At 38.3% G+C, this 86,879-nt stretch carries 73 protein-coding genes (1 of these 73 cut by a window edge); 11 read left to right on the top strand and 62 right to left on the bottom strand.

The features are described from left to right. Window positions 1–90, top strand: a 90-nt coding sequence (locus tag AC1FXZ_RS15435; RefSeq protein ID WP_480050685.1) for an IS3 family transposase, incomplete at its 5' end; no start/stop codon positions are given. A 313-nt stretch (window positions 91–403) separates the two neighbouring features. Continuing rightward, window positions 404–1,405 carry a sodium-dependent bicarbonate transport family permease gene (locus AC1FXZ_RS15430; RefSeq protein ID WP_480055201.1) on the top strand — a complete coding sequence of 334 codons (1,002 nt, stop codon included), beginning with the start codon at window positions 404–406 and terminating at the stop codon, window positions 1,403–1,405. Window positions 1,406–1,452: 47 nt separating this feature from the next. Here AC1FXZ_RS15430 and AC1FXZ_RS15425 read toward each other — a convergent pair whose 3' ends face one another. The 23 genes from AC1FXZ_RS15425 to AC1FXZ_RS15315 form a co-directional block, all read right to left on the bottom strand. Further along, on the bottom strand, window positions 1,453–2,958 hold the full coding sequence (locus AC1FXZ_RS15425; RefSeq protein ID WP_480055199.1) for a sulfatase-like hydrolase/transferase: 1,506 nt from the start codon (window positions 2,956–2,958) through the stop codon (window positions 1,453–1,455). 40 nt (window positions 2,959–2,998) lie between these two features. Beyond that, window positions 2,999–4,306, bottom strand: coding sequence for a TRAP transporter large permease (locus tag AC1FXZ_RS15420; protein WP_480055197.1), 1,308 nt, complete (start codon window positions 4,304–4,306; stop codon window positions 2,999–3,001). A gap of 27 nt (window positions 4,307–4,333) precedes the next feature. Beyond that, a complete protein-coding gene (locus tag AC1FXZ_RS15415) occupies window positions 4,334–4,876 on the bottom strand; it encodes a TRAP transporter small permease (protein WP_480055195.1) in 543 nt (180 codons plus the stop codon). Between the two features lie 73 nt (window positions 4,877–4,949). Beyond that, a complete protein-coding gene (dctP, locus tag AC1FXZ_RS15410) occupies window positions 4,950–6,050 on the bottom strand; it encodes a TRAP transporter substrate-binding protein DctP (RefSeq protein WP_480055193.1) in 1,101 nt (366 codons plus the stop codon). Between the two features lie 321 nt (window positions 6,051–6,371). After that, window positions 6,372–7,295, bottom strand: coding sequence for an alpha/beta hydrolase (locus AC1FXZ_RS15405; RefSeq protein ID WP_480055191.1), 924 nt, complete (start codon window positions 7,293–7,295; stop codon window positions 6,372–6,374). 144 nt (window positions 7,296–7,439) lie between these two features. Next, complete coding sequence (locus AC1FXZ_RS15400) at window positions 7,440–8,573, bottom strand: FAD-dependent oxidoreductase (RefSeq protein WP_480055189.1); 1,134 nt, start codon at window positions 8,571–8,573, stop codon at window positions 7,440–7,442. Between the two features lie 157 nt (window positions 8,574–8,730). Beyond that, on the bottom strand, window positions 8,731–9,480 hold the full coding sequence (locus AC1FXZ_RS15395; protein ID WP_480055187.1) for a GntR family transcriptional regulator: 750 nt from the start codon (window positions 9,478–9,480) through the stop codon (window positions 8,731–8,733). 26 nt (window positions 9,481–9,506) lie between these two features. After that, window positions 9,507–10,181 (bottom strand): 3-oxoacid CoA-transferase subunit B, encoded by a 675-nt coding sequence (locus AC1FXZ_RS15390; RefSeq protein WP_480055185.1) that lies wholly within the window; start codon window positions 10,179–10,181, stop codon window positions 9,507–9,509. After that, entirely contained in the window at window positions 10,174–10,869 is a 696-nt protein-coding gene (locus tag AC1FXZ_RS15385) for a 3-oxoacid CoA-transferase subunit A (protein WP_480055183.1), read from the bottom strand. The genes AC1FXZ_RS15390 and AC1FXZ_RS15385 overlap by 8 nt, the downstream gene beginning before the upstream one ends. Window positions 10,870–10,885: 16 nt before the next feature. Then, window positions 10,886–11,824: an MBL fold metallo-hydrolase gene (locus AC1FXZ_RS15380; protein WP_480055181.1), complete on the bottom strand. Its 939-nt coding sequence runs from the start codon at window positions 11,822–11,824 to the stop codon at window positions 10,886–10,888. A 92-nt stretch (window positions 11,825–11,916) separates the two neighbouring features. Continuing rightward, window positions 11,917–13,611: a CocE/NonD family hydrolase gene (locus AC1FXZ_RS15375; protein WP_480055179.1), complete on the bottom strand. Its 1,695-nt coding sequence runs from the start codon at window positions 13,609–13,611 to the stop codon at window positions 11,917–11,919. A gap of 109 nt (window positions 13,612–13,720) precedes the next feature. Then, a complete protein-coding gene (locus tag AC1FXZ_RS15370; protein ID WP_480055177.1) occupies window positions 13,721–14,137 on the bottom strand; it encodes a Zn-ribbon domain-containing OB-fold protein in 417 nt (138 codons plus the stop codon). A gap of 3 nt (window positions 14,138–14,140) precedes the next feature. Continuing rightward, window positions 14,141–15,304, bottom strand: a complete 1,164-nt coding sequence (locus AC1FXZ_RS15365) for a thiolase domain-containing protein (protein WP_480055175.1) — start codon at window positions 15,302–15,304, stop codon at window positions 14,141–14,143. Between the two features lie 161 nt (window positions 15,305–15,465). Then, complete coding sequence (locus AC1FXZ_RS15360) at window positions 15,466–16,428, bottom strand: phosphotriesterase family protein (protein ID WP_480055173.1); 963 nt, start codon at window positions 16,426–16,428, stop codon at window positions 15,466–15,468. A gap of 61 nt (window positions 16,429–16,489) precedes the next feature. Then, window positions 16,490–17,551 carry a phosphotriesterase family protein gene (locus tag AC1FXZ_RS15355; protein WP_480055171.1) on the bottom strand — a complete coding sequence of 354 codons (1,062 nt, stop codon included), beginning with the start codon at window positions 17,549–17,551 and terminating at the stop codon, window positions 16,490–16,492. A 433-nt stretch (window positions 17,552–17,984) separates the two neighbouring features. Then, window positions 17,985–18,149: a hypothetical protein gene (locus AC1FXZ_RS15350; RefSeq protein ID WP_480055169.1), complete on the bottom strand. Its 165-nt coding sequence runs from the start codon at window positions 18,147–18,149 to the stop codon at window positions 17,985–17,987. 202 nt (window positions 18,150–18,351) lie between these two features. Further along, window positions 18,352–19,476, bottom strand: a complete 1,125-nt coding sequence (locus tag AC1FXZ_RS15345) for an ABC transporter ATP-binding protein (protein WP_480055219.1) — start codon at window positions 19,474–19,476, stop codon at window positions 18,352–18,354. A gap of 25 nt (window positions 19,477–19,501) precedes the next feature. Further along, the gene (locus tag AC1FXZ_RS15340; RefSeq protein WP_480055167.1) at window positions 19,502–21,253 is read right to left on the bottom strand and encodes an ABC transporter permease; all 1,752 of its coding nucleotides are present in this window, start codon (window positions 21,251–21,253) and stop codon (window positions 19,502–19,504) included. Between the two features lie 121 nt (window positions 21,254–21,374). Next, on the bottom strand, window positions 21,375–22,499 hold the full coding sequence (locus AC1FXZ_RS15335; RefSeq protein ID WP_480055165.1) for an ABC transporter substrate-binding protein: 1,125 nt from the start codon (window positions 22,497–22,499) through the stop codon (window positions 21,375–21,377). Between the two features lie 36 nt (window positions 22,500–22,535). Further along, window positions 22,536–23,300, bottom strand: coding sequence for an MBL fold metallo-hydrolase (locus tag AC1FXZ_RS15330; protein ID WP_480055163.1), 765 nt, complete (start codon window positions 23,298–23,300; stop codon window positions 22,536–22,538). A 376-nt stretch (window positions 23,301–23,676) separates the two neighbouring features. Then, on the bottom strand, window positions 23,677–25,176 hold the full coding sequence (locus AC1FXZ_RS15325) for a tripartite tricarboxylate transporter permease (RefSeq protein WP_480055161.1): 1,500 nt from the start codon (window positions 25,174–25,176) through the stop codon (window positions 23,677–23,679). 12 nt (window positions 25,177–25,188) lie between these two features. Next, entirely contained in the window at window positions 25,189–25,692 is a 504-nt protein-coding gene (locus AC1FXZ_RS15320) for a tripartite tricarboxylate transporter TctB family protein (protein ID WP_480055159.1), read from the bottom strand. A gap of 85 nt (window positions 25,693–25,777) precedes the next feature. After that, entirely contained in the window at window positions 25,778–26,800 is a 1,023-nt protein-coding gene (locus tag AC1FXZ_RS15315; RefSeq protein ID WP_480055158.1) for a tripartite tricarboxylate transporter substrate binding protein, read from the bottom strand. 393 nt (window positions 26,801–27,193) lie between these two features. Here AC1FXZ_RS15315 and AC1FXZ_RS15310 point away from each other — a divergent pair, with 393 nt between their 5' ends. Next, the gene (locus AC1FXZ_RS15310) at window positions 27,194–27,670 is read left to right on the top strand and encodes a glutathione peroxidase (protein WP_480055157.1); all 477 of its coding nucleotides are present in this window, start codon (window positions 27,194–27,196) and stop codon (window positions 27,668–27,670) included. Between the two features lie 21 nt (window positions 27,671–27,691). Next, the gene (locus tag AC1FXZ_RS15305; protein ID WP_480055156.1) at window positions 27,692–28,132 is read left to right on the top strand and encodes a MarR family winged helix-turn-helix transcriptional regulator; all 441 of its coding nucleotides are present in this window, start codon (window positions 27,692–27,694) and stop codon (window positions 28,130–28,132) included. A gap of 623 nt (window positions 28,133–28,755) precedes the next feature. Here AC1FXZ_RS15305 and AC1FXZ_RS15300 read toward each other — a convergent pair. From AC1FXZ_RS15300 to AC1FXZ_RS15260, 9 genes are all read right to left on the bottom strand, one after another. Next, entirely contained in the window at window positions 28,756–29,010 is a 255-nt protein-coding gene (locus AC1FXZ_RS15300) for an SHOCT domain-containing protein (RefSeq protein WP_480055154.1), read from the bottom strand. Between the two features lie 19 nt (window positions 29,011–29,029). Then, on the bottom strand, window positions 29,030–31,108 hold the full coding sequence (locus tag AC1FXZ_RS15295) for a copper-translocating P-type ATPase (protein ID WP_480055152.1): 2,079 nt from the start codon (window positions 31,106–31,108) through the stop codon (window positions 29,030–29,032). A 322-nt stretch (window positions 31,109–31,430) separates the two neighbouring features. Beyond that, the gene (locus AC1FXZ_RS15290; protein ID WP_480055150.1) at window positions 31,431–32,372 is read right to left on the bottom strand and encodes a uroporphyrinogen decarboxylase family protein; all 942 of its coding nucleotides are present in this window, start codon (window positions 32,370–32,372) and stop codon (window positions 31,431–31,433) included. A 26-nt stretch (window positions 32,373–32,398) separates the two neighbouring features. Further along, window positions 32,399–34,450: a hydantoinase B/oxoprolinase family protein gene (locus AC1FXZ_RS15285; RefSeq protein ID WP_480055148.1), complete on the bottom strand. Its 2,052-nt coding sequence runs from the start codon at window positions 34,448–34,450 to the stop codon at window positions 32,399–32,401. After that, a complete protein-coding gene (locus AC1FXZ_RS15280; RefSeq protein ID WP_480055146.1) occupies window positions 34,447–36,606 on the bottom strand; it encodes a hydantoinase/oxoprolinase family protein in 2,160 nt (719 codons plus the stop codon). Before AC1FXZ_RS15280 ends, AC1FXZ_RS15285 begins: the two co-directional genes overlap by 4 nt. Before the next feature lie 22 nt (window positions 36,607–36,628). Further along, window positions 36,629–36,973, bottom strand: a complete 345-nt coding sequence (locus tag AC1FXZ_RS15275) for an acetone carboxylase subunit gamma (RefSeq protein ID WP_480055144.1) — start codon at window positions 36,971–36,973, stop codon at window positions 36,629–36,631. After that, window positions 36,973–39,024, bottom strand: coding sequence for a hydantoinase/oxoprolinase family protein (locus tag AC1FXZ_RS15270; protein ID WP_480055142.1), 2,052 nt, complete (start codon window positions 39,022–39,024; stop codon window positions 36,973–36,975). The genes AC1FXZ_RS15275 and AC1FXZ_RS15270 overlap by 1 nt, the downstream gene beginning before the upstream one ends. Window positions 39,025–39,223: 199 nt before the next feature. Continuing rightward, window positions 39,224–40,549, bottom strand: a complete 1,326-nt coding sequence (locus tag AC1FXZ_RS15265; RefSeq protein ID WP_480055140.1) for a phenylacetate--CoA ligase family protein — start codon at window positions 40,547–40,549, stop codon at window positions 39,224–39,226. Window positions 40,550–41,120: 571 nt separating this feature from the next. After that, entirely contained in the window at window positions 41,121–42,911 is a 1,791-nt protein-coding gene (locus tag AC1FXZ_RS15260) for a helix-turn-helix domain-containing protein (protein ID WP_480055138.1), read from the bottom strand. A 578-nt stretch (window positions 42,912–43,489) separates the two neighbouring features. Between AC1FXZ_RS15260 and AC1FXZ_RS15255 the strand changes: the two genes are divergently transcribed. The 3 genes from AC1FXZ_RS15255 to AC1FXZ_RS15245 all read left to right on the top strand — a co-directional run bounded on the left by AC1FXZ_RS15255 (window position 43,490) and on the right by AC1FXZ_RS15245 (window position 46,482). After that, a complete protein-coding gene (locus AC1FXZ_RS15255) occupies window positions 43,490–44,587 on the top strand; it encodes a TRAP transporter substrate-binding protein (RefSeq protein ID WP_480055136.1) in 1,098 nt (365 codons plus the stop codon). 96 nt (window positions 44,588–44,683) lie between these two features. Further along, the gene (locus tag AC1FXZ_RS15250; protein ID WP_480055134.1) at window positions 44,684–45,175 is read left to right on the top strand and encodes a TRAP transporter small permease; all 492 of its coding nucleotides are present in this window, start codon (window positions 44,684–44,686) and stop codon (window positions 45,173–45,175) included. Further along, entirely contained in the window at window positions 45,175–46,482 is a 1,308-nt protein-coding gene (locus AC1FXZ_RS15245) for a TRAP transporter large permease (RefSeq protein ID WP_480055132.1), read from the top strand. Before AC1FXZ_RS15250 ends, AC1FXZ_RS15245 begins: the two co-directional genes overlap by 1 nt. An 80-nt stretch (window positions 46,483–46,562) precedes the next feature. On the opposite strand, the gene AC1FXZ_RS15240 is transcribed toward AC1FXZ_RS15245, so the two are convergent. From AC1FXZ_RS15240 to AC1FXZ_RS15215, 6 genes are all read right to left on the bottom strand, one after another. Next, a complete protein-coding gene (locus AC1FXZ_RS15240; RefSeq protein ID WP_480055130.1) occupies window positions 46,563–47,087 on the bottom strand; it encodes a hypothetical protein in 525 nt (174 codons plus the stop codon). Between the two features lie 554 nt (window positions 47,088–47,641). After that, window positions 47,642–49,165, bottom strand: coding sequence for a sodium:solute symporter family protein (locus AC1FXZ_RS15235; protein WP_480055128.1), 1,524 nt, complete (start codon window positions 49,163–49,165; stop codon window positions 47,642–47,644). 19 nt (window positions 49,166–49,184) lie between these two features. Beyond that, the gene (locus AC1FXZ_RS15230; RefSeq protein ID WP_480055126.1) at window positions 49,185–49,415 is read right to left on the bottom strand and encodes a hypothetical protein; all 231 of its coding nucleotides are present in this window, start codon (window positions 49,413–49,415) and stop codon (window positions 49,185–49,187) included. Window positions 49,416–49,584: 169 nt separating this feature from the next. Further along, a complete protein-coding gene (locus tag AC1FXZ_RS15225; RefSeq protein ID WP_480055124.1) occupies window positions 49,585–50,676 on the bottom strand; it encodes an LLM class flavin-dependent oxidoreductase in 1,092 nt (363 codons plus the stop codon). 179 nt (window positions 50,677–50,855) lie between these two features. Then, window positions 50,856–51,353, bottom strand: a complete 498-nt coding sequence (locus tag AC1FXZ_RS15220) for a flavin reductase family protein (protein ID WP_480055122.1) — start codon at window positions 51,351–51,353, stop codon at window positions 50,856–50,858. Between the two features lie 265 nt (window positions 51,354–51,618). Continuing rightward, the gene (locus AC1FXZ_RS15215) at window positions 51,619–52,689 is read right to left on the bottom strand and encodes a 3,4-dihydroxy-2-butanone-4-phosphate synthase (RefSeq protein WP_480055120.1); all 1,071 of its coding nucleotides are present in this window, start codon (window positions 52,687–52,689) and stop codon (window positions 51,619–51,621) included. A gap of 368 nt (window positions 52,690–53,057) precedes the next feature. On the opposite strand from AC1FXZ_RS15215, the gene AC1FXZ_RS15210 reads away from it, so the two are divergent. After that, the gene (locus AC1FXZ_RS15210; RefSeq protein ID WP_480055118.1) at window positions 53,058–53,822 is read left to right on the top strand and encodes an IclR family transcriptional regulator; all 765 of its coding nucleotides are present in this window, start codon (window positions 53,058–53,060) and stop codon (window positions 53,820–53,822) included. Window positions 53,823–54,121: 299 nt separating this feature from the next. After that, the gene (locus tag AC1FXZ_RS15205) at window positions 54,122–55,033 is read left to right on the top strand and encodes a LysR family transcriptional regulator (RefSeq protein WP_480055116.1); all 912 of its coding nucleotides are present in this window, start codon (window positions 54,122–54,124) and stop codon (window positions 55,031–55,033) included. A gap of 66 nt (window positions 55,034–55,099) precedes the next feature. Here AC1FXZ_RS15205 and AC1FXZ_RS15200 read toward each other — a convergent pair whose 3' ends face one another. From AC1FXZ_RS15200 to AC1FXZ_RS15110, 19 genes are all read right to left on the bottom strand, one after another. After that, window positions 55,100–57,070 carry a sodium:solute symporter family protein gene (locus AC1FXZ_RS15200; protein ID WP_480055114.1) on the bottom strand — a complete coding sequence of 657 codons (1,971 nt, stop codon included), beginning with the start codon at window positions 57,068–57,070 and terminating at the stop codon, window positions 55,100–55,102. Window positions 57,071–57,178: 108 nt separating this feature from the next. Beyond that, a complete protein-coding gene (locus tag AC1FXZ_RS15195) occupies window positions 57,179–57,589 on the bottom strand; it encodes an acyl-CoA thioesterase (RefSeq protein ID WP_480055112.1) in 411 nt (136 codons plus the stop codon). Between the two features lie 161 nt (window positions 57,590–57,750). After that, complete coding sequence (locus AC1FXZ_RS15190) at window positions 57,751–58,509, bottom strand: cyclase family protein (protein ID WP_480055110.1); 759 nt, start codon at window positions 58,507–58,509, stop codon at window positions 57,751–57,753. A gap of 126 nt (window positions 58,510–58,635) precedes the next feature. Continuing rightward, window positions 58,636–59,508, bottom strand: coding sequence for a beta-keto acid cleavage family enzyme (locus AC1FXZ_RS15185; protein ID WP_480055108.1), 873 nt, complete (start codon window positions 59,506–59,508; stop codon window positions 58,636–58,638). Between the two features lie 293 nt (window positions 59,509–59,801). Next, entirely contained in the window at window positions 59,802–61,478 is a 1,677-nt protein-coding gene (locus AC1FXZ_RS15180; protein ID WP_480055106.1) for a glycerol-3-phosphate dehydrogenase/oxidase, read from the bottom strand. 159 nt (window positions 61,479–61,637) lie between these two features. Next, window positions 61,638–63,131 (bottom strand): glycerol kinase GlpK, encoded by a 1,494-nt coding sequence (gene glpK / locus AC1FXZ_RS15175; protein ID WP_480055104.1) that lies wholly within the window; start codon window positions 63,129–63,131, stop codon window positions 61,638–61,640. A gap of 147 nt (window positions 63,132–63,278) precedes the next feature. Then, window positions 63,279–63,824, bottom strand: a complete 546-nt coding sequence (locus tag AC1FXZ_RS15170) for a glycerol-3-phosphate responsive antiterminator (protein ID WP_480055103.1) — start codon at window positions 63,822–63,824, stop codon at window positions 63,279–63,281. An 87-nt stretch (window positions 63,825–63,911) separates the two neighbouring features. After that, complete coding sequence (locus tag AC1FXZ_RS15165; RefSeq protein WP_480055101.1) at window positions 63,912–64,814, bottom strand: AEC family transporter; 903 nt, start codon at window positions 64,812–64,814, stop codon at window positions 63,912–63,914. A 39-nt stretch (window positions 64,815–64,853) separates the two neighbouring features. Further along, window positions 64,854–66,287, bottom strand: coding sequence for an aldehyde dehydrogenase family protein (locus AC1FXZ_RS15160; RefSeq protein ID WP_480055099.1), 1,434 nt, complete (start codon window positions 66,285–66,287; stop codon window positions 64,854–64,856). Window positions 66,288–66,466: 179 nt separating this feature from the next. Further along, window positions 66,467–67,357: a class II fructose-bisphosphate aldolase gene (locus AC1FXZ_RS15155; protein ID WP_480055097.1), complete on the bottom strand. Its 891-nt coding sequence runs from the start codon at window positions 67,355–67,357 to the stop codon at window positions 66,467–66,469. 18 nt (window positions 67,358–67,375) lie between these two features. Then, entirely contained in the window at window positions 67,376–68,107 is a 732-nt protein-coding gene (locus AC1FXZ_RS15150; protein ID WP_480055095.1) for a GntR family transcriptional regulator, read from the bottom strand. After that, window positions 68,094–69,260 carry a diphosphate--fructose-6-phosphate 1-phosphotransferase gene (locus tag AC1FXZ_RS15145; RefSeq protein ID WP_480055093.1) on the bottom strand — a complete coding sequence of 389 codons (1,167 nt, stop codon included), beginning with the start codon at window positions 69,258–69,260 and terminating at the stop codon, window positions 68,094–68,096. The genes AC1FXZ_RS15150 and AC1FXZ_RS15145 overlap by 14 nt, the downstream gene beginning before the upstream one ends. Before the next feature lie 450 nt (window positions 69,261–69,710). Beyond that, window positions 69,711–70,832 carry a M24 family metallopeptidase gene (locus AC1FXZ_RS15140; protein ID WP_480055091.1) on the bottom strand — a complete coding sequence of 374 codons (1,122 nt, stop codon included), beginning with the start codon at window positions 70,830–70,832 and terminating at the stop codon, window positions 69,711–69,713. A gap of 12 nt (window positions 70,833–70,844) precedes the next feature. Then, the gene (locus tag AC1FXZ_RS15135; RefSeq protein ID WP_480055089.1) at window positions 70,845–72,185 is read right to left on the bottom strand and encodes a hypothetical protein; all 1,341 of its coding nucleotides are present in this window, start codon (window positions 72,183–72,185) and stop codon (window positions 70,845–70,847) included. 194 nt (window positions 72,186–72,379) lie between these two features. Beyond that, entirely contained in the window at window positions 72,380–74,362 is a 1,983-nt protein-coding gene (locus AC1FXZ_RS15130) for an alpha-glucosidase (RefSeq protein WP_480055087.1), read from the bottom strand. Between the two features lie 61 nt (window positions 74,363–74,423). Continuing rightward, window positions 74,424–75,941, bottom strand: coding sequence for a tripartite tricarboxylate transporter permease (locus AC1FXZ_RS15125; RefSeq protein ID WP_480055085.1), 1,518 nt, complete (start codon window positions 75,939–75,941; stop codon window positions 74,424–74,426). A 3-nt stretch (window positions 75,942–75,944) separates the two neighbouring features. Further along, window positions 75,945–76,397, bottom strand: a complete 453-nt coding sequence (locus AC1FXZ_RS15120; RefSeq protein ID WP_480055083.1) for a tripartite tricarboxylate transporter TctB family protein — start codon at window positions 76,395–76,397, stop codon at window positions 75,945–75,947. A gap of 74 nt (window positions 76,398–76,471) precedes the next feature. After that, window positions 76,472–77,527: a type 2 periplasmic-binding domain-containing protein gene (locus tag AC1FXZ_RS15115; RefSeq protein WP_480055081.1), complete on the bottom strand. Its 1,056-nt coding sequence runs from the start codon at window positions 77,525–77,527 to the stop codon at window positions 76,472–76,474. Window positions 77,528–77,600: 73 nt separating this feature from the next. Continuing rightward, on the bottom strand, window positions 77,601–78,782 hold the full coding sequence (locus AC1FXZ_RS15110) for an ROK family transcriptional regulator (RefSeq protein ID WP_480055079.1): 1,182 nt from the start codon (window positions 78,780–78,782) through the stop codon (window positions 77,601–77,603). Window positions 78,783–79,464: 682 nt separating this feature from the next. On the opposite strand from AC1FXZ_RS15110, the gene AC1FXZ_RS15105 reads away from it, so the two are divergent. Further along, a complete protein-coding gene (locus AC1FXZ_RS15105; RefSeq protein ID WP_480055077.1) occupies window positions 79,465–80,730 on the top strand; it encodes an amidohydrolase family protein in 1,266 nt (421 codons plus the stop codon). A gap of 101 nt (window positions 80,731–80,831) precedes the next feature. On the opposite strand, the gene AC1FXZ_RS15100 is transcribed toward AC1FXZ_RS15105, so the two are convergent. Both AC1FXZ_RS15100 and AC1FXZ_RS15095 read right to left on the bottom strand, forming a co-directional pair. Beyond that, window positions 80,832–81,617: an SDR family oxidoreductase gene (locus AC1FXZ_RS15100; RefSeq protein ID WP_480055075.1), complete on the bottom strand. Its 786-nt coding sequence runs from the start codon at window positions 81,615–81,617 to the stop codon at window positions 80,832–80,834. Window positions 81,618–81,762: 145 nt separating this feature from the next. Beyond that, entirely contained in the window at window positions 81,763–82,500 is a 738-nt protein-coding gene (locus tag AC1FXZ_RS15095) for an SDR family NAD(P)-dependent oxidoreductase (protein WP_480055073.1), read from the bottom strand. 193 nt (window positions 82,501–82,693) lie between these two features. On the opposite strand from AC1FXZ_RS15095, the gene AC1FXZ_RS15090 reads away from it, so the two are divergent. Continuing rightward, on the top strand, window positions 82,694–83,287 hold the full coding sequence (locus AC1FXZ_RS15090) for a TetR/AcrR family transcriptional regulator (RefSeq protein ID WP_480055071.1): 594 nt from the start codon (window positions 82,694–82,696) through the stop codon (window positions 83,285–83,287). A 52-nt stretch (window positions 83,288–83,339) separates the two neighbouring features. Here AC1FXZ_RS15090 and AC1FXZ_RS15085 read toward each other — a convergent pair whose 3' ends face one another. The 3 genes in view from AC1FXZ_RS15085 to AC1FXZ_RS15075 are tightly spaced (at most 38 nt apart) and all read right to left on the bottom strand, a layout consistent with a single transcriptional unit that may run on beyond the window. Then, window positions 83,340–83,936 carry an MSMEG_1061 family FMN-dependent PPOX-type flavoprotein gene (locus AC1FXZ_RS15085; protein WP_480055069.1) on the bottom strand — a complete coding sequence of 199 codons (597 nt, stop codon included), beginning with the start codon at window positions 83,934–83,936 and terminating at the stop codon, window positions 83,340–83,342. Between the two features lie 38 nt (window positions 83,937–83,974). Continuing rightward, window positions 83,975–85,933: an iron ABC transporter permease gene (locus AC1FXZ_RS15080; RefSeq protein ID WP_480055067.1), complete on the bottom strand. Its 1,959-nt coding sequence runs from the start codon at window positions 85,931–85,933 to the stop codon at window positions 83,975–83,977. Beyond that, window positions 85,933–86,879, bottom strand: the 3' portion of a protein-coding gene (locus AC1FXZ_RS15075) for an ABC transporter substrate-binding protein (RefSeq protein ID WP_480055065.1). It continues 34 nt past the right edge of the window; 947 of the gene's 981 nt are visible here — the last part of the coding sequence; its start codon lies off the right edge, out of view; it ends in the stop codon at window positions 85,933–85,935. The genes AC1FXZ_RS15080 and AC1FXZ_RS15075 overlap by 1 nt, the downstream gene beginning before the upstream one ends.

The following is an 86,879-nucleotide window of genomic DNA, read 5'->3' as shown; positions in this document are numbered from 1 at the left end:
GATGATTATGTTCATTGGTTCAATAACATTCGAATTCACGGAACACTAGGCTATTTAACACCAGTCGAATTCAAGCAACAGACCTTATAATTTTTGTCCAGTTTAGTGTTGACATTCCATTTTCCTCTTTTTCTTGTTTCAGGGCTCCAGCCTCTCTCTCTGACATCTTCGTTTTCCTCTTCCTCTTGTTTCAGGGTTCCAGTCCCTCTCTCTGACGTCTTCGTTTTCCTCTTCCTCTTGTTTCAGGGTTCCAGTCCCTCTCTTTGACTCCTTTAAGGCTCCAGTCATCTCCGTATTTACTACGAATAAACTTTATAATAGCAATAATCATTATAAAACAGACTTCCATTAACAAAGATGATTAATAAATAGCCAAATTTAAGGGAAGATAAGGATATGCGGGGTGAGTAAGGTGGAGCTGATTTATGATATTGCCTATACAAATTTATTGTCGCCAATGATTCTGTTTTTCATTATTGGAATTATCGCTGTACTCGTCAATTCAGATTTAAAGGTTCCTGAAGCTGTATATACTGGTTATACAATGATTATTCTCTTAACGATTGGGATAAAAGGTGGGACAGAGCTTCGAGATGTTCAACTAATCGATATGGTTCCAACTATTATTACCGCTATTTTTTTGAGCATCTTCATGTTTTTCGTGGCATTCCTTCTTGTACGGTTTTTATTTCACTATTCCGTTACAAATGCGTTAGCCATTTCTGCCCATTATGGTTCGGTAAGTGCTGTTACTTTTATAGCAGGTATTGCTTTCTTAGATAAAACAATGATTTACTATGAGCCATACATGTCAGCTGTTCTAGTTATTATGGAAGGCCCTGCTATTATCTTAGCAATCATTTTCTATAATATTTACAAACAAAAGAACGGTGGCACTGACAATACTTCTATTAATTATAAGCATGTTGTGAAGGAAGCATTTTTTGGGAAAAGTATTTTCTTGCTTTTAGGTGGTATTTTTATCGGTTTGGTTGGCCATATGGATGGGTTAGTTCAAATTAGCCCCTTCTTTGGTGAGTTGTTTTACGGTATTTTATGTATCTTTTTGCTTCACATGGGTATGGTTGCTACGCAAAGCATACGTAATATCGAAAATTTCAAGATCACTTCTTTACTGTTTTCATTTATTTTACCCGTCATTGGAGGAACGCTCGGAGTTCTAGCTGGAAGTATGCTCGGTCTATCATTAGGCGGTGCCGTTGTACTTGGCTTTTTAACGGGAAGTGCCTCCTATATCGCGGCACCTGCTGCTGTGGAACAATCGATGCCCAGTGCTAACTCAGGCATTTACATTGGATCCTCTTTAGGTTTAACTTTGCCGTTTAACTTAATTATAGGGATCCCTTATTATTATTGGTTTGCAACCGTTTTGTATGGAGGATAGAAATTGCACTGCCTCTATCCATTGAATAGGGCAGTGCAACTCCTAACCTAATGATGTCCAATTGGGCTTTCATAAGCCATAAACGAATTCATCGGACGACGCTTGCCTTTAACAGCTCTTTTTCCTGGAGCCTTTGCTTTTAACTCCTTATTTTCAATAGCAGGATCTTGTTCTCGTAAAGATAAGATCGTAACTAGTTTGTTCCGGTACTCTGTTCTTTTTTCGATTTCCTTCTCAGCTAAGTTGTGAATTTCATTTGGATCATCTTGAATATGAAACAACAATTCATAGCCGTCTTCTTCATACCAGATATACTTCCATTTTCCGTCCGTTACCATGAGAGAGCGATGTCCATCTCTGCCAAGTTCTCCTAAAATCACATCCCGAACCGTCTTAGATTGCTCTTTCATAAGGGGAAGTAGACTGCTTCCGTCAACTCCATCTGGAATCGTACCGTTACCGATCTCAACAAGTGTTGGCAATAGATCCTGCAAACCGACAACTGCATCATTCGTGCTATTTGGTTCCCACTCATCGCCTAGACGACGATCTCCTTGAAATGGAGGTGTAATGATTAATGGGATATTACAAGAGCCTTGTAGAAAATTAAATTTTTGCCAGAGGTTATGATCTCCCAAATTGTCGCCATGATCGGCTGTAAAAACAATCCAAGTATTATCTAACATTCCCTCTTCTGCCAAGGTTCCAATAATTCTATTAATCTGTCTATCAATATGAGTAACCGATGCATAAAAAGCGCGCTTTGCCAATTCAATTTGATTTTTTGTCAGGTTCTTTCCAAACGATAAACCCATTTGGTGGTTGGCTGGGTGGCTTTCTGCCCAATCACCAATAGGAGAGTCGGGTATTTCTTCATTTTCATACACATACAGATCGTTCATTAACGGTGTTAATGGTGGATGTGGAGCTGTAAATGATGTCCATAAAAATAACGGCCTCGTCCAGTCACGTCTTTTAATTTGTTTACAAGACTGTTCGGCGATCCATTCTGTAGGATGTAGATGATCAGGTAAATGCCAAGGAGTCACAGCATATTCGTTCATCGACAATCCATGTGCAAATGCTTTGCCTGGGTACCCTTGTTCAGCTAACCATAGTTCGTAATCATCATACCCTCTGTTTTCTCCACTATCGGCACCGAGTAACCGTCCTTCCTCACACAAAAGCATCTCTTCGAATCCATAATGGCACCTTTCCGGATAAACGTGCATTTTGCCCACTACTTTTGTTTGGTACCCTACATCACGAAGCTGTTTTGGCAAGGTTTCTTGTACAGGAAGTTCAAAACCTGCTCGGTATTCTTTTATGCCTAAAGTGTCTCCTTCCCTCCCTGTCATAATCGATGCCCTTGCTGGAATACAAACAGGTGCCGGGGAATAAGCTTGCGTGAATCTCACCCCATTTTCTGCAAGTCTATTAATATGTGGCGTCTGAATCGCAGAATGCCCTGCACAACCTAATAAGTCTGCTCTGAGATGATCACACGTAATAAATAAAATATTTGGTTGATCTGGTTTATTTTGATTTCTCATATTTTACCTCCTCTAAAATTGGTGGGACGAATTCTACTACTTATCCCATCAATGACGGTAAGAACGTAATGATTTGTGGGAACAATATGAATATAGCGATAATAACAAAGTCTGCTAGAACGAACGGAATTGCTCCTTTATAAATATCTCTAAGATCACTTCCAGGTACGGTTCCTTTAAGAATAAATAAACTCAAACCAAATGGAGGAGTTACAAGCGCTACTTCCACAAGGAATACAATTAGAACTCCAAACCATATTGGGTCATACCCCAAAGAAATAACAGCTGGAAAAATAATTGGCAGGGTTAAGAACATTGCTGAAACCATGTCAATAAACATTCCAAGTATGAGGTACATAACAATGACACCTAAAAGGATCACAATCGGTTCGACTGGTAACGAAACTAGAAATTGAGAGAATTTTGTTGGGATCGTAGAAATAGACAGAAAATAACTGAAAATGAACGTCCCACCAATTAAGATAAAGATCATACAAGTTGTCTTCATTGTTTGAACCATGCTATCTCGTATAATTTCCCATTTGAATCCTCTTGTCACTAACACCATGATAAAAACGATAAAGGCACCGGCAGCCCCTGCTTCAGTTGGTGTAAAAAAACCTGTGTACAATCCTGCAAGTATTGCAGCTACTAAAAGTAAAAACGGTGTTACCCCTTTTAATGATTTAACCTTCTCACTAAACGGAACTTTCTCTTGTGCTGGCGCAATCCCTGGATTTCTTTTCACCAAAATATACACTAAAACCATATAAACTAGAGCTGCCGTTAATCCAGGTAATAGACCCCCAATCAGTAATTTACCAATCGATTGCTGTGTAATAATTGCAAAAATAATCATTAATATACTTGGTGGAATCAATACCGCTAAAGGACCAACTGAAGCAATAACTCCAAACGCTAGCTTTTTATCCACTCCAGCTTTAACCATTTCTGGATAGGCAATCCTTGATAAGGTTGCTGTTGATGCTGGTCCTGACCCAGAAACAGCCCCAAACCCCGCTCCACCGACAACGGTTACCTGTGCCATTCCTCCAGGAAGATGACCAACCCATTTATTTGCAGCATTAAACAACTGATTCACAATCCCACAATGATAGGCAAGAAACCCCATTAAAATAAACATCGGTATCGCCGTAAAATTATAATCTGTAAGAGTCTCAAAAAACGTATTCCCCATAATATTAAAAGCAGGTGTTGTCCCTCTTATAAGAGCAAACCCGATAAAACCGACAATGATCATAACAAATCCTACTGGGACCTTTAAAAAGACAAGGATAACCATTAGAATGAGCCCTAGTATTCCGATAACTTGTGGATCCAAATTCATCCCTATCTCCTCCTTTCAACAAACCAACTATAAAAATTCAACACTATCATCATCTTCTTTTTTCGTATTAGTCTGGGTATTAAATAGTAATAGGAGGATATCAATACACAGTCTAATAAAAAGTAACAACATTCCTAACGATACAACTGTCTTTGCTGGCCATAATGGAAGACGCAAAAGACTATTGGCTTGATAGGCTTGCTTAACAAAAGCATCCCACGCTTGCAAACCACTTTGCCAAACGATAATCCCGATCCCTACTAAACCGATTACATAACCAAACAACTCAATGAATCTCAAGATTTTTTTTGGTAATGATTGTACGGCCACTTCAACGCTAATATTTTCCCTTTCTCCTTGTACATAAGCAAACCCAAAAGCGACGATGGCTGCAAAAAGGTTAACGACAATTTCATAGGTTCCGACTATTGGCTGCCCGAAGAAATTTCTCATTAGGATATTGGCTACAATCAAGAACATGGTAAAAAATACTAAAAACCCACTAATTAATATAAATGTAAACTCTATTTTTTTATAAAAGGAATTTATCCTAATAAGCAGAGAATTCATGAACACCGCTCCCTTTATATATAAATTGGCCAAAGGTAAATCAGTCAACCTGATTTACCTTTAGCATTAATGATTAATTAATGTGTGGATTTTCTGCTTCAAATTTTTCTACCAGTTCTTTAAACGTATTTAACGTCTTGTCTCCTGGCAAACCTCTACCTTCTTGCTCTTCGATCCATGCCTCAAACACAACTGGCGTTAGGACCTCTTCCATATATTGAGCCATTTCCTCTTCTGTCGGTTCTGTAATCGTTCCGCCATCAGCAATAAATTTCTCTTCACTTTCTTCTAAAGGAATTTGGTAATAGGTATTAAACAATTCAGGCTGTACGTCTTCTTTTACTTCTTGAATCATTTCTTGAAGATCCTCAGGTAGATCATTCCAAATGCCTTGATTGATGACATACATACCAGGAAGTGTTCCAACTGGTAATTTCCATGCATGCTTAGCTGTTTCTGTAAGTCCAAAGTTCATCGCACCTTCAATATTTAATGTGATACTATCGACAATTCCTCTTGTTAGCGCATCATAGGCATCTAAAATACTCATCCCTACTGGTGTCATTCCAAGTTCACCTGAAATCGCAGCTTCTGATTGTGATAGCGTTAAAATTTCTAACCCCGGTAAATCATCAAAACTAGCAACCGGCTCAGTTGAAACGATATATTGTGGTGGTCCTGAGAAGTTTCCAATGTTCACCACTCCCAAACCTTCTAATTCTTCATTTAGCTCTGGAATCTCTTGTTGCAATTTATTTAATGCACTAACTGCTGTCCATGAATGATCGTAAATACCAGGAATCGTACTAACAGAGTTCAATGGAACATTTCCTGGTTGCCATGCTGTAATAACCATTGCTACGTCAACTACGCCATTATTAATCGAATCAAGAATATCGAATCCATCTGATAACGCACCATTGTAATAACGGTCAAATACGATTTGTCCTTCACTTCTTTCCTCAATTTCGTCTAAGTAAGCATCCCAAGCTTTCGCAAGAGGAACTTCAGGAGGAAGATGCGTATTGGTTACTAACGTAAATGTCTCTTTTTCTTCCGATCCTTCAGAAGCTTCTCCACCTGAAGTACCAGACGGCTCACTCGTATTAGAGGAGCAAGCGATTAATCCTAACATCAAGATACAAAATAGTAGTGCTTTTAGTGTTCTTTTCATAAATACAACCCCTTTTTTATCATTATTTTGAACTATATAATTTTTGTCGCAGATAACAGCAACAAAAAAACAGAAAACTATTAATATAGATTATTTTCAGTAAATGAAGTTCAGAAAATTCTCCCCATCAGACTCGGTCTCTTTCAATAGAATTTCTACCTTCGTTTTGAGCAAGAAATGGAAAATTTTATGCAAACGCTTTCGTTAATTGAGTAAAGAATACGAGAGAACAGGCTATACTCTCTCAGTAGTTACTGTCACATAAGGCATCAAGCTTTGGTTCGCTTGATCCTTATGTGAGTCCCTTTTACTATCAATCTATTATTTTTTTAAGAAAGCACCAATGCGTTGGTAAACGTCTTTGTATTCGTCTAGATGAGTGAATTTACCTAAGAAGCCATGAGTAACACCTTCATATCGCTTTGTTTCAACAGGCACGCCACATTTTCTTAAATTCTCAGCAAATACCTCTCCTTCATCTCGCATTGGATCGAATTCTGTTGTCATCACAAATGCTGCTGGAAGATTTTCTAAATTCTCTTCTTTAATCGGTGAAACAAGTGGGTTCTTAACATCTGCTCCTCCAGATAAATAGAAAGAATTAAATTCAGGTAGCGCATCTGTTTCTACAAAGTACCCCTTCGCATTTTCTGTTAAGGATGGGTAACGAGCTTCATCGAAATCAAGGTCTAGTGATGGATAGAGTAATACTTGCTTCGTGATCGTAAATTCCTTTTTATCACGTGCCATTAGAGAAACAGCCGCTACTAAATTACCACCAGAACTATCTCCTGCAACAGCTAGGTTCTTTCCGTCCCACTTCAACTCATCTTGATTTTCTGTTGCCCATTTTGTTACGTTGTAACAATCTTCTAATGCAGCAGGATATGGGTGTTCAGGCGCAAGACGATAGCCAACAGAAATGACTTTATAACCGGACTCCATACATATTGGTCGTACTATTTCATCATGACTTTCTAACGTTCCTGAGAAAAATGCACCACCGTGGAAATACATAAGAACCGGATAAGAATCGCCTTCTCCTGGCGTATAAATTCTGACAGGAATTTCTGCTTCAGGAGTTTGGATCGTTCTTTCTTCCACAGAATGTACTTGTACGCGTTTTTCAACCGGTAAAACGGGTGCATCATGCATTTTTCTATATTCTACTGGGTTGATTTTTAGTGTAGCGTCAGAAGCAGGAATCGAATCCAAAATCTTTTTTATCTCGGGATGTACTGGCATTTATAAGAACCTCCAATATTTCATTCATTTTTAACTAGATTGAATTTCCTATCTATTTTAATGAGAACTTTTTGATAGGTTAGGCTGATTCGTTATTTTCATAATCAGCCTACCCTATAGAATCTATAAGCTTAAGCCCAAAACTTAACGAGCTGATTCAAAGTGTGCTTTTTCAGGGAAAGCGGTTTCAGCTTGATCAGTTGGGAATAGACGAGATAAGTCTTGATAAAGCTTTGTAATTGGTTTACGTTGCTCTTCATAGTTTTTCAATGCTTCGCCTATTGTAATAGTCCCTTCGATTGCGTTAGCAATTTCTACTGCTAATGCTTCTCCATCTTGGATCGCCATGTTTGCGCCTTGACCTTGATTGTGAAGCATCGCATGAGCAGCATCTCCGACAAGTGTTACAGTATTTGTGCTCCACTTAGTCATTGGTTCGATGTCAGCTAAAGGACGAGAGACAATGTCTTCTAAAGGAATGTTCTCAACAATCTTTTGTAGCGTAGGGCCAAAGCCAGTAATGCTTTCCATGATTTCTTCTTTAGTTAATTCTGGACGAAGGGCAAATTCACCAGGAACTGTAATATCTACAGAAACTTGATCGCGATGCTCTAGTGGCAATAAGTAAAATGAATTATCACCGTCTACGAAAATACGCAAGATGTTTTCTTTTGCCATGCCATGTGCATCTTTGTAAGGAATTAATGCACGATGTGCTAAATAACCAGAATAAATAGGGTCATGATTATTTCCCAATACTTGCGTTCGAATTGGGGAACGAATACCATCAGCTGCAATGACGATATCAGCTTCAATTTTTTTACCGTTTGTAAACGTTACTTCTGCATAATCACCATGATCCTTTATTTCACTTAAACAATGATTTAGGTGAAGCTGATCTTGTGAAAGAGGCGCTACCAATGTATCTAATAAATCTGCACGATGAATTAAACGAGCATAAGCTTCTGTTTTGTCATCAGTTAGTACTGGCCACGTTTCTCTAATTAATAATTGGTCATCTCCCTGGATAATTTCCATCGTGTCACTAAGTGCCGTTACCTTTTCCAAATCTTCATATAATCCCCACGTCTTAAAGCAGTTTACACTTGGTGGACGCAGACCAATTCCTGCCCCTACCTCAGTAAATTCAGATGATTGTTCGTACACATCTGCATGGATCCCTCTTGCTTTTAATGCGTTTGCAGTAGATGTACCTGCAATACCTCCCCCAATAATAGCAACTCTTAAATCAGCCTTGTTTTTACCATTTACTCCCATTAATAACATCCCCTTTCATTTGTGTACGCTCACATTTAATGAAATCTATAATTGCGAATTAGGTAATAACTTTTACTAGCGTCAAGTTTCAGAATTTTATAGTCACATTTGGTTAATTTACTCTCCATACACTCTCTTCAAAAGGGAAGTTTCCCCCTCATCGATTCATTGTAAAAGAATACTTGTAGTCATCAGCAATATGGACAGCACGTCTCCAACCGATGAGAAGGTCACTTCGGGTAAACATCTTTGTTTCTTCAATTAAAACTGGGTCTTCGACATTGATACATAAAGTCTCTGCTTCTTCACGATTTGCGCCAGTTGCCCAAATGTGGTGCTCACCTCGGGATAGAGAAATTCCCTGGTCGCGTTCGAGAAGCAGGAAGACACTTTCAGCCATCTCGAGTTCCTCTGTGTCAGGTTGAAAGTCTCGTGGAACACATAAGTAATTTTGTGTCCATACAAGTGGCTTTTCCTTTACGAGGATCAGTCGAGAGACTTTCAATACTTTGTCATTTGGTTTTAAACCAAGGATTGAGCGAACTTTTATCGGAGGTTGAACGTGACCAACGTCTAAGACTCGTGAGTCGCACTCCATGCCCTGTTCACGAAGGTAACCGACAAGCCCACCAAGCTTCAGTCCCGGGGGACGCACAGGAAGATCGCGTACAGGAAAAGTGCCTTTCGCTCGCTCCCTGTAGACATACCCCTCATTAGCCAGCTCCTTTAACGCCTGACGCACAGGCGCACGGCTTACATGAAACCGGCGCACAAGCTCCTCCTCCGTACTGATAGGACGTAGCGGACCGTCATTGTTAGTCCGCAGCTCTTCAATCAGAATCTCCTTGATCTGTTTATAAAGAGGAACGGAAGAATTGCGATCAATCGTCTGTATTTGTTTAATCATTTTCATCTATCTCCTAAGGTCTAGGTCTACTTAACTGTTAAAGATTCGCTCTTTTGAAGTGGGGCTGCCGTGCGTTCCTGTACGTATTCAAAATCAACACCAGGAGCGAGCTCACGAACAACAAGACCACTATCTGTTACATCAATTACTGCAAGGTCTGTATAAATACGGTCAACACAACGAGTTGCCGTCAAAGGAAATGAACACTTCTCAACGATTTTCGCTTCTCCCTTATTGGTTATATGCTGCATACAAAGGAAGACACGCTTACTACCAACCGTAAGATCCATTGCCCCTCCTACTCGCCCAAGAGTAGCGTTAGGGAGCTTCCAACTAGCTAGATCACCTTCCATAGAAACTTGAAATGCACCAAGAACCGTTGCATCAAGATGTCCACCACGAATCATCGCAAATGAATCTGATTGTGAGAAATAAGATCCACCTGGCTTCAACGTAATCGGCTCCTTACCTGCATTGACAAGATCCGGATCCTCTTGACCTGGCTCAGGTTTTGGTCCTAATCCAAGAAGGCCATTCTCACTATGAAGGATGATTTCACGTCCTTCAGGAATGTAATCGGCTACAAGTGTCGGTAAACCAATACCTAGATTAACAAACCATCCATCTTCTAAATCCTGTGCCACTCGAGCAGCTAACTCAGGCTTTTTCCAACCAACAATTTCCTTTACTTCCTTATCCATTTGCTAACACCTCTTTTCTAAGATGTGGTTCAACTAATAGTAAGCGATCGACGTAAACACTAGGAGTTATTACATTCTCTGGTTCAATCTCCCCAAGTTCTACGAATTCACTAACTTCAGCAATCGTAATGTTTGCTGCTGTTGCCATCACCGGATTAAAGTTACGCTGTGTTTTACGGTAAGTCAGATTACCCCAACGGTCAGCACGATCTGCCTTAATAAATGCATAATCACCTTTAATTGCCTTTTCTAAAATGTGGGTACGGCCATCGAAATCACACGTTTCCTTCCCTTCCCCAAGTTCCGTATTTACTCCAGTTGGCGTATAGAAAGCCGGGATTCCCGCACCACCTGCACGGATACGCTCTGCTAAAGTTCCTTGAGGAGCAATTTCCAATTCGATTACGCCTTTATTTAGACGCTCTATCAAATCGTCAGCATGTGGGCCGACAGGGAAAGAACAAATAATCTTTCGAACTTGATTATTGCTAATAAGTGCTGCAACACCGTCGCTAACTGCACCAATGTTATTTGAGACAACCGTTAAATCCTTTGCTCCTTGTTCGACGAGAGCTGCAACAAGATGTGACGGCAATCCACTTCCTCCAAAACCTCCAACAAGCAATGTTGCTCCATCTTTCATGTCTGCTACTGCCTGTGCTGAATTTTCAAACTTTTTTTCGATCATGATCAGTTTCCTCCTCTCATTTAATAAGTTCTTCTTTATAGCCATTTATCGTAACAAAGAACGCACAAGGCATATTACGTGGATCGCCTGTGTAACCTAATTCCTCTGCAATCCCAGCAAATGGTCCATACAATTCATGTTGATTTGCAGGAAGTCCATTTTCGATGTGACGCTTTACTAATTCACTCAATTTGGTATCCATATCTAGACTTGCTTGTAACAATTCTGTTACTTGCTCACTTTCAATTTGTGCACTTTGCATCTCGCCATTGCGATTGCGAAACGGATGTCCTAGATATAACCGTTGTGGGCGAATGTCTTCTAACAAGCGTTTTACACTTTTACGATAGAGCGTTGCGTTTTCAATCGTTGGTAATCCACTTGCCCCACCGTACATCTGAACGGCATCGGCAGCAAAAGCCCAACCTAACTCATCTAACAAAAATGTAACAGAACCAATTGAATGACCCGGCGTTTCAATTACCTTAAGTGAAATATCACCACCAAGGTGGATAGAATCACCTTCTACTACTTCCATATCTGGTTCAATACTGTCACCAATATCTGTTGTTAACATCTTGATATGTTTTTCTTGAATTGCTGGATCAGTAATGTATTTGCCTTGCAGCGCCTTGTAATCAACAATATGTTCATTCCGGTCGCGCAACAGTCTTGCTTCTTTTTTTGGAATGACCACTTTGGCGTTTCTTCCTGTCTTTTCCCATACTTGATAAGCGCCACCGAGATGATCGACATGACCATGTGTCAGTAAAATCCAACGAATATCTTCCATTTGAATACCATGTTCAGCTAATGTTGGCTCGATGTCTTGAGCTGCTGAGATATTCACACCCGTATCGATTATTACTGGCTCTGGTGCATCGACATAATAGGCAAATGCAGAGATTGGACCAAATTTACATTCAATCGGAATAACACGAACTGCATTTGTCATGTTGTTCACTCCTATAATCCATTTTGTTACCATACCTCCTTCTTCTCTATAAGAAGGAGGCACTACAGATTGTTCTTTACACGTGGTAAAATCTAGTTTGTAACGTCATGTTGTTTCGGAATAACTGGAAGAACTAAGCGTGATTGATGATCAGCATCCCGATAGATTTTGTGCATTGTCGCACGCCCACTTGGCAAGTGATAACTATCTGGTGGTAATAGCTTTGCATCTTCTCCATCAAGTGGTTCGTTACACGCTAGATCTAATTCAATCCGATGTCCTGGTTTAATTAAGAATGAGAACGGATACATACGAATCGCATACTCGTTAATTTCACCTGGTGTTACTGGTACGACACGGTTATGTGGGTGCCACGGTTCACCGTATGTTGATTTTTCTTCATTAAGCTCACGATGCGATGCCTTTAAGTAACCCGACGTCATTAACGTACGTTTACCACTTGGGTCAACCTCATAAAGCTTCGCAATGAAGTTTGTATCGTCTGTATCGATCTCAGCATATAGGTACAATGCTCCGGTACCTGTCATTTCAACAGGTTCTCTAAATTTATCACTCGTCCACTTAATGGTTTCTGATGTTGTTGTTACAGTTAATGGAGCTTGGTAGAAGCCATCTGGATGTGCATATTCAGCCGTTAAAGGTTCTGGTTTCTCGCTAATTTTGTGGCGAGGACGTAAGTAGAACTCTTTCTTTTCTTCATATGGCAACGGCCAGTGATCTTCTTTGCGCCATTTATGAGAACCTTCTACAGAGAACTGTACAGCCGGTTCGTCCATAATTCCGTTGTCAATGCCTTTTAGCCAGTAATCATACCAGCGAAACATCTCGTCATGGTTTTCATGGAATGGGCGCTCCAACATTGGTGGAAGTGCTTGAATATCAAGTTTTTTCACGCCTGATACTTTATGGAAAGCTTCAATTGTGCCTTCAACATTCCATCCACGTCCCCATTTCGCTTGGAAATAAGCTGGGATGTCTACTTTATGAGCTACTTGGATCGCACTATTTTCTTGCCAGAATTTTCCATCTAGTGGATTTAATAAGTAATCCATCCACAGTTCGTGACGGTCTTGATAATGTAAAAGGTGAACAAAGTCTGACCAATGCGCGATATCTGGATCGTTTAGGCGTTCTTGTGTTTTTTCCTTAAGCTCCTCTGGAGAGAATACTTTTGAACTTTTACTTGCTACGTTATTGAATGCGTTACCGCTATCGCCTCCACGTCCTTCACGAGAAGCACGAGGCATTAGCCACATAATCCCGCCATGATAGCAAAGTTCATATAGGTCAAAGTGTCCACCATTCGCAAAGATAGCTTTTAAATGTGGTGGCTTCTCAGCTGCACCTAAAATTTGAACAGATGCAAAGTAAGAGATACCGATCATGCCGAGATTTCCGTCACACCAATCTTGCTCAGCCAGCCATTCCACGATGTCATAGATATCTTTTCCGTCTCCATGACCACCAGAGTTATAGTTTCCACACATTTCTCCTTCAGAAGCACCTGTACCTCGAACATCTGCGATAATATGAGCATACCCTCGTGATACTACTTCGCGAATGTCACCTGCTTCAATCGCTCCGTTCCAAAGATGACTTGGACGTGCTTGTGGTGGTAACGTTAGCGCTTGCGCTTGCAGTTCTTTACCGTATGGACTGATAGCTAGTAATGCCGGTACTTTTTCTACTCCATCAGGAAGGTAGATATCACAAGCGATATGCACTCCATCACGCATAGGAATTTTTACGTCCTTCATGATTCTCATTTCAATTCGCTCCTCTTCTTAGCCCCACTAAAAATATATATCTCGATTCATTGTTTAGTAGATTCTGTTATTACGACTTCATCATCTAAGTGATAGTATGTTTTAGGCCTTATTCCTCTTCAACCGGTGTGAAACAAGGTATAAAAGGACCTGGATTATCTTGTTCGCCACTTTGTTTAAATACCACTTTTACTTTTTGGCCGATACGCACTGTATCTAGGTCACAATCAACAATATTTGTCATCATTCTTGGACCTTCATCGAGCTCTACAAAAGCAATTGCATACGGGGTCCCTCGGCGCATTACACTGTATGTATAAATGCTGCCAGTACCTTTTGCTTGCACCCAACTTGTTTTGTCGCTCATGCAGTACGGGCATAACACACGTGGATAATAATGATACTCCCCGCAAGAATCACATTTTTTTACTAGGAGGTTTCCCTCTGCAGCAGCATCCCAATACTCCTTGTGTTCTGGATGAACTTCAGGGATGGTCATCGTTCTAGATTGATACATTGTTCCCATGATTTACACCCTCTCCAAGATAAGAGTTGCACTACCGTGGCGACTTGCTAACCCACCGCCAGTACCATGAACTAGTGCAATATCACAATTGTTCACTTGCACCTGTGATTGTGCCTCACCACGTAATTGACGCACAGCTTCAAGCACCTTAACGATCCCACCTCGGCTCGCTGGATGATTGTTATTCAAACCTCCACCATCTGTATTGACTGGAAGCTTCCCAACTCCTGAAATTAAGTTTCCATCAGCGACGAACTTACCACCTTCGCCCTTCTCACAAAAACCTAAATCCTCAAGCTGCATCAATACAGTGATTGTGAAACTATCATAAATAGAAGCGTACTTAATATCTTGAGGCGTAACGCCAGCTTCAGCGAAAGCAGCAGCTCCCGACCATTTCGCTCCAGAATAAGTAAGATCAACTTTCCCACCTAATAATCCTTTAGGTGATTCACCAGCTCCCATTACTCGAACAAGTGGGCGTTTTAGACTCTTAGCAATCTCAGGACTTACTACGACTAAAGCACCTCCACCATCACTTACTACACAGCAATCCAACCTGTGAAGTGGATCGGCAATCATAGGGGACTCAAGTACATCCTGAACTGTCACTACATCACGTAGCATGGCGTTCGGATTATATTGAGCATGATGTGAAGCTGCAACTTTAATCCATGCAAGCTGTTCACTCGTCGTTTTAAATTCATGCATATGACGCATTGCAGCCATCGCATATTCATTAACGGCTGTCGGTCCAAAAGGGAGTTCAAATGGTACGTCTGGAACATTTGCGCCAACTACCTTCTGTTTGACACCGCTTCTACCTTCTGAGCGTGGACGTCCTCCCATTGTGATCAACGCCACATTACATTTTCCCGCTGCTATTGCCTGAGCAGCATGTGACACGTGAGCAATGTAAGAAGAACCGCCTATATCTGTACCATCAACATGGCGTACGTTAAGACCTAAATAATCAACCATTGATAGAACGCCACCTGGTGCATCACCAGCACAGAAGTAGCCATCTACATCTTCAAACGAAAGTCCAGCATCCTCTAGTGCACCTTTTGCACATTCAGCATGGATCGTGGCAACCGATTTATCAGGAGCCTTGCGCGTTGGATGTTCAAATGCCCCAGCAATATAAGCCTTTCCTTTAATACTCATCTTCTTAACCTCCTGTTCATGTCGTAAAACCATATCTCGAAATTACATCAGGTCACGTTATCCCAATCAATGCTAGCAGGATATGAAAAGGATCGGTCGGCAACTAGATTAGTGCCGACACGCACTTTTATCCCTTTTCGAAACGCTTCCATTTTCAAAAATTAACGAGGGTCTCTCATTGTTAGGAAATTCGCTGGAGTGTGTACTAAAAGTTGCTCAAATACTTCTTCACCAACGCCCGCTTTGCGAAGGTCCGGTAAAAACTCTTCAAACAGATAATTGACCGAATGTCCTTTTAATCCCGGCCAGCCTAACGCACAACAATTGGCATCAGCTGAAATAACAGCGCGTTCTAAATGGCCTTCTTTACTCAAGAAACGAAGGAAATGCTCAACACGTTCTCGGCGAGGGCGTGACCAATACGGCGAGTCTTCCATTTCAGTGTCATAGCCGATTGTATCGAATCCAACGTAGCCTCCTAGGCGAGCAATCTTCGAATCACGTTCTTCATCAGCATCTTGACCAACATCGGCATGCCCCATTAGTACGCGTTCTAAAGGAAGACCTTCTTTTTCAAATATTTCAATAGCAGTATCTGCATCCGTTGACAAGTGTGTAATAATTGGCACACCTGTTTTTACTGCAGCACGTGCACCGGCTGTATAAATGCGTTTATCCAGTTCACTGAGCTTTCCACCACGACTAACACCCACTTTAACAGCGCCAGCTTTTGCATCTGTTCCTTCGATGCCAACCGTAATTTCATGAACGAATAAATTTGTAAGATATTCAATTGATTTATTACGGAAATATGGTAGAGCCGAATCACCAGCTACGAAGCCTGTAACAGCGACTATATGTACACCCGTTCTACGTGAAAGCACTTGGAAATACTCGACATCGCGTCCATTACCAATCCCTGTACAATCAACGAATGTTCTACCACCATGTTCACGGAAACGACGTAGCTTTTGTAATGTAACGTCAAACGCTTCTTCTGGTTTCTTCCACCACTGTGTATCTAAGTCACATCCTGGCAGTCCGAAACCAATATGTTCATGTAATGCTGTAATTCCTAAATCTTCTGTCGGAATTGGGCCTAAAACGGTATTTACTTTACCCATTTTCTATTCACTCCTCACCTTGACTTTTCTCTTTTAGAAGTTTCACAGTCTACCTAACTTGCTATCTATTAACAGAATGGAATAAATTGTCCCAATCAAAGTTCCAACCAGTAATTTTTTGCTCTGCTGAAGGATCCAGTGTAAGCACACGTTGTGGATTCTCTTGTAATAGTTGACGAATTTGTTCGTCCGTTACGCCAGCTTTTCGTAAAGATGGCACAAAACTAGTTAATAAATGATCAAATCCAAGATCCTTTGCCTCGTGGCCTTTTGCAACACCAACAGCATTGCTCGATAGTAGTACACGATCACCAAAACCTTCTGCCAAGAGCTCTGCTACTAACTTCGCACGATCTTCATCATTTACGTACCCTTCGCTTGTAGACCAACCAACATGATCTAATGCCACATAGGCACCACGACCTGCTACAGCCAACGCTTCTTTTCGACGAACAGCATCTATACGATCAAGTCCACCGATGATGACACGGTTAGGCTCAATGCCTTCACCTAACAGAATTTCTAAATCATTTACAGCATCTGCTCCGTACTGTACCGATACCGCTACCCCTGTTGCACGAGCTGTTTGTGCAGAACCTCTAAACAGATTCGATTCAATTTCCGTAGTACCACTTTGATCAGCCATCGATGTAACTAGCCCTGCTGAACTTGAACGCTCAACTCGTGGGATAACAATCCCTTCTGTCACCTCTTTTGTGAACAATCCTGAGAATTGCTCTGCTGGCCAAGGTACAGGTGGTTGCTTCTGTGGTGTTAGGAAGTAGCCACTCAAATTCGACTCTGGTCCTAATCCTGTTGACGCTACAATATGCACCCCTGTCGCTCTTGAAAGTGTTCTGTAAAGTTCCACGTCACGACCATGGAACATCCCACTTCGATCGACAATTGTATTTCCACCCACTCGACGGAAGTCCGTTAGCTGACGTTTTAACGTTTCGAAAATTTCACTCTTATCCATGTTAATCTCTGGGGCAAACTCTGCACCTGGAACCACAGAAAGAAGAACTTCATGTATAAGTACAACACCTAAGTCTTGAGCTGACACCGGCCCAAGAACCGTCCGAACAACGTCTGATTTTTTCTCTTCAACTTTACCTTGCATAGTAAAAAACCTCCTATCATGAATAACTCTTCGTCTTACTCTTTAAAAAAATGGAATTATAAACACCTTTTAAAATGGGTGTACACCACTTTACTAGAATACTGTAATTTCGTTGTAAACGCTTTCCTTAAGGGCCACCAATGTTAACAACCTCTAACTCTCTAAATACATATTATAATATTGTTATACCAAAGATCAACATGTTTTTTATAATTTTCTATCTAATCAGAATTCAGGAGGTTCTTGGTACGAACTGTGTCATAAGAATGATTGCCTACCATTGCTAATGACGTTTTATAGTACGTAAGATGTTATAAGTACATATTATAATATTGTTATACCAAAGGTCAAATGATTTTTCAGAAATTTTTAATTTTAGTTAATTATTTTAAAATCCCTAAGCTGAATAGACACAGCTTTTAACACAAAAAGACTACTCCTCTATCGTTAACTTTTTAAGTGCACCATTCGTATCTTGAATAGCTTCATTTAGCAGCATATTCCCCTCTGAGCGATTATGAATAGTAGCCGACACTTCTTCTAAAGAAGCGGATGATTGTTGGATAATCGCAGCAAACTCTGATAAAGCTCTTTCCATTTCCTTAGTATCGGTGCCAATTTCCGTTGCACTTCCTCGAAAGTTGAATTGATTTTAATTTCTGATTAAGTAGCACTAAGTTATTCTTCTTCAGAACAGAGAAAATCACAGACACTCTGCCTGTGATTTTGAAAATTTATCTCCCGTTACTTACCTACACTCGATTTAAAAGAGTTCTAGAACCTCTCTTATTATGATGCTATTAAACTGGTATCGTCCTACACCTCTCCTTCCTGAAACTTAAAGCAACTTCTGCATTTAGGTCAAAATTTTGCTCTTGATGTGTTTTAACCCTCATTTCATAATTTTCAATCAGGATAATATAATCAATCACTTCACCAGTAAATACTTTGTTTAACACTTTACCAGTTAAATAGTTTTTAGTGTCGTCCTCAGAAGTTTGACGGTTTACATCGGCTACCGATATTAAATCAATATCCTCAGGCCTAATTGATACGACAACATTCTCATTTGCATTAATCACTCTAACAGGCAAAGAGGAAATCAGCCCTTGATCTGTTTCGGCTGCACCAATTTGACCAGGAGAACATTCTTTGACCGAAACTCCTTTTATTAAATTTGTTGTCCCTATGAAATCGGCAACAAATTCAGTTTTAGGCTCATTATAAATCGTTAGTGGATCACCTTGTTGAACGATTTTCCCTTTATTGATAACCGCTATTTCATTTGATAGAGCTAAGGCTTCGACTTGATCATGGGTCACATATACCATCGTGATTCCTAGTTCGCGCTGAAGGGACTTAAGTTCAAAGCGCATAAATTCTCTTAGCTTGGCATCCAAATTACTTAATGGCTCATCAAGTAAGATTAATTCAGGTTCCGTTAACAATGCCCTAGCAATCGCTAACCGTTGTTGTTGGCCTCCACTTAACTGTGTAGCCGAACGTTCACCGTATCCGGACAGGTGTACTTTTTCGAGAACTTCCATTACTTTCTCTTTTATTTCTGCATTTTTATATTTTTTTAGCTTCGAAACTCGCATTGGGTAGGCCACGTTTTCAAACACTGTCATATGTGGCCAGATCGCATAAGATTGAAATACCATTCCGATATTTCGTTTGTTTGGAGGGATAAATGTATTGTTCGCCCCATTAAAAACATCCATTCCACCTAAGCTAATGACACCACTGTCGGGCCGTTCCAAACCAGCAAGAGTCCGTAATGTAGTCGTTTTCCCACAACCTGAAGGCCCTAATAACGTGAAAATTTCCCCTTTTTTTATTTCAAAGCTGACATTATCAATCGCTTTAACATTATTACCATCATGTTCAACAAATTCCTTTTTCAGATTTTCCACACGTAACATTGTCAAAATTACTCAACCTGCCTCTCTAAAATGAATTTGTTTTTGTCATCAATTTCCTCATCGGAATAACCATGAACGTAATTAATATCACAATTAAAACAGAGACTGCTGAAGCATGAGAAGTTCTGTTATCAATCCAGTATTCAAAGAACAATGAACCAATAACAACATTTGAACCCGAAGCCAAGAATACAGGGAATGTCAAATCTCTTGTAACATGTGTTGCCACATATAACCAACCTGTCATAATGGCCGGGAAGATGATTGGGGCCACAACCCTTCTGAGATTATCAAAGTGATTCCCTCCATGAACCAAAGAGGTTTCTTCAAGTTCCTTATTGATCTGCATCAAAGCAGATGAAAACAGACGGCAACAATAAGGAATATATCGCATTGGATACGCGACAATAATGATCCATATTGTTCCATAAAGAGGAGTGCCAATGAAAAATAATAGAACGGCAATCGCTACAAGGACTGATGGGAAGGCTTTCATAATAAACGCAACTGCATCCAATATTCGGGCTCCCCGTATTTTGGATCTAGTAGATAACCAAGATATCATTAGTGCAATAACAGCTGTAATTGTAGGAGCAAGTATCAACATAAGTAGTGTATTTCTTACCATTAATGGAAAGCGATTATGATTAATTACTTCTGAATAGGTTTGAAGTGACAACTCACGCATTGCTTCAAATGAAAACATTTGATAATAAGGGAGAAGACTCGACCAAATAATAACGAGTAATGGAATGAAAACATTAATTGCCATGAAAATAGTAACGAATCCAACAAGAGGCCATTTCCAGAAGCCAAGGTTATGTTTTTTCGTTTTAAATGCTTTCCCACTAACAGTCTGGAACTTCTCCACACTTTTTGTGGCAAACATGTACATTATCACAAACACAAGCCCGATAAAAAACGTAATTAAACCAAACGTACTGGCCAATCCATAATTAGGTAAACCGGCTCTTGTTTGGGTTTGAAAATAAATTTCCATACTTAAAACTCGAACATCACCATTCAATCCTAATAGAAGTGGAACATCAAATAGCTCAATCGCTACAATGACAAAATAAATAAATACGGACAAAATACCAGGTTTAATTAAAGGTGCCGTAATCCTTCTTACTGTCTGCCCCGTACTTGCACCACTTACAATAGAAGCTTCCTCCAAATTCGAGTCCATATTTCTCATTAATGTAATCAACATTAAATACATCGCAGGTACAATACCAAAGCCGGTAACAAATATCATACCTCCCATTGAATAGGCAGTTAAAAAGTTACTAAGCCCTTCAAAGCCCATATTCCCTAAAATATGATTAAGATAGCCGTTAGATGGATTGACTAGTAGACCGTAGCCCAAAGCCGATACCATAGGTGGGATACCAATTGAAATAAACATTAACGTAAAAATTGTACCAGTAAACGGTAAATCCGTACGTTCTGTCAACCATGCAAGAATTGTAGCAAGCGTAATCCCAATGGCCAATGTACCAAAAGTGTAGATAAGCGTGTCTTGAAACAGCAAATAAGTTCTTGAATTTAGAAAGACGGTTATATAATTTTGAATGGTCCACCCAGCACCCCACTCAAACGGCAAATACCCTTCTGGCCTGAAGCTGCTGATTACCAAAGTTGTAAGTGGAATTAAAAATAGAGACGCCACTATAATAGAAACAATAATCATCGAGATAAACTGGAAATTAAAGTTCTTATGTTCTTTCATACTTTTGAATTTACTGTTTATCTTGCTATTTAAGGCTGGTTTCAATTTATACCCCCCCGTTCATCAAGCTTATGAATCATGAAAAGTTCTAAATAGATTAGGAGAATGTGACTCTCCTACTGTTTTAGGAGAACCACATTCTGTGAACGATAGTAAATAGTGCTTTTTAATCAAGAATCATTTGCGTGACGATATCTTGTGCTTGTTGTGCATCAATAAAATATTGGTCTATGGTAGTCGGTAGTGCAAGCTCAACATCGTTTTCCTCGATATACTCGCTTAGTGCTGTACCCACTTCCGGATAAACAAGGTCTCTTCCTTCACGCTCTGTAAAGTATTCGCGTCCTTCCGTTACAAACCATGCCATCCAGACTTTCGCAGCATTTGGGTTGTTTGCCCCCTCAACTTCAAATAGCATAGAATGACGGACCGGTGTGGGATCTAAGAGCTTATAGTCAATCGGTGCACCTGATTGCATTTCCACATAGGCAGCTGAAATATCTGCAAGTGCAATATGTGTTTGACCACTAGCGACCGCCTGTACCGTACCAGGAGCACCAGATTCAACATGTGGATTCTGTTCCATGATTCCTTCTACTAATGTTTCAATTTCATCTAGCTCCCAAGTAAAGGCAAGCTCATTGTACGGAAAGCCTGGCAAACTCATTCCAAGAACCCCTTCCCATCTAGGGTCGAGAAGGTCTTCAAAAGTATTAGGAAGTTCATCCTCAGATACGTGATTTGTATTGTATACCAATCCATCAACTAAATGATAATATTCCAACCCTCTTCCATTTAACGGGTCAATTACATGATCTACATACGTAGAAATAGTAGGGAAACGCTCTTCAAACACCTCAACCCATGGGTAAACATCTGAAATAAGGTCACGTTCTATAATAGGCTCCATTGCACCTACAGCACCCCAAAATACATCCACGCTATAATTTCCACTTTGACTTTCTGCAACAAGACGTGAAGGTATTTCAGAAGGCGAAAGTCCTACTTTCTCAACTTCAATACGAAAACCCATATCTTCTTCAAAAGCATCCATCATTATTTCAAGAGTTTCATCGGTAGGGTTCAACCCCCAATAAGTGATTTTTCCTTCCTCTTTTGCTGCTTCAATTAACTGTTCATAGTCTGTAAGATCTCCAGCTGCTTGTTCTGCACTGTCTGTATCTGCCTCATCCTGTGATGGAGCTGTTGTTTCTTGATCTGTTGATCCACATGCTGATAATAAAATGAGTGCAAGGATTAACGTGAAAATAAACAAATAGTTTTTTCGCAATTTACATTCTCCCCTTTTCATCTTCGAATTTGATACTTACACGTGTTCTTTTGCAAGTTGATCATATAGATTTGCTAGTGCCTCGTTTGCATTATTTTGATAAACTCCCCCGTGGTAGCAAACAATGGAATGAATATCATATTTCATTAATTTCTTAATTGATTCAACAGCTTCTTTTATATCAGGCGTTTTAGCTTCATACGGACCGATTAATTGTCCACCGTCATCCATCCGAAACGCATCGCCAATTATGAGAGTTTTGCTCTCGTGATGATAGAAGCAAAGGTGCCCTGGGCAATGTCCAGGAGTATGAATAACGGTAATCCCACCACAATAAGGCAGTACCTCGCCATCATCAACAGTAGCAGTAACTTTCCCTGTAGAAGGCGTTTCCAAAAAGTATCTCATTTGCTCTCGCAATTCTACTTGATCACTTGAAAGCGCATTCATTTCTTCGGTCAACTCTTCTCTATCAAGTTTCAAAAGGGGTTTGTCACCTTGTATATACGGAACTTCTCCTTCATGTGCCATAACTTTGATATCAGGATTGGCCTTTACTATCAACGGAAGACAGCCGGTATGATCCATGTCGTGATGGGTAATCATCAACATTTTTAACTGTTCAATAGAAATCCCCTCTTCTTCTAGACTTTCTTGTAGCTCTGGAAGATGGTTAGGCAATCCTGCATCTAATAATATCGCTGTCTCCTGATCCCATATAGCTGTCACATAAATCGGTTTTGTAAATATCATGTAAGGGCTTTTTAACTCGATTACTTTAACACCTTCTGCTAATTTCATATTGTTCCAAACTCACACTTGAGTTTGGTCTCACCTCCATGTATTTGGATTCAATATACGGGTACGTTTACTAAATGAAAGGATTACTAATCTCTATACTTCCAAATTACATCACCCCTTTTAATGATAAAAAGCGACAATTTCTGATTATTCAGAAATATAAAAACATAATAAAGCGCAGATTATACGTTCTTGATTATGTATGTGTTTATTTTTACGTTTCATTATTTCTAATAATATAATATTGTAATGACAAATATAACCACTTTTTTAGAAATATTCTGAAAAATAATCAAAAAGAAGAAGTACAGCGAACTGTATACTTCTTCTCACTTTTATTTATCTTTACCTTATACAAAGAGATTATATTTTTTACCTACATAGATCTTGTCTGACCTATCCCCTTCTTACCCCCATATTTACGAATGAGTGGCACAAAGACGGTTAAACAGATTAATACAATAAAAATGATCGAAATTGGGCGCTGTAAGAAAATGAACATACTTCCTTCAGACATAATAAGTGACTGCCGTAAGGAACTTTCAGCTAATGGTCCAAGAACAATCCCGATTAACATTGGAACAACTGAATAACCATACTTAGGAAGAATGTAACCAATTAAGGCAAAGATTAACGCTAACCAAACGGCATTAATAGAATTATCAAATGAATACGCACCAACTAAGCAAAGCACTAATACGATCGGAAACAAGATTGATGAAGGGATTACCGTTATCTTCGCAAACCAGCGAATAGCAAGTTTAGCAATGATGAACATAACAATATTGACGGCAATAAACCCTACCATAATCGTATACACTAGCCCGGAATGACTTTCGAATAATTGTGGACCAGGCTGTAATCCTTGAATTAACAAAGCACCGAGAAGGATTGCCGTTGCAACATCACCAGGAACCCCTAATGTCATCATCGGAATCAAGGTAGTACCCGTTGTACCATTATTACCAGCTTCTGAAGCGGCTACCCCGTCCATGCTACCTTCTCCAAAACTTTCTGGCTTCTTAGATACACGGCGAGCTTCATTATATGAAATAAATGAAGAAATTGCCCCACCTGTTCCGGGAATTGCTCCAACGATCATCCCGATAAAACTCGATTTAAGAATGGTTTTTCGAAATCCAACAAGGTTCTTCCAACCAAAACGTTCATTTTCATAACTAATTCCCGATGCGATCTTCTTTGTTCTTTTCCCACTCTGATTGATAATTTCAGATAAAGCAAAAAGTCCAATTAAAGCTGGAACTAAAGCTATCCCAGATAATAAATACACCATGTCAAAAGTAAACCTAGTTATCCCCGTCATTGGATCTAACCCAATCGTTCCAATTAACATTCCCACTAAGCCCATAGCGATCCCTTTGCCTAAGTGCTTGCCACTTACACCTGCAATAACGGTTAAACCGAAGAGAGCTAATGTGAAATATTCAGGAGGTCCAAATCGCAAGGCAAAGCTCGCAATTTGTGGAGCGATAAAAAGCAATACAAGACCACTAAGCACACCAGCTGATACCGACGCATATAGCGACATATTTAAAGCTCGTCCCGCTTTTCCTTGTTGAGCAAGAGCAAAACCATCAACAGCTGTAGCTACTGATGCCGGTGTTCCAGGCGTTTTCAACAAAATGGCCGCTATAGATCCACCGTATACTCCAGAACAATAAACCCCTAAGAGCATCAAGATTGCCGCATCTGGTGGCATACCAAAGGTGAATGGAAGTAACAGTGCTATAGCTATCGTTACACTTAAACCAGGTAACCCTCCAATAAACATCCCGGTTATAACTCCAATAATGATAAATAACATGTTTTGCCACTGAAATATATGAGTAAGTCCGAATAAGATATTTTCTAGCATTGGCGCTCTCCTTTAGTAAAATATTCCATTTGGTAGGTATAACTTGAGAACTACTTTTGCTATATAATAGATCAAACCTGTAAAGACTAGAGATACAAGCAAGGTTTGAATTATTTTTTTATTACCAACGAGAAACATTAATCCAACCATTAATAGAAACGTAGAAATGACAAAACCTAGATGAGGCAAAACAATCGTCCAAATAAACAATGAAACAAACATACCTATTACAACTGAAAGACTGTTTTTTTGTTTAATAGCTCCTTTATTACTAACATCCATTGCTTCTTCTTCTGCTATCTCCTCTTTATCAGGTTGTTTTTTTCTTAAATCTGCCAAAAACGTTAAAGCACTAATCACAATAAGAGAAATAGCGATCAGATATGGAAAAAGCCGAGGACTAGTTGTCGCCATAGTAGCCGATCCTCCAATTTGCTGAGGAATCATAAACAGGACAATGACTCCAAATAGTAGCATTATTAATGGCGGTAACGCAGTCTTGAATCGCTCAAGCATCGTTTGTCCCTCCTAATCATAATGCCGATGAATATTTCATCGGCATTATTTCATTTTTTGCAAACGCTTTATTTAATTAATTTGTTTATTCTAACATTCCAGCTTTTTCAATCGTTTCATTAATAATTGCTGACTCATTTGCCAAAACCTCTGCATACTCTTTACCAGATTGATAATTCATTTGCAGATGGAATTGTTCGTAAGCGTTCATTACGTTTGGATCGTCCATCGCCTTTTCAAATGCATCATGAAGAATTTCTTCTATTTCTTCTGGTAAATCTTTATGAGCAAACATAAAGAATGAAACAGCAAACTCTTCATACCCTTTTTCAACTGCAGTCGGGACATCAGGTAAAGACTCTAGTCTTTCACTTCCAAAGTATAGTAACGACCTTAACTCGCCGTTCAGTGTATCAGCAATCGCTTCTTGTTCACCAGCGATAAACCCATCACTATGTCCACCTAATACAGCTGCTCTAGCAGGAGGTCCACCTTCAAATGGTACAAGGCTAAATTCAACATCTTCTACTAAACCAACAAGCTCCATTGCAATATGAGAACCTCCACGAGCTCCAGGATTTCCATAATTGAATTTCCCTGGATTTTCTCTAGCATACTCAACTACATCTTCCCATGTCTCCCATGGAGAGTCAGATTTAACTGCAAACACATAGCTGCTTCCTGCTGTTTTAATGATAGGCTTAATGTCTTCATGCGTATATTGAACATCGCCAAAATGTGGGAGTGTACTAAATGTACTGGCAGGGCTATATCCAATTGTGTATCCATCTGGAGCTTTTGAAATAATATCCATTGCTGCACTGCTTCCACCACCACCAGGTGTATTAACAACAACAATATCTACTTTCTGAGGTAAATGTTCTTTTGCAGCTTCAGCTAAGGCGCGACCAGTTACGTCTAGTACACTACCAGCCGGGAAACCAATTTGCATTGTGATTGTCTTTGTTGGGAAATCAATTTCTGGCTCTTCATCTCCTGTTGAAGTACCAGAATCCTCTTGTGTTGTTTCCGAACTACCACATGCTGCTAACGTAACAATTAATAGTAATGATAAAAATAACGTCAAAAATTTATTTCGTAACTTCATAGAATCTCATCTCCTTGTATGTATTTAGTAATTTTTGGAATCGTTTTCATTTTTCAATAATTTAATAGATTTTCTACTTTCCTCCTTCCTACAGGTAAATAAATGACTGAAACCCAATTTTCCAATTTCTGACACTGTGATATTGTTATACTAATTCAAAGGATTTCTTAGTTGTCATATTATAATATTGTAATACCAATGTCAATTGACTTTTTGAAATTTTTAATCAAATTAAAGATTGGTAGTTTTCTGAACAATTATATCAAGACAGTTCTCCTACTTCCTTGTTAGCCATTCTCTCTTCTTTCTCCAAGCATAAATTTTGATTCCCACACATTAATCGCGTATGATTAAATCGTACACGATCTATCCGCTATACTAGGAGGAATCTTAATGACAACTGTTTATGATTTTACTGTTAAGAAAACAAATGGAACCGAACAATCTTTAAAGGATTATGAAGGAAAACCAATGCTTATTGTGAATACAGCTAGTAAATGTGGGTTAACGAATCAATTTAAAGAGATGCAAGAAATCTATGACAAATATAAGGATCAAGGTTTGGAAATTCTAGGCTTTCCATGTGGCCAATTTAACAATCAGGAATTTGATAACATTGAGGAAACGACGGAGTTCTGTCAGGTAAATTACGGTGTAACGTTTCCGATGTATGGCAAGATTGATGTTAACGGAGAAAACGAGGAACCTTTATACAGTTATTTAAAATCAGAAAAAGGTGGAATTCTTTCAAAAGACATCAAATGGAACTTCACAAAATTTCTGATTGATCGAAATGGGCACGTAGTAGAACGCTATGCACCAACAACCAAACCAACTAAAATAGAAAAGGATATTGTAAAACAATTATAATTTCAGAGAGGAATGCATTCTTTGAAGGATTTTTTAACATTAGATAATCAGCTTTGCTTTGCCATTTATGAGGCAAGTAGTCAATTTACTAAACTATATTCAAAAGTCCTTCATCCCTTTGGCATTACCTATCCTCAATACTTAGTCTTATTAGCCCTATGGGAGAAAAACGGGCTAACAGTCAAAGAATTGGGTGAGCGATTAAATTTAGGTACTGGGACATTAACCCCTATGCTTAAGCGGATGGAAGCAAATGGTTGGGTGAAAAAAGAGCGTACCGCTAGAGATGAGCGTAAAGTTTGTATTTTCGTCGAGCCTAAAGCTTTGGAAGAAAGAGAAGCCATTACTCAATCGATTGCGAGCGAAGTGAATTCATGCAACATCGAGTTAACTGAATACGAACAATTGATGAGTCAGTTAAAGATGCTTCAGAGCAAACTTATGAAACGGAATAGAGAATAGTTCTGAAATGGGAGCAAATGACGGTTCGAATAGGAGGGCTAAAGACACTTCACGTGGACAACAGTTCCTGAAGAGGCTGGCCCCACCTATTCTTTCGTTCTAAATAAAAACCTCTTACGAAAACTCATTCTTAAGAGGGAACATTATTAGTAATAAAGAGCTACTTTTTGAAGCTTCTTAGCAGATTCTTGTCTAGATTTAATTAAACTTCGGAACAAGCGATGGAAAAATTTCATCTAAATTCCTTCTTTCATAATATGATGTACCCTCATTATGAACTGTTCCAACATTTTCCTCAAAACTCATAAAACACTGTGAAAACGCAAACAAAAGTGATGAAAGCGCATAGCATTTACTCAGAGCTCGAGCTTTCTCATTTTTTCAAAACATTTCCAAAAAGCAGCACCAGACAGTCCAAGTGCAGTGAAAAAGCGCGAATTCCCCTTTTTCACTGCACTATACGCAATATGCGTAGCCGTTACCCTCTTTTGAAAGCCTCTTAAGCATTGAGCCGAACCGTTGCAATCTTTTAAAAGCCTGCTATAAGTGGGTTTCTCCTAGCAGGCGCGTAACATATGAAGCCATTGCGTTTTGAAAAAGAAGCACGAGAAGAACGAAATCGCTTACTCGTTCATCACCTTCTTCATTCGTTTAAACTCGTCTTCGTTTATTTCTCCTTTAGCAAAGCGTTCTTCTAAAATGGTTAAGCCATTAGAAGTTTCAGAATTTGATTTTTCTTTCGAGAAAACTTTTACGAGATAAATGATAAAATAAACAAAACCAACGAAGACAGCAATATGAAATACCATCATGATCAACATTGACGTAGCACCTAGCCCACCCATCATCCAATTCATATGTTCACCAAAGTTCATCATTATTCTCCCTCCCTATTCATTATATTTTTAATAATTTTGCATTGATCGCTACTATAACGGTACTTAATGACATTAACACTGCTCCAACGGCTGGACTTAACAAGATTCCTGCTTTAAATAAAACGCCTGCCGCTAAAGGGATGGCTACAATGTTATAGCCAACGGCCCACCACAAGTTTTGCACCATCTTTTTGTATGTTGCTTTTGATAGTTTAATAATAGAAACAACATCTTTCGGATCACTTTTGACTAAAATAACATCGGCTGTTTCCATTGCAACATCTGTGCCTGCCCCTACAGCTATTCCTAAATCGGCAAGTGCTAAAGCTGGTGCATCATTGACACCATCACCTGTCATCGCCACTTTAAGCTTTTTCTCTTCAATGATTTCCTTAATTTTTTCTGCTTTTTCGTGTGGAAGCACCTCTGCATATATTTCATCCAGTCCTAAATGCCCTCCAACGTAGTTAGCTACTTGTTTATTATCACCCGTTAACATGATCGATTTAATATTCATTTCTTTTAGGGTCTTGATAGCTTCAAAAGAACTTTCGCGAATGATATCTGACAATGCGATCATTCCTGCTAACTGATTGTTAATTAACACAAAAACAACTGTTTTCCCTTGTTCAGATAATTCTTCAAATCGATCTTGTTGAAATTGAATATTCTCTCTTCTGATATAACCGGGACTTACAATTTTCACTTCTTTCCCAGCAACTTTTCCTACTAAGCCAGTTCCGACCATATTTTCAAATTCTTCAGGTTCCATTAATTTTATTCGACGTTTTTTCACCTCGTTTACAATCCCTTTTGCAATCGGATGCTCGGATTGTGCCTCAAGGGAAGCAGCAATCGATAAAACTCCCTGTTCGTTAAATCCTTTTTCGATAACCAGATCAGTTACGCCAAACCTTCCTTCTGTTAATGTACCAGTTTTATCGAATACAATCGCTTGTAATTGTCGTGCCCCTTCAAAACTTGTACGATCGCGAATTAATAACCCTTTCTTAGCTGAAATAGCAGTAGAAACAGCAACCACTAGTGGTGAAGCTAATCCTAGGGCATGTGGACAAGAAATGACCATTACGGTTACCATTCTTTCTAAAGAAAATGAAAAGCTATAACCTAGTGCAAGCCAAATGAATAATGTTAAAAATCCTGCCACCAAGGCAATATAAAACAACCATTTCGCTGCGCGATTAGCTAGGGTTTGTGCTTTTGACTTTGATTCTTGAGCCTCTTGAACGAGTGTAATCACTTGAGAGAGATAGGTTTCGTCGCCTGTTTTTTGGATAACAATCGTTAACGCTCCATCACCATTAATCGATCCACCAATCGCTTGTTCATTAATTGTTTTTTCAACGGGTACTGACTCTCCAGTAAGCATTGATTCATCAACAGAGGATTTCCCTTTAACGATAACCCCATCTGAAGGAATCTTTTCTCCAGGCTTGATTAAAACGTGATCTCCTTTCTTTAAATGTTCGACAGGAATATCCCTAATTTCCCCATTTACATCAATCAGGTGAGCTTCAGACGGCATTAATTTCACTAACTCTTCTAACGCTTTTGATGCTCCCATGATCGACTTCATTTCAACCCAATGCCCTAATAGCATAATCGCTATTAAAGTTGCCAATTCCCAGAAGAAGTCATTCCCTTCTAATCCAAATACGGTGAGTGAACTATAGACATAAGCAATGATGATGGCAAGTGTAATTAATGTCATCATTCCAGGCTGCTTCTCTTTGATTTCCGGAATGGTTCCTTTCAAAAATGGCCATCCACCATAGAAAAACACGAAAGATGATAAAAGAAAAAGAATGTACAAATCACCTGTAAAACGCCAGTCCACCCCGATAAAGTGTTGAACCATAGGCGATAAAACTAAAATCGGAATCGTAATGAATAAAGTAATGAAAAACCTCTTTTTATAATCTTTAATCATTTCATGGTGGTCATGCCCACCATGTCCGTGGTGACCATGGTTAGTACCATGGGTTGTACTTTCTTTTATGTGATGATGTTCGGGATCATGATGGTTGTGCTCGTGGTGGTGATGGTGGTGATGGGTATGTTTATGGTCCTTATTCATTGAATCTCTCCCCCTCTCCTTATACCTGTAATAAGATAGATTCATTAATGCCTAAGCTCCTGATGCATAAAAACCGTTTACGTTTCCCCATTGAAGATTGTTTGAATAGTACTATTTATTACAAAATATAACAAAAAAGTATGTGGAAAGTGTGGAGATAAATAATATCCATACTTTCTTCACATACTACACAATTGATGGTGACGATGAGCCAGTATGTAAAGCCGCTCTTGTACATTCAGGTGTAAGTCAAAATACAGTTCGACCCTAAATTAAAATAGCTGACTAAAGAGATTTACTCCCTCCAGTCAGCCTCATTAAGTTATGTCCAACTACCCTCGTCACACATCGTTGCAATCTTATCCTTTACGCTATTAAGATCCTTATCTTTGTTAAGTGGTTGATCGGTTGAGATAAATAATCTTCTTTTCTTATTTTGGTTCCATAATTGTGCATATGTTGATAGGTTTACAGGCTGCTCCCAAAACGAATCTTCTAGAGCAATTCCTTTTGTTTTTACTTGGTGATCACACACATATTGTTCAGAAGCTAAAATCACATTAGGTAGATTCGCTACTTCCTCTGTTACATCACCTGGAATTCGTAGGATCCCAAACAAATTATAAAATTTAATAACATTAAAAATAGGGGTTAGAGCTTTGCCCACTTCTACTTTTTTAAACAAGCTAGGATCAATGTCTTCATTTATAAGAATTCCGTCTACTTTGGCATCGCCTAAACTCTTACATAACTGAGTTAAAAATTGAGTGATGCTGGTCACTTTTTTCGAAAGCTTATCAGAGTCAAGTTCAAATACTTCTTCGCCATACGCGTGCTTTAACACGGTCATTGGTCCACTTACCACCACGATAATCGGATAATCTTTTCCTTGAACCATTACTAATCTCTCTATCGTCTCAATTAAAGTAGGTACTCGCCCTTTCGTTAATGCTGCCTCTATATCTAGTTGTGTGTCATGTGGTAGAGGTGCAGATATTGTTGGCATCGCATCTTCTTGCCAAGCAATAGATACCCCTAGTGCTTCCGCTTCTAATGTTGGGTCAACTGGGGTGATTAATGCATCATACCCTAATAATTGTTGTGTATTGATAATCGCAGAGGACAGTGAACTCGTATCTCGATACATTTGTTCTACTGTGACTTGATCGACCCTAGTAAGATACGTACCTAACAAAGGGATAAAAGGAGGTCGAGTAACAGCTCGACCTTTGAAAAGTTTTTGCACTAGTTCTTTTTGATTCATGTCAGACCTCCTTCTATAAGCTCGAGTTACATTCTAACAATTTTTCTTGTTGGTTTTGCATCAGGGAATGTACCGTAGTACGTGAGAGCCTCTTTTGCAGGCTGCTTTTTCGACCATTCAGCCATAAATTCATCATAGCTCTTCCCACGGGATTTACGTGCTTCACGTTCTGCTGCACGCTCACGCTCTGTACGCTCTTCATCGAGATTAAATGTTTCTGGGTCATAAAATACTTTATAAATGTTCTCAGCTACCCACGTAGAAATGACTTCTTTCTTCAAATCAGCAATAACGCTGCTTGGGTCACGGTCTAATACATCGCCATAACCCCCACCACCAAGTGAGTTGGCTACAAAGACATCACCTTGCATGACAGCATCAGCTGGACGAGGTGCTCTTTCAACGACATAATCACCTTCAATGCTACGGTTTTGGATCAAGTCGGTTGTACTTGTTGGGACGTCCTTATCGCCGTTTTTCATTTTCTCAAACACATTGGAATTGACAATCTTAATTCCCGGATGAGTTGCTGGAGGATACCCACCAAACAACCCTTGAACAACTGGTGTTTTATGATGTTTAATGATTGATTGATAGATTAAATGTGGGACGCTTTGAACGGCCCATGCAACATTGGTTCCAGCTCCACCACGATATTTTCCAAATCCCATCGAGTCTTTCCAATGTTTAAAATACAAATGAACATGCGGTTGCTCGTTTTCCATATCCTCGACATCCGGCGCTTTCCCCCACCAGCCCCAAGGAAATCCAAACGAATCATTTCCATCGCGATCTGTACGCGCACCTCCACCTTCACTATTTAAAACATTAGCTAACATATCTGAAAATGGAACCCCCCATTGATTCAGACCGGCAATAACAACGGCACAACCACCTGCACCAAAGCCACTTGTCGTTAGTTCTTTTGCCCCACTAGCATGCAACATCTTTGCAAAGGCATTTGATGTACAAGATAAAACGCAGCTGTTTGTAATTGGTGAGTTCGCAACAGATGCATCCAACCCAGCATGAAGGAACGTTCCCTCTGGCACAATCACTTTGATTGATGAAAAAATACCTGATGAGGTCGGCAAGTCTGCAAAAGGTACACCGAATAAATAAATCGCAATATGGGCTCGAACGATATGCATATACGCATTAAAGGAACCGTCATTTTCAGGAGAAGATCCTGTAAAATCAAATGTCAGCGTATCGTCTTTTTTCGTCAGTGTCAGCATGCAACGCATGAGAGAGTCACTAGTCCCCATCGTATCCATAAAGGAAACTGAACGATATACTCCGTCTTGCCATGAAGAAATTCGCTTACGTGCCCCTTCTTCGGCAACGATTAACATTTTTCTCATGACACCAGTAACAACCTCAACACCTTTTTTGTCAATTAATTGCTGGACACGGATACGCAAGCGATCACATGCAGCGACACGAGCTTTCGTATCGACATTTTGCATACGAGGTGCACGAGATACCATATTCTCCATCATATACAACATATCGTTGCGAATCGTATAGTTTTCACCAATCTTAATTGGTGGCAACTTCATCCCTTCATCTGCGCGCGATTTAGCCGTTAATGGCATCCCACCTGGTTCAATCGCCCCTGTTTCTGGTTGGTGCACCGCCGCTGCTGCCCATGCAACAATTTCACCACCATGGAAAATTGGCATAACTGCCACTTGGTCCGGATTGTGTACCCCACCATATAAAGCCTCATTCGCATAGAAGATATCACCTTCATTAATGCCAATGGTCGGATCATCTTTGTAATGTTTTAATAAATACTTAATAGCAATTTGTGATGTTACAGCATGAAGGTAAACCCCACAATAAGCTGCGACAAGATCTCCCTTTGCTGTATACAAGCCAACAATAATATCCCCAGAATGAAGCATACTTGAAATCCCAACTTTTGTAAGAACCTCTTTTGCTTCCAATACGAGTTGATTTAACTTTTCACTATAAATTTCGTACTCTCCAAATTGCAAGCTGTCTAGTGCTTTTCTTTCAACTTCATCCATAGGTTCCGGATGGATACGCTCATTTATTGACATATCAATCATGCGGTAACACCTTCCTTCTGTTGAATTAAGCCATTTAAGTATTTATCGACACTGTACATGGCGTTTGGTGGAACAACGACTGTTGTATGCGGTGACTCAATTAAAGCAGGACCTTGAATTTCATTTCCATTTGATAACCGATCCAAGTCATAAATGTTTGTTTCCGTAAATCCATCTAATTCTGGCCAATAAGCTTCTCGCGTCCCTTTAATCGCACCACTTGCATCGGCTCCACTGTATGGATGCTCTGCTAATTGATATTTTTGCTGTGGAACGGTCGCTTTTAAGACGACATTTTCGATTTCAACTCCCCCTTCAGGGAACACTGCTATTTTGCTATACGCATTTGAGTACTCTTCCGTAAAGGCTTCAATTAAATTTTGGACATCTTCAGGACTATTTAAGAAGACGGTCGGTGAGACGGCACGTTTAATGTTTAGTTGCCCACCAAATTTCATATCTAGCTCAAGTTGATACTGGATCGAATCTGGGGCAAATCCTTCCCCGCTAATATCACGAATCGCCTTTTCTTGAAGTGTTCGAACGACATTATTTAGTTGATCGTAATCGGTCATCTTCTCTTGAGTCCCAGGTTTTGAAACGATAATATGCTCGGATTGTTCATAAATGTGCATCACATCCATCATTGAAGAAGAGAAGGCACAAAAGACAGGTGATTGTTGCATTATAACGGTCTTTGGAATTTCAGCATCAAACCCAAACCCAGCACCATGAACGGGACCACCACCACCGAGTGCAAATAAGACAAAGTCTTTCGGGTCATGGCCTTGGAGTGCCGTTTCTTTTTGAATGATATTGGCCATGTTTCCATCACATACTTTTTTAATTAAATAAGCTGCTTCATACACATCAATTCCAAGTGGCTTCGCAATCTTTTCTTCAATTGCTTGCTTTGCTTTATCAAGGTTCAACATTAAATTTCCACCATGGAAGTACTCAGCATTTAAGTATCCTAGGATTAAGTTCGCATCCGTTACCGTTGGCTCTGTTCCTCCTTGGTCATATGCTACTGGTCCAGGAAAGGAGCCAGCACTTTTAGGTCCGACTTCTAATCTTCCACCCAATGTTTCGTTAATCCAAGCGATCGAGCCACCACCAGTTCCAATTGATTTACTTTCAAGCATCGTTAAATCAACAGCCCAACGATCAATTACTGGTTTGAATTGATACACACTCGTATCCCCATCAACAACAAGGCCGATATCAAAACTAGTTCCACCCATATCTGTTACGACAATATTAGGATAGTCATAGATTTTCCCCACTTCACTAGAGCCAATGATCCCGGCAACTGGGCCACCATTATACGTATTAACCGCCGATGTACGGAATACTTCAGCCATCCCACCAGTGTTATGAACCATTAAGAGCGAATTTTTATAGCCTAAATCACGCAGTTCATCGCCAATGTTTGATAGTTCTTCGGCAATCGACTGATGTAAGTACGCATTTAAAATCGCAACATTCGAACGACTATATTCATAGCGTTTTGGTAGCACTTCATGTGAAAGCACAACCGGCATGTTCCCAAGATAGTATTCAGGGTATTCTTCTTCAATTAACTCTTTAATGCGTTTTTCGTGAATAGGATTTTTAAAAGAAAACAGTGTAGATACAACGAATCCCATTGCCCCTTGGTCAACCAAATACTGAAGTTTATCCTTGAAATCCTCTTCATCTAACGGACGAATCACTTTACCCGTATAATCAATTCTCTCCTTAACACCGACAACGTTTTCTCTCGGAATTAATGGGTTCGGCTTATCAACTTCAGCAATTTTACGAGATTCAAGTGTACTAATCCCATCAGACCATTGACTTCCACGTCCAATGTAAAGGAGATCTTCATATCCTTCTGTTGTAATAAAACCAAGCTTAGGCCCTTTTTGTTCAATTAATTTATTCATTGCAATCGTCGTCGAATAACGAATCACGTCTGTTTCTTCTAATAATTCATCAACCGCTAAATCTAGCAGCTCTGCACCATTTTCAATCGCTTTAATAAACCCAACCGATAAATCATAGCCCGTTGTTGGACTTTTTGAGATCACCGATTGATCCCCATAGCGAATAAAACAATCTGTAAACGTTCCACCGATATCAATGTCGATTGTTGCTATCATTTCTTTCGTCATTGTAAGCTTCCTCCTTTTTCTTCTATTTCACTTTTTCAGCTTGCTTTTTTATATCAGCCTTTATGTCAGCTACATTCACTTCGATATCATGAGTAATTGGATGTCCGATCGGCAATGTTTCTGTTTCAACCATCGTCCCGCAGCAAGGACAATAAAATTCAAGTAAGCGCACCCAAGTAGGATCAGGGGAAAAAGTATGCTCTCCCTCTAACAGTGGTTGATGAATTTCATGTGGATTCCGATCATAAATGAGCAATCCTTTTTTAAAATTTTCATTCGCATCCATAATTTCATGCTCACATTGGTTACAAACCCACTTTTCTTTGTTCAAGTCTAAGTCAATATACTCAGTAATTTTTTTTCTCATCATTGCACCTCCATGATTCCATTCAAATGTTCATCAATTCTAAACGTACTTTCTAACGGGACGACAATGGACGTATTGGAACTTTCTAGCACGGCTGGACCAGCAATTTGGTGACCTGGTCGTAACGTTTCTAAGTCGTAAATATTTGTAGGAATATAACGATCTTTCCAGTAGATCTCTCTTTTTGACTTAGGTTCTGGCTTCTCAGTTGTTACTTCTAATGAAGGAAGTCGAAAACGGGAAACGCTTACATTACTATTCAAACGAAGAAACTCAATCGTAATGTCATCAGATTGAAGCTGCTGGGCAAGTGTATCTAATACTGATGCCAGCTCGGCTTCATTGTCTCCGGTTAAGAAACTAGGAGGAAGCGCAATGATTTCTCGGCGATTCCCATCAGCAGAAGCAGCTTCGACAGAAACATCAAATTGAATAGAATCTGGTGAAAATCCTTCTCCACGCATGTCTCGATGCGATAGTTTTTTCATCCGTTCAATCAGTTCTGTTGATTTCTCTTTTAACTCTGCTAGATTGGAGCCTTTCGTATAGTTGTAATCCAAGCGCTCTTGGTAGTTATGGGCAATATCGGCTGTTGATAAGCCAAATGCACTAAATACAGAACTAAACGGGAATGTATACACCCTCTTGATGCCACTTTTCTTTGCCATTCCACCGGAGAATAACCCTCCACCTCCACCGAACGAGAAAAGTTCAAAGTCGAGCACGTTTTTCCCTCTTTCCTCGGATAGTTGCTTTAACGTATTTGAACCAATTTGTTCAAGAATATCAACAATTCTTGTCGCAGCTTCTTCGTTTGTGATACCGAGTGGTTCTGCAACCCATTTTTGAATAGCATCGACTGCTTTTTGTTTGGAAATTTGCTTCGTTCCACCAAGGAAATAATTCGGATCGACTAATCCTAACACGACACAAGCATCGGTAATCGTTGGCTTTGTTCCACCAAGGTCAAAGCAAGCAGGCCCTGGCACTGCACCGGCACTTTCAGGTCCAAGCTGGAGCTTTCCATCGACAACTTTTGCAATTGACCCTCCTCCTCCACCAACGGATAGAACGTGAATGAGTGGCGTGTGGACAGGTATGTCTGCAATACTAGATTCTGTATCAAACGTTAGCTCACCATTTGAGATTAACCCTACATCTGTACTTGTTCCACCAACATCAACCGTCATAATATTGTCTAATCCATAGAGTGACCCAATGTACTTGGATCCCATTAAACCAGCTGCTGGACCCGAGTTATACGTGTCAATTGCTTTTGTTTTGGCTACACGAGCGACCCCACCGTTGGCATGAGCAATTAATAATGGTTTTGTGTAGCCTTTTAGGCGCATCCCTTCATCTGCTTTATAAAGGTACTTAACCATGTCACGATGTAAATACGCATTGACTACAGCTGCATTTGTACGAATCGCATTGTTTGAACGAGAGCTAATGTCACTACCTAATTGAATTGGTTTTGTTCCAAGATAATGTTTTGGATAATCCTCCTGAATAACCCGGCGAACACGTTTTTCATTTTCATTGTTTAGATGTGAATTTTTCAAACTAACCACAATCACTCGCGTTCCTAGCTCTAGTAACTTTTTCGTTGCATTTTTAACTTCCTCAGGATCAGCAGCTTTGATGATTTCACCACTCTCAGAGATCTCTTCATCAATCGTCACTACCATTTCTGGATCAACAATATAGTTTAAAACTGGATTTTCACCCTCTTGATACAAGCTAGATTCAAATCCCTTTGACACAATCAAGCCAAGTTTCGGACCTGTTCGTTGAATCAGTGAATTAGTCCCAACCGTTGTGGATAAACGAATCGTTTTTGTTCCCTTGAGGAAAGCGTTTACATCATTGAAACCAAAACGCTTTGCTCCTTCTGCGATACAATTATTAAAACAAACTGTTAAATCATGTGGCGTCGTATCGACTTTTACAACCTCAAATTGATCTCCATAAGAGAAAAAACCATCTGTAAATGTTCCACCTGTGTCGATGTCGACTGTGTACTGTTTTGTTTGTGTTGCATGCTCCATCTAAAAAACCTCCTCGTCGGGAATGTAATCTATGAATCTTTGTTATTTATGAATGCTACAAATTCATTGTAAGGCATGAACCCATTTTAGTTAACGTCATGAAGACACAAAATTCAGAATATTAAATCTAATATTTTTGTTTCTTACACACAAGAGAATGTTTACTAGTAAATCTATTACAACAAATGCTGTCTAACTTTTAGGATAGTACCTTTACATACTTCGCTTTCATTTCAAACCTCGGCAGCGCCTCAGGAGGCACGAATTCTATATTTGCTCGGAACATTAATTTTGCTCGTAATTGATTTTCGATTTCACTCTTTAAAGCTGGTAATTCTTCTTGTGATACATCGTCGGAATACTCGACTTTAATATGAAGTGGTGGTTCAACAGCCGGTCCTTTTTCTTTTAGAACAATTTGTATTTCTCCAGTGGTTTTCGGATAATAACTACTCACTACATCTTTAATCGCTGTTGGGAACACGTTCACTCCACGTAGAATTAACATATCATCGGTTCTCCCAATGCAACGAATCCTGAAGCTAGTGCGGCCACATTCACATTGACCTGCCTTAACCTTGATTAAATCTCTTGTACGGAACCTTAGAAGTGGAACGCACTCTCGATCAATCGAAGTATAGACTAGTTCTCCCTCAGCGCCATCCACAATCGGTAATACTTTCCCTGTATCCGGGTCAATTAACTCACTTATGACGTAATCTGATGCAACAAAATGCATGCCATCTCCGTCTGGACACTCAGAAAAAAGAACAGGAGCCATATCGGCATTGCCCATCGCCTCAAATACACGTGCTCCCCAATCTTCTTCGATTTTCGCACGCACCTCTGGTAGGCCACCACCTGGTTCCCCACCAACACCAATCATCTGAATTCCTAAATCACGTGGCTCGATTCCTTCTGAGCGCACATAATTAGCCAAATAATTTGCATATGATGGCGTGCAAAGAAGTACTTCAGGTTTTAGATGCTGTGCTGTTGTCACAAGTCTTTCTGAGGCACCTGTACCAATTGGAATAAATGAAGCACCTAGACGTTCAATTCCATCTTTTAAAGGAAGGCCTCCCACGAAAAAAGTTAGACCCATTGCAAAAAGAACTTTATGATGGGAACGAATACCAGCTGTATGATAGACTCTTGCTACAATATCTGTCCAGATTTCACTATCACGCTTGGTAATGCCAACATAAGTCGGCTTTCCTGTTGTTCCTGAAGAAGAATGGATCCTTATGACATCAGCCATTTCCACACATTGGTGTAAACCAAAATCGTTAGCCCCCTCTTGACTTTCTCTAATTTCTTGTTTTTCCGTAAATGGAATCTTTTCTAGGTCCTCCAGTGTCTGAATGTCATTAGGATGAATCCCTGCTGCATCAAATTTAGCTGCGTACATGGGAGAATTGTGATACATATAATGAACCTGTTTTCGTAACTTCTCTTCTTGTAGGTGTTTTAACTCATTCTCATTGAGTTGTTCCTCCACACCTTTATCAAACCTTAGAGTCATAGTTTCCCCTCCCCAAAACAAATTATTGAATTTTTTCTTTTTTTTGGATATACACTCATCTTAATGTTTGCGCTTACACTTTGATAGGTGGGGAAGAAACAAATAACTCTCCTTTTATCTCGTTTCTTTTGTTTACAGACTACAAAGGAAAAATAGTAATGCCCTTTTCTCCTTTTTAAAGCATTATTACTAAAAAGGTAGATCCCCTAACATATACGAAAGGAAAATCTACCTATTGAAGATTTATAGGCTAGTGCTCTCAAGTAGGTCATTGAAAAAGGGAAAGGTCGTACCTTTTTAAGACCTAAAGAAGAGACAATTGATCTAAAGGCAAAGCCACTCAGGTAGTTTCAGGAAGGCCACTTAAAAGGGAAAGGCACCCTTTTTAAGTGACCTATAGAAGAGACAATTGATCTAAAGGAAAAGCCACTCGGGTAGTTTCAGGAAGGCCATGGCTCCACTCGCCGTGCGCTTTTTGAAAAGTGCGCTCAAAAAGCTTAAAAGATTACGGCCGCTTCGCACATGGCTTTAGGTCATTGAAAAAGGGAAAGGTCGTACCTTTTTCAATGACCTATAATACTAGTTGTTCTAACCGTAAAGCTAAGTTTAAGTTAAAGCGTAGTTCTGAATCAGATAAGTCATAACCTGTTACATCTTGAATTTTTTCAATTCGATACTTTAATGTGTTCTGATGCACAAATAAATCCTCGGCTGTTTTTTTCAATTGCCCATTATTTTTTAAATAGGCTTGAAGAGTTACCTTCATTTCCTCGACATTTTTCAGTTCATTCATTTTATTTAAATAGTACATAATAAAAGGGTTTACAATCTCTTGGTTAGCTCCAAGATTCGAGAGTAATGTCCAACTACCACAAAAAGGGTAATATCCAACATTATCTAATTGAACAATATGTGGAAGAGCATTTACGATTTGTTTCGCTTGCTTATAAGAAGTAGGAACATACTCGATTGATTCAACCGATTCTCCGGCACCAATATAAACATCCGCTTGATTGATTTTTTGGTTAGATAGATATTTCTGGATCTTTTTTCTTATAGTTTTGCTACAGTCATCCATTTCATGTTCCTCATAATGTGAGGTTAAAACAATCACCCATCCCTCTTTCTCGATTGCAACAGAATTGGGTACCCACTTTGTTATTCTTTTCAAAATCATACCTACATGATCTGTTAACTGATTTACACCCCAGTTCCCATTTTGATAAAATCCAACCACCATTACACTGAATCTTGGGGCATGCTTAAAACCTAACGTCAGGCTAATTTTTTCAATTTCATCTATTTTCTTCTCATCTTCTTTTATTAGCAATCCAATCAGCTGCTCTGCTAAATACTTTTCAATTTCAACACGGCGATATTCCGAGGCTGATTGATTGGAGAGTTGTAGTGCTCCTTGTAATAGAGTTCCTAGCTGCTCTGCTAGTTCCATTAAAAGATCGACATCATCTTGGATAAAATACCCGTTATTTTTCTTATTAATTGCATGGATAACTCCTATACGGTTATCTTCAACAACTAAAGGTACCGTCACAACAGAGTCAGCTTCAAATAAATTGACAATTTTTCGATTAAATCTCGGGTCATTTCTAGCGTCCGATGTAATCACTGGAACACCACTTAAAAAGACATTCTTCGCATTGCTATGCTCATTGAGTGATGACCGATACTGTTCAATGATTTCATCACTCCAAAATCCAAACGCAGGCTTTTGTAAGACCAGTTCATTGTTCTCTGGTTCATATAGCATGATTCCAGCCATCTCAGAATCTAGTAATTCACCAATTTTTTCTACGACCTCTGCCATAATCTCCTGAAATGAATAAACATTGACAACTTGATGAAGCTGATTCATTAACGTCAGACTTTCAGTTTTTCTTTGCATCATTAAATAAAGTCTAGAGTTTTCTAATAGAATTGGGATCGACTGCATAAAAAAGCTGACTAATTTAAGGTGCACGTTTGAAAGTTCCCCTTCATACGGCTTCAACAAAAGGACTCCTGTGATTTTGTTTTGTCTTGCAAACGGAAAGAAATAATAGTTCTCTTTATAGATGTACTTTTCATTAAATCGTTTATTGACTACAAAAATTTCTTTCGTTTTCGCTGTTAACTTTTTTACCTCTTCTCGTGTAAAATCGTTATTCGAATAAGGAATTAATTCTTTTACACTTTGGTCAAATACAAAAAATAACCCTTTACCACCACCAATTAATTGAACAGCTTGTACAACAATCGATTGGGTTAGAACATTCCAGTCTTGGATATTATGGAGATTTTCAATACTTGCTTGCAATAACGAAATTTGATTTTCATTTAACGACAAATCGGATTTAGCAACCATATACACCTCCGTATTATTAAGACACAGTTTAATAGGGTCCCTTTTGCACCTTATTCATATTCTACGATTAATTTGATATTCCTTTAAATTATGGGAGCAAGAGAACCATCCGAGGGTAGTAAAAAAGGACGTTTTTCCCTTTTTACTACTTATAGGCAATATGCGTAGCCGTTACCCTCTTTTGAAAGCCTTACTATGAGTGAGTTTCTCATAGTAAGGCGCGTAACGTGTGGAGCTATTGCGCTTCTTCGAGTTACTTTCGCACCGTCCCCTTCCCTTCGCCTAGTTCCGAATTATGAGAATAAAAAAACTTTTCCTACATTGTATATGAAGGAGATTACTAATTTCCATCATAGTGCAGGTGGTAATAATCTATTACTTTTTATATACTAAAAACACAACCAGTCAATGTAGAGTATAATTCTTAAATTACTAATTTAGGAAAACGCTTTCATTGATATTAGTCGTAATCTACTATAAAGGGGAGTGAATGTTGCGAAAAGTGCATTCTAATCGAGGTAAAAAAGAATTTTATAGTTTATTTTAATGAGGAAACCTAAAAAGGGAGGTCAATAAAAATGAAATTAACAAAAAAATCTTTCTTATTATTTATATCCATGATTGTAACCGCTATCATGCTAGCAGCTTGTGGTGGAAATACAGAAACTACTACAGACGCGACTGATGAAGGAAATGAAACGGAAGCTCCAGAAACAATGGATCCAGTAACGTTAAGTCTCGCTGACTTCGCACCACCTATGCACCCAGTACAAAGAGAAATTTTCCCTAAATGGGCTGATGCGATTAACGAAGCAACGGATGGTTTGGTATCGATTGAACTTTATCCAGGAGGATCATTATTAGGTAATGGTGATATTTATCCAGGAGTTGCTTCAGGTACTGCAGACATTGGGCATGATGTATCTGGTATGAACTCTGGAAGATTACCAGTCTTAAATGCTATGTATTTAGGTGGAATCGAGTATCAAAACAGTGCGGTATCAAGTTATGTTGCACGTGACATGGTAGCTGAATTAAATCCTGAAGAATTACAAGATACAGAATTAATGTTCATCTACGGGATCGCACCTGGGATCTTAATGATGAGAGAACCTGTTGAAACTCTTGAGGACTTAAGAGGAAAACAAATCCGTGCAAGTGGTACGAACGTAGAGACTTTAGAAGCACTTGGTGCAACACCTGTAGCAATGCCTGTTACTGAAACGTATGAAGCTATGCAACGTGGAGTTGTTGATGGAAGTTTATTACCTGCTGATACGCTAAAATCTTTTAACTTAGCTGAAGTAACAGATTATATTACGCACTCTAGCTTAATCTATAACACAGTTCATTATGTCACAATGAACAAGGATGTATGGAATTCATTCCCAACAGATATTCAAGAAGCCATTCATGAGGTAAATGAAGAGTACTTTGAATATGCAGTAGAAGTATTTACAAATGAGGTTGACGGTGGTTTACAGTATGCTTTTGAAGAGCATGGTGTAGAAGAAATTTTCTTAACAGAAGAAGAAGAAGCGCGTTGGCATGAAGCACTAAATCCGTTATTTGATGATCATGTTGAGCACCTTAATAATCAGGGACTTGATGGGCAAGAAATCATGGATAAACTTGTCGAGTTAACTGATAAGTATAATGCGGAATTTGGTAACTAAGAACCAGCGATCTTAAAAAGTGCATCGCATCACTCCCTTTGGTTAAGATGCGATGCCTTTTATGTTTTATTTATGAATTATAAGGGGGTTGGACAGGTGATCAAGGGGTATAACAACATTGTCAAAAAGGCTAGTAAAGGATTGGAGAATATTGCAGCCATCATCCTTTTTGGTACTGCAATGTTAATCATAATCAATGTCATCTCAAGAAGGTTATTCAATGCACCTGTACCTGGAACGCTTGATTTAGTCTTATTTTTTACGACTGCACTCATTGCCTTATCAGTTGCCTACTGTGCAGTAAGAGATGGACATATCTATATTGGTATATTAGTTGAACGGTTCCCTAATATGGTACAGAAAGTGATCAATACTATTATCGGTACAACTTCAGCTGTTTTTCTTTTCTTAGTAGCTTGGCAAATGGTATTATACGCAAATACTTCACGTGCAACTGGGGAAGTATCAATGACGATTCGATACCCACATTTTCCTTTTATCTTCATATTAGCACTCGGCTTCGGCGTACTTGCTTTAGTCGTTCTAGGGAAAGTATTATCTTTATACTCAAAAGAAGGTGATCAATAATGTCACTAGTTACAGTTGGACTTATTAGTATTGTTGTCTTTTTTATTTTCTTATTATTACGTATGCCAGTAGCTTACTCCATGTTAATTACTGGTATCATTGGAATTAGTGTCATTAGGTCTTGGGATGTAGCACTGAACGTAGCTGCTACTGAAATATACGCAACCTTCTCAACCTACACGTTAAGTGCTATTCCGATGTTTGTTTGGATGGGCTTTCTAGCCTTCTACGCAGGTATTGGAGCAAAGTTGTTCGATTTTGCTTATAAATTAGCTGGTCACCTACCTGGTGGATTAGCGATCGCTGCACAAGGAGCTGCTGGTCTTTTCGGAGCAATTTCAGGTTCTAATACCGCAACAGCAGCCACGATTGGTTCAATTGCTGTACCTGAAATGAGGAAGCGTAATTACGACGACTCCCTATCGACAGCAAGTGTAGCAGCTGGTGGTAATCTTGGTATGTTAATTCCACCAAGTACGCTTTTCATTATTTATGGTATTTCGACTGAACAGTCAATTGGAAAGCTTTTTATAGCTGGTATTATTCCAGGTGTATTATTAATGCTTTTATTCATGCTAGTTATCTATTTCATAACGAAGAGAAATCCAGCACTAGCCCCTCCAGGTGAAAAGTTCACTTGGAAAGAGAGAATGCAGTCTCTTAAAGGTGGTCTTTTTGAGGTTGCTGTTATTTTCGCAATATCGATGGGTGGATTATTTGCTGGTTGGTTTACCCCTACAGAAGCAGGTGCTGTCGGAGCTGGTGGAGTTTTACTCATTACGTTATTAACGAGGACATTAAATTGGGAAGGTCTTAAAAATTCCCTTTTTGACACATTGAGAACGACCGCAATGATTATGCTACTAATTGCTGGTGCGACTGTTTTTGGTCGTCTGATCTCAATGAGTCGAATTCCATTTGAGGTTGGTGGATGGATTGATACTTTAATTTTACCATCCTTCATGATCATGGCTTTAATCTTACTTGTTTATTTAATTTTAGGATTTTTCATGGATGCTTTAGCATTAATCTTGTTAACGATTCCAATCTTCTATCCAGTAGTCGTTACTACATTAGGGTACGATCCAATTTGGTTTGGGGTTATTATTGTACTAGTTGCAGGTATGGGAGTTATCACTCCACCAGTTGGCGTGAACGTGTTTATTTTAAAAGGGGTCGTTCCAAATGTTTCAGTTGAAACGATTTTTAGAGGAATATGGCCATTTTTATACATGATGATTCTACTTGTTGCACTATTTATGATTTTCCCAGAAATCGTTACATTCTTACCGAATTTAATTGAATAATAGGTTTGGGGAGCACAGGGACGGTTGACGGTTCTTGTGCTCCCTTCGTTTAGCGTAACTAAAGAATTCCCCTGCTTCACCTATAAACTATCAATGAATTCGGATGTTACTTCCCACATTTCGTCAATTAACTTGTACATTTTTTCTTCATTGGGTTGTCCATTGGTGTTCCTGTGTTCGGCGACAATTTTTGAAGCTGCTTCACGAAACCGTTCAGCGACCTCTTTCGCTTGGTTCGGTACCTCTAACCCCCGTGTATCATTGGTATGAAAAAAGTCTTCGGCTATCATCGCCTTTAGATAATAGTAATACAGGTCGTCATGTCCCGTTTTCTCAAGCCGTTCTTTTTCGTGCCAAGGAACTTCTTCAAACGCATCTTCTATGTGACGCACAAAAGCACTAACGGTTCTAAATTCATCCGATTCATTACGATCAATTGCGATGCTTTCGGTTTTCTCATAACTCTCTTCCGTGCTATCAACAACAGGTTCAAGCTCCTCTTCATTAACTTCGAGATGGTCGGATGTGACAACATCTGCCCCTGTATTACAAGCCGACAATAAGAGGGTAAAAACTATAGCTACCCCTATAAAGTATTTATACATGGTAGAACCTCCCACTACTTTACATTCATTCCCAATTCTATAAGTCATAACTAGACGAGTCAATATACTCTCCAATAAGGCTAAACGGTAAGAAGCACGAGAACCCTCCCCACGCTTCTATGAAGACCTTTTCTCTGCTAAGATCCTGACGAAACGGCCTTCATCTGGACTATGAAGACCTTTTCTCTCCTGAGATCCTGACGAAACGGCCTTCATCAAGACTATGAAGACCTTTTCTCTCCTGAGATCCTGACGAAACGGCCTTCATCAAGACTATGAAGACCTTTTCTCTCCTGAGATCCTGACGAAACGACCTTCATATGGCTGATGAAGGCCAAACTCTGCTAAAAGAAACGGTTTAACCGTCCCCATGCTCTCCCCTCCCCCTCTCCTCCCATAAAAAAGACCTAAAAGGTGTACTACGGGACACATGTATCCCGATTACACATTTTAGGTCTTTCCTGAACTTAATCAGTTACAATCCTGTTTTTATCCATAGTGTTGTTTTAGTTTTGATACTAAAATTACGTTATCCTATCTGCACTTCCATTTTATCATTGAGCCTTTTTCTCCTGCGAGACTTGCTCACCATCAGGTTTTTTCTTGAAATACTTGTTGATAATATCCAAATGTTTATCGGCTCTTTCATACTCTGGTTTTGTTAACAAACTCACCACAATCATGACAACCGTTGAAACAACCATAACTGGTACAATTGGCAAGAAGCCAAAGGACGGAAGCCAATCGGTAAAGAAGTAAGTCGGTACTAATAAACCACCGACCACCAAACTTGAGATCGCGCCCACTCTCGTTAAGCGTCTCCAGTACAGGGCACCAATCATGACCGGAATCATCGCTGTTGTTCCAGTAAAGGAAACATTCGCAATTTCAAATACACTTGCAGGTCTAAGCAGTGATACAACATATGAAATCGCAAGTAGAAGAACAACAAACATACGACCGTAGTGAACGGTTTTTGCTTCACTTTCTATTTTGAAGTATTTTTTGACAATATCATTCGTAAATAAATTACTCATTGTTAAAAGCTGTGCATCCATTGTTGACATAACCATTGCGAATAAACCGACTAATGCTAGTCCACCCATCCATAATGGCAGATACTCAAATGTTAACATGAAGACGATACTGTCAGAAGCACTTCCCTCTAATCCAGGAATCAATACTGCTCCCCATACCCCAAGAGTAACCGCAAGTACATAAATGAACGACATCCCTAGCGGATACATAATACTGTTTTGACGTAATACATTACTGCTTTTACTTGCTAATAACCTTACAAAAACATGTGGAAAACTGAATACCACGAACGCGAACAATAACCACTGACTAAACCATACTTGCCATGAAAAGGCTGGGATTCCGTCTCTTTGTAAAAGATGTGGCTGTTCTTGTAGCACTCTTTCTGTTATTCCCCTGAATCCACCACTTTCATTAGCAAGTAAAACAACGGCTAGAAGAAGAAACACAGTGAAAATAATAACTTGAGCTGTATTGGTTATAACGGTTCCTCTCATTCCACCTCCCCAAACATAATACCCTACAACAATGGTAATGATTAGAGATCCTAGCCAATAAGGAATGATTCCGTTTGTAAAGGTTTCAAACCCTGCTCCAGCCCCAATTTGTCCTGTAACAACATAAGGCATCGTATAGATGGCAAAGATAACGAACATGATTAAGGAGATCGAATTACTTTGAAAGCGCTCTCCATAAAATTCACTCGGAGTACTATATCCGAACTTTTTCCCTAAAATCCAGACTCTCACTCCAAAATAGTAAGTTGTGAACCCGATCATAAATGAACCAGCACCCATAATTAAACCATACATTCCAAACCCATTATGATAAGCTGACCCAGGCATTCCCATCATTACAAAGGCCGATAAATTAGCACCTATAATTGCACAAAATAAATAAAAACTTGAAATCGATCGACTAGCTAAAAAATAATCTTCTCCTGTATTTGCTGTTTGTCTTTGAGCTCTCCATCCCATTAGAATGATAAACAACATATAAATGGCTGCTACAATAAAAACTAGAAGTATTCGATTATCCAATTTTATTCCTCCTTATCAATCAGTCTTCATCTTCGAAGTGTTCTGGAACATCAGGCCAAATGACTTTATAGGCAAAAAACAAGAAAATGGAAGCAAGGATTCCCCCAACTAATACTTGAAACCACAAGGCAATTGGCATAAAACCGAATAAAATTGGATTAACTTGATCAAACCACCAAAAATCAAAGTGAAGAAAAATCATGATTAATAAGCCTATTAAGACAAGGATTCTTTTTAGTCGATGGCTCAATATCGTAACCCCCTATTTAGTTTAATAATTTTTTTCTTCATTATATATGTCATGGTTCTAGATCCATCATACACCATGTCCAAAACAAGGGATGTTGAAATTTACTCCCTTACTAGTTAGTAGGAAAGGGAGTTGACTAGATTGCAGCCCACTCCCCTGTTTTCATCCCTTATGAGTTAACTTTTGCTTCAACATTGATATTGCTATTTTCAAAGTGTGGCATAACCTGTGTTGCAAAGCGCTCCATCGCTTTTAATGTTTCAGCGTGTGATAGACCACCAAAGTCAAAGTAGATAATAACTTCTTCGATTCCTGCTTCTTCAAGCTCTTTAAGTTTCGCTGTTACGTACTCTCCATCACCAACGATGATACTAGCTTCACTTAAGTCTTCTGTTCTCATATTTTTAAGCTTTTCTACGATGTCTACGAAATAGCGAATATGAGGTGGTGCAGTTGTTGGATCATCCGGGAACGCTGGTACTAGACCCGTAAAGTATTTAAGCATACGCTCTTTTGTTGCTTCTGTTTCTTCTGGAGTTTCGGTTACATTCAAGAAGAACGAGCATTTTGCTTGTTTTCCTGAGAATCCGTGTTTCGCAGATTCTGCTTTAAATGTGTTTACAGCATTTGCAACGCTACCAAATACCATTGTTGCTGCGAACGGAGCGAAGATAACATGCTCACCCATTTCAGCTGCTTTTAGAATACTAGGCTCAGAGAATGCTGCTACATAGATTGGTGGTGCTGGATTTTGTACTGGCTTTGGTGTGATTTCAATTTCAGGGAACTTGTAATACTTTCCGTCATATGAAAGTTTAGAATCTTGCGTCCAAGCTTTCTTCATAATATCTAATTGTTCGAAGAAGATCTCTCTGCTTTCATTGAAATCTACTTGGAATACGTCATATTCACGCTTATCATAACCTCTTCCTGCTGAGAAGATTGCTCTACCGTTACTTAGTAAATCAAGTAGCGCATATTCTTCAACCATACGGATTGGATGACTTGCAGGAAGTAAAACCGTTGCCGGTGCTAATTCGATTTTGCTCGTTTTTGCTGCTACGTGCGCTAAGAACACAGAAGGTGAAGGCAAGACGCCTAATGCACTGAAGTGGTGTTCCGGAACCCAAACTGAGTTAAATCCTAATTCCTCAGCATAAACACTTTGATCAACTAGATCTAAAATCATTTGATTCGCATCTTTTCTTGTATCACCATATTCAACCGGATTGTCTGTAAGTGTAAAGTAACCAAATTTCATTTGTATCTCTCCTCTTTTGTTTGATTATGATTAACCTTGTTAACGATTAGTAACTAATTTGAATTATATGCATCTATGAAAGCGTTGTCAATAAGTTTTCGAAATATTTTTTTGAGTGTTATTATTCCGAATTCTCGACTGACAAACTCACAAACCTACTCTATAAAAACAATTGCTTTTTACTGATGAAACTCAGCAGGGATCGGTCCAAATTTTCGATTATGATATAACATTGCTTCTTTATCATCTATCTCAATATCAATAACCTCTCCGATTAAAATCGTATGGTCTCCAGCTTCTACTTGTTTAAATGTTTTACATTGTAGAACGGCAAAGGCACCAGACACAATCGGCAGACCATGTTCAGAAGTATTCCATTCACAATTAGAAAAACGATCTACTTCCTTACTTGCAAACAACTTACAAATATCTTGTTGATCCCCAGCCAAGACATGAACAGCAAACTTATCAGCATTTTTAAATATATCCAAACTAGAAACCTTATGATCAATAGACCATAACACTAGCAATGGATCTAGCGATACCGAAGCAAACGAATTAACCGTTAACCCCACGGGCACCCCTTGTTCATCACTTGTTGTCACCACGGTTACACCCGTAGGATAGTTCCCCAATACGTCTTTAAATTTTTGTACATGATCTGATACTTGTGTCACTTTCTATCACTCCTTTTTTTCATTACAAACCATGAGTTTCCTTTATTAATGACTTTCCTATTTTTCCTTAATAATCTTAAACTTTTAAAGATATACGACTTTGATTCATCCCTCCCTTTACTTGATAAATCTCTATCAATTAAAGTACAAAACTTCAACACTCGATTGGAACTTGCACCTGGATGCTTTTCTAAGCACTCTAGGATCACTTTTTCATAGTTCAATTCAAAATCCCCCTAAGTTTAAAAATGGATTCTAATTTGAATTACACCACATGTCTTTTCATGCTATTTCTACCACTTATTACCATATCTGCGCTTTCATTAGGATGTAACGTAATATCTTCTAATAGACTTTGATCTAACGTAATATCATTTAGCAAACGAATGTCTTTCAAGCCACTCGCAACTAAGATCTGTCTAATGATGAAACTTTTATGGTTTTCACCTAACCTAGTTAGAAGAGAATCTTCCTCTCTGTTTCTAATAAAGATGCAAGCCCCTCTACCTAATTTCTTGATCTTAGTAAGTGCTTTATCTAACTTTAATTGGCAATCACATAATCGGAAGTCACACTGATCACAATCTTCATGAACATAGACTGGCATGATTTCACTAGGATACACGGAATTATGAACAAGAATTTGATCATGTAATGAATCATACTTATTTGCAAATGTACTTACGTCAAATTCTCCATGATACGTTTTCACTTTTGATTTTGTATCAACCGTGAAAGCTTGTTGAGATCGTATAAATTCAAACAAGAAATCGTCCATTTTCATTAGTTCGATATTGAATCTCTCAGCAAATAACTCAATTTCTTGTAAAGTCGAAAGCTCACCTTTTTCATTAAGAAGGTCGCACATCACTACAGCTGGGTATGCACCGTTCAACTTTGCAAGCTCCAAGCTTACTTCTGTATGACTTTGTTTTCCATAAATTCCTTCCTCATGAGCAAGTACTGGAAACACATGGCCCGGCCTCTTAAACTCTTCCGGTTCTCGATTCGGGTCGATTAGTGCCTTTATTGTGTCATGTCTTTCAAAGGCTGAAATACCAGTAGTAGTTCCCTCTACGTCAACCGAAATCGTAAAAGCATGGGTGTTATTTGGTTCAGCACCGTTTTGGTTAGTGAAATCGAGCTGTTTTGCTCGATTGTTCTCCATTGCGACACTTAAAAATCCTTTTGCATGTGTCACCATGAAGTTAATATCCTCCGGTGTAACCTTATCTACGAGGCTTATAAGCTTTCCATGTTCATGTTTATCTGTTAAAATAGCGAGCTTCCCTTTAGACAGAGCATTCAATACTTTCTTCGCTTTTAATGAATTCATTGAAATCACCCTTTTCAATTCGGTTTTTCTATTTCACTTTGCAACCGGTTTCACTTTGTTGGTAAAAGAAAAGATGAATTAGTTCATTAACTCATACAGTGAGTTTTTTCATCTTTTGTTTAAATCATTTTTCTATTGCTTCAATGCTTTTTAAGTGTTAAACTATCGTTAACTAAGTTGATCTATCGTTGTTAATTCAAATTATATAGACAGAAAAACGAAATGTCAATAAAATTTTCTGACTAGTTTCAAAACATCGAATTAACTCAAAATGTATAATGTATAAAGGATTTTGTCTTACTTGGATTGAACAATGTTAGTAAATTACTAAAACATTCATTTAACGATAGTCATAGGAGGAAAAATCAATGGGAACAATCGAAGCAGAAAAAAAGGGGATTCAGTCTATTGAATCAGGCTTTTCCATACTAAAAATCGTTTCAGATGCAGCTAAACCTTTAACAATTACAGAAATTTCAAAGGCTTGTGGTATGCCCAAAAGCCAACTCTATCGATATTTAATAAGTTTGTGTAGGATTGGCTTTCTTGAGAAAGATGATGACCTACGCTATTCCTTAGGAAGTGAATTGAGTTTAATCGGCATACGGAGTTTAAGCAATTATGACATTCGAGCTAAAGCAGAACCTTTTATTAAAAAATTAAGTGAGCAACTGGATGAAACTGTTGCGTTATCGATCTGGATTGAAAATGCCGGTCCTATCTTCATTACATGGGAAGAAAGCAAGAAAACTTTCAATATTAATGTACGAGTCGGTTCATCAGCGCCACTCTTAGTCACTGCCACCGGCAACATCTTTGCAGCTCATTATCCAAAAGAAAAAACAGAGAGCTTTATTCAATCCGAATTAGAGGAATTTTCTGTAAGCAACGAGGAATATGATCAACTGATTTCAACGGTTAAAGAAAATGGGTACGCGTACACAACGACCTATATACCGGGGATTACCGCGATCGCCACTCCGGTTTTCGACCAAAAGAACGAGTTAGTAGCTGCACTTTGTGTGATTGGACTTTCAGAAGTTATTGACGTCTCCCCTAACTCAACTGTTACAACAGAATTAAAAAAGGCATCAAAAGAGTTATCAAACAGTCTTGGATATGACTTTTTGTGAAGCAACTTTCTCACATCGCTTTCAAGTGATGCGATAGAGCCTGTCTTCCCTTTAGCCCATGGTATTGAACACCTTCAGGCTGCAAAGGAACAGTATGGTGATAATGGATTCTAATTGAGGATGTTATTAATGGGACTCAACAAGTAATAAAATTATATTCATATAAAAAACAGGAAGCATTTTGTGCTTCCTGTTTTTAAAGCCAGTTTTGCCAGGTACGCACACGATTTTTGGAATGCTCCTTCTACTATTTACAATGAACTCAACTTTTTTATGAAAATAAGGAGGACTGTCCAACAATGAATTTAGACCAACTCCAATATATTATTGAAGTTGCTGAGCAGGGGAGTATTTTAAAAGCTTCTGAAAAACTTTTTATCTCTCACTCAGCCATAAGCCAAGCAATTTCAAATCTAGAATCTGAACTTGGAATTACTATATTTGTTCGCTCTCGTTCAGGAACTGAATGCACAGATGAAGGGAAACAAATATTAAAATTATCATACGATGTATTGAATAAAATAGCGGAAATAAAAGATGTAGGACAAGAAGCAGAACTCTTAAAAGGAGAAGTAAAAATAACAGCTTCGACAATCTTTTTTTCAACCTTTCTTCCGGAAGTTATTTCTGCTTTTAAAAAGGATCATCCAAATGTACAAATTAAAATTCAAGAAGAGGAGTCGTTTGAAATAATAAAGTCCATTAAAAATAACCAATTCAATATTGGACTTATATTGGCAAATGAAGAGGCTCTTAAAGAAATAAATTCTAAATTATCTTTTCAACCATTATTAAAATCAAAATTGATGGTTTGCGTTAGCAAAGATTCTCCATTATCTATTAATAAAGTTGTAACCCCTGAAGAATTAATTCAACATCCTTTAATAATTCGAGATGAAGAACTTTCTCGTACTTTTTGGAACAGTTTATTTTCAAAACACGGAGATGGAAACGTTATTTTACAATCAAACAATCACGATGTAGTTAAAAATTTAATTGTAAGTAATTTGGGTGTAGGAATATATACTGACTACTGGATAAAGGAGGACCCGCTTGTATTAAGTGGAGATATTGTCGTCATTCCATATTTTGACCATAATGGCTTTTATGAACCTAGTTTGGTTAGTTTAATTCCCAACCAAAAGCATCAGTCTATAGTTGTTAGGGAGTTTTTACATTATTTACGAAACACTCTATCTAAATATGGGTAAGTTAAGAAATATAATCTAAAAAAATCAAGGTATCCCTATTAATAGGATACCTTGATTTTACATCCATCAGTATGGTGCACTTTTGATATTAACATTAGAATTAATAATGCTCTCCCCCTTTTCTGTAATTAAAATCTTTCGTTTCCATAATCCCTTATCCTCTAAGTAACCGCTTTCATTTAATTTATTAAAAATAGCTGATACTTTTAGAGAATCTATATTTTCATACTCAACGTACTGCTGTAAACTTTCCTGTCCCCTTTGCACATGTAACATAAAATTCAATTCTTCTTCAATTAGATCGTCTACAATAAATTTCACATCATCTTTTATTACTTTACTTCCTTGATTAGTTAGCGTAAAAGTATAAAAACCTGGACCAGCTAATTTCTCACGTGAAATCAAGCGTAGTTCGTCGAGTTTTTCAACAATTCCATTACTTACTGAAGAGTCTATACCTAACATATCAGTTACTGCCGCCATTGTTTTATATCCTCGGTTAATTAATAGCAAAACATCTTTATCATGTTGGGATAACTTAATATCAGATGTGCTGATTTCACTAGAGATTTCCCAACCCTTTCTTCCATAATATTTAGGTTGTGTCATTAAGCTTACAACTACCGTCATAGAAACGGTTACGATTAAAGCTATTACTCCAATATGTGTATATTGGCTAACTTGAAATATTTGACTAATATCAAGGATTGTTACTATGGTAGTAACAATAACCCCAGTTAGTGCTCCAGCAAAAGCACCTTTTGCTGTCGTTCTTTTCCACCACACTCCTAGTAAAACAAGGATAGTTGGTGGGCCTAGCCATGCTGTAGCGAACGCAAAAAGATAGACAGGTCCACCTGGATAAAAGGTTAAAAACCACACAAGAAGACCAAGAATTAATGTTATAACCTTAGAAGGTATAATTAATTGTTGGGGCGTTGCTTCTTTCCTAATGTATCGCTGATAAATATCTCTTACTGCAGTACTTGAAGCCCCCATTAATGCGGTTGTTGCTGTTGAAATAGAAGCTGCAAGTGCACAAATTAGTCCAAATGCCGCAAGACCAATAGGAAGTGCCGATAGTAAAATTCCGTAAGCAGATTCAGGAGCGTTTGTTCCCACTGGAACAAAACTTTCAAAAAACTCCGTACCCACATATACCCCTATTAAAGATAAAATAGGATAAACAATTACACCTAGTAAAAGCGCTCCATAAATGTATGACCTTTTGGCAACTTTTTCATTTCTTGCAGAAGCAACCCTTAACCAGTAATAATTATTACCCCACACTAAAAACCAACCAAACATAATAATAAATGTTAGTAAGCTTGGATATTGCAAGGAAAGGATTGGTAGTTGAGAGTTACTCATACCATGGGTGAAAATACTAAAGTCACCGGGCCATTTTGCTGCTAGTGTATTAAATCCTCCAAATCTTTCAATCGTTACCAAGATAATTGCTGGCAGAGCAACCAACCCAATACATACTTGAAGGAAATCAGTTAATGAGACAGCCCAAAAACCACCAATGTATGTGAATAATAGAAATATAAAGAAGATACCTGCTAGTGTCCATATAAGAGACCAACCAGTAAATCCAGTTGTAACAATTGCCATAGAAACAACATTATTTGCCATTATTCCTAGCAATCCAAAAATAGTAGAAACTGTAATTAACACCCTTGTTTTTGCATCAAACCTCATTTCAAGCCACTCAGATAAAGTATGAGCACCAGATCTCCTAATATAAGGTACTAAAAATATTCCGTATAAAATAAAAGCTGAAACAAATACTAATCCAAATCCATATGAAGCTCCAAACCCGAATAATATTGCAAACGCAGGAGCAAGAGTAAGCATTGTTCCAGCAAAACCAATAGCTGCTATCCCAAATGTATTAACTAGAAGACCCACCTCTCTTCCAGCTAAGATAAAATCATTTGAGCTAGACATCCATTTCCTAGTTATTAAACTAATTCCAATCATAAGTACAGCAAACAGCAAAAGATAGATAAGAAAAATCATATTAAAACTCATTTTTGTGCTACACCTCCCGAATTTATCAATTGTAGCGACCTTACAGAAGGTCGCGTAACAGCTATAACTATAATAATTTAAACGCTATTAAAATGAGTTAATAAGCATTTAAGTTAGTACGGTTGTTTCGAGATGTTTCTTCAATTCTTTTTTTATATAATCAGGAATGGAAACTGATTTCCCTGTTAATTTATCGAGAAATACAATTGTAATTCCTCCCTTAGCCACTTGCTGATCCTTCTTGAAAAATGTAAAAAGGTACGAGAAAGAGGAGTTACCAATCTTTGTAATAGAAGTATGAACCTCTAGTTCATCATCAAATTCAATGTTTCCGAGATAATCACAATGTACGTTAACACGTGGCATCTCAAATTTTTGGAAAAGCTCTTTGCATGGAAAACCAATTTCCCTAAAAAAGTTGTGATCCATTATCTCAAAATAACGAAATATAGAACTATAATGGATACGTCCTGATGCATCTGTGTCAACAAACTGAATACGAATATTTTTTTTAATCACTTTAATATCACTCCTTGTATAGTAAGTTACTAGTTTTCTTTTAAGTGAATTTCAAGTTTGATTATTACTTCTATTAACAGCTGGTTCCCATAAATCTGAATTTTCAGTGTTTTATTATTAGATATATTTACTAAGGCTTGTTAAAAATCAGCGCACTTAATTTATACTAAAGCTACTGCACGTACAGATCCGGCTGTTCCCCCTTTTACTTTTATTGGAAATGCAGCAACTGTAAATCCGTGTCTTACTGGAACTTTATCAAGGTTTGCTAGTTTCTCAATATGATAGTATTCTTTTCTACGCCCTAGAAAATGAGCAGGAAATAACGCATCCTTATTTCCTTTTTTTAAATCTTCAACCATTGCACCAAATGGACGATCGAAAGTGTACGCATCAATTCCCATTAATTTTACTCCTTGATCGATTAACCACTCTGTAGCCTCTCCAGTCATTCCTGGTTGATCAAGTAAGTATTTTTCACTGTAAATGTGTTTATCAAATCCTGTCATAATCAAAACAATATCATTGGGTTTTATCGTATATTCAATATCTTTAAGGGCCTGCTTAACATCCTCAACAGTTATCCCACTTTTGGGTTCTTTAAATCTCATATCTAATATCACACCGTCACCATAAAATACATCTAATGGTATTTCATCAATGGTGCGAGAAGGCTTCCCCTCACTAGTAGGACCGTAATGGATTGGAGCATCGCAATGTGTACCAACGTGAAAAATAAATTCCGCGCTTACATGTTCTCCTGCCATAGCTAGGCCATCCTTAAAATCACTAGGTTCAATCCCTAATTTTTTGCTAAGCTGTATCGCTTGTTCTTTACTAGAAGAAAACTCAACTCGAGGAGGCCAAGGCTCTGCCATCGGGTTACTTTCCCAGTAAACACTTAAATCTATAAGTTTCATATTTTTCAACCTTTCTATTTATTTATAAACTTATTAGAAAGAGAGGAGTCACCAATTGAGTGTATTTTATCCCTCCTCTCTTTTATCTTAAATTAGATTTCTTTAAGAAAATGTAACTTTCCGTTCTTATGCATTACTTTTTACTTTCGCTATGCCTAGAATTTCTCTAGCTTCATCTGGAGTAGCAATTTCATACCCTAAATCAGTAGCGATATTTACAATTCTTTCAACTAGTTGAGCATTACTCTTCGCTAATTCACCCTTCCTAATAAATATATTATCTTCAAAACCTACTCGAACATTGCCACCTAATAGAAGTGAAGCAATTGTTGCTGGGTGTTGATGCGGACCTACCCCCATAGCCCCAAAGAGTGCATTCTCAGGAAGCTTTCGAACTAAATGAGTCAAATTCTCCATGCTATATTCCATCCCACTTTGGTTGGCTTTGTTCATCCCCATGACAAAGTTAAAAGATGGAGGATCATTCAATACACCTGATGGCATGAGAATATTTATAACATCTTCTAGTTGAGTATGGTTAAAGATCTCTAGCTCAGGTTTAATATTACGTTCCTGCATTGCCTTTGCGGCATCTAATAGCCACTTTCTTGTCCACATAAGGTGCTTCTCCATACCATTAAATGAGACCACTCCAATCCCACAATCAAGAGAGCACATCTCCGCACCTGCTTCTAGTACACTTAGCCCATCATCAACCGTACTTTCTGGAATCATAGCCGGTGCTGTACTATTTTGCAGGATCAGATTACATTTTGAACGTACTTCTTCATTTATTTCTCTAAAAACATTTACGTCATTTGTTTGTCTTCCATGCTTATCTCTTGCATGAACATGGACAATTGATGCCCCTGCATTATAACAGCGGTAAGCCTCTTCTCCAATTTCCTTTGGTGTTTCTGGTAGAGCAGGGTTCGCTTCTTTCCCATGAAAATTACTACTAGGTGCAACAGTAACAATTAGTTTTTTGTTCTTCGCCATAAAAAAAACCTCCTTTTTAATAAAACCATGAGAGCATTGAATAGATTAGCAACTACTTTCTTACTAGCTCTCTAATTATCTTAATTTTAGAATTATTTAGAAAATATGTATAGTTAGCGTTTTTTACACAAAGTATAACTTCTACTTACATAGAATTTGTATCATTTGAACTCTTATAACTTCTACTAGCAAACAACTAATAAAAAAAGAGTGCCCTTTATAGGTACACTCCAATGTTCTTTATAATCTTACGCCTCAATACTGTTACAATCTCTCATATAATTAACAAAAATTTATGCATTTTTTCTGAAAGGAACCATCTCATCAACTGGCACTGTTGCATGCTCAATTTCCTCTTCTAATTTCTTGTAATGAAACTGTAGCTCTTCATTCGTCCAATTAAAACAATCTTTCATGTATAGAAGTACTGCATCCTTCCATTCATGAACCCAATGGATATTAAAGAAAATGGCACTTGTGCGACGATTAAAGAAGTCTACTGGTGACGTAACCATTTCTTCTTCCATTCCGTAAATAAGCGAAGCAAACACTACCACATCTAATCTATTTTGCTTTGCCTCATGACCTCTCGTACGCATAATTTCATAGACTTGCTTCACATTGGTGCCATATAAATTGGCAAGCTCCGCTGCATCATTTTTACTTAATCCTAACTCTACTCCCTCGTCTATCATTTCTTCCAAGAACTTCGAGAACTGATCTGCCCCACCAACGTCCCCGCCAGATAAAGTAATTTTATCAGTTGTACATTGAGCGTTAATACCAAGGTCCTTGCTAACAATATCGACTACTCTTTCCGCCATTTTACGATAGCCTGTTAGCTTTCCACCTGCAATCGATATTAATCCAGTATCAGAAAAGAAAACCTCATCTTTTCTAGATATCTCGGATGCGCTTTTTCCTTCTTCATGAATTAGTGGACGCAACCCTGTCCAGGATGATTCGATATCCCTTACTCTTAATTCAACATCAGGAAACATATAATTGACAGCATTAATAATATAATCTCTATCTGCAACTGTCATGCGTGGTGTTGTAATATCACCATCATAAAACGTATCTGTCGTTCCTACGTATGTTTTCCCACCACGTGGAATAGCAAACATCATTCTTCCGTCATCCTCTGTATCAAAATAGACGGCTTGCTTTAAAGGGAAGCGCGATTGATCGACAACAAGGTGAACTCCTTTTGTAAGATGGAGATATTTCCCTTTTTTTGACTGGTCTTTTTCACGAATATTGTCGACCCATGGTCCTGCAGCGTTCACGATTTTCTTAGCACGAATGATACTAGATTGACCAGATAATACATCAATCACTTTAACACCTACTGCCTTGCCATTCTCATATACAATTTCTTCGGCTTTTGTGTAATTGACAGCTAGCACCCCACGTGCCACAGCTTCTTTAAGGACTTCTAATGTAAGCCTCGCATCATCTGTTTTATATTCAACGTAAACTCCTCCACCTTTTAACTTATCTTTACGAAGTAATGGCTCTTGATCCATCGTTTGATTACGATTCAGCATATAGCGACGCTCAGATTTTTTTACTCCGGCCAAATAGTCATATACTTTTAACCCAATAGAAGTGGCAAATTTTCCGAAGGTACCCCCTTCAATCATTGGCAATAGCATCCATTCAGGCTTCGTTACATGAGGAGCGTTTTCATATACAATTGCACGTTCCTTGCCGACTTCGGCTACTAGTTTCACTTCAAATTGTTTTAAATAGCGTAGTCCACCATGTACAAGCTTAGTAGAACGGCTAGATGTACCAGCACCAAAATCTTGCATTTCAATTAGTCCTGTTTGAATCCCCCGTACTTGAGCATCTAAAGCAATTCCTGCACCTGTAATCCCGCCACCGATGACTAAAAGATCCAACTCAGTGTTACTCATTTCATTTATATAATTATCTCGTTTCAAGCTTGAAAATTGTTTTGCCATTCTCATTCACTCCTTAGTAATGTTATGAGAATAAAAAAGAGACCACAACACCCCTATCGCATACGATAACGATAGAGTGTTGTGGTCTCTCCAATTCTCCGACCAAATATTAACTTATCTTTATTATACCATAACTATTTTAAAAAGTAATACATTATTTTATTTGAATGCAGTTGTTGCTTCAATTGCTTTTTTCCAACCAGAATACAGTTTCTCTTTCTCTTGAACATCCATCTTATTTTCAAAGGTTTGGTCAATGTTCCATTGTTTTGCGATCTCATTACGATCTGACCAAAAACCAACAGCAAGTCCAGCTAAATAAGCTGCGCCAAGTGCCGTTGTTTCATTAATAGTTGGACGCTGTACAGGAACACCTAAAATATCACTTTGGAATTGCATTAAAAAGTTATTTGCTACAGCACCACCGTCGACGCGTAACGTTTTCAACTTAATCTGTGCGTCTGATTCCATCGCAGTTAGGACGTCCTTAGTCTGATAAGCTAACGATTCTAAAGTAGCACGTATGAAATGTTCTTTCTCTGTACCACGAGTAAGACCAAAAATGGCGCCACGAACTTCACTATCCCAATAAGGAGTTCCTAGTCCTACAAAAGCCGGTACCATATAAACACCGTCTGTAGATGAAACACTACTTGCATACTTTTCAGAATCAGAAGCAGATTTAATCATACGGAGACCGTCCCTTAACCATTGAATGGCTGATCCCGCCACAAAGATACTACCTTCTAATGCGTATGTTACTTTGCCATCTATTCCCCATGCCAAAGTTGTTAATAATCCATGAGTAGATTGTACTGGCTTTTCTCCCGTATTCATTAACATAAAACAACCTGTACCGTACGTATTCTTTGCCATCCCTTCTTCATAACATGCTTGTCCAAATAGAGCAGCTTGTTGGTCTCCTGCAGCTCCTGCTATCGGTACTTCTTGTCCAAAGAAATGATAGTCAATCGTTTGAGCATAAATTTCAGATGAAGGACGAACCTCTGGTAGCATTTGTTTTGGTACAGATAACATCTCTACTAACTCATCATCCCATTTTAAATCATAGATATTGTACATTAACGTACGACTCGCATTAGAATAATCAGTTACATGAGCTTTCCCACCTGATAACTTCCAAATTAACCAAGTATCAACTGTTCCAAACAATAAGTCACCGTTCTCTGCTTTTTGACGAGCACCTTCTACATTGTCTAAAATCCATTTTACTTTTGTTCCAGAAAAATAGGCATCAATTAGGAGTCCCGTCTTATTTCTGACTAGCTCTTCGTAGCCCTGTTCCTTTAATTCATTACAAATATCTGCTGTTTGACGGGACTGCCAAACAATGGCATTATATATAGGTTTCCCTGTATGTCTATCCCATACGACCGTCGTTTCACGTTGATTCGTAATTCCAATTCCTGCTATTTCGCTCGGTTCTACTTCATTAACTTGTAAGACTTGAGCGATAACGGATAAAATAGAAGACCAAATTTCATTTGCATTATGCTCTACCCAGCCTACTTGAGGAAAGATTTGTGTAAACTCTTTTTGGGCCACGCCCACAATTTCGCCAGCTTTATTAAAAAGAATTGCTCTTGAACTGGTTGTCCCCTGATCTAATGAAAGGATATATTTCTTTTCCATCGTTTATTCCTCCAGATAAAGTTTCATTTTTTTCATGTAAACAACCTGCAACAAAAAAAATAGAGACCAAAACAACATATCAAGTAATCTACAAGATATATATTTGCCTTAGTCTCCACTGTCACTGTCAAGTTGGAAGATTCCGTGTTATCTCCATAACTCTCGTCTTGAAGTTGTTACTGCTGATGCACCTGCATTTAGCGCTTCTTCAACTTCTCTTTTTTCACGAATCAATCCACCTGCTATAATGGGAATTTTAGTGGTTTGATGTACTTCTTTTATGATATGTGGCATAACCCCTGGTAACACTTCAATGAAATCAGGCTTTGTCGTTTCCAACAACTTATAACTTGACTCCAACGCGATACTATCGAGTAAAAAGAGACGTTGGATGGAAATAAGTTTATGCTTTTTTGCAGTTAGTACAACATTTTTCCGAGTTGATATTAACCCAGCTGGCTTAATATCTTGACATAGAAAGTGTGCAGCATATTCATCTGTGCGCAACCCTTGCACTAAATCGGCATGTAACAATATTTTTTTTCCATTATCCTTACCAAGGCGTACAAGACTTTTCAGCTGACTAATATGGCTATTTAACAAAATAAGGTACGTGTAGTCACTTTTGATCATCTCTTCGAAATCTTTAATATCACGTGCTGCTGGCAGTATACTTTTTCCATCAAAAAACATTAGAACACCCCTACTAGTACCAACGTTTTCTAGCTATTTTATTTATTTGACACTTTATATTTTATCTCTTTCTATATTACCATGCTACTATAGAACAAGAAAAAAGATAATTGGTAAAGTACCTAAACTTAGTATTGTACTTACCAGCGTTGCACTAGATACAAATTCCGGTTCTGTATTGAACTGTAAAGCATACATCGTCGTATTTGCAGCTGTAGGCATAGCAGCCATAATGATCATGATTTGCTTTACCATTTCATCGACGGGTAAAAACAATGTAATGAAATAGGCAATTATTGGCGAAATGGCTAATTTCGTAATAAGTGAGAGAGAGACTTTTTCTCTCTCAAGGTTTCTAACTGAAATTCTGGCTAACTGCATTCCTAATACGAGCATAATAGTAGGAATTGCTGCATCGGCAACCATGTTGACTGCTTGGATGATAGGAAGACTCAATTTAACGTTTAGCGCTTGAAATATGAATCCTACAATCCCTCCATAAATCATCGGCATTCTTTGCACTGCCCTAATCGCAGACCGAATCCCATCTCCTTCATCGCTACCTTTTGCTGCATAATATACACCTACTGTACACATAACAATCTGTTGAATGACCATTAGAATAATCGCATAATCAAGACCAGCTGCTCCAAACAACAATAGCACTACTGGAGTACCGTAATTTCCATTATTCATAAATGAAGATGCTAAGATCATTCCACATGTTTCTTTAACGGAGTATTTACGAAAAAACGCAATAATATATACAACCACTATCAAAGCAAAACAAAGTAGAAATGTGTACAATGCCATATATACATAAGTCAAATCAAATTCTGTTGTATAAAAGGTTCGAAATACTAGGACAGGAGACATTAAGTAGAGAGCCATTGTTGATATTGACTTAGTATCGAACCCCAATTTTTTTTGCCCCAAATAACCAAGAGTGAATATACCAAAAATCGGAATAAGATAAAGGAAGAAACTCACTTATCCACCTTCAATCTAAAAATATCTTTTTAACACTTTTTATAAATTCATTACAATAATTCGCTCTTCTGTCATTTCCTCAATTGCATACTTAGGACCTTCCTTACCATTCCCACTGTTCTTCACTCCACCATAAGGCATGTGGTCTACACGGTAAGCAGAAGCATCGTTTACAATTAGTCCACCTACTTCTATTTCACGTGCTGCTCTCATTGCAAATTGTAAATTATTCGTAAATAGACCTGCTTGTAAGCCATAGTCTGAATCGTTCACCTTAGCAATAACCTCATCGGTTTCTTTATACGTTGCTACTGAAACCACTGGACCAAATACTTCTTGACGACAAACTTTCATATCATCATTTACATTAACAAGGATAGTAGGCTCAAAAAGCGCCTCATTACGTTTTCCACCTAAAGCAATTGTAGCTCCTTGTTCAACAGCTTCATTTACCCAACTTTCAACACGCTCAGCTTCACCAATACGGATCATAGGTCCAATATCTGTTGACTCGTCTAAAGGATCACCTACTACAAGTTTCTCAGTGTTTTTCTTTAATAGTTCAATAAATTGTTCAGCAATCTCTTCTTGAACATATACACGTTGTACAGAAATACAAACTTGACCGGCATTGTTAAAACTTTTTTGAGCAATTAATGATGCTGCTTGCTCTAAATTCGCATCATTGTGTACGATTGTTGCAGAGTTATTTCCTAATTCTAATGCCACTTTTCGTAAGCCAGCTTTGGAACGAAGGTATTCACCTACACGAGGGCTTCCAGTAAAAGTGAACATATTGACGTCCTTGTTTTCTAGCAGCCATTCTCCGATCTGAGCACCTTCTCCTGTTACTACTTGCAGACGACCTTTTGGTAAACCTGCCTCTTCCATTAAATCTGTTAACATTAGGGCACAAATTGGCGTTACTTCAGCTGGTTTTAATATAACGCTATTCCCTGCTGCTAATGCAGGTCCAATTTTATGACAAACCAAATTTACCGGAACATTAAACGGTGTAATTGCAGCAATAACTCCAACTGGTACACGAACGGTAAAAGCCATTCTGTTTTCAGAACCCGGCGCCGATTCTACTGGAATCCCTTCTCCATGAATTCTCTTAGCTTCTTCTGCTGAAATAACCAATGTTTGAGCTGCGCGTTCGATTTCTCCTCGCGATTCACGTATTGGTTTTCCAACTTCTAAAGCTAGTACCTGCGCAAATTCTTCACAACGCTCTAATAACAGATTTGCTGCTTTCATTAATACTTCATATCTTTCATATGGTGAAAATGAATCATTTAATGAATCTTTAGCACCTTTTACAGCTTTATCAATATGATCTTTTTCAGCTACTGAAATGCTAGCGATTGATTCTTGATTATATTTATTTAAAACGTCCATCGTTTCAATCGTTTTTTCCCATTTCCCGTTAATATATAATCCATATTGTTTCTCAGCGACTGTTATTGCCATATTCTCACTCCTCAATGTTTTCTATCTCATAAGTTCGATAGTATAATGTTATTTTTCACTACAAAATTTTGTAATCGTAAACTCTAGTGGTCTCATAGACTCCTTCCCTCAAAAGGAGAGGAGTCCGACCTAACATTGTTATATAGAACCGTTCAGAGCATAAAGATTATAACAATTCATCATAACATCACGATGTTTTCTTTTTTAGCAAAACTAGCAGCTTTACCTTCACTACCAAATGCACGAATCTTTTCTTTTACTTTTTCTTTCATCTTATTCTTCCCTGCACCAAGGGAATCCGCAACGACAATTCCTTCTGGATTTTCTGCCCAGTACTCTTGAACACCTCTTGTAAATGCTTGACGAAGTTCTGTGTCTACATTAATTTTTGCAACGCCAAGTTCTATAGCACGTTGAACTTGCTCATCAGGTACATCAGAACCACCGTGAAGTACGATTGGGCGACGAACTGCTTTTGAAATCTCATCAAGTCGATCCAAACGAAGGTTAGGTGTTGCCTTATAAATACCATGAGCTGTTCCAATTGAAATAGCTAAATAATCAACATCTGTAGCCTCTACAAATGCCACTGCTTCTTCGACACTTGTGATAAGGGCATCTTTTTCGTCAACTGTAATATCATCTTCAGTTCCACCAATCTTACCAATTTCCCCTTCAGAACCTATACCAAGAGATCTTGCAGTCTCGCTAACAATCCTCATAATTCTTGAATTCTCTTCAAACTCAAGGGCTGAACCATCAAACATCACGGATTGGAAACCTAGTTGAATCGCTCGGGATGTTTGATCTAAAGATCGACTGTGATCTAAATGAATGGCAACCGGTACTTGAACCTCTCTCGCGTAATAGTCTATTAATTGTTTCATAGGTTCCATACCTATTGTTTGAATAACCTTCTGGCCAACTTGAATCATAATTGGAGCATTCATTTCTTCTGCCGCTTCGATAATTGCCATAATTGTTTCAGCGTTATGAGCACTAAAAGCCCCAACACCATATTGGTTTTCATACGCATGCTCTAACATTACTTTACCACTAATAAATCCCATCACAATTCCCCCTAAAATTTATCTTTTTAATTGAATATCATATTGATATTGGTCACTTCTATATTTCGTTATTGTATATTCTATCGGCTTTTTGTTTAGTCCGTAACTCAATCTAGTCATCTGTAACATGGCTTCTCCAGGTCGACTCGATAGCAGATCGGCCTCGATAATCGTAGCATTAATCGCAGTAATGCTCTCTGAAGCTTCATTAAGATAGTAATTATGTTTTTCTAAAATGTCGTAGTATCTTGCTTCGTTAAGATCATACTTCATTAAGAGTTGACCAATTTCTTTTGGCCAACAAGTTCTCTCTAAAGCAACTGGAACTGAATCAGCAAAGCGAATTCGTTCAATGAGTAAGATTTCCTCATCTCCTACATTTAGCATGGATTGTTCATGATAGAGGTCACTTCGGAACTCGGTACGCAATACTTTTGAAAAAATCACTTGCCCCATTTCTATCACTTCTTCTGCAAAACCCGTCAGTCTACCTAAATTCCCAGCTAACTTTTGGGGTTTTACAATCGTTCCTTTTCCCTGCTTTTTTTCTAGTAGTCCAGTTTGGACAAGAATTGATATCGCTTCTCTAATTGTTGTACGACTGACGTTAAATTCATCCATCAATTCCTTCTCCGTAGGAATTAGCACATGCTCTTTCCATACCCCACTTCGAATACGTTCAATTAAAATGTCTTTGATCTGCAAGTAAAGCGCACTATCTTTATTAGGCTCAAACTTATGTTTCTGCATAAACATCACCCTTAATTATTGGTGTAGGATAGACCATATGATCCTTTGCTATCAAAGGGCTTAACCACATGTAATATTTAGGCAGGTCCTTAATAAACTCATCTGGGAGCTTTCTCTCACCTGCAGCAATGACGTCACTAAGTGGGACATCTATTAAATTCATATGGTTTAGTGAATCTTCTCCTCTACTAAAGCTTACCATAACTCCAGATATATTATTCTGAAGAAGCTTTGCAGCAAAGACACCACATTGTTCGGCTTCTTGAGAATCAATACTAGAGCTATCTAGAGATAAACAGCGTTGATTTATTCCAAGAGTTTCAGCTCGAACATTTACACCCATTTCCTCTTCAATAATACACTTAAGTGTTTCAGATACACCTCCTAACACTTCTCTACCATTCACTACTTTTGATCTACTCAGTCCGTTAGGTAGCCTAACTCCTTCACTTACAACTGCTAAACAATGACCATATTTATCGATTGATGATTTAACCACCCCAAGAAACTCTTCTAAGTCGAAAGGTTTTTCAGGTAAACCGATATAGTGTGGTCCTTCTGCCACATGTTGTGTAAAAAAACCAGACGCGGCAGCGAGCCAGCCTGAGTTTCGTCCCATTGTTTCTATTATTCTTACTTGCTCAAAATTATTCATGGCCATTAAATCACGACTGTTATCTACACAAGATTGGGCAACATATGATGCTGCACTTGCAAATCCGGGAGCATGATCTGTTCCACCTAAGTCATTATCTACCGTTTTAGGTATCCCTATGACTTGAAGCTTATGCTTACTTTCTCGTGCTAATTGTTCAATTTGAGCAAGAGCCGCCATCGTCCCATTTCCACCTATCATCACAAGAACATCCACGTTAAGATCCATTATCGTTTTAAGAGACTTTTTTATGACTGTTTCATCAGAAGGATACCTTCCTGATCCTAAGCATGCTCCTGGAACGTTCCTATGTTGAATAATTTGATCATGAAGCGCATCTGTCCCATTAACGATGTTGTTATTCGCTAACCCTTCGTACCCATTAACAATGTAAGATATGTGATGAAGGTGGGAGAGTTCCTCAACAAAAGCAGCAAGTGAGGCATTTATTACCGCTGTCGGTCCCCCCGCTTGACCAATCAATATTTTTTTGCGCATATCCCTACCTCCTCGATTGGTTCCTCTTCGAAGAATAATGATTCTCTCTCTTCAACAAAAACCAATCTGTACTTCCATTCTCCAAAATACATTTTATTCGTTTAAAATCAGTTTCTTACAGAGAATCAACAGAGACGAAATATTCGGTCCCTGACTCTTGTACTTTAATTTCCCACCAAAATTAATACCACCCACTCATAGGTAGTGATGTTTAATTAAAGATCATTACCTATAAAGTTATTATACATCAAATGAAGGCGTTATCAACATATTTTATGGAAGTTTTTTAATAATAGTTAAATTCATATGTTAAAAGACCTAACTGCAACTGAACCAGACTATTAAATAGAAATAACCGTATATCTGATTAACAAAATCATGATATACGGTTACTTGTCATGCGTGCCGGTATGATTTTTATTTCGAGCTTACGGAGAAAATCTCCAACTTTTAATTGTTTACCACAAATACCGTTGGCATCACAAATTTTTCACCAGCAATGTCACATGTAACATAGGCATAATTACCAGTATAGGTCATATTATTAATTCCTTCTTCTGTAACTAACACGGTATCTTCACATTTAGATCCTTGAATTGTAGGATTAAACGCATAAACCTCATTCTGCCTTACTTCATGTGTACAACCATAATTTACTCTCAGTTCTCTAGGGATAAAACCAGTCAATCCACCCTGATGGTGTTCCTTGTATTCATGAGGATACCCTTGTTTTTCGTATTCCATTAACCCTCTTTTGAATACCTTTTCAAGTGTATTACCAACTTTAAGTTCACTTAAAAAGGCAGCATTGACCATCGCACATTTTTCGTGCTTATGTATCATTTCGGCATCATTATTAAGAAGAACGTCCCTAGAAATAGACACAATTAATCCATTTCTTCTTCCACAGATACCTACGAGTGCATAATTTTCCAGTCGTTCACCCGCCATAACCGGGTGTCTGTAGTTATAAGCTCTTTCATCAAATGCAATTAGAATCGTTATAGGTTCAATATTATGACTCCAAAGCTTGTTAGAAATTTCTCCTGCTAGTTCATATTCACTAACACCCTTCTGAATGTTCATACAAGTTTCCTCAAGCAGAACAGCCGATTCATAACAAAGCTTACTATACTCCTCACGGTCATACGGTGTCATAATTGAGCGCAATTTAAAGATTTCCGGTTCTAACTCTTCTTCTGTTGCAAGTGTTAGTCCTTCGGTAATTTCCTTTATAACCAACTCTCTCTTTTTAGGCTCATCCCACGGAAATCCAATAGGTTCTACAGAAGGATTCGAATCTAACTGTTCCTTATATAAACGCATGATCTCAATGTTTTCACTAACTAAGTAAATACGGTCAAGTGTAATAAAGAGACTACCACATGCAGCGGTTGACGCAAGTCCGATAAACCCTCTTCCTCGAGTGAGGTAACTAAAATTAGCTTGAGATTTAATTTCTACCCCGTCAAAGCCCTTTTCTTTAAGAATACTTCTAACCGCTTCTATTTTGTTTACGAAATCCCCTTCTCTTCCCAGAGCGTTTCGGTCCGTCTCTTTTAAAATACTCACTTTATTTCCTCCTTAATATTCGCATATTTCAGCATTTAAGAAATTCCCTAAAACGAGTAGTTCTTCTTTGATGTCTTTATAAACAACGGTAAAGTGTGGTTCCCAACCATCTCTTACACTTTGATTTACTAGATCCATAGAAGGTGTTTCCGTTTTTAATACTAGAGACGTCCCTAAAAATTGCTGTTCTTTATCTAGGATCTCTCCATTTGCAATAAAGAAACGAATGGAACCGTCTGGTTTTCTTCCAACTCTAAAAACAGTAGCTTCTTTAGCGGGTTTCAAGCCAAATTCCATAGTAGGTCCAATTTTTCTATTCGGATGAACGCCAACTTGGGCACCTTTACTTGGATGAGCTAGGCTACAAGCAGAGGTTCCACAATGCCAAAAAGTAACCGTATTTTCAGTTTTGTCTAAAGAAACGGGATCTCCGAAGAAAACACTCTCATTAGACAACTTAATGCCAATTAACATTGAAATCGCACCGTAGGCATCCGCTTCACAAGAAGCCGCAACTAAATTATCATTTAATAGTCCAAGTACCGAACAAACGGGAGTACCGTAATCCACAAAAAGATCTGGCCAACATCTTGAAGAAATAGCTGAAATATTGTTCTCTTTTACAAAGTCAGAGTAGGCTTTATACAAGCGAATGAAATCATCTCTATTCTGCTGTGGTGTATGATCTAGGTTGACCATCTTACCTTCAGCTTCATTCGATTGGTCTACACATTCTTCAAGAGTTAGATTTTTTGCGCGTTGCAACAACTCCCTAACTTCTATAGCAACATGCTTCATACCAAAGTAACGAGAAATTTCTGCATCCATGCCTCTTCCAAAACCAAACCCTTGAGGTGTATGACCAATTGAAGCTAATGTCGTTGATCTCAATTCTTTTTTAAGACTTGCCGCTGCCACAACTGCTTTGATCTTTTTATGCACTTCTTCATCCGATGGAGCACCCCAAATATATTCGAAGCGCTCTTTTCCTAAATGATGCATCAAGTTTCCAGCCGAAAAGGCCCCTGTCAGAGAGTTTAGTCTCAAACGACCACCATCAATTACAGGCTCTTGTAATGTCCAAAGTAAAACATCAGCATCAATTCTTCTTAAAATTTCAGCTGTATATTCAGAGTTAGCAAATGCATTGTTCTGAAGAATGATTAAATCACATTGCTTATCATCTATGAATTCTACCAAATCTGGAATTGTTAACAACGGGTACGCTGGGCACTCGATATCCTCCGATATTTCATTCAATAGTTGTACTGATAATTCAAATTGTTGATTGATACTTTCTTGGTGAAATGTAGGTACACCAATCGGTAAATATAAAGCTTTAAATTTTTTCATAATTCTACTCCTTTGCTGTTTCGTCCCAAGCATTTCTAAATACAGACAAACCGTGTGTAGTAGTTGCATAGCTTCCTTATAGACCTCAATGTAACAATATCAACCCCTGCTACTGCAGCATCTTTGATTTGTTTTCCGTTCCTTAATGCAGCAACAATGATTTGCGTTCCAAAGTTGTACTAATTTTTATTAATTCATTTCACTATTGAGTCAAACAATGAACTAAAGGATGAATTCTTTCTATAAAAGACAGGAATGTTTCCGAGTTCAGCCGGAACCGTTACTGTTCCACCACGATAAGTTTGTTTGCTAAATAGATGAACCCACTCATCTTCTGGTAAATATACTTCCCATTCAGTAACATTGTCTTTATAAACTGGTGCAACAAGTAAATCTCTTCCAAATAAATATTGATAAGCTATATCCAAGCAAGCTTCCTCATCATAATGCATGAACAATGGACGCATAGCTCCGATACCTTTCGTTGCATTTTCTTCAACTACATGCCTTATATATGGAAGTAATTCTTTTCTCAATTTCGAAAAAGCCGCAAATTGCTTTAAGCACTCTTCACTTTGATCATATTGAAAGTTCTCGTCCGGTCTGTTACCCTCATGAGTTCTCATATATGGTGTAAACACTGAATACTCAAGATACCTTAGCATTAGTTCCTCTGTACGCACGTTGCCAAATAAAGATGTATATCCACCTATATCAACATGTGTCAGCCCATTTCCTAACAAACCTAACGATATAGCAGCAGGGATCGTTGACGCCAAGCCGTCATGGATTGTGAAGTCGACGCTTTGGTCACCAGCCCACATCAATGTACAATGCTTTGCATTCCCAACGCCGCCTGAACGCATAAAGTATACAACTTCACCAAGCTTGCCACTTTCTTCAACTGCTTCATAATTGCATTTAGCCCAAAGAGCAGGATACTGATTGTGCATTTCTAGACCAGTTTTTCCATTGTAAAACACTGCGTCTACTGGGATATACTCACCAAAGTCTGCCATCCAGCCACTGATACCTAAGTCAATCATGTTCGTTCTGATAATCTTCTTGTACCACTCCATCGCATCAGGATTGGTGAAATCGATTGTCCCACAGAAGAATTCTCCGAAATCAGCAATATAAGCTTCTCCCTCTGAATTTTTGATAAAGTATTCATGCTCTAAAGCATAATTAAACATATCAGTTCCTTCTAATAAGTACGGATTTATATAGGCAAGGAAGTGGATATGATCCTTTCTTAAATCCTTTATAAGCTTTTCTAATTCAGGGTAAGTTTCGTCGCTCTTCTCCCACTTCCAGAACAAACGCTTTCCAAACGAAGTTATCTTCTTTCCAACCCAATCCTGACACCATACAGCATTGACATTAATACCATATTCTTTTGCCTGTTTCACTTTTTCATAGACTTTATCAGTACCACCTTGCATACCAATTGTGACACCGTCTAGTAACCAATCAGGTAACATCGGTTGAGTACCAAAGTGCTCAGTAACAATATCCATGATATTTAGAAAAGAAGTGTCCGATTCGATAAATATGCTATTTGGTTTACCCCAGACAGAAACTTGTACAGCTTCATCCTCAGAAAAGTCAAAATCGCTATAGTAGGAAGTATCCATGTGAAAAATATATTTCTGATCTGATATAAAAGTAGGTTGTGGGAAATTCGTATTATAGTAGTCACCGCCACCAATGCCCATTTGATCAGCCTGGAAAGTGATTAATGATGTACGATCACGACCAACTCCAGGTTCAGATGTCCAAATTGGGAAGTTACGACCTTTCAGATTTAAGTAGGAAAATTGCTCACCACATCCAAAGAATCGTTCTTCTTTATTCGATTTCAACATAAAAAACATTCGGTTAATTCTCTCATCAGCTTCTATATGATCAAGGGAAATGCGATTTCCTTCGACCTTCATTTGTAACGTAACTTTATAATCACAGTTACTGAAAGTTACAAGCTCCCCGTTAAATTCGACGTTTTTTAAAGCAACTTTTTCAATAATTTTATCTTTGATATCAAAATCACCGTAATGCTGTTTAACGGATTCTTTTCCGATACCGGCATAAATAAATGGGCAACTTTCCTTATGGTCAATAATCGCTACACCATTGCTAGAAATTGTGAAACTGTTATCTTTTTTTATAAATTCCATAATACACCTCGCCATAGAAATCGTTTACATTTCATTTAATCTAATCTAATCTACTACTTCATCATGATTGGACATTCTTCTCTTGTTCTGCGCTAATTTGAGCAACCTTTTTGTTAACCCTTATAAATGACCACACAAGAATAACGGTCAAAATTAAGATTGCAAGACTTATAGGGCGTTTGAAGAAAATCAATAGATCACCACTATAGATCGTCATACTGTTAACAAAGTTCTGTTCCATGATCGGCGCTAAGATCATCCCCAACATTATAGGGATAACAGAAATGCCAAGTTTAACTAATACATAAGTAATTGCTAGTAAACCCATCATTAAAATTACTTCGTTGCGAGAACCATTTGCAGCAAAAGCACCTGCAAAACAAAATGTAATAATCAGTGGTCCTAAATAGCTATAGCGTACTTGAACAATTTTGGCCACTTGTCTTGTAAAAATTAATGCGACAAAAAACAGTAAGATGTTTGCAATGATAAGCCCAAATATAATTGCATAAGCTACGGTTCCTTGGTTTGTGAACATTGTAGGACCAGGAACAATTCCGTGTAAAATAAATGCCCCTAGTAAGATAGCCGTTACACCATCACCAGGAATTCCTAATGTAAGTAATGGCATCATTGATGTACCCACAACGGTATTATTACTAGATTCCGCAGCTGCAACTCCTTCTATGCTACCTTTTCCAAATTCCTCCGGGTGTTTTGATGTTCGTTTCGCTTCGTTATAAGAAATAAACTGAGAAACACCACCACCAACACCTGGCATAACTCCAATTATGGATGAAATTCCAGTCGATCTTAAAATGGCTGGCATAATCGATCTTCTTTCTTTTCCTGTTAAACCTTCGTTATCAATTTTTGAAATATTACCGTTGTTGCCCTTTGCATTAATGTATTCTGCCGATTTAATCATAACTTGTATTAGCGCTATAAAGGCGATCATTGCAGGCATGATAGTGATCCCTTGATATAGAAGCATGGTATCAAACGAAAACCTTGATACCCCTGTTACAACATCAAGTCCGATGATCGAAATAAATAATCCTATCAAACCACCCAAGATTCCTTTAAAAATATTGTCTCCACTTACCCCTGCAATTAATGAAAGACCTAAAATAGAAAGCGCAAAATACTCTGTAGATGTAAAGCCAGAAACCAAACTAGCAATTAATCCTGACCCAAACAGTAAGAGCAGACCTGCTAATAAACCACCCACCACAGAAGCAAATAAAGAAACATCTAAGGCCTTTTTAACCTTTCCTTTTTTCGCTAACGGATATCCATCAAAGGTAGTAGCAATTGCGGCATTTGTTCCAGGTGTGTTCAAGAGAATGGCACTAATTGACCCACCATACATACCACCTACATATACAGCAAGTAAGGCTATAATTGCCGTTGATGCTGAAGTAAATGAATATGTTAAAGGCAATAACAGTATTATTCCAAGCGTTACTGTAAGACCGGGTATACAACCCACGATCATTCCTAAAACTAGCGATGCTAATATAATTAAAATATTGTGTAATGTTAAAACTTCTTGTAGACCACTTAAAACTACTTCCATGATTTAACCTCCAAATACAGGGAGTGTAATATTGAAAACCTTAGTAAACAGGTAATACACGCCTATCCCTCCAAATATCGTATATCCGTATATAAACGGTTTTCTTTCACGAAGTATAAAAAGCAAAATAGGTAGAACAACGATAACACTTATGATAAAGCCAAAATTAAGCATGACAATCCCAAACAAAATCATGATTGCGAGAACAATCAGCGAGGCTTTTTCAACTTTAAAATCCAAAACAACGATACGTTCTTTTTTAAAAACAAGGCTTTGAATTATGAGAGCAACCGAACAGATTAACATACCATATAAAACGATATACGGAATAATGCGAGGACTTGGACCACCGTTATTAAAAGTCGGAACAGCTACCTGAGAAGGAACTAGCAAAATAAAAACAATGCTAATTATGCCAAAAATTATCCCACTTAATAGATTTGTACGAATTTTCATTTAAAGCCCCTCCATATTTAAAAAATAGGGAATACAGTTTTTGTAATTCCCTATTTTTTTGCAAAAACTATTAACTACTGAAGCAACTCAAAAGCATTGATAGCTCTTTCTATTGCATCATCTAAATGAGCTTGGGCATCATCACCATAAATCTCAAAATGATTTAGGCCGATTTCTTCCTTCCAATCTCTGAATTCCGAAGTAGCCCAAACTGCTTTACTAATTTCAATGACTTTGTCTTCCCATTCTTGATCTGCACCTGTACGAGCAGTAAGGAATCCTCCAGCCGGTAGAATTGAACCAGAATAATCCGTGTCAGAATTTAAATCAGGATGTCTGTCATTAACCAATCCTGGTACACTAATAGGTCCATCTGGTCCTACTAAACCGTCAAATGAATCTTCAGAAAATGCAAGCATTGGAACTAAATCTCCCGCTTCAACTTCACCCATCGCCGCTTGTGTTGTTCCAATAAATACATCAACTTCACCGTTTATAAGACCTAGCTTTTGCGCTGCTCCTCCATCATAACCAACTACCGTTACACTACCATCTTCAACAGCTACTAAAGAACCAAGTGCTAGGTGAGGGTCAGATAAAGGATTCCCACCTGACATTCTTAATTCTCCAGCTCTCGCTTTATCAAACACTTCTTCCAGTGTGTCACCAGGCTTTCCATATAAAATCCATGTTCTATCATCCACTGCTGCTAACGGGTTCAAGTTTTCCATATCAAAAGGAACTTGTTCAGTACCGTATATATTTCCAAATTCATGTCTGTAAGCGTTGCCATACCCGAATAAAAGAAGCTCTTTAGCATTCACATCAATACTTTCAAAATACGCGGCACCTACAAACCCATCGCCACCGGTTTTTTGTTCTACTACAAAACTATAGTCAGGATATAATTCCCCTGCAATTTGTGCATACTTTCTACCAATCGCATCTGCTGTTCCACCAACACCGTAAGGAACAATGATCTTCACTACTTCTCTTGAACCAGAACTTGCATCAGTGTCAGAACCTGAACCTGCTGCTTCCTCACTTGAACCACTTTGCTGACAACCCGCAGCAACAAACATTACTAAGAATGCCATTAAAACTAACCCCATCTTCAAATAACTTTTCATTTTTACTTAACCCCTTCCTATGACTTGTTTTATATTATGGCAAGTTAGCCGTTACCACCGAAGTGCTAATGCTTTAGACTTCTTGAAATCCACCCGAATCATAAAATACTTCCCTTAGTACAAGAGCTGCCGCTCCGATCGCATCGCTAGTAGGATCTAAATCGGAAGGTTTTATAAACGAGGTCGTGTTGGACCCCAAATACTTATTAACCTTTGTGTTAATCATGTTAAAGATTGTTGGTTGACTAAATATCAATCCGTAGACACAAACGTATTCCGGATTAAACAATATAATACTGTTTGCAAGAGATTTGGCGAAAAGATCATATCGTTGCTCAAAAATTGAAGTAATCGATGGATCTTTCATTTCTAGCAGTTCATTGACACTTTTATAATCAATTACTGATAGATTTTTATTAATAATTAGATAGCTATAATTAGGACCAAGCTTTTCAATGTCTTCAACAATTCCTTTTTCGGATATGAGGGCTTCAAGGCAACCTGTCCTTCCACAGCGACAGGTACTATTAGCATTTTCATCTACAATGGTGTGACCAATCTCTCCAGCTTTATTATTAACACCTTCAATAATGGTTCCGCTTTCAACAATTGCCATCCCTAGCCCTGGTCCGTACTTAACGAATAGAAAGTTTTCACTAGTCTCTTCAACACTAAAATCGACCTGTAACATCGCTAGTGCTTTTACATTATTGCTAATAACTATTTTCAACTTCAGCTTGTTAGCCATTCGGTCCTTAATGTAATCGATATCAGTGTTTTCCAATTCACCTATGTAGCATAAACCAATTCCAAGAACCGACTTATTATCTATACCATTCACCCAAAGGAGATATAGGACTTTTTCAACAATAAGATCTATGACCTCATCCTTGTTACAGCATTCACCACCAGAAAACTCATGAATATATTTTTCAACCGTTTCGCCTAATATGTTTGTTATGAGGACTGTTACGAAAGTTTCAGAGATAGTTAAACCTACAACAAAACCATAATTTTTGTTTAACTCTAGCAAAACCTTTTTTCTCCCGACGACCCCTGTTTCTTGATTACCTGTTTCGACGATTATTTTTTCATCAATCATTTCAGAGATAATTGAAGAAATAGCTGCTTTCGTCAATCCGATTTGATCAGATATATCTTTACGTGAAATCCCTGGTTGCTTCCTCAACACTTTCAGAACCTTACTTCGGTTATTAAATTTCACGTTTTTTTGACTTAACCCTACTTCAACCAATCTACTCCCCCCCTTTGAACATTAGTTAACCGACTAAACAAATTAATATGAAAACGCTTCATAAACTCTTTTGTTAACCCTCTTAACTAACAATTTTCAGTATTTATAACCTATTTAACAGGCTCTATATTATTAAAACTTTATTTGGTTAACTCTCTTTACTAATTATGTTTTTATAATAAATTATAGCAACCTATAAGTCAATAAAAATTTGACAGCGTTTTCATAAATTCTTAATAAATTGGGGAAGCGGGGGAGCGTAGGGACTGTTCTCTTGCTTCTTTCGTTACTAAAGCTGCAATTCTTTTACTATTGACTGCTATTACAGCCAATTTAGATTGCTTTCAGCAATAATTCGGCCTTCATCAGCTTTATGAAGACCTTTTCCCTTACATCACAGCAATAATTCGGCCTTCATCAGCTTTATGAAGACCTTTTTCCCTACATCACAGCAATAATTGGGGCTTCATCGGCTTTATGAGAACCCTTTCTCCTGCAACTCAGTGAGTCGGTTTTTCATAGTAGAGTCATTGCGCTTCTTCGAGGTACTTTTTCACCAGTCCCGAAACGCCCCCCTTCTCCCCTTGCTTCTCTTTTTGTGAAGCACCTTGCTCCTTGGTTCCTAGTTAGCAATGTACTATACTAATAGATACATAAAAACGATGTAAGGAGTCATGTATATATGAAGAAATTTATTAATGCGACTATATATGGAGAGCCAAACTCCAGCGAAATTTTAGTAGAAAACGGTCAATTTAAAGCAATAGGTAATAATCTAGAAAACGCTGAAGAAGTGGTTGATTTAGAAGGCCGTTTAGTGTTGCCCCCTTATGTTGACCCTCATTTACACTTAGATTATATTTTTTCAGGACTGGGCGAAGGAAATGCCAATGTGTCTGGTACATTATTTGAAGGAATCCAGCGCTGGAGTAATAATAAGAAGTCATTGACGGAAGAAATGGTTCGCGAGCGTGCGATTAAAGGGGTTCAAAAAGAATTGAGCAAAGGGGTTCAATTCTTCCGTTCACATGTAGACATTACTGATCCCAATTTAACAGGACTAAAAGCTTTAATTCAACTTCGTGAAGAATTGAAAGATGTCATTACATTACAACTTGTCGCATTCCCTCAAGAAGGATTCTTCAGATATGAAGGGGCAGAACAATTGATGGAAAAAGCACTTGAAATGGGTGCTGACGTGGCAGGTGGGATTCCTCACTTTGAAATTTCCTATGAACATGGTGTCGAATCATTAAGACGCATAGTAGACTTGGCAATAAAATATAACGTCATGATTGATATTCACTGTGATGAAAACGATGATCCAAATAGTCGATTTTTAGAGGTTTTAAATGCGCTTGTTATGGAAAAAAACTACGGGCAATATACCACAGCAAGTCATACATGTAGCTTTGGTTCCGTAGAGAACAGTTATGCGAATAAAATGTTAGGTTTATTTAGAGAATCACAAATTAACTTTATTTCGTGTCCAACTGAAAATGCACATTTACAAGGTCGTGGTGACGATTATCCAAAACGTCGTGGTCTAACACGAGTGAAAGAGCTATTAAATAACGGAAATAATGTAGCGTTTGCTCAAGATTCCATAGCTGATTACTGGTACCCATTAGGAAATGGAAATATGATGAACATTTTAGACAATGGTATCCATTTAGCTCATTATACTCACATTGATGAAATTAATAAGGCGTTCGACCTGATCACGTACCACGGCGCTAACATTATGAGAGTTAACGATGAATATGGCATTGAAGCCGGAAAACCAGCTAACTTTATCGTGTTAGATGCACAAGATGCCTATGAAGCTATTCGTGAGCGTGCAGAAGTCCTTGCCTCCATTCGCAATGGGCAATATCTCTTCAAACGCGAACCACGAAAAAATGAGATTGAGATAGATTTCTTAAAAAAACCAGCATTAGTGCTTTAATATCTTTTAAAAAATTTATCCCCATCAACACATGTGTTAATGGGGATTTTTTCCTTAAAGACGCACTAGAGGGCAGGCAAATTATAGGCTTTATTAATAACTTAATACTTATAAGATTGTCCACCATCAATTGGTACAACAGCTGCATTGATAAATGCTGCTTGATCAGATAGAAGGAAGGCAGTTAGGTAACCTACTTCTTCCGGTTTACCAAAACGTTTCATAGGGTTAGGCTCAACAAACGCTTTACCTACTTCTTCCCAACCATCTTCTCCACCAATTTGTTTTAATGATCCTTCAACCATTGGTGTCATAATGGCTCCTGGGGCAATCGCATTAATCGTAATACCAAATTGACCGTACTCAATAGCTGAGTTACGTGTTAAACCCACGACCCCGTGCTTACTTGCCGCATAGCCTGATTGGTTACCAACACCACGAATCCCACCAACAGAAGCAGTATTTACGATATGGCCACTACCTTTTTCTTTCATCACTTTAAGAACATATTTCATACCATAAAATACACCATTTAGATTGATTTCCACAACTTTACGGAATTCATCAGAACCGAAATCTTCAGTCAAGTTTTGTTTCCCTTCAATTCCTGCATTATTAAAGAAACCATCAATTGTTCCAAATGTTTCTACTGTTTTATCTACATAATTTTTCACTTCATCTTCGTTAGCGACATTCGCAGTTACTAAAAGCACTTCAGCATTTGGAGCTACTTTTTGAACCTCGCTTTTTGTTTCTTGTAATCCTTTTTCATTTAAATCAACTAAAGATAGCTTCGCCCCTTCTTTTGCTACCTGTAATGCAGCTGCACGACCTAGACCAGATCCTGCTCCAGTAATTAGTGCAACTTTCCCTTCAAATCTTTCCATGTAGCTCACCCTTTCTACTAATGATTACATTAACAAAATTGCAAGATATCCAGTTCGTTTTTTAACATTAAACTGCATAATTTTTAGCGTTCCCCACAAATAGCGGGAAGATGTCCACTTGTTTAAAATTTACAATTTCACCTTATTATTGTGCAGTGTATCCACCATCAACGACTATGGAATTACCAGTCATGAAAGTAGAATCATCGCTAGCCATGAACAATACCGCTTTTGCGATTTCTTCTGGTTTACCTAGACGTTTCATTGGTGTTGCATTTGATAGAAATTCTCTATCTGTTTCACCTAAAATTGGTGTTTCAATAAATCCTGGACATAATGCATTGATACGAATATTACGTTCTGCAAATTCTAAGGCAAGGGAACGAGTTAAGTTCACAACACCAGCTTTTGCTGCATTATATGCCGCACTTCCAGGCGAACCAACCAATCCATACATAGAAGCAGTATTAACGATCACACCACTACCTGCTTTCAAGAATTCTTTTATCGCAGCTTGTGCAACTAGAAAGACACCATCTAAATCAACTTCTACAGTTTTTCTCCATTCTGCATATGTTAATTCTTCTGTTGGTTTTACAGCGCCTATTCCAGCATTATTAAATAAAATATCAACTTTACCAAAAGTAGATACTGTTGTATTAAAGATATTCTTCACTTCTTCTTCACTTGTTACATCTGCTTTCACAAAAAGAGCTTCAGATCCATTAGATTTTAACTCTGCTTCAAAAGCAGCCCCTTTTTCTTCATTCATATCTACTAATACTAATTTTGCCCCTTCTGAAGCAAATAGACGCGCTGTTTCAGCACCGATACCAGATACACCACCAGTGATCACAGCTACTTTATTTTGTAATTTACCCATTTTAATTCCCCCCTGTTATAATATCTATATACTATTTACCCCGAGAAAACGTTTACAAAACTATTGTATAATCATTTTTGATATGATCCAACCATCAAGATTTTTAAAAAAGTCTACTAAATAGACATACTTTAGTTAACTGTCTATTTTCTATACATTTGTGATAAAACTGATGATTATTGGAGGGAATTATATGGAGGAACAACCTATAACATTACGCAAAAGCAGAACAAAAGAACACTTCCAACTAGCACTTATTGAGTTAATTAAAGAGAAAGGTTTCCGTACTGTCACAGTCAAAGATATTGTCGAGCATTCAAAATATAACCGAAGTACGTTTTATACCCACTACCATGATAAGTTCTATTTAGCAGAAGAACTGCTTCATACCGTATTCGAAGGGCTAAAAGAGGCTGTAGGAAAACCATATCAATACAACAAAAAAGTAAATACAGAGTACCTCAATGCAAGATCTTTTGAAATTATTACTTATATCTATGAGAATCGTAACTTTTTTGAATTAATAAATTATCAAGACACCATTCCTGAAATACATACAAAATTCCCAGAAACCATCTTAACTATCTACCAGGAGAAATTCGAATTTAAAACCATTAACAACTTACCTGTCAATATGGATTATTTCAAACGCTACACAGCATATGGCTTATATGGTCTTCTAATCAATTGGATCAACACGAATTTTGAAGCTTCTGAGGAAGAATTGATTGAGGAAGTCATCAAATTGTCCAAGACCCATATTGCTTCAGTTCGCTACATGGTTTAAAGACGCAAGGGGAGTAAAAAAGGGCATTTTCCCCTTTATCACTCCCCTCCTCTTAGTCTTCTATTTTCATCCCATTTATCTTTAAGTGCTCTTGAAAGATTGTCATCATGGAAGGAGCCTTGTCTTTATTAGACCATAGCTCCTGTTCCCAAATATTGGACTCCTTTAGTGCTCTCGGGCAATGGATAAAACATTCTTCTACATCTACCCCTATCCCTAGTATAGGAGGCTTCCCCTTCAAACTCATACTGCTTAAAATATCTTTGTCTTTGATTATCGTAGCACGACCATTTATACGTAGTACTTCTTCCATTCCTGGAATAATAAAGATTAATCCCACATGTGGATTAGACAATATATTCAGGATAGAATCTAATCTTCTATTACCAGGACGATCTGGAATTACTAATTGATAATCATTTAAGACTTTTATTGAACCTGGTTGGTCTCCTCTAGGAGAAACATCACATTTCCCATCACTATTAGATGTTCCCAGAAACATGATTGGTGCCATCGAAATAAAATGTTTGCAGTGCTTATCTAGTACCGAGATGCTCTTATTTGCTACTAGCTTATGAGGGTGTTTGATTAATTCTCGTAGATCCTCTTCAGAAGTAATAGCATTTTCATTAAAATTTACCCTCTCCATATTACTGACCTCATTTCAACTTCAATTCTCTATATATTCTACTTCATTTTTCGTAATAAATATAATAGATACGGTGTACCAATCAACGCAACTACTAGTCCACTTGGTATATCATTTGGTGTAATAATTGTTCTTCCAATCAAATCAGCTACAACTAATAGTAAGCCACCTAGCAACCCTGATACTATTAGTAAAGGAAAATGATGGAAACCTACTAATCTTCTTGCAATATGAGGTGCAACAAGTCCGATAAAGCCAATGGTACCAACTAGTGATACGGCAGCTGTACTTAATGCAACCCCGATAATTAATGCCCACACTCTAGTAGATCGAACGGACAACCCTAGCCCTGCTGCAACATCATCACCAAAGGTTAATGTATCTAAATTACGGGTCAAATAAATAGCAGGACCTATAAAAAGAAGGAATAGAATCAACGCAAGCTGAACATCTTTCCACCCCAATGCATACGTACTGCCCGATAACCAGACAAGGGCACCTGCCACTGCGAGCTTTGCTTTTACCACAAATACTTGTGTCGCAGCAGAACCAAATGCAGCAATCGCAATACCCATTAATGCTACAAGCATCGGCTGAAAATTATTCTTCCAAGCTGTTAATAAGATAATCAATAACGCTGTTGCCGCCCCGATAGTAGCCCCTAGAGTCATAAAAGAAGGTGGTAGTCCTGGGAACATAACAAGAAACAGCATAGCTCCTGCTCCGCCCATTGAGGTAATTCCAATGACACTAGCTTCCGCTAAAGGGTTGCGAAGTACCCCTTGCAGTAAAACACCACATACTGCAAGCATCATACCTACTATGAAAGCTGTTAATACTCGTGGAATACGGAAGGTCCATACAGTAGTATTCGTCCAATCGAAACTCCATGCTACCCCGTTATAAGAAAAAGCTACCACGATACTTACCAAGATTAATAAAGATATGATTGGTAGAATAACTCCTAGCTTAATAGGTTTTGTCGTTCCACCCATTTGTCGATCTGAACTTTTCATAGATCGAGCTGTTCTCCAGGCTAAGTAGAGTAACCATGGTCCCCCGATCAGAGCAGTCATTGCTCCTACGGGTACTTCTTGTCCAGGTTGTATTAGTCTCCCTAACACATCTGCTCCAACAAGCATGATCGCTCCCCAAAGGAACGAATGAATAAATATCATAAAATGACCTTTAATCCCTAGCATCCGAACAATGTGTGGTGCCATTAAGCCAATAAAACCAATAGGTCCCACAACACTCACTGTTACAGCTGCTAAAACAATCGCTACAGCCCATGTTGCTAATTTAATAGAAGAAACCTTTTGTCCAAGTGATGTAGCAACATCTTCTCCAAGGGATAATGTGTCCAATGGTTTTGCTAAGAGTAAAGCCCCGAGAAAGGCGACTATAATGACTGGTAAGGCAAAGCTTACTCCATCCCAGTTTAATTGAATAAGTGTACCTGATCCCCATAAAAATAGCCCATTTGTTTTTTTCTCAAATAAAAGTTGAAGTGTCCCCGTAATGGAGGCAAATAATAACGAAATAATCATCCCTGTTAATGCTACACGGACAGGCTCCATTTGACGCCCTGCTAAGGTTACTACCATGATGGATGAAACGATTGCGCCTAATAATGCAGTAATAAAAGGGAAATTCCCAATAAAACTAGGAAAGAAAATGGTAGCCGTGACGACAAAGAAAAACGCTCCTGCATTAATACCTAGCGTTCCTGGTGCGGCTAGAGGGTTTTTCGTTAACGTTTGTAGAGCCGCTCCAGAGACTGCTAATGCACCACCAGCCAAAATTCCTATAACAAGTCGTGGAAGTCTGAGAGATAATACAATGTCTTGAACACGTCCTTCTACCCATACCTGATCTAACAGCTCAGAAATGGAGTAGTCTGCCTGCCCTTGTGTTAAATGAATAATCGATAAAATAACTAGTAGGAAAAAGCCCCCTGTCAGTAGGACAGGAGACTTTATTTTTTGCTTAACCATTAGTTATTCACCATTGTATCAGTAATTTGATCAAGTAGAGTACCTGCTGAGAGTGGTCCCCCGTATAACCACGTATCTGCTCCAAGATCAAAAAGTCTATCTTCTTGTACAAAGGTTAAATTTTCCCAAACTTTATTATCCTTCAACTGATTTTCATATATATTGTCAGTGTCCGGTACCGTAAACAAATAGTTTGCCTCTTCATATTTAACTAAGCCTTCAACATTAAATGTACTCGATCCAAATATTTCAAATTGCTCAGGTTCATGGATGTTGTTCAAACCAATTTTCTCTAAAATAATTGAGGCCATTGAATTCGGTGTAAATACGCGAATTTCTGGTGCCTGTGCCCCCGAATAAGCAAGGGTTAAGATCACATCATTGGTAGCAAGATCAGCTCCCTCGATTTTAGCTGCTGCCTCTTCATATTTTTTATCAAGATCTAATAGAACCTGCTCCGCTGCCGCTTCTTTCCCTACTGCTTTTGCCATTTCATTAAACGTCATTTCCATTTCCTCATATAAATTAATACTTTCATCTTCTGGATAAGGATTAAAAATAACCGTTGGCGCAATGGACTCTAACTCTGCAAGCATTGTATCATGGCGGAAACTTACACCAATAATTAAGTCAGGTTCAATCGAAGCAATTGCTTCTAAATTCGGTTCTTGTCTTCCTCCAACATCTACAACACTTTCATTAAGTTGTGGTTCAATATTTACATATTCCCCATATCCCTCAATGTCGGCCATTCCAGCAGGCTGCAAGCCAAGAGCTAACAAATTCTCTGCATAAGTCCATTCCAAAACGACAACTTTCTGTGCAGGAGAATCTAATGTAACCTCCCCATTTACACCTTCTATCGTTACTTCATTACCGTTTTCAGGCTTTGATTCTGTTGTGGCTGCTTCCTCATTTGTCGACGAGCATGCTGCTAACAGGAATA

The organism is Halalkalibacter sp. HAAS-P014, from assembly GCF_056619965.1.
Note: the sequence above shows the minus strand (reverse complement) of the source record. Positions and strands in the feature narration are given on the sequence as shown.

Coding starts and splice junctions, on each gene's coding strand:
- AC1FXZ_RS15085 (WP_480055069.1), bottom strand. CDS start 83,936: ATGGAGAGGGTAAATTTTAATGAAAATGCTATTACTTCTGAAGAGGAT.
- AC1FXZ_RS15125 (WP_480055085.1), bottom strand. CDS start 75,941: ATGGAAGTAGTTTTAAGTGGTCTACAAGAAGTTTTAACATTACACAAT.
- AC1FXZ_RS15315 (WP_480055158.1), bottom strand. CDS start 26,800: ATGAAGTTACGAAATAAATTTTTGACGTTATTTTTATCATTACTATTA.
- AC1FXZ_RS15275 (WP_480055144.1), bottom strand. CDS start 36,973: ATGAGAAAAAAAATTACTGAGTATATTGACTTAGACTTGAACAAAGAA.
- AC1FXZ_RS15280 (WP_480055146.1), bottom strand. CDS start 36,606: ATGACGAAAGAAATGATAGCAACAATCGACATTGATATCGGTGGAACG.
- AC1FXZ_RS15380 (WP_480055181.1), bottom strand. CDS start 11,824: ATGACAAATGCAGTTCGTGTTATTCCGATTGAATGTAAATTTGGTCCA.
- AC1FXZ_RS15130 (WP_480055087.1), bottom strand. CDS start 74,362: ATGGAATTTATAAAAAAAGATAACAGTTTCACAATTTCTAGCAATGGT.
- AC1FXZ_RS15150 (WP_480055095.1), bottom strand. CDS start 68,107: ATGCAGAAACATAAGTTTGAGCCTAATAAAGATAGTGCGCTTTACTTG.
- AC1FXZ_RS15260 (WP_480055138.1), bottom strand. CDS start 42,911: ATGGTTGCTAAATCCGATTTGTCGTTAAATGAAAATCAAATTTCGTTA.
- AC1FXZ_RS15345 (WP_480055219.1), bottom strand. CDS start 19,476: ATGTTACGTGTGGAAAATCTGAAAAAGGAATTTGTTGAACATGATGGT.
- AC1FXZ_RS15080 (WP_480055067.1), bottom strand. CDS start 85,933: ATGGTTAAGCAAAAAATAAAGTCTCCTGTCCTACTGACAGGGGGCTTT.
- AC1FXZ_RS15095 (WP_480055073.1), bottom strand. CDS start 82,500: ATGGGTAAATTACAAAATAAAGTAGCTGTGATCACTGGTGGTGTATCT.
- AC1FXZ_RS15425 (WP_480055199.1), bottom strand. CDS start 2,958: ATGAGAAATCAAAATAAACCAGATCAACCAAATATTTTATTTATTACG.
- AC1FXZ_RS15360 (WP_480055173.1), bottom strand. CDS start 16,428: ATGGGTAAAGTAAATACCGTTTTAGGCCCAATTCCGACAGAAGATTTA.
- AC1FXZ_RS15400 (WP_480055189.1), bottom strand. CDS start 8,573: ATGGGAGTAAATGGTAAAAACAAGGCTGATTTAAGAGTTGCTATTATT.
- AC1FXZ_RS15295 (WP_480055152.1), bottom strand. CDS start 31,108: ATGAATAAGGACCATAAACATACCCATCACCACCATCACCACCACGAG.
- AC1FXZ_RS15415 (WP_480055195.1), bottom strand. CDS start 4,876: ATGAATTCTCTGCTTATTAGGATAAATTCCTTTTATAAAAAAATAGAG.
- AC1FXZ_RS15365 (WP_480055175.1), bottom strand. CDS start 15,304: ATGAGTATTAAAGGAAAGGCTTATATTGCTGGGGCATTTGAACATCCA.
- AC1FXZ_RS15240 (WP_480055130.1), bottom strand. CDS start 47,087: ATGTATAAATACTTTATAGGGGTAGCTATAGTTTTTACCCTCTTATTG.
- AC1FXZ_RS15200 (WP_480055114.1), bottom strand. CDS start 57,070: ATGAGTTTTAATATGATTTTTCTTATCTATCTTTTGCTGTTTGCTGTA.
- AC1FXZ_RS15215 (WP_480055120.1), bottom strand. CDS start 52,689: ATGAATTCATTAAAAGCGAAGAAAGTATTGAATGCTCTGTCTAAAGGG.
- AC1FXZ_RS15405 (WP_480055191.1), bottom strand. CDS start 7,295: ATGCCAGTACATCCCGAGATAAAAAAGATTTTGGATTCGATTCCTGCT.
- AC1FXZ_RS15390 (WP_480055185.1), bottom strand. CDS start 10,181: ATGGATAAGGAAGTAAAGGAAATTGTTGGTTGGAAAAAGCCTGAGTTA.
- AC1FXZ_RS15120 (WP_480055083.1), bottom strand. CDS start 76,397: ATGAAAATTCGTACAAATCTATTAAGTGGGATAATTTTTGGCATAATT.
- AC1FXZ_RS15330 (WP_480055163.1), bottom strand. CDS start 23,300: ATGAAATTAGCAGAAGGTGTTAAAGTAATCGAGTTAAAAAGCCCTTAC.
- AC1FXZ_RS15355 (WP_480055171.1), bottom strand. CDS start 17,551: ATGCAAGGTAAAGTTGAAGAGAAAAAATCAGACGTTGTTCGGACGGTT.
- AC1FXZ_RS15185 (WP_480055108.1), bottom strand. CDS start 59,508: ATGGCGAAGAACAAAAAACTAATTGTTACTGTTGCACCTAGTAGTAAT.
- AC1FXZ_RS15395 (WP_480055187.1), bottom strand. CDS start 9,480: ATGATTAAACAAATACAGACGATTGATCGCAATTCTTCCGTTCCTCTT.
- AC1FXZ_RS15245 (WP_480055132.1), top strand. CDS start 45,175: ATGTCACTAGTTACAGTTGGACTTATTAGTATTGTTGTCTTTTTTATT.
- AC1FXZ_RS15310 (WP_480055157.1), top strand. CDS start 27,194: ATGACAACTGTTTATGATTTTACTGTTAAGAAAACAAATGGAACCGAA.
- dctP (WP_480055193.1), bottom strand. CDS start 6,050: ATGAAAAGAACACTAAAAGCACTACTATTTTGTATCTTGATGTTAGGA.
- AC1FXZ_RS15375 (WP_480055179.1), bottom strand. CDS start 13,611: ATGAGAATCATGAAGGACGTAAAAATTCCTATGCGTGATGGAGTGCAT.
- glpK (WP_480055104.1), bottom strand. CDS start 63,131: ATGGAAAAGAAATATATCCTTTCATTAGATCAGGGGACAACCAGTTCA.
- AC1FXZ_RS15370 (WP_480055177.1), bottom strand. CDS start 14,137: ATGGGAACAATGTATCAATCTAGAACGATGACCATCCCTGAAGTTCAT.
- AC1FXZ_RS15385 (WP_480055183.1), bottom strand. CDS start 10,869: ATGATCGAAAAAAAGTTTGAAAATTCAGCACAGGCAGTAGCAGACATG.
- AC1FXZ_RS15320 (WP_480055159.1), bottom strand. CDS start 25,692: ATGCTTGAGCGATTCAAGACTGCGTTACCGCCATTAATAATGCTACTA.
- AC1FXZ_RS15210 (WP_480055118.1), top strand. CDS start 53,058: ATGGGAACAATCGAAGCAGAAAAAAAGGGGATTCAGTCTATTGAATCA.
- AC1FXZ_RS15325 (WP_480055161.1), bottom strand. CDS start 25,176: ATGCTAGAAAATATCTTATTCGGACTTACTCATATATTTCAGTGGCAA.
- AC1FXZ_RS15255 (WP_480055136.1), top strand. CDS start 43,490: ATGAAATTAACAAAAAAATCTTTCTTATTATTTATATCCATGATTGTA.
- AC1FXZ_RS15105 (WP_480055077.1), top strand. CDS start 79,465: ATGAAGAAATTTATTAATGCGACTATATATGGAGAGCCAAACTCCAGC.
- AC1FXZ_RS15145 (WP_480055093.1), bottom strand. CDS start 69,260: ATGCGCAAAAAAATATTGATTGGTCAAGCGGGGGGACCGACAGCGGTA.
- AC1FXZ_RS15155 (WP_480055097.1), bottom strand. CDS start 67,357: ATGGGATTTATTAGTGGTAAAGTAATGTTAGAGCATGCGTATGAAAAC.
- AC1FXZ_RS15350 (WP_480055169.1), bottom strand. CDS start 18,149: ATGGAAAGAGCTTTATCAGAGTTTGCTGCGATTATCCAACAATCATCC.
- AC1FXZ_RS15190 (WP_480055110.1), bottom strand. CDS start 58,509: ATGAAACTTATAGATTTAAGTGTTTACTGGGAAAGTAACCCGATGGCA.
- AC1FXZ_RS15270 (WP_480055142.1), bottom strand. CDS start 39,024: ATGGAGCATGCAACACAAACAAAACAGTACACAGTCGACATCGACACA.
- AC1FXZ_RS15420 (WP_480055197.1), bottom strand. CDS start 4,306: ATGAATTTGGATCCACAAGTTATCGGAATACTAGGGCTCATTCTAATG.
- AC1FXZ_RS15170 (WP_480055103.1), bottom strand. CDS start 63,824: ATGTTTTTTGATGGAAAAAGTATACTGCCAGCAGCACGTGATATTAAA.
- AC1FXZ_RS15135 (WP_480055089.1), bottom strand. CDS start 72,185: ATGAAAAAATTTAAAGCTTTATATTTACCGATTGGTGTACCTACATTT.
- AC1FXZ_RS15225 (WP_480055124.1), bottom strand. CDS start 50,676: ATGAAATTTGGTTACTTTACACTTACAGACAATCCGGTTGAATATGGT.
- AC1FXZ_RS15160 (WP_480055099.1), bottom strand. CDS start 66,287: ATGGCAATAACAGTCGCTGAGAAACAATATGGATTATATATTAACGGG.
- AC1FXZ_RS15180 (WP_480055106.1), bottom strand. CDS start 61,478: ATGGCAAAACAATTTTCAAGCTTGAAACGAGATAATTATATAAATGAA.
- AC1FXZ_RS15285 (WP_480055148.1), bottom strand. CDS start 34,450: ATGATTGATATGTCAATAAATGAGCGTATCCATCCGGAACCTATGGAT.
- AC1FXZ_RS15265 (WP_480055140.1), bottom strand. CDS start 40,549: ATGACTCTAAGGTTTGATAAAGGTGTGGAGGAACAACTCAATGAGAAT.
- AC1FXZ_RS15115 (WP_480055081.1), bottom strand. CDS start 77,527: ATGAAAAGTTATTTGAAGATGGGGTTAGTTTTAATGGCATTCTTAGTA.
- AC1FXZ_RS15205 (WP_480055116.1), top strand. CDS start 54,122: ATGAATTTAGACCAACTCCAATATATTATTGAAGTTGCTGAGCAGGGG.
- AC1FXZ_RS15290 (WP_480055150.1), bottom strand. CDS start 32,372: ATGAATCAAAAAGAACTAGTGCAAAAACTTTTCAAAGGTCGAGCTGTT.
- AC1FXZ_RS15100 (WP_480055075.1), bottom strand. CDS start 81,617: ATGGAAAGATTTGAAGGGAAAGTTGCACTAATTACTGGAGCAGGATCT.
- AC1FXZ_RS15090 (WP_480055071.1), top strand. CDS start 82,694: ATGGAGGAACAACCTATAACATTACGCAAAAGCAGAACAAAAGAACAC.
- AC1FXZ_RS15300 (WP_480055154.1), bottom strand. CDS start 29,010: ATGATGAACTTTGGTGAACATATGAATTGGATGATGGGTGGGCTAGGT.